The organism is Streptomyces sp. NPDC046759 (assembly GCF_040645475.1).
Taxonomy (GTDB): Bacteria; Actinomycetota; Actinomycetes; order Streptomycetales; family Streptomycetaceae; genus Streptomyces.
This window is the reverse complement of record NZ_JBEYYJ010000017.1, coordinates 1-113,712: the sequence shown is the minus strand read 5'-3', so window position 1 is coordinate 113,712 and position 113,712 is coordinate 1. Positions and strand designations below refer to the sequence as shown.

Sequence of the window (113,712 nt, the reverse complement as noted above, 5' to 3'; positions counted from 1 at the left end):
GACCTGCGCTTGCAACGGCCAAGACGGCAAGACGGATCACACCGCCAAACCCCAGGAGCACCCCGCTTGACCCCCCCCACCCTCACAACGACACCCACTCGTCGGGGGCACCGCCCCGACGGAGGACGGCTGTCGATGACCAAGCGCGACATCGAGCGGTACACGCTCGGTGCGGCCGGAGTCGTCATCGTCGCCCTTACCATCAGCGGATTCTGGCTGTCGTACGCACATCTCGCCGAGGTCGCCGGACAGCACGGGCTGCGTAGCTCTCCCACCCGCCGCTGGGCCTGGCCGGCCACCCTGGACGCCTTCATCGTCGCGGGCGAACTGCTCATGCTCCGCGCGGGCCTGCGCAGGGTGACCGGCAGGTGGGCGATCGCCCTTACAGCCACCGGATCGGTCGGCTCCATCGCGCTCAACGTGGCCGGAGTCAACGGCACGGGCAGCACCGGCACGGTGCCGCTGCTCGACTACGTGGTCGCCGCGGTCCCCCCGACCGCCGCACTGCTGGCCTTCGGTGTCCTGATGCGGCAGATCCACCAGCTCGTCGACCAGCCTGCGGGCCATCCGGAACCCGCGCCGGTCCAGGCGCCGGAACCACCGGTCACCGCCCCCGCCACGCTCGCCGAGGAACCGGCCGAGCCCGCCGAGCCCTTGCCGCCGACCGCCGTGTCGTGCCAGTCGACGAACCCACCGTCCGAGATCGCGGAGAGCAGGCCGCGCGGTGGCCGTCCGCCCAGCGCCACGCTTGACGAACTCGTGGAGATCGGCCGGATCGCCCTCGCCGAGCACGGCACGCTCACCCGGTCACTGCTCCGAAAGGCCGTCAAGGCCAAGAACCTGACGATCAGCAGCGAGCGGCAGACCGACGTGATGACCACCCTCCGGCCCGAAATCGATGCCGCCGCCGAGACCGGCCCGGACAGCGGCTGACCGGAACTCCTGCGGGGTGACCGGAACCCTTCCGGTCACCCCGGCCAGTCGGCCACCCGTCTCACTCGCCACCCACATATCCACACCTGTGGGCGACGCGGCGAGCGCCCCCATTCCACCGCCCCCTCCTGCGGCACTGCCCGCCCTCCCCACCCCTCCTGGAGCACCGCCCGTGACACACGACCCGCACCACCTCAAAGACACCCCCGACGAGCCGATACCGCCGACGAAGTCCCGTACGCTGATGAACCGTCTGCGGCGGGCGTTCGGACGGGGTGCCCCTGGCGGAGCCAGTAGTACCCCGAGTCCGACTCAAGGCCGGTCTTCGGGGGTCTCCGCCCCGGGGGTGGCGGAGAGGGCCCAGCACCAGGGGGCGCAGGACCAGGAGGCCGTGGCCGAGGGCGCCCCCGCCCCGGACACACTCCATGCCGTTCAGCGCCAGATCCTCCGCCCCGTACGACAAGACGCTGCCATCGCCGGCGAGTCCGCAGTGAAGAGCGTCCAGCCGACGATCCGCCGCTTCACCGGCGACAAACGCGATGACCGCGTCGGCCCCCTGCGCTTCACCGACGAAGAGCGCACCCGACTCAAGGAGGCCGCCGCCGAGCACGGCTACAAGGGCGAATCCGGCTTCGCCGCCGACATCGTCCTGGCGTTCATCAGCGGCCGGTTCACCGCCAACCTGCCCCTGTCCGAGGACCGCCGCCGCACCCACTTCTTCCGCGCCCAGGTCCTACGTCAGCTCAACCGGATCGGCGTCAACGTCAACCAGGTCGCCCGCGCCCTCAACAGCGACTACACCCCGCCCGACATCCGCCAGAGCCTGATCGAACTCCAGCAACTGCTGGAGCTGATCGCCGAGGCCCTGCGCCAGCCCGCCGACCCGGAAACGGAGGCTCCCGCGTGATCGCCGCCATCAAACCGGCCGGGTCCAACACCCGCGGCCTGCTCGCCTACCTCTACGGACCCGGCCGCCACGACGAACACCTCGACCCGCACATTGTGGCCGGATTCGCCATGCTCGGCATGCCCGACCCCGGCCGCGACGAGAACGCCACCCTCACCGAACTCGCCCGCTACCTCGACGAACCCGTCCGGCTGCGCAACAACGAGTTCGGCAAGAAGATCACCGACCACGTCTGGCACTGCCCCGTCCGCGCCGCTCCCGAGGACCGCTACCTCTCCGACGCCGAGTGGGCCGAGATCGCCCAGCGCATCGTCCAGGCCGCCGGCATCGCCCCCGCCGACGACGACCTGGCCTGCCGCTGGATCGCCGTACGCCACGCCGACGACCACATCCACATCCTCGCCACCACCGTCCGCGAGGACGGCCGCCGCCCCAAACTCCACGACAGTGGCCTCCGCGTCGGCGACGCCTGCCGCGAGATCGAGAAGGACTACGGACTGCGCCGGCTGAAGAAGGGTGACCGCACCGGTACCCGCCGCCCCACCCAGGCCGAAATGCACAAGGCCGAACGGCTCGGCTGGGAACAGAGCAGCCGGGAGTGGCTCCAGGACCGCATCCGTGCCGCCATCCCCCACGTGACAGGCGCCGAGGAATTCATCGCCTACCTCGAAGCCGACGGCATCGAGGTCAAAGCCCGTCGCGGCCCGTCAGGAGACCTCCTCGGCTACACCGTCGGCCGCCCCGGCGACCTCACCGAGAACGGCGAACAGATCTTCCATTCCGGGGGCAGGATCGCCCCCGACCTCTCCCTGCCCAAAATCAAGGGCCGCCTCGAATCCAGCCGGCCCGAAGAACACCCCACCGCCCGCCGCAACCGCCCCAGCACCCCCTGGCACCAAGCCACCGACGCGCTCGAAACCCTCCACACCGGCCTCACCGACGACACCCGCGCCCAGGCCCACATCGCAGCCCTCGGCGAACTGATCGAAGCCACCGCCCAGAAGGCACCCGCCAACCTGCGCGCCGAACTCCAGGCCGGCTCCCAGGCGTTCGCCCGAGCCCAGCGCTCCCAGATCCGCGCCGAAGACCGCGCCGCCCACGCCCTGCGCAGCGCGGCACGCGACATCGTCCACACCGCCACCGGCCCCAACGGCAGCGCACTCGCCGCGCTGCTCGCAGCCCTCGTCTGGTCTGCCATCGTCGCCGGACGCTGGCACGAAGCGAAGAACCACGCTCACCAGGCCGATGCTGCCCGGCAGGCTGTCCAGCACCTGCAGACAGCCGCGGACCGCGCCCTCGCCGCCACGCTGGCCGAACTCACAGCCCGGCCGCCCAAGGAGGAGGCCCGTCGCGTTCTCGCGAACGACGTACGAGCAGCAGTCCCCGACCACGCCGAACGGATCCTCGCCGACCCGGTCTGGCCCGCGCTCGCCACCGTCCTCGCCGACGCCGAAGCCCGCGGTCACCCACCGCACCAGCTCCTCAAGGAGGCCGCCACCCAACGCGAACTGACCACCGCCCGCCAACCCGCCCGCGTCCTGATCACCCGCATCCAGCACACCGGCCGAAACCCGGCACCCAATCGCCGCGCCGAAGCCGCCCGCCGACGCTCGACCATCGCGGGCTCGGTCGGCACTTCCCAGAGCCGTGGCCACCAGATCACAGCTGCGGCATCGACGCTCACCGAACAGCAGCACCGGCAGCGTCGGTAGGGACCAACACTGCCTGCACCCCGGCGACATAGCTGTCAACGCTGATGCCCTCGCTCCTTCGTGGTGACGAGGACATCAGCGATTTCTGCGGTTTTGCCACGTTAGGCGACCTTCGCTTCACATGGGACACCTGAGGCATCAGCCCGCGTGACGCGCAACAGGGCGGCACAAGCCAGGATCTCGACCAGGTGCTCGGCCAGGAGCCCGACGTGCGGGTCCGGCTGAAGTAGGGCGGTGACATGGCCACGGGCGGTGCGCTCCCTGGCCCACTCGTGGTCGAGGTTGGTGAAGTCGTCGTCGATCCAGATGGCGGGCGCGTCGCCGAGCCAGGCGTCGACGTGGTCGCGTTTCCACAGGTAGCCGTTGGGGTGGCTGGTCGTGATCTGCGGACGCGGCAGCTCGACGTGTGGCAGGGGCGGGAGGCCGAGGAGCGGGCCGATGAGCGTGGTGGCGTCCTGGCGCCAGCTGGTGCACCAGACGGGGGTGACCAGGCCGGTTCGGATCACGTGCATGAGCAGGGGGCCGTGCGCGGGGTTGAGCCAGATGGTGACCGGGTTGTCGGCGGTCCTGCCGGTGGGTACGACGTCGTGGCGCATGTGGGTCTCGGGGATGGCTCCTTCCTCGTCCGGGAAGGGGATGAGGACGCCGTCGATGTCGAGAAGCAGGTAGGGCGGGTGCATCGGGTTCTCCCAGGGGAGCCGGGGCGGGGGTCAGAGCTTGCGCGCGGTGATCAGCAGGGTGGTGGGCCAGAGGCCGTGGCGGGCGTCGTGGAATTCCTGGGCCGAGGCGAGCCAGAGGCCGGCTCGTCCGAGGTGCTTCTCCCAGCGGTCGGCGTCGAACTCCCAGCGTGCGATGGGCAGGCGTGTGCGGTCGGGGAGGGTGACGTAGTCGCGGTCGGGCCGGTCGTCGGTGGAAGGGCGCCTGCCGCCCCGCTGGGGGTGGGGGACGGAGAAGGCGAGGGTGCATCCGGGTTTGAGGTGCTGGGCGATGGCCGGGAGCAGCAGTTCGGGGGCTACGAGGCCGATCGCTCCGAAGACGGAGTAGATAGCGTCGAATCGCTCGTCGGAAGCCTGCAGGTAGTGCAGGGCGTGTCCGGCGACGAAGGTGAGATTGTTCAGCCGTCCGTAGTGGGAGCGGGCGCGGCGGACCTGCAGGCCGACGAGGTCGACGCCGGTGACATGGGCGCCGTAGCGGGTGGCGAGGTGGGCGGCGTTGTGGCCGGGGCCGCAGCCGAGTTCCAGCAGTCGCTTGCGGCGCAGATCCGGTCCGAGGATCTCGGCGCCGGGTCCGCTGCCGGGGCGCGTAGTCCATTCCATGCGCGCGGGGACGGTCAAGGGCTCGGCGGGGGCGGCCGTGGTGCGCTGGAGGGCGTGGACGTACCAGGGGGACGCCTGGGCGAGCACGTCAGACCTCCAGGAGGTGGAGGACGTCGGTGAGGTGGCGGCGTACGGCCTTGATGTAGGCGGGGTCGGTGGCCGGGTCGTTGATCCAGCGGATGGACTGCTCCATGAACCACTCGACGGCCCAGACACGGTGCCAGCCCAATGCCCACTTCTCCGCCGGAAGCCCGCCTCGCTCGGCGAGGGCGTCGGGGGTGCCGCCCTCGGTGACGTACGTCTCCAGGAAGACGCGCAGTTGTACGGGGTCGGGGTCGTCGATGGTGCCGTGCCAGCTGGCGAGGTCGAGCAGGCCGGGGCCGGTGAAGGCGCGGGCGAAGTCCAGCAGCCGCCATCCGCGCCGGCCGATGTGGAGGCTGGTGGGGTGCAACTCGGAGTGCACCCAGCCGAACGGGCCGACCGTGGCGCCGGCCGAGCGCGTCTCGGCGGCTTGGGCGAGGCGGTCGAGCGCGTCCTCGATGTCGTGGGTGTCCTCCCACCGGTCGGCCTTGCGCAGGTGGCCGAGGTGTTCCAAGGCCCGCGCCGGGAGGCCGCGAAGACCGTCCTGATCGAGGACAGGCAGGGCCGCGGCCGTGCGGGTGCGGTGCAGAACCACGGCTGCGGCGGCGCCGTCGAGGTCGTCGGCTTCGCGGATGGGAGCGCCGAGGTCTTCCAGCAGCATCCCGAGCCAGCCGTTCAGCACTGCCGAGGCGTGAACGGAAGGAACGGGGACGCCGAGCGTTTTTGCCAACCGGAGAGCCTGGTCCTCCCTGTCGAAGGGCCTCCTGGCGTACTTGAAGATGGCGGTGCTGCCGTCGGTGAAGGTCAGGCGCTCGACGCCCGACATGGACCAGACGCGCACCTGTTCACGCGATGCGCAGGTTTGGTCAGCGAGGGTCAGCAGGTTGTCCAGGAGTTCGGCGTTGAGGGTCGCGTCCATGAAGGGCTCTCCAGTGCGGTGGTGGCGTCCGGGGCGGGCGAGAAGTGCCTGCCCGCCCCGGAGCCGGGCGTGCGGTGCGGGTGCTATGCAGCAGGGCTGACGCGATGGGCGTAGACCTGCTCCATCCAGTCGGCCTTGAAGGCCGCGAGGTCGTCGCGGAAGGCGGTCATCGACGCCCCGTAGGGGGCGACCACGCCGCCGACCTGGTCCGGCACGGACTGGCAGCCGTGCACGAGCCGACCACCGAGGGCGGCGTGGGCCTTGATGGACTCGATGCGGCGGTGCTCGTTGAACCAGCCGCCGTGGTAGACCTCGTCCAGCATCCCGCCCATCTCGTCGTCCAGGTCGAAGACGACCGAGGTGGCGGCCGGGAAGAACCAGCACGGGCCGACGTTGGAGATGTGACCGTCCAGCTCCACCTTGTTGAGTGCCATCAGCGTGGCCGCCTCGCGCAGCATCCGCAGGTGCTCGGCGGTGATCTACGGCAGGCCGAGGCCGGCGAGGTGCTCGTCGCGGAACAGGTAGGCGTACACCTCGTAGGCGGTGGACAGCACGCGGGCGGCGTCCGAGGTGGACTCGCCGTGGGCCTTGACGAAGTCCAGGGCGAGCTGCTCGACCGCGCTCTCGGTGGTTTCCTCCACGTCCAGGAGCTGGGACTTGACCAGCTCCCAGTCGGCGACGAGCCAGGTGTTGGACTCGAAGCGGAAGAAGTACTCGGCCGGGTTGATCGTGATGCGCCGGCCGTCGACCTGGATGCCGGGCAGTCGGCTCCAGCGCTCGTCGAACGCCTGGGGCAGCTTGACCGTGATGGCCGTGGTGTCGATGGTGGTCACCGTGTCTCCGTCTCTGATCGGCCGGGTTCGGGCACAGGCATGCCTGAACCCGGAGCGGCGGTACGGAACTTCGGGGAGCCGCCCGGCCGAAGGGGGGATCCTGGTCACGGTGTCGGACCGGGCCGGGCGGCTGATATTCAGTGAACACGCCGTCACCCACGGTGGGTACGGTGAGAGGCGGTTGAAGCGGTATACGCGGTTTACAGCTCCGGAGCGGAGGCGATCGTGGCAGCGCAGAGAGAAAACAACTCCCGCCTGCGCGAGACCATCGAGGCGACGGGCTGCACCTACGAGGCTCTGGCGAAGGACATCCGACGCATCGCCGCAGAGAACGGCGAGACCCTCCAGACCAACAAGTCGGCTGTCTCCCATTGGGTGAACGGCAACCGCCAGCCGACCGGCCGGACCGCCCGATACCTCGCCGAGGCACTGTCCCGGCGAGCAGGCCGCACGATCACTGAGACGGAGATCGGTCTGCGCGGCGGCGAGGCACCGGCCGAGCAGGCTGATCCCGTCCTCGCCGCGACCGACCTGGGCCGTGCCGACGTCGAGCGCCGACGCTTCCTGGCCGTGGCCGCCTTCACCGCAGCCGGCGTCGCCATGCCCCTTGCGTACGACCACGAAGCCACGGCCCGCATGCTCCGGGCCCGCACCGGCAGCTCCCTGGTCGGTGCGGAGGACGTGGACGTCGTCCGCCAAATCACCGCAGCTTTCAGTGCCGCCGACGAGCGTCTCGGTGGCGGCCATGGGCTCACCACCGTTACCGCTTATCTCGCCGACACCGCAGCCCCCATGCTCCGAGGGCGGTTCCCGAACGAAGCCTTACGCGGGGAAGCCTTCGGAGCGGTCGCAGAACTCGCCTACCTCGCAGGGTGGAAGCACCACGACCTGGGCCAGGAAGGTGCCGCCCAGCGCTACTACCAGGTCGGCTACCAACTCGCCTGCGAAGCAGACCCGCACGGGCACGCCGCCTGGATGATGCGCGCCCTCGCCCACCAGGCCCTCAGCCTCAAGCTACCCCACCACTGCGTCGACCTCGTCGAGGGCGCACTGACCTGCGGCCTGGGCCGCGTCGACGGTCAGACCGAGGCGCTGCTCCACATCACCCATGCCCGCGCGTACGCCGCTGTGGGCGAGAGGCCCGCAGCGGCTCGCGCCCTGCTCGCCGCCGAAGATGCCCTCCTACGCGACGACGGCCCACAGCCGAGCTACTCCCGCGTCAGCGGCCCGGCCGCCGGCACTGTGGCCAGCCACACCGCCCGCACACTGACCGACCTAGCCGATCACGTCGGCACTGAGCAGCAGCACCGAGACGCCCTGGTCCGCTGGGACCCGCAGAAGTACAGGCGCGTCCACGCCCTCACCTACGCCGACCTGGGCGACAGCCTTGCCGCCCAGGCCCGCGCCGACGAGGCCGTCGCCGCCTGGTCCCAGGCCCTGACCCTCATGGAGGGCATGACCTCAGACCGCACCCGTAAGGCGATCAGCTCGCTTCGCTCCACCCTCGCCGTCTACCAGGGCCGCAGGGTGCCCGGGGCGGCCGAACTGGCCCGCCGCGCACGCGAAGCACTGGCCTAAGCTGCCCACCAACCGGCCGACGAAGGGACACGAACCGTGGCTCAGCCGAACACCGACGACCAGCCCAAAGCCCTGCCGCCCGCCCTCGAATCCATGACCCTGCTGGTCGCCGCCGTCATCGTCCACGACAAGGCCACCAACCGCGTCGTCCTCCTGCAGCGCAGCCAGAACGCCAAGTTCGCCCAGGGCATGTGGGACCTGCCCGTCGGTAAGAGCGAGCCCGGTGAGCCGATTACCGAGACCGCAGTGCGCGAGCTGTACGAGGAAACCGGCCTGACCGTGAAGCCGGGCTCCCTGAAGGTCGCCCACATCATCCATGGTGCCTGGGGCGTCGAAGCTCCCAACGGTTTCCTCACAGTGGTCTTCACCGCGCACGACTGGACCGGCGAACCGGAGAACCGCGAACCTCGCAAGCACGCTCAGGTCTGCTGGGTCGACGCCGATGCCGTCCCAGAGGAGTTCGTGGACACCACCGCGAGCGCCCTCCACCGCTATCTCACTGGTGGCCCTCAGGTATCGCTGGATGGGTGGAAGTAGGGATCAGCACGGCGCCAGCGTGGCCCTGCGCGACCCGGAGCAGGGGCCATGACGTCGGCGTAGGCGTCAATGTGGTCGTCGGGGAACCTCAGGGGCTGTTCGCCCTCGTCAGCGTGGGTGTCCGGCTCCTCAAATTCGTCCGGATCGGGCCAGGGCACCGGCAGCGTTGCCTGGTGTGGTCTGGATTGTGGTGGCTCAGGCCACGAGTGTCCCTGCCTTCTCTGGGGCGGCGATGTCCTTCCGGGTGACCGAGAGGTACACGACCAGGCCGAGGATGACCGCCAGGAACAGCACGCTGGTGACGACGGTACCCAGGCCCAAGCCGCCGTCGCCGGTGGGCTGAGAGAGGTAGTCGCCGACGAAGGCGCCGAGAGGCCGGGTGAGGATGTAGGCGTTCCAGAAGCTCCAGACCGCGTTCAGGTCGAGGGAGAACCACGCGAGGGCGATCGCGGCGATGGCTGCGGCGAAGAGCACGGCCGATACCCAGTAGCCGAGGTTTATCTCCTCGGCGACCAGGTCGCCGGCGGAGGTGCCGAGCGCGAAGGTGAAGAGGACGGCGAGCCAGTAGTACGCCTCGCGGCGGGTCGTGTCGATGTGGTGGATCGACAGGGTGCGCTCGGTGCGGTACCAGAGGGCGAAGACGATCAGTAGGGCGATCGCGAAGACCGTGGTGGTGGTCTCCAGCGGCACGCCCCTGTTGTCGGTGAGATTGTCGCTGACCAGGGTTCCGACGACGCTGATCAGGGCGACGGCGGGCCAGTACACGCCCGGGCGGTAGCCCTTTGTGCGGAACTGCACCACCAGGACGACGGTGAGCAGCGCGCTCATCAGCAGCGAGACTCCGGTCAGCCCGAGGCCGGCCTTCTCGTTCAGGAGGTCGGCGGCGGTCTCACCGACCGTGGTGCACAGCACCTTGATCACCCAGAAGCAGACGGTGACCTCGGGCACCTTGTTCCAGCGCAGCCGTTGACGGGAAGGGGCTGCCCGGCCGACCTCCTCAAGCACCGGATCCTCAGACGTCTCGTATGCCATGTTGCCCGACCGTGCCATCGGGTGCCTGAACACATCCTGACTGCCGCCGTGGATCACCTGCCCCGCCCGTTCCGTGCGCGCACCATGGCTCCATGCACACGCACGCACATGGTCTCCGCATAACGGTCTTCCGTCCCGCCCCTGCCCCCGCGACGGAAGAAGACCGCCATGCACGCACCAGCTCCCACCGCCACACCGGCGCCCACTGACCGCGCGACCGCCTGGCTGCGGCGCCGTCTGGGCCGGGCCGTCGTCCTGTCCTACGCCGCAGCCCTGCTCGTGCCGGGCCCCGGCCTGTGGCTGCGCCACTCCCACGCACTGCGGCTGGGACCACTGATCCGACTGCCGGTGTCCACCGCACCATGCCTGCTGTGGCTGGTGCTGTTCTCGGCCGGACTCCAAGTCCCCGTCCGTGAGCTGGGCCGAGTCCTGCGGCGCCCGAGTGCACTGCTCGCCGGGCTCGCGCTGCACCTGGCGATCCCGTTGCTGGTCATCCCGCTTATCGCGGTCCTGCTGCACGCCTCGCCCGACTCCGACGGCGGCAGCGGCCTGGTCACCGCGATGATCCTGATCGTCGCGATGCCGGTGGCCGCCGGCGCCACGGTGTGGACCGGCAAGGGCGACGCTGACCAGCCGACCATGGTCGGCCTGGTCCTCGCCTCCACCCTCCTCAGCCCACTCACCACACCGCTGGTGATCGAGCTGCTGTCTCCGCTGCTCAGTGCCGGCTACGCCGGCTCGCTGGCTGCGAGTGTCCACACTGCGGGCGATGGGTTCACCTTCGTCGGCGTGGTGCTGCCCTGTGCGGCGGGCATCCTGGTCCGGCTCGCCCTGCCCGCGTCGTTGCTCGGCCGGGCGCTGGGCGCAGTCGTGCCTGTGGCCCTGACCGGCTCGCTGGTCCTGACGTACGTCAACGCCAGCGGCGCCCTCGGCTCCTTCGTCGCTCGGCCACGCCCGCTGCTGCTGGGCGCCGCGCTGGTCGTGGCGGCACTGGTCTGCCAGCTGTCGTTCGTGCTCGGCCGCTGCGCGGCGCGGCTGCTGCGGCTGGACCCGCCCGCCGCTTCCTCGCTCACCCTCGCCTGCGGCATGAACAACAGCAGCGCCAGCGCCGTACTGATCACCGCCGTGCTCCCGGACAAACCACATCTACTGCTCCCGGTCCTCGCCTACGGCCTGCTCCAGAAGACAGCCGCCAACCGAGTCGTACGGGTCCGGCCTCCCACGGTGTTGCGTTCTGTTGCCTAGAACGGTCCCCGGCCCGACGCCGGGGGCCGCAGGACACCGGTGCGCGCAAGCTGTCGCAGCATGTTCCCGGGATGCGACACGCGTCGATGGCTGCGACCGTATGGTTCGACGCGGGCCGGCCCGCACGTGAGGCAGTCAACAGCGGCCTGCTTCCCATCGTCAGGCGGCTGACCAGGGAAGATAGAGAACTTGGACGGGAGTATCTAGGGTCAGCACGTGGCTTTCATCATGGTGTGTGAAGACGACGCGGCGGTCCGCGGCGTCCTCAAGCGCGCCCTGGAGCATGACGGCCACACCGTCTCCGTCGCCGCCACGGCCGACAGCCTGCTGCGGCAGCTCGCACCGGCGCCCCATCTGATCGTCCTGGATCTCGGGCTGCCGGACGCCGACGGCCGTGATGTCTGCCTGGCCCTGCGGGCTCGCGGCGTCGACGCGCCGGTGTTGATGCTCACCGCCCTGGACGGCCTGCATCACAAGGTGGGCGGCTTCGAGGCCGGCGCCGACGACTACATGACCAAACCCTTCGACATCCCGGAACTGCTGGTCCGGGTCCGGGCGCTGCTGCGCCGGGCCACCGTGACGCCCGCACCGCGCGAGGTAGTCCTCGATCCGGCGAAGCACGTGGTGACCTACGATGCGGTGAGCATGAGTCTGACCCCGACCGAGTTCCGTCTGCTGGGCCGCCTGATCGCCTCGCAGGGCGACGCGGTACGCCGCCACGCCCTCATCGCTGCCGGCTGGCCACACGGAGCGCAGGTCAGCGACAACACCCTCGACTCCTATGTGCGTCGGCTGCGGGCCAAGCTCGGTCCGCTGGGGGTTGCCGAGCGTCTGGCGACCGTCCGCGGCGTGGGTTACCGATGGCAGTGACGGGATTCCGTAAGCGGGTTGTCGCGCTCACCGTGCTGATCGCCACCGCCGTGGTCGCGATCCTGGTCGTGGTCTCGCACGTGCTGCTGAGCCGGGTGACCGACGCCGACGCGCACGATCTGGCACGTACGCGCGCCGAGGCGGTCGCGGCGAACGTCACCGCCAAAAGCGGCCGCGTCGTTCTGACGGAGAACAGCAGCGAGGCGCTGGACGAGGTCGCCTGGGTGTATGCCGACGGCCGCCTGATCGACGGAAACGTCCCGACGAGCCTGGTCGATCGCGTCGAGGAGCTCGCGGACTCCGGGCGACCGCAGACCGCGACGGTCGGCGATTACCTCCTGTACGCGCGGAAGGTCCCGATCCACGGCCACCACGTCATGGTGATCGTCCGGGTGGACCTCACGCCCTACGAGACATCCGAGCAGCGCAGCCTGACCTTGTCCCTGATACTGGGCGGCCTCACGATCCTCCTCGCCGGCGGTGTCGCACACCTCGTGGTGCGCCGCGCGCTGCGGGTCGTGCACGAGATGGCCGCCCTCGCCGACGACTGGGGCCAGCACGAACCCGGGCGCCGCTTCAATCTCGGCGTCCCCCGCGACGAGTTCGGGGAACTGGGGCGGACCCTGGACCACCTCCTGGAGCGCGTCGACAACGCGCTGGCGGACGAGCGCCGGCTCACCGACGAGATCGCCCACGAGCTGCGGACACCGCTCACGGTCCTGCGGGCCGAGGCGCAGTTGGCGCAGCTGTCCGGCGAGCCGGTGCCGACGGAGGCGGTGCTGTGCGAGGTCGACCGCCTCGATACGGCGATCACGACGCTTCTGCGCGCCGCGCGCGCACGGACGGACGAGGGAACCCGGTGCGACCTGCGCTCCGCCGCACGACAGGCGATCGCCGGCCGCGCAGTCGAGGTCGCCTTCCCCGCAAACGTCGAGGTCGCCGTGGCGGCCGACGTCGCCGTGTCGCTGCTGTCACCCCTGCTGGACAACGGCCTGCGGCATGCGAAGTCCCGGGTGTGGATCACCGCCCGCAACCAGGGCGAGGCCATCGTGGTCGATGTCCTGGACGACGGCCCCGGATTCGATCCCGCCGAGATCGACCGGGTCTTCGAAGCGGGGGTGACCGGCGGCGACGGGTACGGGCTGGGACTGCCGGTGGTCCGGCGCATCGCCGCCTCGGCCGGTGTGGAGGTCCGCGCGATCGCGGACGGCCGCGGTCACGTCGAGGTGACACTCCCGGCCGCCCGTGCAACCGCGTAGTCAGGTTATGTGCAGATTCCCCGCGTAAACCTCCCCGCATGACAACGACAACGGAAGCCCGCACGCGCAGCGGGCGTCTCATGCTCAACAAGGTTCCCGAGGTCACCATCTGGTTCTGGGTGATCAAGATCCTGTGCACGACCGTCGGTGAGAGCTTCGCCGACTGGATCAACATGAAGCTGGGCGTCGGCCTGGTGAACACGGCCTTGATCTTCACCGCGGTCTTCGTGGTGGTCCTGGCCGTCCAGCTGCGGCTGAAGCGGTACGTCCCGTTCCCCTACTGGCTGACCGTGGTCGTTGTCAGCGTCACCGGCACCCTGTACACGGACATCCTGACCGACCAGCTCAATGTGCCGCTGTGGATCAGTTCCGCGGTCTTCTCGGTACTGCTCGCGGTGGTCTTCGGTGTCTGGTGGCTGCGCGAGCGCACGCTGTCGATCCACTCGGTCACCACGCTGCCGCGGGAGTCGTTCTACTGGCTCGCCGTTCTCGTCACCTTCGCGCTCGGCACCGCGACCGGCGACTGGACCCTTGAGCTGACCGGCTGGAGCCCGGGCGCCTCGGTGCTGCTTCCGCTCGGCCTCATCGCGGCGATCACGGCACTGTGGAGGTTCGGCGCGAACCCGGTGCTGTCCTTCTGGCTCGCCTACATCCTGACCCGCCCGCTGGGCGCGAACATCGGCGACTGGCTCGCCTCCCCCAAGGTCGCCCAGAACCCGGGCGACCCGACCGGTCTCGACCTGGGCACGTTCACCACCAGCCTGATCTTCCTCGGCCTGATCCTGGCGACGGTGGTCTACCTGACGGTGACGCGCTCGGACGTGACCGAGACCCACGAGGCGACCCACGCCGCACCGGCCACCAGCAACCCGCGCAAGGAGCGCACCGCGCTGGCCGGCTTCGGACTGCTCGCCGTCGCCACCGCGGGCCTGCTGGTCTGGGCCCACGGCCAGCCGCACGTCGGCCCGGCACCGGAGGAGGACAACACCTCCGCCGTCCAGATGGCTCCCGGCCAGGCGGTGAAGAAGTTCCCGCCCGCTAAGGTCGCGGCACTGAAGAAGCTCGCATCGACCTCGCTCAAGGACGCACGCTCGGGGGACGCGGCCGGAGCCCATGCGGCAGCCCAGTCGCTGCGTGACCTGTGGGATGCCGACCAGGCGTCGCTGCAGCCGCTGGACGGAACCGGCTGGACCTCCATCGACGCCCAGATGGACAAGGTGCTGGGGACCTTCGGCATCGACCACTCGAACCCGCCGATGTCGCCTGCGCAGCAGGAGAAGGAACTGAACGCCCTCCTGACGGACATGGGCTGACAGACCGCACAGCGCCCGCCCGGCCCACCCGGCCGGGCGGGCTCAGTGTGCCGCAGAATCCCATGGGACTGGCGCTGACCAGGGCCAGTCAACTCTTCGTCCCGGCCCACCGCTCTAGCCGCAGCACTCAAGGCGGTAACCATGTCCCCTGAGCGTGCTGATGTGAGGCAACCGGCAAGGGCGGACGGACTCCTCGGCGGCCTGGGTGAGACGTCGGCGCAGGCCGGCCATGGTGACGTCGAGGGTCTTGGTGGGGCCGAACCAGTTCTCGTCCCACACCTGTGCCATCAGCGTTTCTCGCGAGACGGCGGTCCCGGGGTTCCTGGCGAGCAGGGCGAGGAGGTCGAACTCCTTCGGCCGCAAGGCGATCTCCGTGTCATGAAGGGTGCAGCGGCGGGACGTGGTGTCGATGACCAGGTCGCCGAGCCGTAGTGGGGGCTGCGGCTGCGACGTGCTGGTCTGTCGGCGCAGGTGGGCGCGGAGGCGGGCCAGCAGAACGGTGAGGCTGAAGGGCTTGACCAGGTAGTCGTCGGCGCCTGCGTCCAGGCCGGCGATGACGTCGATGTCGTCGGTACGGGCGGTGAGGATCACGATCAGCAGGTCGGGGAAGCGGGCGCGCAGGGTGCGTGCGAGGTCCAGTCCGTCGAGGTCGGGCAGGCCGAGGTCCAGGAGAACGGCGTCGTAGGCGGTGCGGTCCGTCTCCGTCAGGGCCGAGGCGCCGGTGCGGCTCCATGCGGAGGCGTAGCCGTTGACGCGCAGGCCGGTTTCCAGGTGGCGTCCGATGGTGTCGTCGTCCTCGACGACCAGGATGTGCAGACGGCTGCGGTCCGGTGCGGCAGGCGTGCCCATGGCAACAGAGTAGGCAGGTCGCTTCCCTGCAAGCGGGCTCACAGGTCGCGGAGTTCCTCCACCGCGGGGCGCCGGGCACCGCGGATGCCGTTCAGGGCTGCGGCCAGTACGGCGATCAAGGCGGCCAGTCCGGTCAGGATCAGGTAGACGCCGGGCACCGCCAGGGCGGCGGGCGGCGGGTCGAACACGCCGGTGAGTACCTTGACCAGCATCTCCGACAGCGCCCATCCGATGACGGCACCCCCGGCCAGGCCGCCTGCGGCCAGCAGAAGGGCCTCGGTGAGGACCATGCCGCGCAGCTGGCGTGTGCGTGCGCCGAGGACGGTGGCGATGGCGAAGGTCCGGCGGCGTTCGGCGAGCCCGAGGGCGAGGACGAGTCCTCCGGCTCCGGCGGCCAGCAGGACGGCGAAGGCGAGTTCGATGCGGGTGAGTCCGGCCAGGTCGACGGAGGTCAGGCTGGTGCCGACGGTGCCGCGGGTCTGGGTGAGGTCGCTGACGGTGGCGCTGGTGCCGAGCTGCGAGCGCAGGCGCGCGGCGATCTGCTTCTGGTGGGTGCCGCCGGTGTCGAGGAGGAAGGCGCCGACCGCGTCGCTGCCGGTCGCCTTGGCGATGTAGGAGGCGTTGGCGACGAAGAAGCTGTCCTTCGGTGCCGTGGGGAACTCCTTGGCGATGCCGGCGTAGTGGAAGGGGACGGTGCGCAGGGCCTTGGTGCGGGCGTCCTGGATGCGCAGGTTGACGGTGTCGCCGGGAGCGAGCTGGAAGTCGTTGACGGTCTCGACGCTGACCAGCAGGTTGTCCGGGCGCTGGGCCAGCTTGCGCATGAGCTGCTGGGCGGTGCCGCCGGCGAAGTAGGCGTCCTGGAGCGAGGTGGCCTGCGCGATGGTGCCGGGGCGGACGCCGTAGAGGTCCTGCAGATCGGAGCCGACGTAGGCGAAGCGGTGCTGGAGGGGTTCGACGTGCCGTACGCCGGAGATCTTCAGGGCGGATCCGGCGCCGGGTGGGACACGGGCACCGGGTGGTTCGGTGACGGTGACGTCGGCGCCGTTGGTCAGGCGGGCGTCGACCTCGGCCTGCTGGCGGTAGGTGGCGTTGAAGACGGCGGTGGAGAGCGCGAAGGACACGGCGAGGGCGAGCAGCACCACCGAGCGGGCCAGGGGGCGGCGGCGCCGGGAGAGGGTGGCGGCGGTGGTGCCGGCGAGGCTCGCGGTCAGCGGGCGGGCCAGCCGGGCCAGGGCGGGGCGGCCGTGGGTGAGGGCGAGGAGGGTGAGCCGCCACAGCAGCAGGGCGGCGCCGATCCACAGCAGGGCGGGGCCGAGGAAGGCCCAGTAAGACACCGAGATGCTGGGCACGCCCTCCGGGGCGAGGACCAACGCGTACTGGTTGCCGGAGGAGGCTCGGAAAACCAGCCAGGAGCCGATCAGGAGGGCGAAGTCCAGGCCGTACCGCATCCACCACGGGTTCCTGGTGCTGCGGGCACCGGACTCCTTGCGGGTCTCGGCGACGGTCACCGTACGCAGGTCGCGCAGGGCGGGGACGAGGACGGCTCCGGCAGCTACGGCGGCACCCAGCACGAAGGCGGTGCCGTACCAGGCCCAGGTGCCCGCGCCCGCTCCGAAGGAGGCGGCACCGAAGGCGAGGCGGCCGGTGAGTGCGGCTATACCCAGGCCGGCCAGCCCGCCGACGAGACCGATCAGCGCCGCTTCCAGCCCGGCGAGGGCGGTGATCTGGCGGGGGCGCAGGCCGCGCAGCCGCAGCAGGCCCTGCTCCTGGCGGCGCCGTTCGCTGCCGGCCGAGGCGACCGCAGCGGTCAGGGCGGCGGCCAGGACCGCGCCGGGGACGCCGAGGAAGAGGAAGAGGATCTGGGCGTACAGGGCGTCCTGGCGGGCGGAGTCGAGGGCGGCGCCGATGTTGTTGCCGACCAGTGCGGCGCCCGCGGAGCGGGCCTCCAGGTTGTGGGCGGCGCCGGTGACGGCGGTGAAGGCGGCCGCCGGATCGGAGGGCAGGCGGGCGTCGTCGCGCGCCACGTGGATCTGGGTGGTGACCGCAGAGGCGCCCCGAGTCAGCGCGGCGAACCTGGCGGCGGGCAGCAGGACGACGTTGTCCGGGGGTGCGGTCGGCTGGGACTGGCTGGGTGCGCCGACGGTCTGGAAGAGGGAGTCGGCCTGGGGCAGGTCGACCACGCCGTCCACCTTCACCTGTCGCACTCCGATGCCGGGAAACTGGACGCCGATGGAGTCGCCAGGGGCGGCGTGCAGGTTGGAGGCGGTCTGCTGGGCCAGCAGGACGCCGGTCGGGGAGCCGGAGAGGGTGCGGATGGCGTCGGGGAAGAGGGTGCGGTAGCCGTCGGGCAGGCCGAGGGCCATGCCGGGGCCTGTGGTCTGGGTGCTGCCCTGGACGCGCGCGGTGAAGCCGGTGGTGTGGGCGAAACCGACGGGCAGGGCGGCGCGGGTTCCCGGCGCCTTGCGGACCAGGGACATCACCGCACCGGGGTCGGCGCCTGGCTGTACCTGGACCTGCCAGTCGACGGCGACCGAGCGCACGGCACGCTGGGTCATGGTCGCCTTCGACGCCGTGAGGAAGGAGCCCAGCGCGGCGACCAGGGCGACCGCGAGGGCGATCCCTGCCAGCGCAGCCAGCAGACGTCCGGTGCGATAGCGGGCCAGGCCGGCCGTCCACGAGCCGATCATGACACCTCCTCGGGTGCGAGCAGCCGGCCGTCGCGCATGGCGCGCCGGGTGGTGAGGCGCGCGGCCACGGCGGGATCGTGGGTGGTGACGACGAGGGCCGCGCCCGTGTGGTCGGCGGCGGTGAGGAGGGCGTCGAGGACACGGCCGCCGGTGGCGTGGTCGAGGCGGCCGGTGGGCTCGTCGGCGAGGATCAGGCGCGGGGACTGGGCCAGCACCCGGGCGACGGCCACCCGCTGGGCCTGACCACCGGAGATCTCCTCGGGCAGCCGGTCCGCCACGTCTGCCGCATCCACGAGGGCGAGCGCCGCGAGGGCCGCCTGCCGGGCCTCGCCTTCCGGGCGGTCGGCGAGGACCAGGGGCAGGGCCGTGTTCTCGACCACGTTCAGGGCTGGGATCAGGCTGTCGCCCTGGAAGACCAGGCCGATGTCGTATGGCCCGAGGGAGGCGGCGCGGGTCACCGTTCCGCTGGTGGGCTGTTCCAGCCCGGCCAGCAGGTGCAGCAACGAACTCTTCCCCGACCCGGAGGGGCCGACGACTGCGAGCCGATCGCCGGCCCCGATCTCCAGGTTGGCACCGTGCACGGCCACGACGGCCTGCGTCCCTCGACCGAAGGTGAGAGCCGCGTCGGTGCAGGTCACGAGTGCCTCATCCGGTGGCATCGGGCACCCCCTGCGGCGCGGGACGGGCGGTCTGGGCCGAGGCGTCGGTGGCCCTGCCGTCCTCCAGTGCGATCACCCGGTCCGCGCTCCTGACGACATCGGTGCTGTGCGTCACGATCAGCACCGCGCATCCCTGCGCTGCCCGCTCCCGCAGCATCGCGAGGACCATCTGCTCGGTCTCCCCGTCCAATTCGCCGGTCGGCTCGTCCGCCAGGAGGACAGCGGGGGAGTTGGCCAGCGCGACGGCCAGCCCTGCCCGCGCCAGCTCCCCTCCGGACAGCTGCCGGGGCAGCGCGTGCATCCGTTCACCGAGGCCCACCTGGGTCAGCAGTTCCCTGGCCGAGGCGGCCGGCTTACGGCCCGCGGCGCGTTGCGGCAGGCGGACGTTGTCCCGCACGCTCAGATGGGGCAGCAGATTGCGGGTCTGCAGCAGCACGCCGATGTGCCGGGCGCGCAGCCGGGCCCGCTCGGTCTCGGGCCGGTGGCTAATCCGTACGCCGTCCACGCGGACCTCGCCGCCCGAGGGCTCGTCGAGCCCGGCCAGACACGCCAGCAGAGTCGACTTGCCGGATCCCGACGGTCCCACGACCGCCACCGTCTCACCCCGCCCGACCCGCAGCGACACCCCGCGCAGCGCGAGCGTCTCCTCCTCGCCGGCGCGATAGAAGCGGTACAGCTCACGGGCAGCCAGCACCGGCTCGGACGCCATGGTGCTCACCGCCAGGCGAAGGAGTCGCTGATGATGCGCCACGGGTCGACGTTGTCGGCGTTGACCGGGCCGGACAAGGTCAGATCCACCTCGTGGCCCGACCTGTAGAAGGCGTACCGCTCGAACCCGTCACGCACCACCTTGCCCGTGACCGGGTCCTTCGCCGAGTCACCCTGATAGGTCAGCCGGACGACACGGCTGGCGTGCCGGGACACCTCCGACACCTTCGGCGCGGCGAACTTCGGCACCTGGGAGCGCAGCTTGGGGACAACCGTCTTGGTGACCGAGTCGACCGTGGGCGCGGTGGACGCGGAGACTGCCGTGATCCTCACGGTGTTCAGCTTGTCGGTGAACACCGTGCCGCCGCCCTGCTCGGTACGGGCCCAGCCCTCAGGCACCTTCACCGTGAAACCGGAGAAGGACCCACCGGTCGGCCGGTAGACGACGTACACCTGGTTGTCGGGGATGTCACCGGGCGGATTGGACTCGGTGGGAGCGGGTGTCGGTTTGTTCTGCCCGTTTCCGACGCGCTCCGAGGAGGCCGACGGCGTTGATGTCGTCGAACCGGAACCGGAGTGCGAGCCGGAACCGGAACAGCCCGCGGTCACCGCCGCGACGATCACCAGCCCGACTGCCGCGGACGTCCGTGCATGTGCTGCCATCACCACTGCCCTCCAAGGAATCCCCCGGACCGGACGGTCATGGCACCCACGCTAGGAAGCGGCCGGTTAACGCCCTGCTCGCCGAGGGTTAGACGACGGCAAAAGCATGAGCCCAGCCCCGCGCACCCCGCCGAACCGCCGCATGATGAGGGCATGAGACAGCGCGTGGTGCGAGTCGCCCTCACCGCCGCGTTGGTCGCCGTGGTCCTGCTCGCCGTCCCCCTGGCCCTGGCCATCAGGTCCTCCCTGTACGCCGGACAGCGCGACACCCTGGAACGCGCCGCCCTCGCCGCGGCCGTACGGGTGAGCCCCGACTATGCGACCGGTGACCCGGTGGAACTGCCCAGGGCGCCGGCAGGAGGGCATCTGGGCCTGTACGACCCGCAGCAGGCCAAGCGGGCGGGCAGCGGCCCTGGGACGGCGGACGCGCCGGTCCACCGCGCCTTTGGCGGACAGGTGGTCCGGGGACAGTCGGGCGGCGACCTGGTCGCCGCCGTACCGGTCTCCCACGCCGAGCAGGTGATCGGCGTGGTCCGCGCATCCTCCCCTGTTGGCGCCGTACGCGACCGGGTCCTGGCCGCGTGGGGCGTACTACTCGGCGTGACCGTAGTCGCGCTGACCATCGCGGTACTGGTCGCCCGCCGGCAGGCTCGGGCGCTGGCCGCCCCGCTGGAGGACCTCTCCCGCCACTGCCAGGCCGTCGCCGAAGGGGACCTGAACGCGCGGGCGGCCCCCAGCAACATCACCGAGATCGATCAGGTGGCCCGCACGCACAACACGATGCTTCGCAGCCTGTCCGAACTCCTACGCCGCGAACGCGACTTCGCCACCAACGCCTCCCACCAGCTGCGCACCCCGCTCGCTGGCCTGCAACTCACTCTGGAGGCGGGCCTCGCCCAGTACGACGACGCCCGACTACGCCCCGTGCTGACCGAGGCACTGGACACCACCCATCGCCTCCACCAGACCGTGGAGGAAGTGCTGCGCCTGTCCCGCTCCCCGGACCGGCCCCGCCCGGCCGCCGGGGACATTGCGGTGGCACACCTCCTTCAGGAGACGCAGGAGCACTGGCACGGCCTGTTCGCCGCCGACGGCAGACGCCTGGAGTGCGGCGCACATGACGCACCCGCGGATGTCCTGGTCCCCAGCGGCCCAGTTTCGGAGGTGCTCGGCGTTCTGCTGGACAATGCACGGGTGCACGGACGCGGAACCGTGCGACTGGTGGTGCGGGACCTGAACGACGCCCTCGCCTTCGACGTGAGCGACGAGGGAGCCGCGGAGGGCGAGCCAGCGCAGCTGTTCGACCGCGGACACACCGGCGGCGGCCACGGGACGGGCATCGGCCTCGCACTCGCTTCCGAACTGGCCCACTCCATCGGCGGCCGACTCTCCCTCACCAGAAGGACTCCGGCCACGTTCACCCTCCTCGTCCCGGTCCGCGGGGCCGGCTCCGAAGACAACGCACCGGCCTGCAGATGAATGCCTCTCTCCGACATGCTCGGCTCCGGGGTGTGGCTTGTTCGCCTGCCCTGGTGTCGAGCCGGTCCGATGGGCCCGGATCCACGACGGCCACCCGCACAGACGGTGGACCTGCGATACCACCGGGCGTGACAGTCCCGCAGCCGTGCCCTCGCCGGAGCGGGTGTTCCCGACGGGGAGGCCCGCTCCGACATTGCCGACCGATGCCAACGTGCGTGCGCGATGCGTGAGCGGACTGTCCGGCACAGGCCACCATGAGCCGGATGAAGCACCCAACCGCGTGACGTTGACCAGGCGAGACAGCATCACGCGGCAGCGCCGCGCACGACCCGGCAAGGATTCGATCCCACTCCTAAAGCGGGTGTCGCAGGTTCGAATCCTGCCGGGGGCACCAGGCAAAACGGCCCGGACCGATCATGGTCCGGGCCGTTTTGACGGCACCAGTTGACGGCAGTCGCCTCTCAGGCGGCAGGCAGACGGCGTTTGAGCAGCCGGTCCATGTGGCTGATCGCCTCCCGCTGGGTGTCGTGTACGACGTGCGTGTACACGTCCATCGTGATGCTGATCTGGCTGTGCCCCAGGATTTCCATGATGACCCGTGGCGCGACGCCGGCCGCCGTCAGCAGCGTGGCGCAGCCGTGCCGCGCGTCGTGCAGCCGGACCACCCTCAGACCAGCATCGGCTGCGACCCTCGTGAAGGACCGGTATACGTTCCGCGGCTCGATTGGCCGACCGTTCCGCGTGGCGAAGACGTAGCCGGTCTCGGACCAGGCGACGCCTGTACGCGCGAAAGTCTCCCGCTGCCGAAGCCGGTGCCAGCGCAGCGGCGCGATGCACAGGGCGGGCATCGGCACCACACGGCTACGGCGGCTCTTGGGGTCGTCGTCGTACAGCGTTCCCCTGCGACGCTGGGTCTGCTGTCGCACGTGCAGAACGCGGTTGTCCAGGTCCACATCCGACCAGCGCAGACCCACCAGCTCCCCGCGCCGCAGGCCCATGGCGATGGCCAGCACGAACATGGCGTACAGCGGATCCATGCGCGCGGCCTCCAAGAAGGCCAGCGTCTCCTCCAAGGTCCATGGACGGATCTCCCGCTGCTTTACGCGCGGCGGCTCCACCAGCGACGCCACGTTCCGCGTGATCAATTCCTCGCGCACGGCTGCGGTGAGCGCTGTGCGCAGTACCCGGTGCGCCTCCTTCGCGGTCGCGGCCGTGTGGGCGTTCTGCACACGGGTGATGAAGCGGCGCACGTCCGCGACGCTCAACAACTCCAGCCTCTTCGTGCCCAGCAGCAGCGCAGCAGACCTCAGCGACCGCCCCGCCCGTAGTTCGCACCGAGGGGGCCTGGGGTTCCAATCCCCTCAGGTCCACGCAGCTCGAAGCCCCCGCCGGGACAACTGACGGGGGCTTTGCCCAAAGTCGCTACGCCAGCCTCGCGTGTCAGTGGCCGGCCGTAGCCTTTGGCCATGCATAGAGGAGCAATCACACGGGCGTCCGTGCTCAAGGCCATCGCCGAGCACGACGAGTTGGGCCGCGAGGCGTTCCTGGAGACGTACCACTTCGGCAAGGCCCGTTCGTACGTCCTCGTGCATGAGGGGCGGGAGTACGACTCGAAGGCGATCGCCGGAGTGGCGCACAAGTGGGATCAGGGCCGTGCGCTGGCGCCCGGCGAGTTCAGCGGCGGCAAGGATCACGCAGTCGCCTGGTTGAAGCGTCTTGGCTTCCAGGTCGAGAAGCTGATCTAGTGAGTATCAGTCGGGCTGCGGCGAGGGCGGGCCGAGGCGTCGGGGGCGAGCAGCGCCTAGCCTGGCCGGCCGGGCTGACATCAACAACCGGGTTCCTGACGGCGGAAGATGACGGCAACAGAGCCGTACGCATGGGGACCCTGGCGGTAGCAGGAGGACTGCCTTGAGCCCTTGGAGTAGCAACGCGGCAGCGCGCATGTAGCCAAGAATGAACTCCTAAAGCGGGTGTCGCAGGTTCGAATCCTGCCGGGGGCACCAGGCAAAAGGCCTCGGACCAATCTGGTCCGGGGCCTTTGACATCTACTTCTGACATCGACGGAGGGTCACCCACGATTGGGGCGCCTCTGCCTGAGCAGCCGGTCCATGTGGCTCATGGCTTCTCGCTGCGTGTCCTGCACGACGTGGGTGTAGACGTCCATGGTGACGCTGATCTGAAAGTGGCCCAGGATCTCCATCACGACGCGGGGCGCGACTCCTGCCGCCGTCAGGAGCGTGGCCGCGCCGTGGCGAGTGTCGTGCAGCCGGATGACGCGGAGGATGACGCGGAGGTCGGCGGACTGGGCGACGCGGATGAAAGAGCAGTAGAGGTTGCGCGGCTCGACGGGGAGGCCGGTGCGGGTGGTGAAGACGTAGTCCGACTCCTGCCACCCTCCTATGCTCCTGTACATGAGTGACAGCGCCCGGGAAGGCCAGTCCACGCCACTGCACTCCGTGTCCGTAGCCGGAGTAGTGGTGCGTGAGGACGGCCGACTCCTGACGATTCACCGAGCGGACAACGGCGCTTCGGAGCTCCCCGGTGGCGTACTCGAACTCAGCGAGACCCCAGAGGCGGGCGTCGCACGCGAGGTCCTGGAGGAGACTGGCATCCTCGTCGAGGTGGACGAACTCATCGGCGTTCACAAGAACACGGCTCGAGGCGTCGTGGCCCTGGTCTCCCGCTGCAAGCCGTGGGACGGGGCCGAGCGCACGTCGAATGAATCAACCGCGGTCGACTGGCTGACGCCCGAGGAAGCCAGCGAGCGCATGGCTGAGGTCCTCGCGGTCGGACTTTTGGATGCCTTTGACGGCAAGGCCCACACGTGCGCAGCTACGACGGCCGTCAGTTACTCGCGGGATGATGGAAGATGATGGAAGTAGACAACGTGCGTCGACAGCCGAGGCATCTCACGGAGCTGTCCAGCGTCTTTGAGTTTCTTGACGAGGTACGCCTCCGCCCTGGCATGTGGCTCCGCGGTGACTCCCTCCAGCACCTCGACTCCATGCTGATCGGCTATCGAGCCGCGATGGTCGTGCACGGTGTCGAAGAAGACTTTGACTTCTGGAGCCCTGGCACTCAAGGCCCCTTCGCCGAGTGGCTGTGGCAGCGGCTCGGCCGTCACAGCCCGCTTGGCTGGGCGGTTGAGATCGAACGTGAGGCCCAGGAGGCCGGCACCCCTGCCGTGGAGCTCTTCTTCGACCTGCTCGATGAGTACCGGCGAGAGCGCCAGCCGACCGAGGGATAAGACTTTCCCTACTGGCCGGCGCCCGTGCCGCGCGCACAGCAATCAGCCGCCTGACGTCAGAGAAGACGTACGTCGTGGCTGGGCGGTCGGCTCCGCAATGAGCCGAGTTCGTCGTCGCCGCAGGCGACATGACCGCTTACGCCGACGCCGGCCACCTTGCCTCAGCCGCCGGCCTGGTCCCCGTCCCACGCGATTCCGGCCGTCGCACCGGCAACCTCCACCGCCCCAAGTGCTACAGCCGCCGCCTACGCAGAGTCTTCTACCTCTCCGCGCAGACCAGCATCATCCGCGACGGCCCCAACCGGGAGTACTGCCTCAAGAAGCGCGGCGAGGGCTGCAAAACGTCCAGGCCGTCATCGCCCTCGCACGAAGCGCACCCGTGTGCTGTGGGCCCTCCTGCGCGACGACCGAGCCTTCACCCCCACCCCGCCAGCCACGCAGACGGCTTGACTCGGTCACTGAAACTTGCGGCCAAAGCCGCTAGGGCGACCGCGCGTTCAAGGCGCAGGTTCCAGCAGGGAGGGGTTTTACTCGGCCTCGGACTCCGCGTCCGGGGCCGTTGGCGTGAGCGGTGCGTGAGCGGTGTGTGAGCGGACGGGCGCCAGGCCCCGATGTCTCTCCGGACGGATCAGCACCGTCCGGCACATTCGCCTCCGCCGCCTGGGCCTCGCCCTGGGATTCCGGAGCGTCGTTCTTGGAGGCGGCGCGGGCGGCGGGGTACGAGCCGGGCTGCGGCCTCGGCGATCGCCAGGTCCCCAACGGCACCGGCCGCGTGTCAGCCCGTGAGCAACGGCCCCGGCCGACGGAAGGGAGTCGCCCAGGGGTAGAGGCGATGAGTCGCGGGAGGTCCTGCGCGAACGTCTGCCGTTCGACGAGGCACGGCTCGCGGAGTGCCGCGTGTATGTCGCTCTCTCCGCCCGCGCCGCCGTCTCGCCCGTACCCGCGACCGTACGGCAGGAGACACCGGCTGCGATCCCTACAGGACTGCGGCAGACGCTGACCGCAGTGCCCACACGCCGCCTTGGACCTCTGCCGGCACCGAAAGGTCGAGGCCCGGTTGCTGTCGGCCGTCACCGATGGCCTCGAGTTCGACGCGGTCGGCGCGTACGGGGCCGGCCGCATCGCGCCCTCGTACAGGTTCACTTGTGACGAAGCGGCGATCGGACGACCCCGTCGACAAGGGTGCGGATCCGGCCCCTCCGAACCGTGCCCGCACAACGCGAATGATCAGGTCGGAGCCCAGTTCCGCCGCGCAAGCGCCGTCGCTTCCCAAGGCGGGAGCGCGAGTTCGGTCCTCGCCGACCGTCCAGCAGGCGGACCGCTCTGCCTCTGCCTCTGCCTCTGCCTCTGCCTCTGCCTCTGCCTCTGCCTCTGCCTCTGCCTCTGCCTACTTCATGCTGGGCTTTTCAACCACGCGATGAGCCGGGTCCACCAGCCATCCTCCGATCCGCCCGGTGAACCGCCCATGCGTCGAGGAACCTGTGTACGTCGCACCGTGCCACCCGGTCCGACCGGTTCCGGCCCCGATCGAGTCACCGGTACCCCTGTGCGTACAGGCGCGCGCTCCGCCGACTCACACATGCACCGCTGAGCCGTTGGCACGCCGGCGAGCACTTCCTCCACGTGTCTCCCGCAGCCCTCATAGGTCACCTTCCGGCATGATTGGCAGACAGCACGTCGGCACATGATTCCCCTTCAGCGACGCCCTCATTAACACCCTCATTAACGCCCCAGTAATATCAACAGTTTCGTCACAGCCGAATTCACATTTCCGCCACAAGCAACCCCCATACATGCACCGTCTCCACGAACAACTGACCCTCGCCTGCAGGAGGGACACCCACGGGAGTGGTTCACGCCCCGATATCGCGTGGCATACCTCACTCAGCGATGTCAGGCGTTCACGGCCGGAATCCTCCTGAGGTTGCCCGGGACACCGAAACAATGGTTCCATCTCGCCCGGTCGAGAAAGGAAGGCAGTGCTCCGCATCGTGACAGGCCATCACCGCGCCATGTGAGATCGTCGACCCAGGCGCGGCGAGGGCAAGAGACCGAGAACGGCAACCGCCCTCACGGAACGGGTGGTGTGCGCCGGTCAGAAGGGAGCAACGTGAGTTGCTCGCACGCCGCAGGATGCCCCCTCTTCCCCTTGCTCAGGGCGAGCTTGCAAGGCTGGCGCGACTACTACTGCGACAGCGAAGATCAGTGGCTCGGCTGTGCGCGCTACCAGGTGTCACTCACCGGCGAGCGTGTGCCGATCAGCCTGCTGCCCAACGGAGCCCGTGCGCGACACCTTGAAGACGCGGCCACCGGCCAGGACCGGTCCGGTGCCGCCGGCCCCGAACAGGGGCCCCAGCCCACCCCTCCACCACAACACAACCCCTGGCCGCCGGAGAATGCGTCCTGGTCACAGCCGGCACCAGCTCGGCCACCAGAGCCGGCAGAACCCGTGGCCGCGGCACCGGAAACCATGGCTCAGTTCAGGGCGGTGTCCCCGACGATTCCGGTCTCGCATTACCGGCCGTCACCCTCCCCGCCATTTCCCCAGCCCCCGGATCGCCCATCTCGGCGCGCGGGGCAAGGGCCCGCCTCGAAGCGCGGCTGGTGGGCTCGATTCACCGAATGGATGGGAGGCCCCGCATGAGTGGCTACTGGCCCTGGTGGGCCGGCGCTGCCGGGCTCGCTCTGATCACCATCAACTACGCCCTCGCCACAGACCGGTCTTTCGGGGTGTCGTCCGCGTGGGACCGCGTGCTGCACTGGCGCAGGGAGCGCCGCCTGGAGCGGATGGACGAGGAGTTCACCGACGAGCGTGCTCTGGCTGACGCTCTTGCCGCAGCCACGGCCGAGCACTTCGGCACCAGCCCCGCCGCGCCCACCGTGCCGCCGGTTCCGTACGGGACGTCACAACTGCTCGAAACGGACGCCGAACCGACGGTGAGTGAGGACACCTCGGTGACGAGCCCGGGCCCCGCCCCGCTGGTCACCCAGGCTGCTCTGCTGGTCTCCATCTTCTTCGGCGGTTTGATCGCCGCGGTCACCTCCGGGCGGTTCCACCTCCGCCTCGACATGGGCCCGGGATTCCGGAACGTGGTCACCGCAAATCCGGCCACCATGACGGTCCTGCTGTTCATCGGAGGCGTGTTGGTCGGCTTCGGCACGCGGCTGGCCGGTGGGTGCAGCTCCGGCCACGGACTCAACGGCTGCGGCCGTCTACGCCCGGTCAGCCTGGTCGCGACCGCCGTGTTCTTCGGTACCGCCGTCGCGGTGTCGTTCCTGCTGTGGAAGGTGATCTGATGCGTACTCGGGGCGCGATACTGCTCGCCAACATCCTCACCGGCCTCACGCTCGGCTATACCGTCTCCAACATCGGCTTCGGCGACTACACCGAGCTGAACCGCATGTTCACCTTCCAGGACCTGCGCATGCTCCTCTCCTTCGCCGGCGCCGTCGTGATCATCGTGTGCGCATTCGCCCTGCTGCGCGTTCGCCGCACCCCGGGGCGCATTCACGCCGGCGTGATCCCCGGCGCAGTGCTGTTCGGTACGGGCTGGGCGATCTCCGGAGGGTGCCCGGCAATCCCGATCGTCCAGGTCGCCGGCGGATACCTGCCCGCCCTGGTCACCATCATCGGCGTCACCGTCGGTATCCGGCTGTGCCGCTGGGCCAACGCCCGCTACTTCCACCTCGACCGCGGCTCCTGCGGCCTGTGACACCAGAGGGGTCCGGCAGCAAGCCCAGGCCCTGCGATGCGTGCGCGATGTGTGAGCGGACGGTCCGGCACGAGGTGTCACGAGCGGGATGGAGTACGACGCCGCGCGGCACTGCCCAGACAGGACAGCACCACGCGGCAGCCTCCGTCACCACCCGGCAAGGATCCGATCCCACTCCTGAAGCGGGTGTCGCAGGTTCGAATCCTGTCGGGGCACAAAGAGCAGGGCCGGCTCAGGAGGGGTTCCCTCCCAGGCTGGCCCTTCGGCGTTTCAGGAGGCGTGCCACAGGCGTGCCACTACGAGCCCGCAGGGTCCTTCTCGATCGATCTCTGTACAGCAAGCTACGGATCAGAAGGTGGCCGTGCCCCAGCCGTGCCCGATCGAGCGGGGGACCACGGGGCACACCGGGCAGTCACGTCACCCGGACACAAGAGCGGCTCCGACCGAGAACCGGGGTCAGGGGCCGTCCTCAGGCCGTGCCCGGTCAGCGGGACGCGGGCGGAATGCTCTGGTCGTACTGGAAGACGTTGCGGGGGTCGTAATCTGCCTTGATCCCGCGCAGTCGGCCGAAGTTGGACCCCCAGTAGGCGGTCTCCCAGTCCTGCATGCCGATGTTCGGCACGTTGACGTAGGCGCCGTCCACGTAGGGGCGCAGTGCCTGGCTGAATTCGGCGATCCAGGCCTGGGCCTTCGGGGTGAGCGGGTCGCAGACGCCCCGCTGGTCACTGCGCTTGCCCCAGCCGGCGCCGGGCTCGGCGTAGAAGAGCGCGTCGCGGTGCGGGAACGCCGTGCCGCCGCGGGGGGTCCTCCTGACCGCACCCCCGAACGCCTGAACGAAGTAGTTGCTGTCGGCCGTGGGCGCGTCCTTCATGAACGAGGCGATCACGTCGATCGCCTTGGCCGGGAACGGCTTCTTGGTGAATTGCGAGTAGAACTTCCAGTTCGCGGGTTCGACCGCGATCGGGGTCTGGAAGCCCGCATACACGTCACCCCAGTTTCCTACCTGCACCGTCATCTTGGGGCTGTCGATCGACAGGATCGGGACCAGCAGCTTTTTCGCCTCCGCGGGCGTTCCTTCCGCGAGGACCGCGAACAGCAGGATCTGGTTCGGGTGGATTTCGAGTTGGGTACCAAGGCGGTTGTCCATGTACGGCGCCGTGCGCTGGTAAGCCTCGAAGATCCTGCGCAGGTCGCCGACTCCGTCCCAGGTGACCTGCATATAGGTGACGCTCTTGAGCGGGGCCAGTTTGTAGGTCAGTGAGGTGACGATTCCGAAGTTGCCGTTACCCGCTCCGCGCAGCGCCCAGAGCAGGTCCGCGTTGTCGTGCAGATCGGCCTTGATCACCTTGGCACACTCGTCGCCTTCCGCGACGACGACCTCGGCGCCGATCAGGCTGTCGCAGGCCATGCCGAGCCAGCGGGTGAGGAAGCCGAAGCCGCCGCCGAGCGTCGCGCCGACCAGGCCCACACTGCCTTCGGTACCGGTCGTCACCGCGAAGTTCTGCTTGGCGAGCGTGGTCACCGCTTCCAGCTGGTTGAGCCCGGATCCCACCGTCGCGACGCGAGCGGCGCTATCGATGCGGACCGATTTCAGCTCGCTGATGTCGATCACGAGGCCGCTGTCGAGGTTCGACCAGCCCTCAAGGCTGTGACGGCCGCTCCGGATCCGCAGCGCGACGTCGTTCTGCCGCGCCCAGGTCAGGGCGTTGACCACGTCCTGGGTGCTCTGAGCGAAGACGATGACCAGCGGATAGTGGGAGAGGAGCTGGTCCCAGCCGAGGCGCGCGTCCGTGTACCCGGGGTCGTTGGGGCGGACGATGCGGCCGGTCAGCTTCGCCGCCGGGCGCTGTTCCCCGTACCCCTCGCTCCCGGCGCCCTCCGTCACGGCCCTCGTACCGGGGGCTTCGGCCGCCGCAACGGCCGGCACGACGACCGCGCCGGCGCCTGCGACCGCCGTCGTCTTGAGCAGTCTGCGACGGGAAAAGTCGTTCACGGTCCGTGTCCTCTCACCCACCAGTAGTTACAAATATGCCCCTTGTGGACTATTTACGCGAAGCGGACGTAAGCAAGGGCGCTCACGTAACACCGTCTCGACACGCTCGCAACCTCAGACGAGGGGCCTGACGCCGCAGCTCCGCACCTCCCGTGTCGGCCGCGCCCAGACGAAACCCGTCCGCGCACCAGCGCAGCACTTTGAGGCACGCGGAGGTCTGACGGACGACCCGGAGACCTTTCAGATCCCGCCCAGACACACCACAGAGCCACGCCACGGCACCATGGGGCCGGTGATCGAACTCCTGAAGCGGGTGTCGCAGGTTCGAATGCTGCCGGGGCACAAAGAGAAGGGCCAGCTCAGGAAGTGGTTCCCTCGCAGGCTGGCCCCTTCGGCGTTTCAGGAGGCGTGCCACAGACGTGCCACTGCGGGCCCGGAGGGTACTTCTCGGAGCGCTCGGAGGCCCCCCACCGCCTCGGGTCATGGCACCGAGCCGGTCGGCGATGACCCGGTCACGGTCGCCGGCAAGGGCAGCCGTTGGCCTCGACGCCTTCATTGGCGGGACATGAGACCGGCCCCTGACTCGCCTACTGGTCAGGGGCCATTTACACCTGCCTCTGAGAGGAGGCCGTTTGGTCCCATGGTGACCTCACTGCCACGACGGCATGCCCGACTCGCCACCGACCGCCGGAACATGCGCGATCCTCCACCCGGGCAGGACGTCGGCCAAACCGCTTCGGCAGCCTCGAGTCGAAGTCCGGCCGGTCGGTGACCACGCAGCGGTCCATCACAGTTACGCCACGGTTTCACCACCTTAGTTGAAACCGCGATTAGGCTGCGCGCGTGCCTCATCAGCCTCTATCACAAGCGTCCGCACATCGGCGCTTCCGCGCTGCAGAGCAGTCAGGGATAAAACGACGGCTCCTCGGCGCGCTTGTCTCCGTTGCCGTGCTCGGTGGCTCCGTGGCCACTGTGGTGGCCCTGACGGGTGCCACCAACTCCCCGTCACGCACGCCTGACGACGGCATCGGAGCACCGGCATCTGCCTCAAGCTCGACCGCCTCAACGTCGAGCAGCGTCCATGGCCGGGACCTGAGTTTCGGTCTCTCCTTCGGAGACACCCTGACCTGGATGACGGACGGGCAGCGGAGCGAGGCGATGAACGATGCCAAGGAGTTGGGCGTCCGATGGCTGCGGGTAGATTTGTCGTGGCGAAACATCCAACCCGACTCCGCGGACCAGTACGCATGGGACCGCTTCGACCGTGTGGTGGACGCGGCTCGCGCTCACGGGCTCGACGTCCTGCCCACACTTTCTTACACGCCGCGCTGGGCCGCGGATCCGAACTGCGCAAGTACCAGCCAGACGTGTCCGCCCGCAGACAACCGCCAATTCGCCGAGTTCGCGCGGCGGGCCGCCGAACGGTATGCGCCCAAGGGAGTGCACACCTGGGAAATCTGGAACGAGCCCAACATCAAGCCGTTCTGGAAGACCGGGCCCGACGCCAAGCGCTACGCTGCGTTGCTGGCCGCGACCGCTCCCGCCATCCGCTCCGTGGACCAGCACGCCTACCTCCTGCTCGGCGGGCTTGCCGCCGTGGACACGATCCCGTCCAGGCAGTACGTGTCCCATAAGACGTTCCTTGCGGAACTGGGTCGGCTCGGAGCGTTGAAGCAGGTGGACGCGATCTCATACCACCCGTACAGCGCTCCCCTGCTGCCCAGCACCGGAACCCCGACCGGCACCCGTTTCCAGGACATCGACCGCACCAAGGACAACCTCGTCGCCATCTTGGCGAGGTACGGCCGGCCGGGCATGCCGATATGGCTCACCGAGACAGGCGCGCCCACCTGGGGCCAGGGCAAGGCGGCGGACAGCGAAGAGGCCCAGGGCACCACGCATGTCACGCCCCGGCTGCAGGCTGAGTATGCCAAGGACCTGGTGACCGCGTCAGCGGCAATCCCCTCGGTGGACGTTGTGTTCTGGTTTTCGTACCGCGACGTCGAGCCCGAGACCCCCAACAGCCGCAGCTCGCGTCACTACGGCCTGACGTACTACGACGGGCGGCGCAAGCCCGCCTTCGCAGCTTTCGAGCAGGCCATCCGCTCCTACCAGAAGAAGCAGGGCGAGCAGGACTAGAGGGCGCGGAACAACTCCAGGTATCGGGCCGTGAGGTGAGGCCAGGCGTAGCGTTCCTCGGCCACGCGCCGGCCCTGTGTCCCCATCTGGTCGGCGAGGTCCCCGTTGGTCAGCAGCTTGGCGCAGGCAGCCGCTAGGGCGTCCGGGTCGCCGGCCGGGACCAGCAGGCCAGTTTCGCCGTCGGCTACGACGTAGGGAATGCCGCCGACGGCCGAGCCGACAACCGGTGTGGCACAGGCCATGCCTTCTACCAGTGCCATGCCGAAGGATTCGGCTTCGGTGAGTGAAGGCAGAGCAAGGATGGCGGCCGTGCGTATGGCGTCCGTCAGGGCGTCGCCGCTCAGCGCCCCTGGTGTTTCCAGCCGCTCAGCGACACCGAGTTCGTCGGCGAGGGCGCGCAGACCAGGGAGGGCGTCTCCGTCGCCGACCAGGCGCAGCCGCGTGTCGGACACGTCTGTCGCAATCCGCGCGAAGGCGCGGACGAGCACATCGACACCCTTCCATGCCGAGGAGCGGTCCATACGGCCTACGTAGACGATCGTGCGGGGTCGCCGGGAGGCCGGCTCACCGGCGGTGAAGCGGTCGATGTCGACGCCCGGAGTGATGCGTACGGCGTGCGCGTGGCCCTCGGCCAGAGAGACGGGAGAGACGGCGACCAGGCGCCGGGCGCGGGCGAAGACGCGAGGAAGGACGGCCTTCTCGTACAGCCCGATCAGCCGGTCCGCGAGGCCGCTGCCGGGCGACCCCTTGTGCATTGACCCCGAGTGGTACGTCAGGACCGTCGGCCGGCAGCCGGCCACAGCGATCGCTAGGTCGCCCAGCCCGGGTACAGGCGCATGTGCATTGACGACATCGGTGCCGGTCCGCTTCAGCCAGCGGCGCAGTTGCAGGGGCCACAGGGGGCTGAGGGGGGTGTTGGACAACTTCAGCCACGCACCGAGCCGCACGACCCGAACGCCGTCCTCGGTGGTGACGCGGGTGCGCAATCCCCCATCGAGACGCGTGGTGATGACGACCGCCCGCAGATCAGGATCGGCGGCAACCGCGGCCGCCAAGCGCGCGGTGTACTGCTCCACTCCACCGATCTTCGGCGGGTAGTACGGCGTGACGATGGCGATCGTGCGGTGGCGGCTCACACGGCCTCCCGCAGGCGGTCGGGCAGGGACTTGGCACGGGCGAGATAGCCGGGAAGGTTGGCGTCGAGGATGTGGCGGTACGGCTCGGGGTCTTTCAAGAGCGGTTCCGTCAGCGCCCACAGCCTGTCGTAGGTGACGTCGGCGATGGGCACGACCCACTCGCCGAGTCCCAGGTCGGCCATGATGCCGCGGGTTTTGTGTTCGTACTCGATGGCCACGCACGGGACGTCACTGGTCAGCGAAAAGATCACCGAGTGGAACCGGGTGCCGATGAGTAGCGTGCACTCGTCGTACAGTCCCTTGAGATCGCGGTAGTCGACGACCTCGTCGACCATCAGCGGGTCGCTCGTGCAGTATCCGGCGATCCTGCGCTCGCAGATGCGGTCGTCGTCACCGAGGTAGTCGGTGCTCACCTGGGGAATGAGAACTGCGCGGGTGCCGGTGGCCTGGATGGCGTCGATGGTGCGAGCGAGCTCACGTTCGTAGTGCTCCTGGGCGGCGGGGGCCAGCCAGCGCCTGGCAGTGATGCCCACCAGCCTGTCGTCCGGCCCGATGCCGAGCCGGGCTCGCCAGTCGGTCCGCCGCTCTGGGGCGAAGGCGAAGCCGGCGTCCACCGCCCGCTCGATGTTGCCGGCGGGTACCCCGCACGCCAGCAACTCGCCCACGCTGACGTCCTCGCGTGCTAGCACCGCCGCCGAGCGGCGCATGACCCGGCCGACCAGCCGGCGCTGGGCGGCGGCCGGGAACGGCCCGAAGGACTGCGGGGCCCAGACCACAGGGACGCCTGCCTTCTGGGCCAGCAGTGCTGGAAGGAGGACGAAGAAGACGTTCTGGTAGCCGTCGAGGCCGGGGCGGGCCAGGACGTAGCCGCCGCCCATGGACACCACCAGGTCCGCCCTGGTTACGGCATCGGCCTCGCGCCGTGCCTCGGCGGGCAGCACTCGCAGCACTGCGCGGGCGAGCGGGCTGGGCAGCGTCACGGCGCCGGTGCCGGCGAGGCCCAGCAGCGCCTTACGCAGCAGGCGGCGCGGCAGGGAAACAGTTCCGTCGGCGGCGTAGCGGCGGATGGAGCCGATGTTTGGCACACCCTCGAATGCCGGGTGCACAGTCGCGTCCTCCATCCCCGCGATCGCTACGTCGGCATCAGGGAAAGCCTCTTGAATGTGCTGCAGGCAGACGGAGAGCAGCGCCGCATCGCCCGCGTTTTCTCGGACGTACGCATTGATCACGACGATGTTCACGGGGCGGGCCTCTCGGAACGGGGGCGGGGCCAGGACGGACCGGTCGGGTAGGACGGAACGCCCGGGGTGGGGACGGCGGCGTCGAGGGCATAGGGCCCGGCGTAGGGGCGTGCGGCCTCGTCGGGACCGTCCAGCCGGGCTGCGGGGTTCTCCGGCTCTGCCGCGTATGTCCCCGCGAAGGACTCGGACGTCTCACCTGCCGCCGTCGCCGCACCGGCAGTCCCCTTCGCCGGTACCGCCCGTCCTCGCACCAGGCTCAGGGTTGCGAAGACCCCGGCTACGGCGTTGCCCACGGCCCATGCGTAGCCGACCCAGACCAGTCCCCGGTCGGCGAATGCCGCACTCAGGCCGATCGACAGGGCGGCCATGATCACATTGGAGCCGACCAGCTGACGCATGCGCTGGGCCAGCTTCAGGGCGAAACATGCCCAGGTATTCAGGGCCACAGGCAGAGCGGCGAATGCGAGGACGGTCAGGAGAGGCCGTGCGTGTTCCGCGTATCCGGCACCGAACACTTGCAGCAGCAGTCCTCCGCCAATGATCACCACCGCGGCAGCGGGGATCTGTACAGCCGCGATAATCCGCGCTGAACGCAGCATCAGTTCGCGGAACCGCGATTCCTCATGCGAAACCTCAGCGAAGACGGCCTCGCCGACGGCGGTGGAGACAGCGTTCAGCATGGCCGCGATCTGGAAGGCCACGAAGTAGTAACCGGCCTCGGCCGCACCCAGCTGGTGCAGCACGATCAGCGGAGTGGCCAGCACCGGTGCCAGGTTGATCAAATTGGAAACATGACTTGCCATCGAGAAGCGGAACTTCTCGCGCAGACGGGTGCCGCGCGTGCGCAGGTCAGCCCGAAAGCCGAGACGGCGCCGCAGCACGAACAGGGCGACGACCGCTGTCACCGCATACCCCACGCCGGCCGAGGCGACGATCCCGAAGACGCCGAGCCCGGTAAGGACTGCCGGGACGGCCACTTTGGCCACGCCCTGGGTCAGCCCGTCGATGAGGACGTTGTACTCGGGGATACGCGCCGCATTGAAGACCGACTTCACTAGCATGCTCGCGGCCGCGCAGCCGCAGAAGACGGCGAAGGCGACGGCCGACATCCCGTTGTTGCGGACGAATTCCAGCTTGGCACCGTACAACGGCAGCCCGAGCAGGTAGATCCCGCCCGCCGCACATCCCACAGCCCCCACCAGCAGCAGCGCCTGACTGATCTGCGCGTTGCGCACCTCCCGCTCGGCCGGGAATCTGATCAGTGTGTTGTTCAGGCCGAGCAGGCTGAACGTGGCCAGCAGCGACGTTGCGGAGATCAGCGACGTGGCGAGCCCGACCTGGGGAGCTGTGTAGAAGCGGGCGACCACGACCCAGAACACGAAGCTCAGTCCGGCAGTGACGACGGTGGAGACCAGCAGGAAGAAGGAACTGCGGTAGATGCGGTCGCCCGGGCGGCGGTGCCGGCCTCCTCGACGCGCCACAGAAGTGCGGTTGGAGACGTCCGTCATACGCGCTCACTCACCTCTGCCGCAGTAGTGCGCCAGGAGGGTCTGAACGTGGTCATCCCAAGCAAACGCCTTCTCCGCATACGTGCGGGAGTATGCGCCCATGCACGCTCGACGCTCCGGGTCCGTCGCCAGGGTGCGGAGCTCAGCGGCCAGTGCGGCCACGTCACGTGGCAACAGGGACACCCGGTCGCGGTCCAGATGGTAGGGGGCGTAGCCGGGGTCGTCGGTGGTGACGACCGGCAGTCCGGACGCCATCGCCTCCTGCACGGTGAGGGGGAAGCCTTCGGCGGTCGAGGGGAGCGCGAAGACATCACAGGCGCGGTAGGCGTCGGCCATGGCCTCTCTGGAAAGCGCGCCCAGGTGGTGAACGCCGGGGCGGCCGGCGAGGGCCTCGGTGTCGCCGTCCCCGGAGAAGACCAGGTCGTAGCCAGCATCAGGTGCATGGGCGGCGAGCAGCAGGTCGTACCCCTTCTTGGGGACGAGCCGTCCCGCGAACAGGACCAGAACCCGGTCTGCGGGCAGCCCGAACCGCTCACGGGCGAACAGACGTTCGGCGACAGAGGTGGCAGGCCGGAAATGTCCAGTGTCGACACCGTTGGCCAGGTGGTGGGCCCTGTGTTCCTGCGCGCCACGCGCTCGTACGAAACGGGCGACCGACGCGTTGAGAGTGAACACGGAGCGGGCGCCCCGCAGCAGACCTCGGCCTGCCACGCCGTACACCGCGCGTTGAACAGCCTTGACCAGGGGAGACGGGTGGTCAACGACGGCCACGTGCTGGGTAAGGACGTACGGAGTGCGGGTGAGCCGCGCAGCCAGTCCAGCCGCCCACGAGCTGAGGTACAAACAGTCGTGGATATGCACGGCGTCCGCTCGGCGTGCCAGCCGCAGCGCGGCCGTCAACAGGGCAGGCGAAAACACCGGGAAGGGCACCCCGGCCCGGCGCTCCGTGCCGTTCCAAGCGGCCACACGCACCACTCGTACGCCTTCCTCGACGGTGACGGAGGAGCGACTGGCGCTGGTGAGGACGGTCACGTCGACACCCTGTGCCGACAAGCCCTGGGCCTCGCGGTGCACGACATTTTCGATGCCACCGAGGTGCGGCGGGTAGTAGTGACTGACCAGCAGAACCCGTGGCGGTCGTGCGCTCATCGGTAGATCACCGCTCCCCCATTGCTGTAGATCAGGTCCCGAGAGTCCAGGACGTCCATCGGGTACCTGTACGTGATCAGATCGCCGCCGTAGAACACGGTCACATCGCCGGTGCGAGTGGGTGTGGTGCCCAGCAGCACGTAGGAATCCGTGCGCAGCGCGGCCGGTGACACGTCCGCGAGGGTCGGATGGGTGAGCAGCGCCTGGAGCCGGCTGTAACTGAACCGGTCGGTCTGCACCAGTCCGATGCCCTCCTGGGTCAGGCGCGCATCGAGCCAGAGTGCCGCCCGGCGCTCTTCGGCGTGGGGGTAGTAGATGGCGTAGTACTGACCGGAGTTGGAAAGCTGCAACTGCGCCGCATACCCACCCAGCACCTTGGGCACCACTCCGGACAGGTCGAGCAGCAGTGCAGCCAGAAGCGCACAGGCCATGGGCACGGTGCGGCGCCCGGCCCAGCGCAGCACCCACAGGGTTGCGGTGGCGAGGAAAGGTGCGAAGAAGAACAGACCCTGCTGGAAGGCGCGCAGCAGGCTGTAGTCCACGGACAGCTGCGGTACGAGGGTGAAGACGGCGACCATGAACCACGCGCCGGCGGCGATGGTCGCCTGGTCGCGCACCGGGCGGAACGCGGAGCGGCGTGCCCACAACGCCACCACGAACCCGATTACCGCCATCACCTGGAAGAACAGCGCGGCCGCCTGTCGCAGTCCGCCATTGAGCCCTGGCACGCTGATGCCGAGCCCATCGAGTATCCGACCGGCAGTGGTGAGCTTCATCGTCGGTACCGCGACCACGGGTGTGGACAGGCCGTCGATCTCCTTCAACGGCAGGTAATCCCCGCTCGCCCGCTCCGCCGCGGTCTGCTTCAGCAGATCCTGCTTGTACTGCTTCAAACGCTCGGCGGCAGGCACTTTGGCTCCGCCAAGAATGCTGTAGGCGGTGTCCGACGAGCCGGACTCCGACTCGCCGCCGAGCACGGCCGACGCCACCGCATGGAGGGTGCGCTGGGCCTGACCGCCGGTATGGGTGAGCGGGCCCGCCCACAGCAGGGCGAGCACGGCGGGCACCACCACCACCCACCACGTGAGGAAGGAGTGCATCCGGTCCTCGCGCCGCTTGCGTCGCAAGCGGTTCCGGCCCCCCCGGGACACCAGCCGCCACACCTTGTCGAGGAGGAAGGAGACCGCAAGGGTGCCGACGACGACGTAGGTGGTGGAGTAGTGCGACAGCACGATGCCGGCCAGCAGCACCACGAACACGATCCGGCGAAGGAGCAGTGGTCCCCGCGAGTCGGTGAGCACCACCATGGCGCAGCCCAGCAGCAGGAAGGCAATCTCCTGGCGACCGAGGTACGGCATGTCGGTGAAGAACGTCGGAAAGACGATGAAGTACACCGCCGACATCAGCGCGACCACGCGCGGGGCCACGTTACGCACCGCGCGGTGCACCAGTACTGGAGTGAGCGCGAACAGAAGCGGCAGGACGACTTTGAAGATCGCGGTGTCGGAGATTGCGGTGAGCTGGAAGATGCTCACCGGCAGCAGCGTGATGCTCAGGCAAGCGTTGTACGGGTCGTTGTACGCGCTGATGTCCCAGTGCTCGCCGCCGAGGGCGAGCCTGAAGTACAGGAACTCCTTCTGGATGTCATGGCCGGTGATGTACTGCCCGCGCAGCGAGGTGAGCAGCAGCAGAGCCGCGGACGCACAGTAGAGTCCGAACTCCAGGACGGGCACCGGATAGCGGCTCCGGCGCAGCAGGAGCAGGGCGATCAGCGCCGCGATCACGAACATGGCCACCATGCTGACGGCGCCGCCCAGGCCGTTGTTGAGCCGGATCGGCCCGGCCACGGCGAGGACGAGGGCGATCCCGCCGAAAGCAGCAACCGGTCTGACGCCCCGGGTCGCGAACAGCCCCCTCCCTTTCCTCGGCACGCGCTCGGCCCGTCTCGGCTCTGGTGCGAGCACACCGAGTACGACCAGGGCGGCGGCGGACGCGATCGTCAGGACGAGCCGGGTCAGCGGACGCTCGACGCCGAGCGGCGGCAATGCGGTGTTCACGGCGAGCGCGATGCCGATATCCGTCATCACCGTGAAACCGACCGAGAGCAGCAGCACGGCAGTCCCGGTGGTCACGATGCGCGTGGCCACACCCCGCCACAGCAACACAGGGGCGCCGAACAACAGCCACAGCCCGGCCAGCGTGCGCAGCGCATCGGGTGATTGGGGCAGAAGCTCGGCAACGGTCGCGGGGGCCAGGCTGAGCAGGATGGCGAAGCGTCGGTGAAACAGTGGGTGACGGAGGGCACGGCGCGCCCGGAGGGGCCGTTCCTCGCCAGCCGGCGGCCGCGGGTCGGGCTCGATGATGCGCAGGGACAGGGTGTCCTTCATCGTCATAGGCCCGCCTTGGCATAGACGCCCTCAACCAGCCCGACGACGTTCTCCCACGAGTAGTCGCGGGAGCGTTCGGCACTGGCGCGGGCCAGCCGGGCCCTGAGTGGGTGGTCGGCGGCGACGGCATCGATCGCCTTGGCAAGGGCGGCCGGTTCGGGCGCGGCCAGCAGACCGGTACCCCCAACCAGTTCCTGGGTGCCCGGCACGTCAGTCGCGACGACCGGCAGCCCAGCCGCCATCGCCTCCAGCACGACCAGCGGCATGCCCTCCTTGTCCGACGGCAGCACGAAGGCGTCCGCGTCGGCATACGCCTTGACGAGGTCCTCGCCGAGCAGTCCCCCGCTGAACTCGACGTTCCGCAGGCCCAGTCGGCCGGCCTGTTCCTCCAGCCGACTGCGTAGCTCCCCATCGCCGACGATACGCAGCCGTACATCCCCTCGCGTCAGGTGCAGGGCGTCCAGCAGTCGGGCCACGTTCTTCTGGGCACCGAGCCGGCCGACGTAGAGCAAGTTCAAAGGGCCAGGCGCGACCTCACGGGCGGGCATGAAATATGCCTCGGCCACACCGTTGGGCACGATGTGCACGCGGTCCGCGCGCACCCGGTAGGTGTCAGTGAGAAAGGCAGCCTGAGCGTCCGTCAGCGCAATGACCCCGGCGGCGGACCGCAGGACGCGGCCGAAGATGTGCTCCTTGTAGTGCGGCAGGAGAGTGCCCAGCGGCCCGGAGGCGTCCACGTCGAGGTGGAAGTGCAGCAGGAAGCGGTTGCCGCGCAGCCGAGCGGTGAGAGCGACCATCTCGGGCAGCAGGGCGTGCGCACAGTGCAGGTGGAGCACCGCGTCACGGGGCAGTCGGGCCAGATGCGCAGCCAGGCCGGGGGCGACGGCAGTGTGGGCGACCTCCACAGCCCGGTGCCGGTGCACCACGACTCCCTCTTCCCGGGCGATACGCGGTGCGTCGGCGAAGCCGAGGGCAGTAGTCAGGACCCGTACGTCGTGCCGCTTGGCCTGCTCCCGCGCCAGGTTGGAGACGACGCGCTCAAGCCCACCCAGATGCGGGGGGTAGTACGGAGTGATCTGGACGATGGTGCGCATGAGGCTTCCCGTGGGGTGGGCTGGTACGGCTCCTAGGAGCGGGCGGGTGTCGGTGAAATGGCGGCCAAGCGGGGGAAGATCAATGCAGGTGCATTCGAAGCCGCTGCGGATGCCCCGGTAGCGTCACCTCGACCAGAACTGCGTCACGTTTCCCACCGCCCTTGAGGCGCAGCCGGACGTCGACTCCGACCAGGGCGCCTGGCTTGGTAGTGACCGATTCCGTACGAGCCGCCAGGTGGCGGCCCTTCGCATCCTGGGCCCAGGTCCGGACGGAGTGCCGGCCGCCGGTGTCCCCGTGCTCGACGAGTTCCAGCGGTACGACGAGTTCATCACCGTCGAAGAAGGGCTCCTTGCCGAGGTACAGCTCGATGTAAGCCTGCTGCCGCTCAATGAAGGAGTCGCGCAGCGCGGACCGCACCTCGGGGATGGTCCAGGCGGCACCGCACAGCCCGAGCACGACCAGCACGCCGAGGACCGGCCCAAGTACCCGTCGCGGTATCCCACCTCCGCAGCCGGACCGTGCCACCGCCAACCGGTCGGGTTCGGCACTGTGAGGTTCCCGGCGCCGCCCACTGCGCAAACCTCGGCGGCTCTGGCCAGCGTCAAGGGCCTGTGGGGTCCGCTGGTCCCCGGCAGCCCGCTGCTCCGACTCTTCTTCGAACGGCGAGCCGCTCACGCCAATTCCAGAGGTACCTCATCGGAGGCGCGCTGTGCCGGCATGCTCGCCAGCGTCCTGTGACCGTTGATCTGCTCCCCCTTACCGGGGACCAGTTCCGACACATGCCTCGTCTTGGTGGTGAGTTCCTCCACGGCGGTCGCCGCGCGCTCCGCGGCCTGGGCGGCCCGCTCGGCGGCGGCGTTGGCCCGGGCCGCCTCGGCCAGCGGGACCAGGCGCGCAGGCGTGGTACGGAGTCGGTTGTCGCGGAGCTTGTGCTGGAACAACTGGCGCAGGTTGGCGACTCCGTCGGGGAGTGCGTTCAGCTTGACCTCACCGCCACGGACCCGGTATTCGATGGGGACCTCCAGGCAGCGGAAGCCGGCGCGGGTGGCCGCGTTCTTGATCTCCTGGGAGAAGGCCATGCCCGCCGAGCGGACGTCGATCGCCTGCCACACGTGACGCTGGAAGACCCACATACCGGACTGGGAGTCGCGCAAACCGTTGCGGAACAGGGCCCGGCTGAGCGCGCTGAGCGCATGATTCGCAACCGTGTGGGACGGCTTCATCGCGTGCCGGTTCTCGACGCCGAGCCGGTTCGTGGTCATGAACTCGATCTTCCGAGCGTCCATGATGTGCAGCAAATGCGGCAGAGCGTCGAACGGGTACGTGCAGTCGGCGTCACCCGTGGCGATGACCTCTCCGCTGGCCGCGTCGAACCCGGCCTGGTATGCGTTGCCGTAACCGCGCAGCGGCTGCGAGACAACCCTGGCGCCCAACGAACCGGCCACCTCTGCGGTGGCGTCAGTCGAAGCGTTGTCGACCACGATGACTTCGACCGCCCAGCCTGCTTCCGCCAACTCATGGCGCGGGATGGTCTCCATCACCGTCGGCAGGTTCTCGGCCTCGTTGAGCGCAGGGATGACGATGGACAGAGATCTCACAGAAAGCCCCCCAGGGCGCACACATGTTCCTAAGACATCAGCAGGAACCACGGGCCCCCTTGCCCGCTCCCGCCGGCGCCTCGACCCGTGCCTTACGACACGAGCCCCCTCCGCGCCGCGGGACCCCTGCGCCCGTTGCGCACGCATGTGCGCCAACGAATCGATGCCCCTTTCAACTACTTCACAGGCACCGTAGCTGATCCTCGCTTTATTCGCACATATGCTTGACTCAGTCGTTACCAAGAGCACTTATGTGTTAGCTCCAGACACAACAAAGGGCGTCCATGCCACACAAATCGGGCAAGCGTCCGTTCGACTAGGGCTCTCGGTTCTGCTGGCTGGACCATAGTCGTAGCCCCCCAGCGGCACGCCGGTCGGAGCCACGTCGAAGTCGGCCAGCCGGCCCGGGTACACGCAACGGAATCGGGCTGAGGTTCCCGAGGCGTAACGGGCTACCGTGTTCCGGGAAGCTGCAGGGTGCCGCAGCTCTCCCGATCGGTGTCAACGACAGCGAGAGCGCTACCGGCACTTGGCGCATCCTCTGACCGCGTCCGGGTCGGGCCCCGGCGCGGGCATCTCCGCAGCCTACGCGTACGAGCAGGTCGAACTCGGGGTTCGATCCCAACGGAGCAGCGCCAGGAGGCCCTGTGGTGTCACAGACGCTGCGCGGCCGCGTGCGAGAGAAGGAGGGCCGCAAGGCGGATTCCACGGCAGTGGCGGCAGTGATGACGGCAAAGCCGTTGCACGGCAACAGGCTTGCCCTACGATCCCCCCGAACCCAGGGCTGGACGCTGCACAACGCTCAAGACTGGACCATTTCTTCGAGCAGGCCGCGGACGCGCTTCTCGATCTCGTCGCGGATGGGGCGAACGGCATCGACGTCACGCCCGGCCGGGTCCGGGAGCTGCCAGTCGAGGTAGCGCTTGCCCGGGAAGACGGGGCAGGTGTCGCCGCAGCCCATGGTGATGACCACGTCGGAGGCCTGGACGGCTTCGAGGGTGAGCACCTTGGGCACCTCGGCGGAGATGTCGATGCCCGCCTCCGCCATCGCTTCGACGACGGCAGGGTTGACCGTGCCGGCCGGCGCGGACCCGGCGGAGCGCACCTGGACGCGGTCGTCCGCAAGGTGCGTGAGGAACGCCGCGGCCATCTGGGAGCGCCCGGCGTTGTGGACGCAGACGAACAGCACGGACGGGCGTTCGGCAGGGGTGTTCATGGCGGGTCTTTCTTGGGAGCGGGCCGGTCAGGTGAGTGTGGGGGCGGCGACTTCGGGTTCGCCCTGAAGCGGTGCGGTGCCGGTGGGGGTGGGTGTCCGGCCTCCGAACACCGCGGACACCAGCCCCAGTCCGAGCGCCGCACCGACCAGCTGGGCCACGATGAACGGACCCAGCGAGCCGGGGGCGATGCCGGCGAAGGTGTCGGTGAAGGCCCGGCCGATCGTGACCGCAGGGTTCGCGAACGAGGTGGAGGACGTGAACCAGTACGCCGCGCCGATGTAGCTCGCCACGGCCACGGGTCCGAAGTGGGCTCGTTCCGTGCGGATCAGTCCGAAGACCAGCAGGACGAGCCCGGCGGTCGCGACCACCTCGCCCAGCCACAGATGACCGGCGTAGCGGTCATGGCTGGACCACTGCACGAGCGGCTTGCCGAACATGGCATCGGCCAGGACGGCGCCGGCGATGGCGCCCACCGTCTGCGCCGGGAGGTAGACGGCGACGTCCCGCGCGGTCAGCCGGCCCTCGCCGCGGCGGCCGGTGGCCCAGGCCGCCAGGGTGACGACCGGGTTGAAGTGCGCACCCGAGACCGGCCCGAGCAGTGCGATGAGCACGCCCAGGCCGAAGACGGTGGCCAGCGAATTGGCCAGCAGCTGCACGCCGACGTCCCGGGACAGCACGGTCGCCTGGATACCGGAGCCGACGACCACCGCGACCAGGGCGGCCGACCCCACGGCCTCGGCGACGGCCCGACGCCCCAAAGACGCGCTCACGCGGTGGCCTCGGCCGTCTGCGACGTCTGCAGGAAGGCGGCGAGCCGGTCGAGGGTGGCAGGCAGCGCCCAGTAGTAGACCCACGTGCCCCGGCGCTCGCAGTCGATCAGACCGGCCTGCCGCAGCAGTTTGAGGTGATGCGAGATCGTCGGCTGGGACAGGCCGAAGGCCGGGGTCAGGTCACAGACGCAGACCTCACCGCCCGCCCGTGAGGCGATCATCGACAGCAGGCGCAGCCGGACCGGGTCGCCCAGCGCCTTGAACAGCTTCGCCAGCTCTGCCGCCTGGTCCTCGTCCAGCGGTGCGGCCACCAGCCCGGGACGGCATGCGCCGTTCTCGTCGCTCTGTCCGAGCACCACAAGGTCTTGCTTCGACATTCTTCTATGTTGACATCCTTCGATCCAAGTCACAAGGTTGCATCGACAGACATCAATGCAAGCCGATGGGAGCCCTGCCATGTCCCGTGCTCAGCTCGCCCTGCGGGTCAGCGACCTGGAAGCGTCGATCGCCTTCTACTCGAAGCTGTTCGGCACCGAACCGGCCAAGCGGCGTGAGGGATACGCCAACTTCGCGATCACCGCGCCTCCGCTGAAGCTGGTCCTGATCGAGGGCGAGCCCGGTGCGGAGACCCGCCTGGACCACCTCGGCGTCGAAGTCGAGTCCACCGACCAGGTCAACGCCGCCACCACCCGCCTCGAGGAAGCCGGCCTGGCCACCTCCGAGGAGAACGACACCTCCTGCTGCTACGCCCTCCAGGACAAGGTCTGGGTCCACGGCCCCGGCAAGGAGCCCTGGGAGATCTACGTCGTCAAGGCCGACGCCGACACCCTCGGCAAGGCCGCCGACCCCGACGCGACCGGCGACGACTGCTGCTCCAGCCGGACCACCGAACCGGCTTCGGCATCCTCGGGGTGCAGCTGCGGATGACTGTGGAGGGACTCCGCGTGACCACCGCGGAACAGCGGGCTGCCCGGCCCGCAGCCCGCTCGGCCGAGCGGCAGGATTTCTGCTTCTCCGGGTGGGACGCAACCCTGTGGCCACAGCGTCTTCAGGGTGTGGACGATGAACAGGAGCTCGGATGAAGCGCCGGTACGAAGAGGAATTCATGGCGTTCGCCGCTGCGCGATCCGCACCTCTGTACCGCTCCGCGTGCGTGCTCACCAGCGGTGATGTGCACCTCGCGGAGGACCTGGTGCAGGACACGCTGGGCCGCATGTATGCCAACTGGCGCAAGATCGCGCAGATAGACGACCCCGCGGCCTACACCCACACCGTCCTCGTACGGACCTATCTGTCCTACCGCCGCCGGCGCAGCAGCTCCGAGCAGCCCACCGGGGCCCTGCCGGACTCCGGTGCCACCACCGAGCACGACGCCACGCTGCGGGTCACCTTGCTCGACGCTCTCGGCCGGCTCTCCGCCCGGGACCGGGCCGTACTGATGCTGCGCTACTGGGAGGACCGCAGCGTCGAGCAGACCGCCGCGATCCTCCAGGTCCGGCCGGGCGCGGTACGCAACCAGAGCATGCGCGCGCTCGCCCGGATCCGGGACCTTCTGGGCCACGACCTGTCCGAGCTCGTCAGCTCCTGACCCCGGTGCCGCGGCACCTGCCCCGCCCTCTGCACCGACCCCGAAACACGGTGACCCGCCATGCCCATCGAAGAAGACTTCACCGAAGCCCTCCACACCACTCTGCTGGCCTTGGAGCCGCCCAACACCCCGGCCCTTCTGCAGGCCGGTGTCCGCAACGGCCGGCGCAGGCGCCGCCGCCGCGCCATGGCCGTCGGCGTGAGCGGAGCAGCCGTACTCGCGCTCGCCGGGCTCGGCGCGACGGTCGTTCCCGGACTGCTGTCCGACGGGCGAACAGCCGACCACAGGCTCGCCGGTCCGGCGGCCTCGGCCACCGCCGGCCCGGCCACGGCATCCGCCACCCCGACGCCGACCTTCACCGGCACACTGCCCGCCGGCCGCGCCCTTGCCACCCTGACCGCGCTGCTGCCGGCCGGCCTGACCCATTCGAGCCCGCCCGGCGGCCGGCAGTCCGGGCAGCTGTGGGTGGACGACGGCCACGGCACGTCGCTGCTCGAGGTGCACGTCTCCCGGCAGACCTCCACCACCGCGATCCGCAGCCACGTCTTCGCCGGAACGACACCCCTGGCCGACGGAACCCTGATCGAGTCCCGGCAGGCACCACCCGGAACGAGCCCCGGGCACGAGGTGGTGAACGTCCTGCATCCCGACGGGCTCTACGTCACCCTCATGGAGTGGCAGGCACCGAGCCAGAACGCCCCCTCGACCCGTACCACGCCGATCCTGACACCGGCCCAACTGCGGGCCATCGCAACCAGCTCGCGGTGGCAGTGACGCCCGCAGCGGCCGTGCGGCGGGCCGGCCCGATCACGGCGGGCGGTTCACCTCGGTGACTGTCCGACCGCGCCCGCGCCGGTGTCCACGGATGCAGCTCGGGGTCCCCCCGGCGCCGAGCACAGAACTGCGTGCGATTCCTTGGCGGTCGCGGCCGTGGTCTCCTCCTCCAAGCGGACGAGGAAGCGCCGGACGTCGGCGACGCCGAGGGATTCGAGCGACGCCGAGGGATTCGAGCCGCTTGGTGGGCCCCTTGCACCGGCGAGCAGTCGAGCGCGGCCCGCCTGTCTGCGGCAAGTGGGGTCAGATGCCGTAGTGCCACGCCGTGAGCATGTACGCGCCGTACCAGCAGCCGAACAGCGCGCCGGTGGACAGAACGAGCGCGTTGGTGCCGAGGCTGGCCCTGCTGAGGGCGCGGGCGAGGGGGACGACGAAGAGCACGGCGGTGATCACCAGGCGGAGTTTGCAGTGGTAGTAGCTGCTCTGCCCCAGAGCCGTCACCAGGATGCCGACCCCGTAGACGAGCAGGGGAGGCCAGGTGTCGCGCCGCCAGGTGAGGGCCGTGGCGGTGAGGAGGCCGAGGAGCAGGACGGCGGCGCTGACAGCGACCCAGCCGTCGCCGCGTGTCAGTGTCAGGCCTAGAAAGCCGATGAAGGAGCGGCCGTAGTCCCAGTAGGTGTTCCATCCGGACCGCTGGAGGACGAACCACGCATCCGGACGGCCGGCGCGCCGGCCCACCCACCACAGGTAGAGGGGCATGCCGCAACAGGCGAGTGCGACGGCGGCGACGGGACGCCAGGCGAACGGACGGGACCGTACGACGTACGGGACGACGGCGACGGCGAGGGCCGCCACGACCGCCACGGCGGCCGGCCGGGTCAGGCCGGCCAGCAGGCCGAGGGTGCCGGCGGTGAGCCAGGCGTTCCGGTGGGCGGCCAGAAGGGATCCGGCGGCCAGGGCCAGGAACAGAGCCTCGCTGTAGCCCATGCCGAAGACCACTGCCATGGGCTGGGCGGTCGCCAGCAGCACAACGGCGATGAGGGCCGTGCGCCGCCCGTAGAGCCGGGTCAGCAGCAGGTCGCAGATGACCAGAGCGGCAGCGAACGCCAGGTTCGCCGTCACGATGACGGCCATGCCGTAGTCCAGGCCGGTCACGGCGTGCACGGCGCGGGCGAGCAGCGGGAAGAGCGGGAAGAAGGCGAGGTTGCTGCCGGCTGGGTCATCGGTCAGGCCATGGGGATAGCCGTTCGAGGCGATCTGCGTGTAGCGCAGGCCGTCCCAGGCGAGCAGGCGGTCCCGCAGACTGGGCCCGCCCGGCGGAATCATCGCCGTCAGGATCACGAGATGGAGCAGGGTGGCCACGCCGTAGACCAGCAGTGCCGGACACGCTCTGCGCGCGGTGCGGGGCACGCGGTCCCACGGGGTGGAAGACGGACCGGCGGCGTCGCTCCCCGCGCCGGCGAGTTCGGATTCCCGCCTGCCGTCCGCCACGGGCTTCCTGAGCCGGGCAGCGGCCGAAAGAGGGGGGAGACGCCCGGGAGACGGCAGAGTCATGGTTTTCCTCGATGAGCTACCGGGCTCGAGCTGAGGGTTGTTCTGTGTCACCGATACAGGCGATTTTCCCCGGTGGGCGCGGACCGGGCAAGGCGAGCACCTCGCAGTTCGGCAACACCCTTTGATGGACAGGTGGTTTCCCGCATTGGAGTTGGCATCCGGAGCGCGGCGATGTGACCCTTGAGAGATGCACGGCAGGACTGTCCGGACGTGAGTTGGATATCCGTCCTCAACTTCGAAGTCGTCGAGGTGATTGCGAGCTTCGCGGGCTTCGGACTGGTGTGTCTGTACGCGCTGTTGGCGATGCTGGTCCGAAGAATTCAGGGGGAGCCGGTCAGCGGACTTCCACCGAAGGGCGAGGAAATCGCGGTGGCTGAGACGGGAATGCCGCCGACACCGCAGCCGTACTGATTCATGGTTCAAGACTGATTCATGGTTCGAGGCGGTCCTACGCGTCGTCCTCGTCGCGGCCGTCTTCGAAGACGAAGAGCGGTTTGGCGCCATGGGCGGGTGTTTCGGCGAACGAGACGGCTTCGGCGAAGCGTTCGAGCGGGAACGGCCGGCCTTGGGGGATGGTCAGTACGTCGTCAGCGACGAGGCTGCGGACCTCGGACAGCGCGCGCAGCGCATCCGCAGGTGAGGCAGTGCCGAACCAGCGGTTGAGCCAGAAGCCACGGACCACTTTGGTCTCGTAGATGACCGAGCGCGCCGACAGCGGAATCGTCAGCGCCGCCGGGTCGGTCTGCCGATGGGTGGAGAGCGCCCCGTAGACCACGACCTCTCCACCCGGAGCCAATGCCTGGGACACCTGGGCACCTACCTGGCCCGCGACACAGTCGACGGCCTTGCGCACGCCAGCCGGTCCTGCAATCTCATCCACACGTCGCAGCAGGTCCTCGTCCTCGGTGCAAATGACCTCGTCGCCACCGAGCGCCTTGATCTCCTCAACGGCACCCCGACGCCGTACCGCATTGATCGTGCGCATACCCAGATGCCTGGCCAGCTGAATGACGAGCCGGCCGACGGTGGAGCCCGCCGCCGTCTGCAACAGCCATTCTCCCGGCTGTACGCCGAGTTCGCGCGTCACCAGGAGCAGCGCGGTCAACGGGTTGACAGCGAGTTGACAGGCGGTGGAGTCGCTCAGCCGATCGGGGACCGGCAGAAGCCTGTGCGTATCGGAAACAAGGTATTCCTGCCAGGTGCCGGCCACAGGCGGCCCGGGTACGGCCGGGACAGCGACGGCCACCACGCGCTCGCCGACCTTCAGTCCCTCGGTATCCGGCAGTCCCTCGGTATCCGGACCCAGGGCCTCGATACGGCCCACGCATTCCATGTGTCCCCCGACGGTGGGAAGCTCGGGCGAGAAACCGTAGCGGCCACGCAGCACGTGCAGATCGCTGGCGTGAATCGGTGTCGCCTTCACACGGATCAACGCCTGACCCGCTTCCACCGTGGGAACAGGCAGGGATTCGAGCCGCAGGACATCGTTCGGCTCGCCGACCTCTCCGGCTACGAGCGCGCGCATGGATCGCGGCATGAGTGACCTTTCGTCTCCCCGTCGTCTCCCAGCACCCGGCGAACTCGGCGGACGTCCTGCGCAGGAACGACGCAGCCTCCGCCAGGCCCCGACGCCCTGTGCACAGCTCGCCGCGCCTGATCGGTCGCAGGTGCCACCCCTGCTCCCCCAGCTTGCGCTCCTCCGCAAGCGCTGTCATGTCGTAGACCGCCTTGGCCCTGCCGCGAGGCCCGCCACGTCATAAGAGCTGCACTCGAAAGCGCAAAGGTCCAGTGCCGCTGCCAATGCCAGTGCCCGTACCCGCACGCGAGCGACGGCGGCGAACCGGACTCCATCCCCTTCCCGGCGCGGTGCAAGCCGGCGGCACGGCGACGGCGGCTCTCGGGGTCGTCGCCGTACAGGAGGCCACGGCGACGCTGTCGTGCCGCCTCGTCCTCCGCGTGTACGCATGGCGCACTGACCTAGAAACATTTGGCCGCCGCCCTGGTGGCCGGCACTCCCACCGTCGTGGCCGGAGAGGTGGGAAGCGAGCTCTCCTCCGTCTCGGACGAGTCGCGCTACAACTACGTCCCTTTCTCCAGCTTTTCCCATCCGTACCTCGTCCTGGGCGGACACCCGGCAGTACGCCCTACTTGGGTGCCTGAAAGCCGCCGATCTCCTGCTCGAGCAGTTCGGCCAGCCGCAGCGGGGTGCGGTCCTCGGACATCGGACCGATGAGCTGTACCCCCACCGGCAGGTCCTCGGGGGACCGGCCCGCTGGTACGGCGGTGGCGGGCAGGCCGGGCATCGTGGCCAGGCCGGCCCAGACGAGCTGGTCGAAGTACGGGTACTCGGCGCCGTCGATGTCGATCCGGCGTTCCCTCGGATCGGGGTGGTGGTCGTGCGGGAACGCGGGAGTGGGCGTGACGGGACACACCACGACGTCGAACTCGGTGAACAGCTGCCGCCAGCCGTGGCGGTGGAGCTCGCGACGGCTGCCGGCCTCGATCCATTCGCGGTGGCTGAACGCCATACCGCGCAGCCGCGCCGCGTCGAGACTCTGGTCGTCTGCGTCCAGTCCGGCGGCGCGGGCCCGCAACTGCTCGTACCCTTCGACGGGGAAACGCGCAACGGAGCTCGAGAACAGCAACTGCATGTAGAGCAATGCGGCTTCCGTCAGATCGGGCAGCAGCGGGCTGTGCCGTTCGACGCGTGCGCCACCGTCGACAAGCGCGTCGGCCACCCGGTTCACGCCCGCGCGCACAGCGGACCCGGTCGGAATGAGCGGATGCTCGTCGAGGACCAGGACCCGAAAGTCGCACAGACGCTCATGGCGCGCGGGCGGCAGCGTCAAGGTGTGCGCCACACCGAGCGTCAGCGGGTCCGGCCCGGCCATCACGTCGAGCAGGAGCGTGAGGTCGCGGGCGGTGCGCGCCATCGGACCGACGACGGCGAGGTCGAGGTCGGCCGGCAGTGCCGGCGCGAGCGGCGGGACCATACCGCGGCCGGCCACCAGGCCGAGTGTCGGCTTGTGGCCGTAGACACCGCAGAAATGCGCGGGGGTACGCAACGAGCCGGCGAGGTCCGAGCCGATGGACAGCACGCCGAATCCGGACGCCAGGGCCGCCGCCGATCCACCGGACGATCCACCCGGCGTGCGTGCGTGATCCCACGGGTTGTTGGTGGTGCCGTAGATCTCGTTGAAGCTCTGCACGTCCTGCAGCCCCAAGGGCACATTGGTCTTGCCGAGCACCACCGCGCCGGCGGCCTTGAGCCGCGACACCTGCACCGCGTCCTCGGCCGGCATGTAGTTCCGGTGCACCGGCATGCCCCAGGTCGTGGGCAGCCCTGCGATGTTGTAGGACTCCTTGACCGTCACCGGGATGCCGAGCAGCGGCCGGTCCTCACCGCGGGCGCGCGCCCGGTCGGCTCCGCGCGCGGTGACCCGTGCACGGTCGAAGTCCGGCACACAGATCGCGTTGACCGCCTTGTCGTCCCGCTCGATACGGGCGATCGCCTCGTCGGTCAGTTCCGCCGAAGTCACTTCACCCGCGCGCAAGGCGGCCACGAGTTTCCCGGCCGTCTGAAAATTCGACTCCATGAATGCGACCGTACCGGCGTCTGGAGCAGGCCATAAAACGCCATTTCGCGCAACGGCGTGAATTCCTCTGCACCCATCAAGTTCCCGTCGCCCACGAGCAATTGACCCATTGCCGGCGGTGGCGACGCACGGTGGCCGGTCGGCCGGTTCTGGGCGGAGGCGCTCGGCGGGAGTGACGCAGGATGTCTGGTCCGCCGTCCACGGTTCCGGCGCGGGAGGGAGTTCCGCTGCTCTCAGGGCGGAGGGGAGCCCCCCGGACCGTGATCGGTCCGGGGACTTTCCCGTGTGTCGCGTGGTGCTGTCACCACCATCCGTCGTGGTCGCAGACCACCCGGAAGCTGCCCACGACACCGTGGTGACCGAACCGGCCGCCGCCGCCGAAACCGAATTCGCCGCCGCGGTCATGGGGCACCACGCCGAAGGTCTCGCTGCGGGGTCCCACGGTGGCGACCGGAGGGCCACCGTCGCAGTTGACGCCCCGGAAGACCTCGACGGTCCTCCTGCTCTCATTGAGGACGTTGAAGCTGTGCGCGCCCAGGCCGCTGGCCGCGGTGATGCACCCCTCGACGAAGCCGGGGTACGACCGTTCGTTGACGAAGATCCTTCCGGCTCCCCCGTAGCCGATACCGCGTCCGCCACCGCCGTCGCGTCCACCGCCGCCACCGGGTCCACCGCCGCCACCAGGCCCACCGGGTCCACCGCCGCCGTCAGGGCCACCGGGTCCACCGCCGTCGCGGCCTCCGTTCCCGCCTCCGCCCATGTTGGTGGGGCCCGAAGGAGCCTTGGCAGAAGCGGAAGGAGCTGCGGATGCAGTGTGTTGCGCGGGCTGTGAGAAACGTGGTGCGGGCCGGGAGGCGTGCTGCGCGGGCTCGGAGGCGAGGTGCGCGGGCTCGGAGGCGTCGTAGGCCGGCTGGGTGGGGAGTGGCTCGGCTGCCCGGTGGACGGGCCGGGAGGCCGGGGTGGATTCGGCGGTCGAGGCGTAGGTGATGCCGGCGGCTGCAAGGACGGTCGCGCCTATTCCGGCGCCGACCACAGCAAAAGCACGCGAGGGCATGGGCACTTCTCTCTTTCTCATGCGTGTCGGCCGGACGACCGATCTGCGACGAACGTACCGACAGCTCACATAACTGGCATTCCGGGCATGGCCATGGTGTGAGACTGTGGGGCCAACCAGGTGTCAGAGGCTCAGTGCGGCACATGTCCGGTCAGGGCGCACATGTCTGGGCGGTGCGGGCCCATCCCGCGCGATCCGCGAGCAGCGCAGCACCGAACGGTGCGTCAACCGCCTGAACCGGTGGCGCGGCATCACCACCCCTTACGAGAACACCGCGACGATCTGTGCAAGCTTCGAGGGCGGGCGGCACCTCGCCGGTCGGCGGCGGTGCGCGGCTCGCGCCGCCTTCGGCCTGCCTCGGGCGGGATGACCTGTGAGGGGTGATCATGAGTGTGAGGGAGCCGGCAGACAGCGGCGTCACCAAGGGCGATACGCCCCTGGCTGGATGTGCGGCGCTGGTGACGGGCGCGTCCAGCGGCATCGGGGCGGCCACCGCCTTGTCGCTGGCGCGGCGGGGCGCCGACGTGGCAGTGGTCGCCCGCCGTACGGGGCGGCTGGAGGAACTGGCCGCGGTGATCCATGAGCGGGGCGGCTCGTGCAGCGTTCTCACCGCTGACCTCGCAGACGCGGTGCAAGCACGCCGGGCCGTCGAGGAAGCCGTGGATCGCTGCGCGCGGCTGGACGTGCTCGTGAACAACGCCGGTTACGTGGCCATGGGCAGCATCGAGGGAGGCGACCCCGCGGCCTGGGAACGGATGGTCGATCTCAACTTCAACGCCGTCCTGCACCTGTCACAGGCGGCGCTGCCCCACCTGCTCCGCGCGGCAGCGAACGGCCCGCGCGGGGTCGCCGACCTCGTGAACGTCAGCTCGGTCGGCGGCCGGGTGGTGCGGAGGAACAACGGCATCTACTCGGCGACGAAACACGCGGTGGGCGCGTTCAGCGAGGCCCTGCGTCAGGAGGTGGCCGGCAGGAGCGTCCGGGTGGGGCTGATCGAGCCGGGCATGACGATGACGGAGATGGCGACCGGCCCCGGATCCGCCGCCGCCCGCGGCTTGCCGCAGAACGCCTGGCTGCAGGCCGAAGACATCGCCCGTGCCATCGCCTTCGTGGTCACTCAGCCCCCACATGTCGCCGTCAACGAGATCATGGTCCGCCCTACGGCCCAGGAACACTGACATCACGCACGCCCGGCCGCCTCCCGGCCGTCGGCCGGGCGCCCGACGCCACGGCGGACGGCAACGCGGCGACACACGGCAGCCGCATCTGGCACCGGTGTCCGAGGCGGGCCCGCGGCCAGGCCGAAGGGCAATGCGACCGCCGGTGCCACCGCGCACCGCTCGCCCGGGGCGGTGATCCGCCGCCCCCTTGTCCGGCGCGAGGTGGGGGAGGGCGTGCGCCGGGTACCCGGCTGTAGCAGCGGACCCGTGAGAGGAGGCGTCATGGCTCAGCATGTTCGCGACATCATGACCAGCCGACTGGTGACGGTGGGACCCCAGACGTCGGTGACGGCGGTGGCCCGGAAGATGCGTGACGAGGACATCGGCGCCGTCCTGGTGACCGAAGGCGACGAGCTGCGCGGTCTGGTCAGCGACCGCGACCTGGTGGTGCGCGCGCTGGCGGAGGGAGGCGACCCTGAGCAGCAGACCATTGCCTCGGCCTGCAGCGGCGATCTCATCACCGTGACTCCGGACGAGGACCTCGATCACGCGGTGGAGCTCATGCGCGAGCACTCCGTCCGCCGCCTGCCGGTCGTCGACCACGGCCATCCCGTGGGAATCGTCTCCCTGGGCGACATGGCGATCGAAAAGGACCCGGATTCGGCGCTCGGGGACATCAGCGCGGCCAAGTCGAATCGGTAGCACCCGGACCGGAAACGGCGCCTGGGGTCAGGCGGCGGTGATCAGGCGGCGGGCGGTCACTAAGGCGGCGGGCGGTCGTTAAGCCGCTCGGTGCCGCCAGGTGCCGTGAGGTGCCGTGCCGCCCGGTGCCTGGGCGCTCGGCTCCTGGGGGCTCGGCTCCTGGGGACTCGGCGCCCGCGGCTCGAGTGCCGCCGTGGCCGGCCTGGCGGGCGCCGTGTTCGGCCGGCCTGGCGGGCGCCGTGTTTCCGGGTGGCCTAGCGGGCGCCGTCTTCCGGGTGGTGCTCGCCGGAGGGGCCCGGTTCGCGGTGGTGTGCGGACGCCTCCGCCACCTGCTTGAGTGCCGAGGCCGTGGCAGAGTCACCGACCTTGGCGGGCTGCTCGTGCACGTGGCCCTGGGGGTGGGCGTGGCGGAAGCGGGAGTGCTCCAGCCTGTCACCGGGACGCTCCGCCATGGTGCCGGCGGTTTCCCGGGTGGCCTGGCCGGAGTCGGCCCCGGCAGGCCGCCCGCCGCTTCGTGCAGTGCCGTTCTCAACGCCTCCGGACTCGTCGGTCCGGGCCGTCTCCCGTTGCGCGTCCGATCGGGGGCGCGGCTGGGTCAGCCAGGCCACGGCCGCTCCGGTGAGCGCCAGGGGCCATTCCACCACCCCGGCGACACCGAGCACACCGGCTCCGGTGTAGACCGCCATCCGGCGACCACGTGGGGAGATCGCCCCGATCCAGTCGAGCGCAGTGTCGGCGACCCTGCCCACCTGCTCGGCCCCGGGCAGGCGGCGGAGACCGGAGCCGACGGCCCGCAACGGCTGAGGAAGATCCGATGAACTCGTCCTGATGTGGCTCACGTCCTGCTCCCTTGGCCCGTCTTCAGGTGCCATCCCCGAGTTTCCCGATGCCACCCCGCATATGCGGTACCCGACGGTTTGACAGGCCGGGGCAGGGACCCGGCCGGGCTCGGGCGGCCCCGGCGCGGCAGCCGTGCGGTGGGCCGGCCGCCGTACCGCGGTCAGGACAGGCTGCCCTCTTCGCACACCCGGCGGGCCACCTCACGGAGCTTGATGTTGTTCTGCTGCGAATATCGGCGCAGCACGTCGAACGCCTGGTCCTCGGAGAGGTGATGGCTGCCCATGATGATGCCCATGGCTTCCCCGATGAGATGGCGGGTCTCGACGGCCTGCTCCATCTGGGCGTGGGTGCGTGCGCTGGAGAAGGCCACCGCGGCATGGGAGGCCAGCAGCCAGCCGGCCGTCTCACTGACCTCGGTGAACGCCCCGGGCCGAGAGGAGTAGAGGTTCAGTGCGCCGAAGTCCTCGTCCTCGGTGAACAGCAGGAAGCCCATCATGCTGCCGAGTCCCAGTTCACGGGCGGCAGGCACGTAGGCGGGCCAGCGCTGCTCCTCGACGGTGAAGTCGGCGATGCGGAAGACCCGCTCGCCCTGATGGGTGCGGGCCGCCTCGAAACACGGTCCCTCCCGCAGGCGCTCCTGCAACCGGTCGCTGTCGATGACCAGCCGGTGCGTCGGGGCGAGGGTGTCCACACGCCTGCCGCTCAGGATCAAAACGCCGGCGGCCTCGCAGCCCTCGACCAGCTCGGTGGCTGACTCGGTGATCCGCCGCAGGGTTGCATCCACCGAATCCTGCGCCAGCAGATCACGCGCCATGGTCGCCATCTGCTGTGCGAACACACGCCAGTCCATGTCGTCTCTCCTGTCGCCGCCCCCGACAGAGCAGACACCTACCCGCTTCCCCACCGGTAACGACCCAAGGGGGCCGCAGTTCGACAGCGAGCGACGACTGGCCGGGGGAAGGGAATCCCCGACTCCACGTCCGGGACGCCTCCTCCGCCGCCGCCGTCGCCTCCGTCGTCGTCGCCGCCGAGACCGAATACGCGACGACACAACCGCATACCGGCGCTACCTGATCGGGCTCGTGGCGTCACACCTGAGCCGCATCCGAAATGCCGGGCAGGGGAGCTGTCGGTACGTTCATCGCAGGTCGGTCGCCCGGCCGACGTCCGTGAGACAGAGGGAACTGACATGGCCCCGCGTACCTTCGTTGTGGTCGGCGCCGGAGCCGGCGCGACCGTCCTTGCAGCCGCCGGCATCACCTATGCCCTGACCGTCGGATCGTCCCCGGCGGCGTCGTCCGTCCACCGGGCGGCACGGCCTGTCCACCGCGTGGCCCAGCCCGCGCGACGAACCGTTCCTGTGGTGGCCCCCTCGGCCGACAGGAACACCGGCGGAGCGCGGAGCGCGGGCCGCGACGGCGGTGGACGCGGCCGCGGGGAGGACGGAAGGATCTACTTCAACGAACGTGTGTACTCCGCCTCCGTCGACGGCTGCGTCACCGCGGCCTCCGGACTGGGCGCCAGCAGTTTCAGCGTCTTCAACGACAGCCGCCGGACCATCGAGGTGTTCCGGGGCTTCACCTGCGACAACGGCGCCCCGGTCGCCACCGTCGGTCCCCATGGCGAGACCTATGGCGTGGTGACCCGTACGGACCACGGAGGTGACTTCGGCGACGCCGGAGTCCTGTTCGGTGACGACGGCGTCGTGGGCAGTTTCCGGGTGGTCTGCGACCACGACGAGTGACGGCGTCATGCCTGCTCGTGGGGCGTCCTCGACGGTGGCAATGTGGAACACGTGAACCCTGTGGACGGCTTGGCCGGTCTGCGGCAGCTGCGGCGGGCGAACCGCGCGTTGCTCCTGCTCCCGATCGTCCTCATCGTGGTGATCACGGCAGTCGACCAGCTCGTCCCGGAGGACGTTCATCTCGGACCGCTCCTGGTGATCGCCCCCGCGATCACCGCCTCGTTCGCCGGCCCCTGGCTCACCGGTCTGGTCGGCTTCCTGTCCGTGGCGGCGCAGGCGTACATCGGCTGGCACTTCGGCGTGCTGTTCTCGCGCAACGTGCTGGTGCAGATCCTCGCCCTGACGGTGTTGTCGGCCCTGAGCGTGTTCTTCTGCGCGGTGATCGAGCGACGCCAACGCCAGCTGGCGCAGGTGCGGTCGGTCGCCGAGGCCGCGCAGCACAGCCTGCTGTGGCCGCTGCCGGAGCGCATGGGTTCGGTACGGATCGCCTGCCTGTACATGGCCGCCGAGGACGAGGCGCAGATCGGCGGTGACCTGTACGCGGCCACCCGCGTCACCGGCGGCGTGCGCGTCATGATCGGAGACGTCCGGGGCAAGGGCCTGTCCGCCATCGGCGAAGCCGCTCTCCTGCTCGGAGCCTTCCGGGAGGCCGCCCACCGGCACGCCACGCTTCCCGATCTGGCCGCCACCCTGGAACACAGCGTGACCCGCTACCTGGCCGACTTCGAGCCGTCCGCGGAGGCCGGCGAGCGTTTCGCGACCGCCTTGCTGCTGGAGCTCCCCGACGACGACCACGTCGTCCGCATGATCAGCTGTGGGCATCCCCCGCCCCTGTTGCTCAGCCCGATCAGCGACCTGACGGTACCCGGCCTGCACCCCGCGCCTCCGCTGGGCATCACGGAAGCGGGGCCGGATGCGTACACCATCGACGTGGCTCCCTTCGAGCCGGGCGACACCCTCCTGCTCTACACGGACGGCGCCATCGAGGCCCGGGACGCCGACGGGCGCTTCTACCCCCTGGAGACGCGGGCAGCCCAATGGAACAGGTCCGGTCCGGAATCGCTGCTCCACCACATCCAACGCGATCTGCTCGCCCATGCCCGCGGACGCCTCAACGACGACGCGGCCCTCGTCGCACTCCACCGCCAGGCCGAGGGTCACGGGCACCGCCTCCACGGGCGCATCGTCCACTCGGGCGGGGTCGGTCACGCCTCGTGAGCCGGGAAGTGGCAGGAGCGTTTCCATGAGCGTCGAGAAGGACTGGGCGTACCGGGTGGAGGAGCCGCACGGCTCCGAGGGCTGGCGTCCCTACGGCGAGCGCCCCGAGCGCTGGCACGGGACCATCACCACCGACGCGGAGGAGAAGGCCGCCGAGTACGTCGCCGCCCTCGTGGTCACCGACCTGGTGTCCGAGTGGGACCTCCGGGGGATCGCCCGCAAGCACGTGCGCGTGACCGTCTGGGAGGACGAGGAAGGCACCGGTCCCGAGGACGCGGCCCTCACGATAGAGATCCGGCCCCACATGGACGGAGTGTGAGGCCATCAGCCGCGCGCACCAGCAGGAGGGCGGGAGTCCGTTGATCACGGTGGCGCGGGGCACCACGGGCGCCCTCGTCCTCGTCGTCGTCCTCGTCGTCGTCGTAACGAGTGAATCAGGCCGTCAGGTGCGTGGCGGCCGGCGCCACAGCGGGAAGTGCACCTGCGTACCGGACACGTCGCGGGCAGGGAGCGTCCCCATGCCGAAGTTCCTCATTCAGGCCACCTACACGCCCGAGGGCACGAAGGGGCTGCTCCAGGAAGGTGCCAGTGGCCGCCGCGCCGCCGTCGACCAGGTCGTGGCCGGCCTCGGCGGGACGGTCGAGGCCATGTACTTCGCCTTCGGAGAGCACGACCTCGTGTGCATCATCGACTTCCCCGACCCCGTCTCCATGGCCGCCGTCAGCCTCAGCGTCAAGGCCAGCGGCGCGCTCCACACCCGGGCCACTCCCCTGCTCACCCTGGACGAGATCGACGAGGCCGCCCGCCGGCAGGTCGCCTTCCGCGCCCCCGGCGCGTGACGGATTCTTGACGCAGTCCTGACGCGGACGGCCGCATCCTTTCTGCCACCGCCGGTGTCCTTCCTCGTGTCCCTAGCCGATGCGAGGAATGGAGTGCCATGGAAGGCACCGTGGTGGCGGTCGTCGTGGTGGCGCTGTTGGCGCTGCTCGTGCTCAGGAGCGGGATGCGGGTGGTCAACCAGGTGGAGCGGGGGGTCGTGTTCCGGTGGGGCAAGGCCCTGCCGGACTACCGGCAGCCCGGCATCACCTTCCTGATCCCCTTCGCCGACCGTATGCGCAAGGTGAACGTGCAGATCGTGACCATGCCGGTGCCGACCCAGGAGGGCATCACCAAGGACAACGTGTCGGTGAAGGTGGACGCGGTCGTCTACTTCCGGGTGACCGACCCGGTGCGCGCGGCCATCGAGGTCCAGGACTACGTGTTCGCCGTCGGCCAGGTGGCCCAGTCCTCGCTGCGTTCCATCATCGGCAAGAGCGATCTGGACGATCTGCTCAGTGACCGGGAGCGGCTGCACGAGGGGCTGGCGCTCATGATCGACAGTCCGGCCACCGGGTGGGGGATCCACATCGACCGGGTCGAGATCAAGGACGTGCAGCTGCCGGAGTCGCTGAAGCGGTCGATGTCGCGGCAGGCCGAGGCCGAACGGGAGCGCCGGGCCCGGGTCATCACCGCCGACGGCGAGTTCCAGGCCGCACAGCAGCTCGCCAACGCCTCACGGATCATGTCCGACACCCCGGAGGCCATGCAGCTGCGCCTGCTGCAGACCGTCGTCGAGGTGGCCGCCGAGAAGAACTCCACGCTGGTGATGCCGTTCCCGGTCGAGCTGCTGCGTTACTTCGACCGGGCCGCACAGAAGATCGGCACCGATCTCAGCGTGCCCGGGGGCCAGGGGACTCCGGATCCGGCTCCGGCCCCGGTCGCGCCGGTCGCGGCTCCGGACCCGGCGCCGGCCGCGGCTCCCGCCCCGGCCGGGCAGGCCCCGGTTCCGGCGCAGGAGAACGCCGAGCTGCCGTAGCCAGCACCAGCGTCATGCACACCGAGCCCGCCGCCATCGCCGTCATCCCGGCGGCGGGCGAGGTGAGTTGGGCCACCGCACCGGCCAGCACCGCGCTCACTCCCTGCATGGTCAGCATGCCGGACGAGTGCAGCCCCAGGGCCTGACCGGCGAGTTCACCCGGGGTCAGCTCCATCAGCCGCTCCTGCTGGACGAGGCTCGCGCCGAAGCCCACGGAGGCGACCGCCACGCACACCGCCGCCACCGGGAGCGGCGGCCGCGCGCAGAACACCAGGTACGGCGCCGCCAGCACCAGCAACAGGGGCGTGGCCAGGCGGCGCCGGACGGCGGGCGGCAGCAGCCGGCCCACCGTCGCGTCCCCGGCGAACATTCCCAGCGCCCCGCAGGCGAACAGGGTGCCGGCGGCGTGCGGAGCGTAGGACACGTACAGCGACTCGCAGCCGACGACCATGCCGTTGGGCAGCCACAGGCCCAGATAGGTGAGGCGGCGCGGGCGGGACGACCACAGCAGGGCGTTGGTGCGCCAGGTCGCCGGGGCGGAGGGACGGCCCGCCGTACGGGGCGGGCGGGCGCTCAGGCCGAGGCGCAGCACCAGCGCGGCCGTCAGGTACAGGGCCGCCGACAGCAGCAGGCACACGCGCGGGGAGAGGGCGGTCAGCAGGGCACCACCGGTGGCGAACCCGGCGACCTGCGTCAGCCCGCCCATCATGTTGAACAGCGAGCGCCCCGGCAGATAGCCGTCCTTGGCGAGGACCTCGTTCAGCAGACCCCAGCGGACCCCGCCGCCGAGCGAGGCCACGAGGCCCAGCAGGAGGACGACGGCGAAGACGGCGCCGACCGGCAGGCCGGGCACCGCCTGGACCGCCGTACCGGCCGCGAAGGCCAGCGCGATCAGCGACAGCGCCGTACGCGGCGGCAGCCGGTCGGCACCGGACAGCAGGACGGTCGCGCCCAGCACCTGGGCGAGGGACGGGCCGAACATGCTCACCGCCGACAGCAGCGGCGAGCCGGTCGCCCGGTACACGAGCGTGGCGAGAGCCAGCCCGCCGACGGTCTGTGCCGCGGTCTGCGCTGCCGAGCCGAGGAAGAGCGGGGTGAACTCCGGGGTGCCGAACAGGGATCGATAGCTGGGCATGCCGGGGAGTCTCGGCCGGTACCCGGCGGGCTCGTTATTGTTTCGCCGGAGCGCGAAAGGTCGTACGGCCGCGAGGGGGTGCCCACGTGGGCTGGTGGGAGCTCGACGCGGACACGCTCGCCCGGAGCCGGTTCGTCGTCTCACCGCTCGCCGAGACCTTCGCCTGCCTGAAGCTGCTGCACGCGGCGGCACCCGCGCATCCCGGCGAGCAGGAGTGGCTGCGCACCCATCTGCCCGCCTACCGGGCGCGGCTGGCGGCGGACCCCGTGTCGGCGCGGCTGATACGGGCCGGACTCGGCCGGGAGTGGATCGCCGACTTCCTGACCCCGGCGCCCCGCGACGGGGCGGCGTTCGCGGACGAGGTCGCCCGGGTCCGCTCGACGGCGCCCCGGGCCGCCCGCGCCCATCTGCGCACCGCCCTCGCCGGCCCGCTCCCCGCCGGGCTGGACCGCGACGACCTGCCCGAGCGGGCGGCCGTGCTCCTCCAGTGGGTGTGGGAGGCGACCGTACGGCCGTCCTGGGGGCGGCGCCGGCGGGTGCTGGAGGCGGACGTGGTCGCACGGACCGCACAGGTGAGCCGGGGCGGCTGGGCGACCGTACTCGACGCGCTGCGCCCCGGCCGCACCCGCTGGCTCGGCGAGAACCGGCTCCAGATCAACCTCCACGAGTACCCGCCCCGCGAGATCTCCGGCGCCGAGCTGATCTTCGTGCCGGTGACCGTGCAGCGGGCGGGCTGGGTGGCCTGGGAGGACGGGGTGCGCTACGCCGCGGTCTACCCCTGCGCCGGCGCCCTCGCCCACCCCGCCGACCGAACCGTCCCCTCCGCCCTGGGCCCGCTGCTGGGCCCGTCCCGGGCCGAGGTTCTGGTCCTGCTGTCCTCCCCCATGAGCACCACCCAGCTGACGGCGGTGACGGGACAGGGCCTGGGCTCGGTGGGCCGCCATCTGAAGGTGCTGCGGGAGGCGGGGCTGGTGGAGCGGCGGCGGGCCGGGCGATCGGTGCTGTACGCACGCACGGCGGCGGGCGACGTCCTGCTGGAAGCGGTGGGACAGCGCGCTCCGAAGGGGCGCGGGGAACTGCGCGGGCGACCACGACGGACCCGCGGCCGAACGACGGCCCATGACGGCCCATGACGGCCCGGCCCAGCGGAGCGCCTAGCATCCAGGCATGACCAATGCACTGAACGTCGAGATCGGCGCCCTGCAGGGCGGCCCCGCGAACCTCTCCCAGTACGAGGGCAAGACCGTCCTCGTCGTCAACGTGGCCTCCAAGTGCGGCCTCACCCCCCAGTACACCGGCCTGGAGAAGCTCCAGGAGCGCTACGCCGACCGCGGCTTCACCGTGCTCGGCGTGCCCTGCAACCAGTTCCTCGGCCAGGAGCCCGGCACCGCCGAGGAGATCGCGGAGTTCTGCTCGGCGACGTACGGCGTGACCTTCCCGCTCACCGAGAAGATCGAGGTGAACGGCGAGGACCGGCACCCGCTGTACCAGCGGCTGGTGGACGTCGCCGACGCCGAGGGACACAGCGGTGACATCCGGTGGAACTTCGAGAAGTTCCTGATCGGGCGGGACGGCACGGTCGTGGCCCGCTTCTCGCCGCAGACCGAGCCGGAGTCGGACGCGGTCGTGGCGGCCATCGAGGCGCAGCTCGGCTGAGCACGGCTTGACCTTGCCCCTGGGGCAGGGCCGAGCGTTCCTGTCACCGGGCGGCGAGGATCCGCCCGGTGACGGAGGATGACACGGTGGACGACGACCTGCTCACCATCGGCGCGTTCGCCGCGCGGTCCCGGCTGTCGGCCAAGGCGCTGCGCCTGTACGACCGGCTCGGCCTGCTGGCGCCGGCGTATGTCGACGAGGCGAGCGGCTACCGCTACTACCGCGCCGACCAGGCCGAACGCGCCCGTCTGGTGGCCCTGCTGCGGCAGCTGGACATGCCGCTGGCCCGGATCGCCGAGGTGCTCGGGGCCGAGGGTCCCGACGCCGCGGACCGGCTCGCCGCCTACTGGACGGACGTGGAGAGCCGGGTGGCGGGGCAGCGGACGCTCGCCGAGTACCTCCGTGGACGGCTGTCCGGGAGGAGCTCCGAGATGTACGAGAAGTTCGTGATCGAGACCGTGGACGTGCCGGCGCAGGTGGTGATCACCGAGGCACGCCACACGCTGGCGGACGAGTTGCCGACGTGGATCGGCGCGTCGCTGGGCCGGCTGGAGGCCGCGGCGCGGGAGTGCGGGGGCATGACGGGCGCACCGTTCGTCGTCTACCACTCCGAGGTGTCCATGGAGAGCGACGGCCCGGCGGAGTCCTGTGTGCCGGTGGCCGACGAGGCGGCGGCCCGGGCGTGGGCCGCCGAGCGGGGGAGGGCCTGGAAGACGACGGTACGGGTGGAGCCGGCGGCCCGGCTGGCCTACACCCGGATCACCAAGGCGCAGGTGGCGAACCCGCAGATCATGGCCGCGTTCGAGGCGGTGGAGCAGTGGATGGCGGGCGAAGGTTTGGAGATGGCCGGTCCCTGCCGCGAGATCTACTTCGGCGAGTGGGACGCGGCAGGCCCCGAGGACCAGGTGTGCGACGTGGCGTTCCCGGTGCGGTGAGCCGCCGGGACCACCGGAAAGGGACCGAGCCCTCTCGGCAAGGACGGCGACTGGTCGAGAGGGCTCTTCTGGTGGTGCTTGTGAAGTTGTGTTCGTCGGGAGGTCTTTACGGGCGAAGGTCAGGGAGGGCTCCCTAGGCCTTGACCGAGGCCACGAAGGCGTTCCACGCGTCGGCGGGGAAGGCCAGGACCGGGCCCTCGACGACCTTGGAGTCACGGACGGCGAGTTCGGCGTCGGCGGGCGACTTGACCTCGACGCAGGCGCCGTTGCCCGCGGAATAGGAAGACTTCATCCACGTCTCCGAAGCGCCCTGAATCAGTGCCATGTCCACTCCTGTTGCGAGTTGCGATAGTGCGGTTCACGCCAACCTTGTCGTCTGATTGGCGTGATCGACGCTACCGGGCAACGGCCGTCGCTGGAGTAGTCGTTCACTCAACCGGGCGGCATATTCCAGGTGAGCCTTCCATTGGAGTGGACCTTCGGTGTACGATCCGGCGCCCTCTGTGACAGCAGCTTATTCGGCGTACTGCTTGGCCACCTTCGCAATGAATTGCCGGGATTGCTCCACATTGAGGGACTGTGCCCGCAAGTGCTCGTACATCACGGCGTACTTCTGCACGTCCTGGGCCTTCTCCAGGTACAGGTCGCTGGTGACGCCCTCCAGGTACACCACACTGGAGTCGGCCGCGTCGGTGAACTCCAGGATCGCGTACTGGCCGTTGAGGCCGGGATGCGCGCCCACCTCGAACGGCAGCACCTGCACGGTGACGTGCGGCAGGTGGGACATCTCGATCAGATGCTCCAGCTGCTCACGCATCACCAGCTTGCTGCCGACCACGCGCTTCAGCGCCGCCTCGTCGAGCACGACCCACAGCCGGAGCGGGTTGATCTCGGCGGTGATACGTTCCTGTCGGCGCATGCGCACCTGCACACGCTTCTCGATCTCGGCGGTCGACGTCTCCGGCAGCGCGCCCTGCACCAGGGCCTCCGCGTAGGCACGGGTCTGCAACAGACCGGTCACCAGCTGAGGTTCGTACACCCGCAGCGACTCGGCGTCGGTCTCGAGACCGATGTAGACGCTGTACGGGATGTCACCGAAGGTGTGCCACCACCCCTGCTGGCGGGAGTCCCGTGCCATCTCCATCAGCGAATCGACGATCCGCTGGTCCTCGACCTCGTACACCCCGCACAGATCGCGCACATCGCGCTGACTGATGCTTCTGCGGCCGTTCTCCAGCCGGCTGATCTTCGACTGCGACACGAGCAGACGCTCGGCCACTTCCTCGGCCGTCATGCCTTTGAGCTCGCGGAGCCTGCGCAGCTCCTGGCCCAGCCGGCGCCGCCTGACGGTGGGATTGACATTGGACGCCACGGGACGTGCACCTCCGGCTGCCTGCCTGTTCCTTGACACTATCCGTATCTGCTGCTGAGCAGACTGCCACCAAGGTGCTTTCTACCGCTGGGAAATGGTGGATATGCGGCGCGTACGCGTCAGTTCGCCACGGCTCGCCGTCCGAGGGGGCGCCGTGCACGCAGTCGAGCGGGACGGCGAGATCCCGAGGATCTCGTCGCCCCGCTCTGACCAGCGGCTCCCGAACCGGGCCTGGGGGGACCGGGGTTACGACTCAATGGGCCACGGCGCGCGCCATGGACCCGCGGTGCGGCTGCATCGGAACCCCGCGCGCGGGTTCCGCCGCGGACCTGGCACCGGCCACACCCTGCCGCCCGCCGACGGCGGCGGTGCCCCGGCGCGGCTGTGCGGCGGCACCGCTCTGCACGTCCATCACGGCGTGAGCGACAAGACCGCCCATGGGGTCGTGCCGGATCAGATCCCGCAACCGGGACCGGGACGACCGTCCCTCGTTCCCCGGATACAGGTGCTTGCCGAGTCCGACGGCGTGCGCCAGGGCGGCGAGTGCCGCGGTCCGCGGGTCCGGCGGTACGCCGGTGCGGATCGCGGAATCCAGCCTGGAGCGGATCTCCCGGCTGATGGCGGTGTCCGTCGCCTGATAGCGCGTCGTCGGCAGCACCCCGCACATCTGGCCGGGCACGGCGGCGACCATGCCACACCGCTCCAGATGCGAGAGGTACGTCTGACGGAGCCCCAGCCGGGGCCCGCCGATCCAGTGGACGGCACGTACGGGAGCGCCACGCCTTCGCAGCAACTCCAACGCGCAGTCCAGAGTCGGATCTCCTGTCGGCCGTGGCACCACCACGGCGATACGATCCCCGTCTGGGGCTATCCGTCCGGCCAGCGCCAGCTCCACTAGCTGTGCACCGGCCAGACCGAGGTCGAGCGACTGCGGCTGCGCAGTGGTACCCGTGGTCGGGTCCAGTGCCAGCAGCAGAAGCTCCTCCGGAAGTGTTCTGCGGCTCCTGCCCATCCATGCCTCCCCGCGTGGATGAATGACAGGGTGACCCCTCTCACATTGGTCTGTCGAGGGTGCGTGACCGGTTCGTGAGGGAACCGGTAGGTATGTCGTTCTCGTCTACCGCAGGGGCCAAGCCCTCACACAGGACACTGGTACATGGTTCGGACAGGGCGCGCGCGTAGGCGTGCGGCGCATGGAGGAGGCATCGGTGGCGGGCGAGTCCCCCGACAGGTCGAAGCAGCGCGAGTCGTCGGCAGAACCGACGTCGGGGAGCGCGGGTCCGGTTCCCGAGGCACGTGATCCGCGCCTCGCGGTCTCCCGGGAAAAGGATTCCTCGCCCGGCGGCGTGGACACCGCGACGAAGATTCTGTCGGTCCGGGACGCGAAGGCCCCCGCCGAGGAGACCCCTTCGGAGGACGTCGCCCTCCGCGACGCGGTCTCGGCCTGGGTGCGCGGCGCCGCCCCCGCCGACTCCGAGGGGGCGTCTGACGCCGGCTCCCGGGCGACGTCTGACGGCGAGGCCGAGCCGGAGGACGCCGAGCCGGAGGACGGCAAGGCCGAGGACGGCGACAGCGACGGCGACGGCGACGGCGACGGGAAGGCTGACGCGGGTACGGAGACGCACGCCGAGGCGGCCTCCGGCACGGACAACGAGGCCGAGGCGAACTCCGAGGCCGACTCCGAGGCTGACGGGGACTCGGCCGACACCGAGGCCGACAGCGACGCTGCGGCCGAGGCCGAGGCCGACGATGACGTTGCTGAGGCAAAGGACGACGCCGAGGCCGAGACGACCTCGGAGCCGGAGAAGACGCAGGGGACGGCAGAGACCGGCGCTGCGGAGACCGAGGCGGCGGAGACCGACGCGGCGGAGGCCGGGGACGAGCCCGAGGCCGCCGACGGCGAGGACGCCCCACAGGGGCCGGCCGCGGCCGACGACGAGAGCCGCACGGGTGCTGCGGGCGGGAACACGGACGCCGAAGACGAAGCCGAGGCGGAGCCGGAGGCGGAGGACACCCCCGCCGAGGCGCCGCAGGCAAAGGACCCGCAGGCCGCCGTCGACCAGCCCACCACCGTCTTCAAGGCCATAAAACCCAAGACGGACCCGCAGGTCGATCAGCCGACGACCATGCTCAAGCTCGGCGGCAAACCCGGCGCCCCCGAGTCCGACCCGGAGCGCACCAGCAAGTTCGTCGCGCTCAAGAACGACCTCTCCCCGAAGCCGGCGCCCGCCAAGGCGGACGTCACCACCCCCGTCCCCCAGGTGGGCCCCGAGCGCACCACCCAGCAGCCGCTCCCCCCGAAGCCCCCGCTGGACCTCCTGGCGGAGCTGACGAACACGCCCCCGCCCCCGGAGACGCCGGTCCGCACGATCGTGCGCCGGTTCAAGATCTGGACGCCGCTGGTCCTGCTGCTGGCGATCATCTTCGCGGTCGTACAGGCGGTGCGCCCGTTGCCGTCCTCCGCCCTCGCGCTCTCCGCCAAGGACAGCTACACCTTCGGCGGCGGCGCGGTGAACCTGTCGTGGCCGGGCGAGGGCCAGGGCTGGATGGACGGCGACGGCATCGGCACGATGGGGCACTTCGGCAAGCAGACCCCCGTGGCCATCGGCTCGGTCGCCAAGACCATGACCTCGTACCTCATCCTGCGGGACCACCCGCTGAAGCCGGGCCAGGAGGGCCCGAAGATCACGGTCGACGCCCAGGCGGAGAAGGAGGGCGGCTACAGCAAGAGCGGCGAGTCCACCGTCAACACCCTCCACGCCGGTGACCGCATCACCGAGAAGCAGGCCCTGTCGGCCGTCATGATCCCCTCCGCCAACAACATCGCCCGGCTCCTGGCGCGCTGGGACGCGGGCTCGGAGGCGGCGTTCGTCGAGAAGATGAACGCCGCCGCCAAGGAGCTGGGGATGACCCGCACGACGTACACCGACCCCTCGGGCCTGAAGGAGACCACCGTCTCCACGGCGCAGGACCAGGTGAAGCTCGGCCGTGTGGTCGTGAAGAACCCGGCCCTGGTCGCCATCACCAGCGCGGCCAGCTGGACGGACCCCACCGGCCACAACTGGCCCAACTGGAACAAGCTGCCGTTCCAGATGGGCGCGATCGGCATCAAGACCGGCAGCACCACCGCGGCCGGCGGCAACCTGCTCTTCGCCTCCCGCAAATCGGTCGGCGGGCAGACGGTGACGATCGTCGGCGCGATCCTCGGCCAGCACCGGGGACCGTCGATCCTCGACACGGTGAACACGGTCAGCAAGACCGCGCTGCTCGCCGCCCAGGACGCGCTGACCTCGGCGAAGATCCTGAAGAAGGGTGAGGTGGTCGGCTATGTGGACGACCAGCTCGGCGGCCGCACACCGGTCGTGGTCACCCAGGACGTCGTCGCGCCCGGCTGGTCGGGGCTGAAGGTGAAGCTGTCCTTCGCCTCCGGCAAGGTGCCGCACACCGCGAAGGCCGGCACCCGGGTCGGCTCGCTCACCGTGGGTGACGGTTCGGCCGGTGCCGTCAAGGTGCCGGTGGTCCTGCAGAAGGACCTGGCGGAGCCCGGCTTCGGCGCCAAGCTGACCCGTCTGGGCTGACGTCCGGGCGGCTCGCACCGCCGGCCGCCCGACCCGCGCACCCCGTCACGGAGCCCCACCCGGGGGCCTCGTGGCGGGGTGCGTGCTAGCGTCACGAATCGGGGCAGGTCGCCGGTCACGGGACACGGCCGCGAACTGGACGGGAAGCGGCCGGGAACAGCGTGGAACACGGCCGAGAACAAAGGACGGGACACGGGGAGTGCCTCAGGTGGCCACAGCGGAGCCGACACGCGCCGACGACGCCGATCCGGGCCCGGGATCCGGCCCGCGAATACGCCTGTCCACGGCTGCCCCGGAGGATGGCACCGATCACCCGGACGGCCGTACGGACGGTGATCGCCCCGGCCGCCCCGGCGTACGCCCCGACCCGCGCTGGTTCGCACGTCTCCTCACCGCCGCAGAACCTCTGCGGCAGCGGCTGCTCAAGCACCCCGCCCTGTCCATAACGACTCTCGCGGGTCTCCTGCACATCGCCTGGTTCTTCACGTTTGCGAACAGCGGTGGTGATCTCGCGGCGCAGGACGCCTGGGCGGAGTTCGTCGGCCGGCACCCCGACTCGGCGTACAACCTCGCCTGGTACGGCGGCATGCACCCCGTCTCGTACAGCGTGGTGTCGCCGTATCTGATGGCCGTCCTCGGCGTGCGTACGTCGATGATGATCGCCGGCACGGTGTCGGCCGGTCTGCTGACCATGATCCTGATTCGCAGCCGTGCGGTGAAGAACCCGCTGTGGGTGTCGCTCGCCGGCGTGGTCGCGCTGCTGTGCAACGCGATCTCGGGCCGGGTGACCTTCGGGCTGGGCACGATGTTCGCGCTCGGCGCCGTCGCGGCCGTCTTCTGCTGGCCGTACCGGTGGCGGCACAAACGCTGGGCGAAGGCGGCGGTGGCCGCCCCGCTGGCCGGTCTGTCCACCATGGCCTCCCCCGTCTCGGGGCTGTTCGTCGGCCTGGTGGCGGTCGCGCTGTTCCTGCAGAAGCGGCGGCCGGGCGCCTGGGCGCTGGGTCTCGCCCCGACGGTCGTGGTCGCCGCCTCGTACTTCCTCTTCCCCTTCTCCGGCACCCAGCCGATGACGATCGGCTCGGTGATCCTGCCCCTGACGTACGGACTGCTGTGCCTGTTCCTCGTTCCCCGGCAGTGGGTGACGGTCCGGCTGAGCGCCGCCGTCTACAGCGTCAGCGTGGTCCTGGTGTGGCTGATCAGCTCGCAGATCGGGTCGAACATCTCCCGGCTGCCGATGCTGTTCGCGGGTGCGACGCTGGTGGCCACGCTGCCGTTCACCGTGCGGAAGTCCCGCAGGTGGTACACGACCGTGCTGGCGCTCCTCGGTTTCGCCGGCTGGATCGGCTACAAGTCGGTCGACGACATCGTGCACACGACCCCGGCCGCGTCCTGGGCCCGGGAGCTGGCCCCGCTCGTGCACCAGTTGCAGAAGGCGGGCGCGGAGAAGGGCCGCGTCGAGGTGGTCCCGGCGCGCTCGCACCGCGAGGCCTCCGCGCTCGCGCCGTACGTCAACCTGGCACGGGGCTGGAACCGGCAGGCCGACATGGAGCGCAACCCCCTCTTCTACGACGACACCCTCAACTCGGCGAACTACCACGAGTGGCTGCAGCGCTGGGCCGTGCACTTCGTCGTGCTGCCGAAGGACAACCCGGACGGCGACGGCGGTGAGCGCGAGCGGCAGCTGCTCCAGCGCGGAATGCCCTATCTGAAGCAGGTCTGGGGCGACGCCAACTGGCAGCTGTTCCGGGTCACCGATCCCGCGCCGCTCGCCGAGCCCGACGCCGTGGTGGACCGCGCCGGGCAGGGCGAGATGACGCTCCAGGTGCGCAAGGCCGGGCGGATCCTGATCAGGATCCCGTACTCGCCGTGGCTGAGCATCGTGGACGAGCACGGCAAGAGCGTGAAGGCGCCGCAGGAGACGGAGGCGTCCAGGCACCGGGCCGACGGCACGCCGAAGTCGTACGACAACGTCAACGGGTGCCTGATGGAGACGCCGGAGGACGCCAAGGGCGACAAGTGGACGATGCTGCTGGCGCCGAGGCCCGGCACCTACCGGCTGGCGGCGCCGTACCAGCTGCCCAGGGGCACGCCCTGCCCGGACGAGCTGAAGGCGCCGTGACCCTCAGCGGAGCCGGTCCACGTAGGTGTCCGTGCCCGGAATCGTCGGGATGAACGGCGCCACCAGCTCCACCCTGCCGAGACCGGAGTCCGCCACGTCCGCGTCCAGCCCCGTGCAGTGCCCGGTCCAGCACGCGCGCGGGTCCGCCTCCAGGAACCACAGCAGGGTCAGGCGGGTGCCGACCCCCTCCACCTGCTTGACGTAGGTCATGCGGTCGCCGGGCAGCGGGGTGGGCCGGAACACGGTGACCATCGCGGCCGGGGAGCCGGACAGCCGCTTCGGCAGATGCCGCTCGCGCAGCCACCGGGTCAGCTCCTCACGCTGCTCGGCCGACTCGCTGTCGATCACCTCCAGCACCAGCCCGGCGTAGGGGTGGTCGAGGGCGTGGAAGTCCCGGGGGCCCGCAGCGCCGTCGCGGTACACCGTCGTCTCGTGGTCCTGGAAGGCCGTGAAGACGTGGGTGCGGTCGTGGTGGACGCGGGCGTCGCGGTTGAGCCGCCGGTTGATGGCGACGGTCCACTTCATGTGGTCGTCGTAACGGCCGTCGGTGATCCAGTAGGTGGAGAGGTAGCAGCCCGCGGTGACGGGCTGGGCGACGGCCGACTTCTCGGGGTACCGCAGGAACTGCAGATCCCGGGTCGCCACCCAGCGGCGGCCCGCGTACATCCAGGGCATGGCCATCGCGCCGGCGTAGTAGTGGTCGTCCTCGTACCAGCGGTTGTAGGCGTACTCGTGTCCGGGGTGCGGCTCGACCATGGTGATCAGGGCGTGGCCCGGGCGGACGCCGTACGGACCCACGGCGGCCAGTTCGCCGTACGTCTCGCTGCGGGTGTCCTCGCTCATGCGCTTCCCCTTCCGTCCCCTTCCGTCCTGCACCGGCCCCCCATACTCTGACGCTCCGTCAGATGAAGCGCCAGAGCCCGGGAGGCCCCATGTCACTGCTCACCGGCAAGACCGTCGTCGTCTCGGGAGTGGGCGCCGGGCTGGGCCACCAGGTCGCGGCGGCCGTCGTACGGGACGGGGGGAACGCGGTGCTCGGCGCGCGCACCGAGGCGAACCTCGCCAAGAGTGCTTACGAGATCGACCCGGACGGCAGGAGTACGGCGTACCGGGCGACGGACATCACCGACGAGGGCCAGTGCGCGGCGCTGGCGCAGTTGGCGCGGGAGCGGTTCGGCGGCGTCGACGCGGTGGTGCATGTCGCCGCGTGGGACTCCTGTCTCGGCGGCCTGGAGGACGCGGACTTCGCGACCTGGCGGTCGGTCGTCGACGTGAACCTGCTCGGCACGCTGCGGATGACCCGGGCCTGCCTGCCGGCCCTGAAGGCGGCCGGCGGCGGTTCCGTGGTGTTCATCGGGACGCAGTCGGCCGTCGCCGCGCCCTCACAGGTGAAACAGGCGGCCTACGCCGCGTCGAAGGGGGCGTTGACCAGCGCGATGTACTCGCTGGCGCGCGAGCTCGGACCGTACCGGATCCGGGTCAACACCGTGCTGCCGGGCTGGATGTGGGGGCCGCCGGTCCAGGCCTACGTGCGGTTCACCGCGCAGACGGAAGGGGTGACGGAGGCCGAGGTGCTGGGGCGGCTGACGGAGCGGATGGCGCTGCCGGAGCTGGCGACGGACGGGGACGTGGCGGACGCGGCGGTGTTCCTGTCCTCGGACCGGGCGCGGGCCGTCACCGGGCAGTCGTTGCTGGTCAACGCGGGAGAGCTGATGCGCTGACCCAACCGGCGCCACCACGGCACCTGTTCATGTGACTGAACAGCAGTCATCAAGACGAACATCTTTACTTTGACTTGACCTTACACTCGCTTGTCGTGTTCATGTGGCCGCACCCACGATCGAGCACATGAACAGTCTCGACTGGGCCGTACTCATCGGCTACTTCGGTGTGATGGTCGCGATCGGCGTCTGGTCGCACAAGCGCGTGGACAACGTCTCCGACTTCTTCACGGCCGGCGGCAAGATGCCCTGGTGGCTGTCCGGCATCTCGCACCACATGTCGGGCTACAGCGCGGTCATGTTCACCGGGTACGCGGGCATCGCCTACACCTACGGCGTCACCTCCTTCGTCACCTGGTCCTTCCCCATCGCGCTCGGCATCGCCATCGGGTCGAAGCTGTTCGCGCCCCGCATCAACCGGCTGCGCTCACGGCTCCATGTGGCCTCCCCGCTGGAGTACCTGAAGAGCCGTTACGACCTCTCCACCCAGCAGGCGCTCGCCTGGTCCGGCATGCTCCTGAAGATCGTGGACGTGGGCGCCAAGTGGGCGGCGATCGCCACCCTGTTGTCGGTGTTCACCGGCGTCACCCTGAACCAGGGCATCCTGATCACCGGTGCGATCACCGCCGTGTACTGCACGATCGGCGGCCTGTGGGCGGACGCGCTGACCGAACTCGGCCAGTTCGTCATCCAGTTGCTGGCCGGCGTCTCGATGTTCGTGGCGGTCGTCCTGAAGCTGAACGACAAGCACATCGGCCTCCTCGACGCCTGGAACCAGCCGGCCCTGCACGGCCACGGCAAGCCGCTCGTCGGCCCCTACGGCACGGTGTTCCTGCTCGCCTTCCTCTTCATCAAGCTCTTCGAGTACAACGGCGGCATGCTCAACCAGGCCCAGCGGTACATGGCGACGGGCAGTGCGCACGCGGCCGAGCGCGGGGCCCGGCTGTCCGCCGTCCTGTGGCTGATCTGGCCGGTGGTGCTGTTCTTCCCGATGTGGATGTCACCGCTGCTGGTCCACGCGCAGAAGCCGGACGGCTCCGACTCCTACGGCCTGATGACCGAACAGCTGCTGCCGCACGGCCTGTTGGGCCTGGTCGTCGTCGGCTTCTTCTCCCATACGATGGCCATGTGCTCCTCCGACGCCAATGCGATCGCCGCGGTGTTCACCCGCGACGTGGCGCCGGTGCTCTCCGCTCGCGCGCGGGCGTGGGGTCAGCGGTCGGGGCTGGTCGCCGCCCGGGTCACGACGGTCGTCTTCCTGGCCCTGTCCATGGCGGTGGCCACACAGGTCAACTCACCCGCCTTCAAGGACATCATCACGGTCGTCATCAAGTGGGTGGCCGGTCTGATGGGCCCGATCGCGATCCCGATGATGCTGGGTCTGCTCCGCCCGTTCCGCCGCTCCGGCCCCACGGCGGCGCTGACCAGCTGGGCGGCGGGCCTGCTGGCGTTCTGGCTGGTGAACTACCCCATCAGCTGGCACGTCTCCGGCGGGGTGCCGCTCCAGTACCAGGTTTCGGTGCCGCTGGCGGTGTCCCTGGTGCTGTACATCGTCCTCGGGTACCTGAAGCCGGAGGACACCCCGGAGCGCCTCGCCGTCATCGAGAAGGTCAACTCGGACGGGGACGCGGCGTTGGCGGTGCCGGTGCCGGCGGGTGCGGGGGACGATGTGGTGGGGGCGCCGTAGGGGTGCTGCTGCATCGCCGGGTGCGGATCCGGCGTGACCGGTCGCGCAGTCACCGCCGCCCCTGCGGGGCGCTCTCGCTCAGGCCCTCGGATAGCGGGCCAGCCACCCGGGCGACGATCCCGCAGGACCGTGCAACGCAGGCCCCTGGGTCATCTCCATCGCGAAGTCGTCCGCCAGTTCCAGCACCGTGGAACGGCCCTCCAGCTCGGCCAGCCAGGCCGGCGGGAGGGCCGTCTCGCCGTGCAGGGCACCGAGCAGACCGCCGGTCAGAGCCCCCGCCGCCGCCGAGGGACCACTCTGGTTGACCGCCAGGCACAACCCGTGCCGCACGTCCTCCGCCACCAGCGCGCAGTACACCGACGCCGCGAGCAACCCGTCCGCCGTACCGTCGCCGGCCAGTTCCTCCACCCGTGCCGGGCCCGGAATGCCCTGCCGCACCGCGCCCAGGGCATGCTGCAGGGCGTCCGAGACGGGCTGGTGCCCGGGCCGGGCGGCGAGCAGGGCCAGAGCCCGCTGCACGGCACCGTCCAGGCTCTCCCCCCGGGCCAGCGCGTGCACGATCACGGCGTACGCGCCCGCCGACAGGTAGGCGATGGGATGCCCGTGGCTCTGGGCCGCGCACTCCACCGCCAGCTGCGCGACGAGCTGCGGCTCCCAGCCGACCAGCAGCCCGAAGGGAGCCGACCGGGCCACCGCCTCCGGCCCCAGTTCGCCGGGGTTCTTCGGCGACTCCAGCGTGCCCAGGGTGTCGTCGCCGAACCCGATGAGCAGCGCCCGGGTCGGATCCCGGCGGGCGTACAGCCACTCCTCGCGCGCGAGCCAGCCGTCGTCCTTGCGGCGCTCGTCCGGCCCCCAGTCCCGCTGGGTGGCCGCCCAGCGCAGATACGCCCGGTGCAGATCGGTCGGCGGGTGCCAGGCGCCGGTGTCGCGGCGCACCTGGGCCCGTATCAGCCCGTCCACGCTGAACAGGGTGAGCTGGGTGTGGTGGGTGACCGTGCCGCGCCGGCCGTGCCCGAAGGCCAGGTCGAGCAGGCCCTCGGGGCCGTATGCGGCCCGGATCTCCTCCAGGGACAGCGGATCGGCGGGTCCGCCGAGCGCGTCGCCCACGGCGGCCCCGAGCAGGGTGCCGCGCACCCGGCTGCGGAAGTCCTGCTGCTCGGCTCGGCCCCAGACGGCGCCGGATGTCGCACTCACCCAGACCTCCCCACGGCACCGTCCGTCCGTACGACGCTCAGCACTGTAATCGACGGGGAACGGTCCGTTCACGGGGGCAAATCGCCCTTCAGTGGTCATTCCCGCTCAGCCAAGACCACACAGCTGCGACGCCACGGCCACCCGGCCACGACTGAGCGGCCACTCAGCCGCGACGCCCGGCCACGAGCGCTTCGACCCCGTCGAGGATCCGGTCGAGCCCGAAGTCGAGCGGGTCGGTGCCGGCAGGGCCGAAGGCGCCGTCGGCGATGGCCCGGGTCAGGGCCGGGAACCGGTCCGCGTGGCGTTCGAGGACCTCACCGGTGAGGCGGTCCCACTCCCGGTCCTGATCCGCGTCGAAGTCGGCCGTCTGCTGGGCGAGGCTGCGCACCAGGCCGACGACCAGGACGAAGACCTGGTGCCGCTGGGCCGCCGGCAGGCCGGTGGGTTCCAGCGCCGCGTGCGCCGCGTCCAGCCAGCCGAGCTGGTGCGGGCCCATGACCTGGCGGCGCATCGCGGTGGCCGCCAGCGCCCAGGGGTGGGCCCGGTAGAGATCCAGGCACCGGCGGGCCCACAGCCGTACCCCGGCTCGCCAGTCGCCCTCCGCGGCGGAGAGGTCGGGGACCTCGGCGAGCATCGACTCGATCATCAGCTCCACCAGTTCCGCCTTGCCGGGCACATAGCGGTAGAGCGCCATCGCCGAGACGCCGAACCCGGCGGCGACCTTGCTCATCGAGACCGCGTCCAGCCCCTGGGCATCGGCCAGTTCGACGGCGGCCGCGGCGATGCGCTGCGGGGACAGCGTCGGCTTGGGCCCGCGCGTGGGCTGCTCCTGTTCGCCCCACAGCAGCGCGAGCACCGCCTGCGGGTCGCGCGGCCCGTCCTGCTGGTCCTTGCCGCTCCTGGCGTTCCGTCCGGCCACGAGGCCCCTCCTGCCCGAGTGCTGCTCGACTTCGGCGAAGCCCGTTGACTCCACCCGAGAACTGTATATACCGTAAACACGTCAGAACAGCTGATGGCATAAACAGTTTAGGGGGAACACCATGCTGCTGACCTACCGGGCCCTCAAGCGCCGCGCCCACGCCAGGAAGCTCGCGATCACCACCCCGAACGGCATCGACGAGTCCTCCTACGTCCGCATCGGCGGCATCGACCAGTGGATCTCCGTCCGCGGCGACGACCGGGCCAACCCCGTGATCCTGGAGCTCCACGGCGGCCCCGGCGCCTCCAACCTCGTCTTCACCCCGCGCACCCGCGCCTGGGAGCGGCACTTCACCATCGTCCGCTGGGACATGCGGGGCGCCGGCAGGACCTTCGCGGCGGGCGGCCCGGAAGGGCAGGGCGAGCTGACTCTCGAGCGCCTCCACGCGGACGCCCTGGAGGTCACGAACCACATCCGCACCCGCCTGGGCGTGGCCCAGGTCCTGCTGGTCGCCAACAGCTTCGGCACGGTCACCGGGCTCCGCCTGGCCCGCAGCCACCCCGAGCTGTACTCGGCGTACGTGGGCACCGACCAGAACATCGTCGGCGGGGGGCGGGACACCTTCGCCTACGAGGCACTGCTGGCCCGGCTGGAGAAGGCGGGGAAGAAGAAGCAACGGGCACGGATGGCGGCCATCGGCGCGGACCCCTCGGCCTGGTCCGCGCACGAGTGGGCGGAGTACGCGAAGACGGTGGTCACGACCGACCCGCTCACCTACGACACGATGAAGACGGTCGTCATCCGCTCGCTCTGGTTCTCCCCGCTCCACACCCTGCGCGACCTGCGCACCTATCTGAAGGCCCAGACCTTCTCGGAGGCGTTGGGCCCCCAGGCGACGACGATCGACGAACACGCCGAAGGCACCGCCTTTCGCCTGCCCTTCTTCCTCTTCCAGGGCGAGCACGACGTCCTCACCCCGCCGGAACCGGCCCACCGCTTCTACGAGTCGGTCACGGCCCCTGTGAAGGACTTCGCCCTCATCCGGGGGGCGAGCCACTTCGCGTCCTTCCGGCACCCGGACCAGTTCCTGGACCTGATGCTCACCAAGGTCCGGCCGGTGGTGACGGGACAGGCCCCGGTCAGCCGGTGAGCTGGACGTCGTCATGGCTGGTGAACCGGGCGCTGAGCTGCTCATCGCCGCCATCGCCTGCGGCACGCCCCCCTCGGGAACGCCGCCCGCCTTCTCATTCTGGCGCAATGCGCGTGGGAGAAGCGGCCGTTCGTCGGGGAGAATCCAGCCATGACCACCACCCCCACGCGTCACGACGGGGCCGTGACCACCGCGCCCTCCCGTCACACCGGCCTCGCGCTGGCCGCCGGTGTGCTCACCGGCATGCTCGCCCTCTACATCGCCCTCGTCGCCTTCGGGAACATCACGGACTTCGGGACGAACCAGCAGTTCGTCCGGCATGTGCTGGCGATGGACACGACCTTCAAGGACGACGACCTGATGTGGCGGGCCATCACCAGTACGGCACTGCAGGACACCGCCTACGTCCTGATCATCGCGTGGGAGACGGTGTCCGCCCTGGTCCTGATCTGGGGCACGTACCTCTGGGCGCGGCGCAGGGACGACGACCTCGCACGGCGCATCTCCACCTACGGGCTGCTGATGCTGTTGCTGCTCTTCGGGGCCGGGTTCATCGCGATCGGCGGCGAGTGGTTCTCCATGTGGCAGTCCAAGGCCTGGAACGGGCTCGACGCCGCGACCCGGATCTTCCTGCTGAGCGGCGTCGCCCTGATCGTCAACCAGCTCCCGGCGCGGCGCACACAGGACCCGGCTATGTGACGACCGTCACCCTGGTGCCCTGATCTCCGAACGCCCAGAGGGCGGCGCCGTCCTGCTTGCGCATGCGGATGCCGCCCAGCTTCTTGCCGTCCGACGGCGGCGGCGAAGAGCCGTCCAGGGCGTTGGAGAAGGCTATGTTCACGCCGGAAACGACGGTGAAGTACATCACGTGCTCGATCTGCACGCCGTCCGAGCCCTTGACGGGCCGGCCGCGCTTGATGATCGAGTAACGGCCGGGCTGCGGGCTCACCGTGCCCGGCCACACCGTGAACGTGCGCGTCGCCCTGCCCGTCGCGTCGACCAGCCACAGGCGCTTCTCGCCGAGCGAGTAGACGATCCGGCGGCCCTCGCCGGAGCCGTCCGGCAACGCGGGCGATGCCGGGGAGTGCGGCGCGGTGGAGACATGGGCGCTCGCCGAGGCCGACGGGCTCGGCCTGGTCACGGCGGCCGCGGGACGCGGCCCGTGGTCCGCCTGGACGGCGAGGGCGGCGACGGCAACGGTCGCGCCCACCGTCAGGCCGGTGACCCAGGCCCAGGAGGGCAGTCGGGCAGCCACGGGTACGCATCTCCTCCGCTACGGGACCCCGCCTCGGGTCGCGGGTCGGATCATCGTACTCAGTCCAGGACCGGCAACAATTCCGGCAGGTGGCCGTCGGAGGCCTCCGCCGCGCGCCGGCGCTCCTGCGGCACCTCGCCGTACAGGGTCGTGCGCGGCTTCGCCGGGCGGCCTGCCGCCTCGGCCACGGCCACCAGGTCGCGGACCGACTTGTACGAGCCGTACGACGAGCCCGCCATACGGGAGATGGTCTCCTCCATCAGGGTGCCGCCCAGGTCGTTCGCGCCGGAGCGGAGCATCTCCGCCGCACCCTCGGCGCCCAGCTTGACCCAACTCGTCTGGATGTTGGGGATCCAGGGGTGGAGCAGGAGGCGGGCCATGGCCGTCACCGCCCTGTTGTCCCTCGTCGTCGGCCCCGGACGGGCGATGCCCGCCAGGTACACCGGGGCGTTGGTGTGGATGAAGGGGAGGGTGACGAACTCGGTGAAGCCCCCCGTCTCCCGCTGGATACCGGCGAGAGTGCGCAGGTGGCCGAGCCAGTGACGGGGCTGGTCGACGTGGCCGTACATCATCGTCGAGGAGGAACGGATGCCCAGTTCGTGGGCCGTCCGCACCACCTCCGTCCAGGTGGCCGCGGGCAGCTTGCCCTTGGTCAGCACCCAGCGGACCTCGTCGTCCAGGATCTCCGCCGCCGTGCCGGGGATGGAGTCCAGCCCGGCCTCCTTGGCGGCGGAGAGCCACTCTCGGATCGGCATCCCGGTCCTGGTCGCGCCGTTGACCACCTCCATCGGGGAGAAGGCGTGCACGTGCATGCCGGGAACGCGGGACTTCACCGCCTTCGCGATGTCGAAGTACGCCGTCCCGGGCAGGTCCGGGTGGATGCCGCCCTGCATGCACACCTCGACCGCGCCCACGTCCCAGGCCTGCTGGGCGCGGTCCGCGACCTGCTCCAGCGAGAGCGTGTAGGCGTCGGCGTCCGTGCGGCGCTGGGCGAAGGCGCAGAAGCGGCAGCCGGTGTAACAGACGTTGGTGAAGTTGATGTTGCGGGTGACGATGTACGTCACGTCGTCGCCGACCGCCGCTCTGCGCACGTCGTCGGCGACCCGGCACAGCGCGTCCAGCGCCGGGCCGTCCGCGTGGAGGAGGGCCAGGGCCTCGGCGTCGGTCAGCCTCGTCGGGTCGTCGGCCGCGGTGCGCAGGGCCTGGCGCACATCGGTGTCGATGCGCTCGGGCGCCATGCCGGGGGCTGCCGCCTCGCGCAGTGCCTCCCAGTCGCCGTACACCTCGTCGAAGTCGTCGCGCCGGTCGGCGCCGCGGCCCTCGGTGTCGATGGTGCGGTGCAGGTCCGTACGTCCGGTGGGGACGAAGGTGTCCTCCGGCTCCTGCCAGGGCCGGCCCTCGACGGCCGCGTCCGGCAGGGCCAGGCCGGTCGCCGGGTCGGCCAGCGCGCTCACGTGCGGGCGCAGCCGCGGGTCCAGCCAGGGTTCGCCGCGGAGCACGAACTCCGGGTAGACGCAGAGGCGTTCGCGCAGTTCGAAGCCCGCGTCGGCCGACTTCGCGGCCAGCTCCTCGATCTGCGGCCAGGGACGCTCGGGGTTGACGTGGTCGATGGTCAGGGGCGACACCCCGCCCCAGTCGTCGATGCCGGCGCCGATCAGCCGCTCGTACTCGGAGTCGACCAGGTTCGGCGGCGCCTGGAGGCAGGCGGACGGACCCATGATGTGGCGGGCCACGGCCACCGTGGCGACCAGGTCGTCCAGTTCGGCGTCCGGCATGCCGCGCATCGCCGTGTCCGGCTTGGCGCGGAAGTTCTGGATGATCAGTTCCTGGATGCCGTGGTAGGCGCGGGAGACCTTGCGGAGCGCGAAGAGGGACTCCGCGCGCTCCTCGTGCGTCTCGCCGATGCCGATGAGCAGGCCGGAGGTGAAGGGGACGGAGGAGCGGCCGGCGTCCTCCAGCACCCGCAGGCGTACGGCCGGTTCCTTGTCCGGGGAGCCGTGGTGCGGGCCGCCGGGCTCCGACCAGAGGCGGGTCGCCGTCGTCTCCAGCATCATGCCCATGGACGGCGCCACCGGCTTCAGGCGCTGGAAGTCCGTCCACGTCATCACACCCGGGTTGAGGTGGGGCAGCAGGCCCGTCTCCTCCAGGATGCGGATGGAGACGGCGCGGACATAGGCGATCGTGTCGTCATAGCCGTGCGCGTCCAGCCACTCGCGCGCTTGCGGCCAGCGGTCCTCGGGCTTGTCGCCCAGGGTGATCAGGGCTTCCTTGCAGCCGAGGGCGGCACCCCTGCGGGCGATGTCGAGGACCTCGTCGGGGGACATGAACATCCCGTGCCCGGCGCGGCGCAGCTTGCCGGGGACGGTCACGAAGGTGCAGTAGTGGCATGTGTCCCGGCACAGCCGGGTGAGGGGGACGAAGACACTCTTCGAGTACGTGATGACACCGGGACGGCCCGCCTGTTCGAGGCCCGCGTCACGGACCCGGGCGGCGGACGCGGCGAGGTCCGTCAGGGCCTCTCCGCGGGCCTGGAGCAGCACCGCCGCCTCCGCGACGTCGAGGGCGACGCCGTCCCGGGCGCGTTTGAGAGCGCGACGCATGGAGTTCTCGGTCGGGCCGGTTCCGGGAGCCGCGGAAGTCGTCATCCCTCAACCATACGGTTGGACGCCGCCGGTTCCTCGAGGTCGGGGGCGTCCGGGGAGGCGGTGCGGGTTGCCGGGTACGGGTTCGCCGTGGCCGGCCGAGCCGTTCCCCGCGCCCGCGGGCCGGCCGCCCCGCCCGCCGCCTACACGTACGCGGCGTATCCGTCCAGTGCGCGAAGGACCTCAGCCTCGCCCGCCGACGGCAGTTGCAGTACGACCTCCTCGACGCCCGACTCGGCATAGTGGGCCAGCTTGCCCGGGGTGGGCTGGACCGCGTACGGGACGACGTGGAGCGCGGAGGGGTCGCGGCCCGCGTCCGCCCAGGCCGAGCGCAGCACCGGCAGTGACTCGGTGAGGCCCCGGCCGCCGATCGGCAGCCAGCCGTCGGCGTACTCGGCGATGTGCGCGAACAGCTTCGGCCCGGCGGCGCCGCCCACGAGCGTGCGCGGGCCGGTCACCGGACCGCGCGGCTTGCGCACCGGCTTGGGGTGCGCGTGACTGGCCCGTACGCCGCCGAACTCGCCGTCGTAGGCGGTCGGTTCCTCCGACCACAGCGCCTGCATGAGCCGCATCCGGTCCCGGACCAGCTCCCGGCGGGTGCGCCAGTCCACCCCGTGGTCGGCGGCCTCCTCCGCGTTCCAGCCGTACCCGAGGCCGAACGTGAAGCGGCCGCCGGACAGATGGTCGAGGGTGGCGATCTGCTTGGCCAGCGCGATGGGGTCGTGCTGGGCGGGCAGCGAGATGCCGGTGCCCAGACCGAGGCGCTCGGTGACGGCCGCGGCCTGGCCGAGGGCGACGAAGGGGTCGAGGGTGCGGCCGTATGCGCGGGGCAGGTCGCCGCCGGCGGGGTACGGGGTCGTGCGCTCCACCGGGATGTGGGTGTGTTCGGGCAGGTAGAGGCCGGCGAAGCCGCGCTGCTCGAGTTCGCGGGCGAGTCGCACCGGGGCGATGGTCTCGTCGGTCAGGAAGACGGTGACGGCGATTCGCATGGCCCATCTGTACCGGGCCTGTCTTCACCTGTCCATACCGACTGGTCGGGATTGTCCGGCCATGACCCTGAACGTCGCGTGCATGTCACATAGTCGCACCGCAATCCCCTTTTCTTTCACGGGAGTTCACGCCCGGCTGGAAGGGTGACCACCATGGGTGAAGACACGCACGATCAGGCTCACGGCATCGGCAGACGCGCGCTGTTCGTGACGGGCGCCGCCGCTGCCCTTACGTTGGGAAGCGTGAGTTTCGCAGCGGCGGACGGTCAGCGCCAGGAGACCCGGACGGTGCACGGCACCCTGCCGCCCGGTTCCCCCGACTTCGTGTATGTGCCGGTCGAAGTCCCGGCCGGCGTACGGGAGATCAAGGTTTCCTACACCTACGACAAGCCCTCGGTCCCGGTCGGCACCCAGGGCAACGCCCTCGACATCGGCCTGTTCGACGAGCGCGGCACCGAGCTGGGCGGCCGGGGGTTCAGAGGCTGGTCGGGCGGCGCCCGCACGGAGTTCTTCGTCCGCGCCGACGACGCGACGCCCGGCTACATCCCCGGCCCGGTGCGGCAGGGCACCTGGTACGTCGCGCTCGGCCCCTACACGGTGGCGCCGCAGGGCCTGACGTACGAGCTGACCGTCACGCTGACCTACGGCGAGGCGGGTGAGACCCCGCGGCCGGTGTATCCGCCTTCCCGGGCCAAGGGGCGGGGCCGGGCCTGGTACCGGGGCGACTGCCATCTGCACTCCTGGTACTCCGACGGCCGCCGCACCCCGGCCGAGATCGCGGCCCTCGCACGGGCGGCGGGCCTGGACTTCATCAACTCCTCGGACCACAACACCCACTCCGCGCACCCCCACTGGGCGGACCAGGCGGGCGACGACCTGCTGATCATGCTCGGCGAGGAGATCACCACCCGGAACGGCCACGTGCTGGCGCTCGGCACCGAGCCGGGCACGTTCGTGGACTGGCGCTACCGGGCCCGGGACAACCGCTGGGCCCGCTTCGCTCGGGACGTCCGCCACGCCGGCGGCCTGGTCGTCCCCGCCCACCCGCACGCCACCTGCGTCGGCTGCGGCTGGAAGTTCGGCTTCGGCGAGGCGGACGCCGTGGAGGTGTGGAACGGCCCCTACACCCCGGACGACGAGGTGACGCTGGCCGAGTGGGACAACCTGCTGGTCGCCTCCGTGCGGCAGGGGCGGCCCTGGCTCCCGGCGATGGGCAACAGTGACGCGCACCGCGACCCGGACGCGGTCGGCATGCCCCAGACCGTCGTCCTCGCCGACGACCTGACCCGGGAGGCGATCCAGGAGGGCCTCCGCGCGGGACGCAGTTACGTGGCCGAGTCGAAGAACGTCACCCTCGCCCTCACGGTGACGGGCGGGCGCGGGCAGCAGGCGGGCATCGGGGAGCGGCTGGAGGTGGCCGCCGGCACCCCGGTGACCGTACGGCTCGAGGTCTCGGGGGCCCCGCGCTGCACGGTGCGGTTCGTCACCGACCAGGGGGTGCTGTTCACCAGTGATCCGCTGCCGGTGGCGGGCGCGGGCACGGTCGAGTGGCACACGACGCCCTCCTACGCGGCGTACGTACGCGCCGAGCTGCGCCACGAGGCGGCGCTCGGGCCGTTGCCGGGCCCGCTGGCCGCCTTCACCAATCCCGTCTTCCTCGGGACTGCGTGAGCTGCTCCGCCGCCCACTCGGCCCACTCGCGCCGCATCGCGTCGAACCGCAGGCCGTACTCCAGCGCGATGCGGCCGCAGACCGAGAGGAGCATCGCTCGCGTGCTGGATGTACCCGGGTGATGCGACAACGCGGCGAGGTGCCGTACCGGGCGTCGCGAGCCGGTGGACCGTTCCGGTCGCAGCGAGCAGCACCGCCGCGCCCGCGGCGCCGTCGCCGTCGCCGGACAGGGCGGTGCGCCGGGGGCCGGGCGGTGCGGTGCGGCCGTAGCGGAGCAGGACGGAGATGTCGACCCGGGCCGGCTCGTCGTCGGTGCGGTCCGGGGGATCAGGGGCGGGGTTCGAGACGGGGGTTCATGTTCCGGTGTCGGTGGTGTCGGCCGGCTCAGCGGACGGTGACGGTGTAGGTGACGCGCTTCGGCGCGGACTGCCGGTACGGTGCGGTCGACGCCGGGGCCGGGGTGCCGCCGCCGTCCCCGTCGCAGGTGGTGGCGAACGTGCAGTGGGTCAGCACGATCCGGGTGCTGCCCTTGCCGGTGGCCTCGAAGGTGAAGGTGAGGCGGCTGCCGGCGCCGGCCAGGTGCTTGCCGCCGGAGTCCGGGGTGCTGTGCTGCCCGCGCTCGCGGACCACCTCGCCGTCGGGCCTGGGGCCGGACAGGTACCAGTGCTCACGGGCGGAGGCGTTCTGGTGGACGGTGAGCGTGAAGCGCTCCCCGACCTTCGCGGTGATGCGGGGTTCGCCGGTGGGTTTCGCGACGGGGACGGGCTCGTCGGTGCCCGACCCGCAGCCCGCGGCGAGCATGAGCAGCGCGACCGCCGCGACGGCACCGCCCGCCGCCCTTTCCGGACGCCGCAGACGCGGCCCACTTCGCCGTCGGGAGGTACACGGTGTACGCGTCGTTGAGTCCACTGTCCGCTGCCCTGCCCAGGTGTCCGTTGATGAAGTCGTTCTCGCCGACCCAGGTCGGCAGGCCCTTCCGGCCACCTTGTCGATGCGCCTGCAGAGGTCCTCGAGGTCCTGCTTCTGGTAGAGCTTGCCCAGGGACTCCAGCGTCGCCGTGTCGCCCGACCGTGCAGCCACCCGAAGACGCGCCCATCAGGCTCCCCCGTTGAAATGATCACGGCCGCGGGGGAGGCTAACACGCGACAGTCACCGGAAAATCCAGAAGTCACACGCCCTGCACCAGGCCGGCACACCGTCCCCGCCGCGACGCCGTGCCGTCGGACAAGGAGAGCAACCGGCATGTCAGCCCCCGCAGACCGCAAGCACCGCGTGGTGACCGCCTTCCAGCGGCACCTCGCCAACCCGCTCAACCGGCGGCTGCCGTTCCAGACCCTGCTGGAGACGACCGGCCGCACCTCCGGCCTGCCCCGGCAGACACCGGTGGGCGGCCGCCGGGTGGGCCAGTCCTTCTGGCTGGTCTCCGAGTTCGGTCACAGGTCGCAGTACGTGCGCAACATCCAGGCCGACCCGCGGGTCCGCGTCCGCATCGCCGGCCGCTGGCACCGCGGCACCGCCCACCTCCTGCCCGACGACGACCCGGTGGCCCGCCTGCGTGCCCTGCCCCGTCTCAACAGCGTGGCGGTACGGGCGTTCGGCACCGATCTGCTGACGGTCCGGGTGGACCTGGAGAACTGACGGACACCGGGGGGATGCGGGGCGTGCCAGGAGTGCGCCTCACCCCGGCCACACGATCGCCTGCACCTCGCTGTAGGCGTGCAGCGCGTAGGAGCCGACGTCCCGGCCCACCCCGCTCTTCTTGAAGCCGCCGAACGGGGCCTCCATGTTGCGGCCGACGGTGTTCACGCCCACGCCCCCGGCCCGCAGCCGCCGGGCCACCCGGAAGGCCCTGGCCACGTCGCCGGACCAGACATAGTCGATGAGCCCGTACTCGGAGTCGTTGGCGAGCGCCACCGCCTCCTCCTCGTCGTCGAAGGGGATGACCACCACGACCGGCCCGAAGATCTCCTCCCTCGCCACGCGCATGTCGTTGGTGCAGTCGGCCAGCAGCGTGGGCGCGACATAGAACCCCCGCCCGGGCGACGGCCGTTCCCCGCCCGCGACCAACGACGCGCCCTCCTTGCGGCCGAGTTCGACGTACGACTCGACCCGGGCCCGGTGCTCCGCCGAGATCACCGGTCCGACGACCGTGTCCGCCTCCCGTGGATCGCCGATCTTCAACCTGCCTGCGTACGCGGCGAGTTGCGCGACCAGCCGGTCGTACACCCCGCGCTGGGCCAGCACCCGTGCCGGCGCCGTGCAGATCTGGCCGCTGTAGAAGGAGAACGTGGTGCCGATGCCGGCGACGGCCGAGCCGAGGTCGGCGTCGTCGAAGACGACCGCCGCGCCCTTGCCGCCGAGCTCCATGAGCTGGCGTTTCATGTCCCGCCCGCAGGCCTCGGCGATCCGCCGGCCGACGGCCGTGGACCCGGTGAAGCTGACCATGTCGACGTCGTCGCAGGCCACCGCCGCCTCGCCCACGGCCGCCTCCCGCCCGGAGACGACGTTCACCACCCCCGGCGGCACCCCGGCCGCCTGAAGCGCCTCGGCCATCCGGTAGACGGACAGCGGATCCTGCGGGGCGGGCTTCACCACCACCGTGTTGCCCATGGCGAGGGCCGGCGCGACCTTGCCGGCCGGGTTGGCCCACGGGTTGTTGTAGGAGGTGATGCAGGTGACGACCCCGACGGGCTGCCGTACGGCCAAGGCGCCCGTCACGCCGGCCTTCCCCATCGGCCCGGCCTCGTTGATCTGCGGGACGACGGCCCACTCGGCGGGCTCCACGCTCGCGTACCGGCGGAACCGGGCGGCGGCCACTCCGACCTGCATCGCCCGGGCGGTCGGTGTGGTCGCGCCGGTCTCCGCGCGGGCCAGCTCGGTGTACGGCCCCGTCCGTTCCCGGATGACGTCGGCGGCCCGGGCCAGCACCGCGGCCCGCTCCTCCGGCCGGGTCCGCGACCACGCCCCGAACGCCTCACGGGCCGCCGCGCAGGCCGCCCGCACCTGCTCCGGCGACGCTTCCGGCGCCCAGCCGACAGTCTCCTCGGTGGCCGGGTCGGTCACCGGGTAGTGCCCGGCGTCCGGCTCCACCCACTCCCCGCCGACGAACAGCCGCTGCGCCCCGCTCACCGTGTGCTCACCGTCCGGGTGTCGGTCCCCGACCGCAGCACCTTCCCCGGTACGGCGCCGGTCACCACGTCGTCCCGGATCGCCTGCACCCCGTTGACCCACACGGCCCGCACCCCGATCGCCGCGGAGTCCAGCCGGGGACTGTCACCCGGCAGGTCGTGCACCAGCCGGGCGTGGCCGGCGTCGATCCGCTCCGGGTCGAACAGGACGAGGTCCGCGTGCCAGCCCTCCTGCACCCGTCCGCGCTCCCTGAGCCCGAACAGCCGGGCCGGTTCGTCGGTCAGCATCTGCACCGCCCGCTCCAGCCCGACCAGCTTCCGGCCGCGCAGACAGTCCCCGAGGAACCGGGTGGTGTACGGCGCCCCGCACATCCGGTCCAGATGCGCGCCCGCGTCCGAGCCGCCGAGCAGCACGTCCTCGTGCTGCCAGGTCTCGGCGCGCAGCGCCCAGGAGGCGGGGTCGTTGTCGGTCGGCATGGGCCACAGGACCGTCCGCAGCTCGTCGTCGGCGCAGATCTCCACCAGGCAGGCGAAGGGGTCCAGCCCACGCTCCTCGGCGATGTCCCGCACCACCCGGCCGGTCAGTCCCCGGTTGGCCGCGCTGTAGGTGTCCCCGATGACGTACCGCCCGAAGTGCGCCAGCCGCCGGAAGACGCCCGCCTCCTCGGAGCGGGCCCGGCGCAGCATCTCCGCCCGGACGGCCGGGTCCCGGAGCCTGGCGATCCGCTCCGGCACCGGCAGCCCTAGGACGGGCCCCCAACCCGGGATGAGGTTGAGGGCGCAGAAGCTGCCGAGCGACATGTTCATCGGGGTGAGGATCGGCATGGTGAGCGCCACTACCCGCCCGCCGGCCTTCCGGGCCCGTTCGCTCGCGCTCAGCTGCCGCGGCACCCGCTCGGGGACGGCCGCGTCGACGGTGAGGACGTTCCAGTTGAGCGGCCGCCCCGCCACCGCGCTCATCTCCACCAGCAGGTCGATCTCGTCGTCGGCGAACTGGTCCAGGCACCCGGCGACGATCGCCTCGATCTGCGTGCCCTCGTGCTCGCCGACGGCCCTCGACAGCGCCAGCAGCTCAGCCGGCTTCGCATGCCGGGAAGCCACCGGCTGCCCGTCCCCGTCCGAGTGGGTACGGGACTGCGTGGTGGACAGCCCCCAGGCCCCGGCGTCCATGGCCTCGTGCAGCAGGCGGAGCATCGCGCCGAGCTGGTCCCCGGTGGGCTGTCCGCCGGCCGCCCGCGGCCCCATGACGTACCGGCGCAGTGCGCAGTGCCCCACCATGAAACCGGCGTTGACGGCGATCCGCCCCTCCAGGGCGTCCAGGTACTCCCCGAAGGAGTGCCAGTTCCAGGGCGCACCCTCCTCCAGCGCCACCAGGGACATCCCCTCCACCTTGGACATCATCCGGCGGGTGTAGTCGGCGTCCTCGGGACGGGCGGGGTTGAGCGGCGCGAGGGTGAACCCGCAGTTCCCGGCGGCGACGGTCGTGACCCCGTGGTTGAGCGAGGGCGTCGCGTACGGATCCCAGAAGAGCTGGGCGTCGTAGTGGGTGTGGGGATCGACGAAGCCGGGGGCGAGGACGAGCCCGTGCGCGTCCTCGACGGTGCGGGCGCCGTCGGTGATCTCGCCGACGGCGACGATGCGGCCGCCCCGTACACCGACGTCGGCGGTGCGGGCGGGGGCGCCGGTGCCGTCCACGACGGTGGCGCCCTTGATCAGGTGGTCCAGCATGCCCGGCGCCCCCTTACACAGCCGCCCGGAACCGGCTGGTCCGGTGCACGGGATCCGTGTCGATCTTCGGAATCACCTGCTCCCCGATCAGCCGGATCGTCTGCAGCGTCTCCTCCTTCGGCACCCCCACCGGCAGGCCGAAGCTCAGCTGATCGGCGCCCGCCTGCTCCCAGCGCTTGCACTGCCGCAGCACCTCGTCCGGGTCCCCGCAGATCAGCAGCTCCTCCTCGATCAGCAGCTCCACGAACTCCGGCGTGTACGCGGGCAGCGTCTGCGGCCACACCGGGAAGCCCTCCGGCCGGGGGAAGGTGTCGTGGTACCGGAAGACCAGCGAGGGCAGGTAGTGCAGCCCTCCGTTCACCGCGATCTCGATCGCCTCCGCGTGCGTGGGCGCGCAGATCGCCGTCGTCGTCACCATCACGTTGTCGTTGACGAAGTCCCCGACGGGTTCCGCGTTCACGATCGCCGACTTGTACTGCTCGAGCACCCACTCCATGTCGGACACCTTCTGGATGCTGAAGCCGAGCACGCCGAGTCCCTTCTTCGCGGCCATGGCGTACGAGGGCGGGGAGCCGGCCGCGTACCACATCGCCGGGTGCGACTTCCCGTACGGCTTCGGCAGGACCTTGCGCGGCGGCAGCTGCCAGTGCTTGCCCTGGAAGCCGGCGTACTCGTCCTGGAGCCACATCTTCGGGAACTCGGCGATCGTCTCCTCCCAGATCTCCTTGGTGTGGTTCATGTCGGTCACCCCCGGTATGAACCCGAGGATCTCGTGCGAGCCGGCGCCCCGCCCGCTGCCGAACTCGAAGCGTCCCTCGCTGAGGTGGTCCAGCATGGCGACCTTCTCGGCGACCTTCACGGGGTGGTTGACCTGGGCGAGCGGGTTGAAGATCCCGGAGCCGAGGTGGATGCGCTCGGTCGCGTGCGCCAGGTAGCCCAGGAAGACGTCGTTGGCCGACAGGTGGGAGTACTCCTCCAGGAAGTGGTGCTCGGAGGCCCAGGCGTACTTGAAGCCGGACTTGTCCGCCTGGATGACGTACTCGGTCTCCTCCATCAGTGCCTTGTGCTCGGCCAGCGGGTCGGTCTCGGCGCGCTTGCCCACATATCCCTGTACAAAGAGCCCGAATTCCAAGGCGGTTCACCGTCCCAGTGTTTTCTGACGCGTGTCTTCCGATCGCTATTTCTGACGCTCCGTCAGTTGATGCCTGCCGGCCGACTGTCGCACCGGCCGCCGTGACCGTCAATAGCTGACGGTTAGTCAGATGACGGTGACGCCCGCCAGCCATCCGCCGTCGATCACGAACGGCTGCCCGGTGATGTACGAGGAGTCCTCCGAGGTGAGGAAGAGGGCGAGCCGCGCCACCTCCTCCGGCCGCCCGACCCGCCCGAGCGGCACGAGCTTGCGGTACAGCTCGTCCAGGGCCCGGCTCATCTCCTCCGGGTCGGCGTCCGGGTCCAGCCGGGCCGGGTTGGACATCGGGGTGTCGACGGCGCCCGGGCAGATGGCGTTGACCCGGATCCCGCGACCGGCCAGCTCCAGCGCCGCCACCCGGGTCAGCCCCAGCACGGCGTGCTTGGTGGCGGCGTAGGTGCCGACGGCCGCCATGCCGGTCAGGGCCGTGTAGGAGGCGGTGTTCACGATGGTGCCGCCGTCGGGCAGCTCCGGCGCCACCGCCTTCATGCCGAGGAAGCAGCCGACCTGGTTGACCTGCACGACCTGCATGAACTCGTCCAGCGGAGTGTCCACGAGGGCGTTGAAGCGCAGGATGCCGGCGTTGTTCACCAGTCCGTCGATGCGCCCGTACGCGTCCTTGACCGCCCGGACGGCCTCCCGCCAGCCCTCCTCGGAGCCGACGTCGAGGTGGACGTACAGCGCGCCTATCTCCTCGGCCAGGGCCTTGCCCTGCTCGTCGAGTACGTCGGCCACGGCCACCCGCGCACCCTCCGCCCTGAACAGCCGCGCCTCCTGCTCTCCCTGTCCGCGTGCCGCCCCCGTGACGACGACGACCCGCCCGTCCAGCTTGCCCATGACGTCCTCCTCAGTTCAGCCGGGGTGCGACCTCCGCCCCGAACAGCCTGATCTGATCGATGAGTTCGGCGCGGCTCCGGCTGCGGAACCGCACCTGGATCTGGTCCACGCCGAGCGCCCGGTACTCCCGCAGCGACTCGGCGATCCGCTCCGGCGTCCCGGTGAGGGTGCGCCGTCCGACCTCCCAGCCGGCCCGCCCGACGTACAGCGGCTCGGCGATCGCGCCGACGGTGAACGGCGCGTCGATGCCCTGGTCCGCCCGCATGTCCCGGATCCGGGCGACCTGTGCGGGCAGCCGCTCCCGCGGATCCCCCTGCGGCAGCCAGCCGTCGCCCCGGAGCGCGGCCCGGCGTACGGCGGCGGGCGAGGAGCCGCCGACCCACACCGGCACGTCCGGCTGCGCGGGCCGGGGCCGCTGCCCGAGACCGCCGAAGTCGTAGAACTTCCCGTGGTGCTCCGGGAACTCCTCGGGCCCGAGGGCGGCCCGCAGGGCGTCGATGCTCTCGTCCAGCACCGCTCCGCGCCGCTCGAAGTCCACCCCGAGCGCCGCGAACTCCTCCCGGACGTGCCCGGCCCCGACCCCGAGGATCAGCCGGCCGCCGGAGAGGTGGTCGAGGGTGGCGTACTGCTTGGCCGTGACCAGCGGATGCCGCAGCGCCACCACGGCCACATGGCTGAGCAGCCGGACGCGTTCGGTCACGGCGGCGAGGTGGGCGAGGGTGGCGACGGGGTCGTACCACACCGTGCTCATGGCGGCGGCGAGGCGGCGCGGGACGGCCACGTGATCACAGCAGGCGAGGTAGTCGAACCCGGCGCCGTCCACGGCCCGCGCCACCGCGACCAGGTCCGCCGGTCCGGCGTCGGCCTCCCAGCCCTCCGCGTAGAGGGTGCTCTGCGACTGGACGGGCAGCTGGATGCCGTACGCCAGGCTCACCTCGGCCCCTTCCAGAGGCCGTCCTGCGTCAGCCCCAGCAGCTCGATGGCGTTGCCGCGCACGATCCGCTCGACCACGTCCGCCGGCAGGTGCCCCATCTGCGCCTCGCCGACCTCACGGGACTTGGGCCAGGTGGAGTCGGAGTGCGGGTAGTCGGTCTCGTACAGGACGTTGCCGACCCCGATCGCGTCGAGGTTCCGCAGCCCGAAGGCGTCGTCGAAGAAGCAGCCGTGGACGTGTCCGGCGAACAGCTCGGACGGCGGCCGGCGCACCTTGTCGGCGACCCCGCCCCACCCCCGGTTCTCCTCCCACACCACGTCCGCGCGCTCGAGGATGTACGGGATCCACCCGATCTGTCCCTCGGCGTACATGACCTTCAGGTTCGGGAAGCGCTCGAACTTCCCGCTCATCAGCCAGTCGACCATCGAGAAGCAGCAGTTGGCGAAGGTGATGGTGGAACCGACGGCGGGCGGGGCGTCGGCCGAGGTGGAGGGCATACGGCTGCTGGAGCCGATGTGCATGGCGACGACCGTGCCGGTCTCGTCGCAGGCCGCGAGGAAGGGGTCCCAGTCCTCGGTGTGGACGGACGGCAGGCCGAGATGCGGGGGTATCTCGGAGAAGGCGACGGCCCGCACGCCCCGCGCCGCGTTGCGCCGCACCTCGGCGGCGGCCAGCTCAGCGTCCCACAGGGGTGTCAGGGACAGCGGTATCAGCCGTCCCCGCGCCTCGGGGCCGCACCACTCCTCCACCATCCAGTCGTTGTAGGCGCGCACACACAACAGGGCGAGCTCCTTGTCGGCGGCCTCGGCGAAGGTCTGCCCGCAGAACCGGGGGAAGGTGGGGAAGCAGACGGCGGACTGGACGTGGTTGACGTCCATGTCGGCGAGCCGGGCGGCCACGTCGTAGGAACCGGGCCGCATCTGCTCGTACGTGATCACCTCCAGCCTGACCTCGTCCCGGTCGCAGCCGACGGCGGTGTCGAGGCGGGTGAGGGGTCGGCGCAGGTCCTCGTACACCCACCAGTCGCCGAGGGGGCCGTCGGTGCCGCCCGGTTCGCCCATGACGGGCCTGAAACGCCCGCCCAGGAAGGTCATCTCCTTCACCGGGGCACGCACGATCCGGGGCCCGGCGTCCAGGTACTTCCTCGGCAGCCGGTCCCGCCAGACGGTGGCGGGCTCCACGGTGTGGTCGTCGACGGAGATGATCAGCGGGAACTCTGTGGTCTCCATGGGCCTCACGGTAGCGCTGATCTGACGGTCCGTCAGCTATGGTGTTCGGCCGGGGTCCGGCCCGGCGCGTGCGGAGAGGGTGTGAGGGCTTTGTGGACCGACCTGCACCACCCTGTGATCGGTGTCTCCCACGGCTGACGGAACCGGCCCGAACAAGGCAAACTGACGGGGTTGTTCGTGATGCCGAGGGGGACGAACGGATGGACGGTGGGCCGCGAGTGCCTGAGCAGCGGCGTCCCGGCTCCGTGACCGTCACGGAGCAGGAGGCGCTGCGGTTCGGCGTGCTCGGTCCGGTGCGGGCCTGGCGCGGCGAGGAGCAGCTCAGCACGGGCTCCCCCCAGCAGCGCGCCCTGCTGGCCGCACTGCTGCTGCGCGAGGGACGGACGGCGACGGCGGCGGAACTCATCGACGCCCTGTGGGGCAGCGAGCCCCCGTCACAGGCACTGGCGGCGGTGCGTACCTACGCGTCCAGGCTGCGGAAGATCCTGGGCCCCGGAGTCCTGGTGAGCGAGTCCGGCGGCTACGCGGTGCGCTCGCCGGGCCAGGGCGCCCTCGACCTGGCCGTCGCGCAGGACCTGGCGGCGGAGGCGGAGAAGGCGCGGACCGCGGGCGACCTGTGCAGCGCCCGGGACCTGCTGAACCAGGCCCTGGCCCGATGGGACGGCGAGCCCCTGGCCGGCGTGCCCGGCCCGTACGCCGAGACCCAGCGGGTCCGCCTGGAGGAATGGCGCCTGGGCCTGCTGGAGTCCCGCCTCGACATGGACCTGGAGCAGGGCTGCCACGCGGAGGCGGTCTCCGAACTGACGGCCCTCACCGCGGCGCACCCGCTGCGGGAACGCCTGCGTGAACTGCTGATGCTGGCGCTGTACCGCAGCGGCAGGCAGGCGGAGGCCCTGGCGGTCTACGCCGACACCCGCCGCCTGCTGGCCGAGGAACTGGGCGTCGACCCCCGCGCGGGCCTGCGGGAGCTGCAGCAGCGCATCCTCCGGGCGGACCCGGCACTGGCGGAACCGTCCGCTCCGGTGGCTGAGCCCGCGGTGGTCGCGGTCCGCCCGGCCCAGTTGCCGGCGTCGGTCCCCGACTTCACGGGCCGGGCCTCCTTCGTGGACGAACTGAGCGAGGTCCTCTCCTGCGCCTCCGAGACGGCGGGCGCGGCCGGCCGGGTCATGGCGGTGTCGGCACTGGCCGGCATCGGAGGCGTGGGCAAGACGACCCTCGCGGTGCATGTGGCCCACCGGGCGCGGAGCGCCTTCCCGGACGGCCAGCTGTACGTCGACCTGCAGGGCGCGGGCCACCGCCCGGCGGAACCGGAGACGGTCCTCGGCTCGTTCCTGCGCGCCCTGGGCACGGCGGACTCGGCGATCCCGGACAGCCTGGACGAACGGGCGGCCCTCTACCGCTCGGTCCTGGACGGCCGCCGGGTCCTGGTCCTGCTGGACAACGCCAAGGACGCCGCCCAGGTACGTCCGCTGCTGCCCGGCACCGAGGGCTGCGCGGCCCTGGTGACCTCCCGTGTCCGCATGGTCGGGCTGGCCGGGGCGCACCTGGTCGACCTGGACGTGATGTCCCCGGACGAGGCGCTGTCGTTGTTCACGAAGATCGTGGGCGCGGAGCGGGTGGCCGCCGAGCGGGAGGCCGCCCTGGACGTGGTGGCGGCCTGCGGCTTCCTGCCGCTGGCGATCCGCATCGCCGCCTCCCGCCTGGCGGCCCGCCGCACCTGGACGGTCTCGGTCCTGGCGGCGAAACTCGCCGACGAACGCCGCCGTCTGGACGAGCTCCAGGCCGGCGACCTGGCGGTGAAGGCGACGTTCGAGCTGGGCTACGGCCAACTGGAGCCGGCCCAGGCCCGCGCGTTCCGCCTGCTGGGCCTCGCGGACGGCCCGGACATCTCGCTGGCTGCCGCGGCGGCCGTCCTGCACCTGCCGGCCGAGGACACCGAGGACCTCCTGGAAGCCCTGGTGGACACGTCGCTGCTGGAGTCGGCGGCACCGGGACGCTACCGCTTCCACGACCTGGTCCGGCTCTACGCGCGTGCGTGTGCGGAGCGGGACGAGCAGCCGCCGAGCGAGCGGGAGGCCGCCATGTCGCGGCTGCTGGACTTCTACCTGGCCACGGCGGCCCAGGTGTACGCGATGGAACGGCCCGGGGACCGGGTCGTGGACCATCTGCAGGCGACCGAGTATCCAGGGCTGGCCTTCACGGACCGGCACGGCGCCCAGGACTGGCTGTACGCCGAGGCCGTGTCCCTGCTCGCGTGCGTGCGCCAGTTCGCGGGACCGACGACGCTGCTGCGGGCCATCGACCTGCTCTGGGCCGCGGTCGACCTGACCGAGTCGGGCGCCAACTCACGGGAGTACGACGCCGCCGCCCTCGCCCTGCTCGACGCCGCGCGAGCCTGCGGGGACCGCAGCGCGCAGGTACGGGCCGCGGTGGTTCTGGCCAACGCCCACCAGTTGTCCGGGCGGTTCGCGGAAGCGGACGACGCCGCCCGCGAGGCACTCGAACTGGGAGAGGGACTCGATCACCCGCTGGCCCGGTGCTGGGCCCGGAACTGCCGGGGTGCCATGGCCTTCTACCAGCGGCGCTACGCCGACGCGGAGAAACACTTCAAGCAGGCGCTCACCGACTTCCGGGACTGCGGGGACCGGGCCGGCGAGGCCAGCGTCCTGTGCAACCTGTCCCGCATCCACGTGGTGACGGGACGCCCGCGGAGCGCCGTGGAACTGGCCCAGCAGGGCGTCGAGATGTACGAGGCCCTGGGCCACGCCGTGAAGAGCGCCAACGGACGGTACGCCCTCGGGATGGCGCTCACGCAGAACGGCCTGCACGTCGAGGCGACCGAGCGGTTCCAGGAGGCGCTCCAGGTCTTCCGGGAGAGCCGCCAGCGGCTCTGGGAGGGGATGACCCTGTTCCGGCTCGCGGAACTCGACCTCGCGACCGGCCGGCACGCCCAGGCCTCGGTCAACGCCGAAGCCGCCCTGGCCGTGCTCCGCGGGATCGGTGGCGAGTGGCGGCGGGGGAACGTGCTCACCGTTCTCGGCCGGGCCCTGCACGGGATAGGGCAGCCCGGGCGGGCGCAGGTGTGCTGGCAGGAGGCCCTTTCCATCCACGAAGCGCTCGGCTCGCCGGAGGCCGCGGCGGTCCGCGCGCTGCTGTCACCGGCCGCCACCGTGTGAGCCAAGCCGACGTTCATCGTTCGTTTATCGCCGGGCAGCACTCTTCTTGTTGTCGGTCCGTCGCGTCGGGGGGCACGCGGACTGCCGGTGAGACGCCCCGTCAACGATCTAGGGTGGGGCGACCTGTTGCTCGTCCGGCCGTCCTATCGGGGGAACGGCCGGACGAGCCGCACAACCGAGTTCTGCGCCCAGGGAGGGAAGCACCATGAGCGACACCACGAAGGACCAGTCGGTCGAACCGGACAACATCCACATCACCGACGCCAAGGACGACGGCACCGTCACGCCGGACAACATCCACATCACCGACGCCAAGGACCAGGGCACCGTCACCCCGGACAACATCCACATCACGTCCGAGCCCGCCTGATCCAGGTCCGACGGGGGAACCGGCCGCGGCGGCACCGAGGGGGAGCCGTCGCGGCCGAGGTGTTTTCCCTTCACCCTCTGTCCCGCAGCTCCCCCTTCACCACCTTCCCGCTCGCATTGCGCGGCAGCTCGCCGACGAACTCCACCGTCCTCGGCACCTTGTAGTTCGCCATCTCGCGGCGGGACCAGGCGATCAGGTCGTCCGCCGTCAGGGGTGAGCCCGGCCTGCGCACCACGAAGGCCTTGGCGACCTCACCGAGGCGGGGGTCGGGGACGCCGATGACGGCTGCCTCCCGGACGTCCGGGTGGAGGCCGAGCAGCTGCTCTATCTCCGCCGGGTAGGCGTTGAAGCCGCCGACGATGAACATGTCCTTGATGCGGTCCGTGATGCGCAGGTTGCCGGAGGCGTCCAGGACACCCACGTCGCCCGTGCTCAGCCAGCCGTCCGCGGAGATCACCCCGGCGGTCGCCGCGGCGTCCTCGTAGTAGCCGCGCATGACGTTGAAGCCGCGGACCTGGACCTCGCCCGCCGCACCGGGCGGCAGCGGCGCACCGCAGGCGTCGGCCACCCGTATCTCCGTGCCGGGGATGGCGCGGCCGGAGGACGACGCGATCACCGACGGGGAGTCGCCGCGCCGGCACATCGTGACGATGCCGCTCGCCTCGGAGAGGCCGTAGGCCGTGAGGACCGTGTCGACGCCCAGTTCGTCGCGGAGGCGTGCCACCAGGAGCAGGGGGACCACGGCCGCTCCCGTCACCACCAGGCGCAGCGCCGAGAGGTCGTGGGTGTCGCGGGAGGGGTGGTCCAGCAGGGACTGGTGGAGGGTGGGCGGGCCGGGCAGCACCGAGACCCGTTCCGCCGCTATGTTCGCCAGCGCCGTCTCCACGTTGAACACCGGCTGCGGGATCATCGTCGCCCCGCGCATCAGGCAGGCGATCACCCCGGCCTTGTAACCGAAGGTGTGGAAGAAGGGGTTGACGATGAGGTAGCGGTCCGTGCCGCGCAGGCCGGCCAGGTCCGCCCAGATCTCGTACGCACGGAGCGTCTGCGCGTGCGTGATCATCGCGCCCTTGGGGCGGCCCGTCGTACCCGAGGTGTAGACGATGTCGGACAGCGCGTCGCCGTCCAGTTCCCCGGCGCGGGCGCGGACTTCCGCCGACGGCACGCCTTCCCCCGACGCCAGGAAGTCCTTCCACGTCCGGAAGTCCGGCGGCGCGTCCTCGGACAGGACCACCACCTGCTCCAGTTCGGGCAGGCCGGGCAGCGGTCCCCGGCCGTCCGGCACCCCCTCCCCCGCCGCCCGGCGCAGGGACGCCACGTACGAGGTGCCGAGGAACGTGCCCGTCACGAACAGCAGCCGCGCTCCGCTGCGGCGCAGCACGTCCGCCGCCTCCGCCCCCTTGAAGCGGGTGTTGAGCGGCACCAGGACGGCGCCCGCCGAGACCGCGCCGAGGGCCGCCACGATCCAGTCCAGGGAGTTGGGGGCCCAGACCGCGACCCGGTCGCCGGTGCGCACCCCGCCCGCCAGGCAGGCCGCGGCGGCGCGTTCGGTCCGGGCGCCCAGTTCGGCGTACGTGATCCTCGTGCGGCCCTCGACCACCGCTTCGCGGTCCGGGTACGACTCGGCCGACCACCGCACCAGCTCCGGGATGGTGTTCCACTCGCCCACGACGGCCCTCCCCGCACCCGCATAGCTGACTGACCGTCAGATTAGCGGTAGCCTGACGGTCTGTCAGGAGAGGGGGACGCCATGGCAGGTACCGGGCTGAAGGACGCCACCGCCATCGTCGGGATCGGGCAGACCGCGTTCGCCAAGCACCTTCCGGAGGACGAGAAGACGCTCGCCTGCCGGGCCGTGCTCGCGGCGCTCGACGACGCCGGGATAGCACCGGGCGAGGTCGACGCCCTGGCTTCCTACACCATGGAGGAGACCGACGAGGTCGAGCTCGCGAAGGCCGTGGGGTTCGGGGACCTCACGTTCTTCAGCAAGGTGGGATACGGGGGCGGTGGCTCCTGTGCCACCGTCGGGCAGCTCGCCGCCGCCATCGCCTCCGGACAGGCCACCGTCGGTGTCGCCTGGCGCTCGCGCAAGAGGGGCAGCGGGCCGCGGCCCTGGACCAGCACCGCCGTGCAGCTGCCCACTCCGGCCCAGTGGACCCGGCCCTTCGGGCTGCTCCGGCCCGCCGACGAGATAGCCATGCTCGCGCGGCGGTACATGCACGAGTACGGCGCGACGCGCGACCACCTGTTCCACGTCGCCCTCGCCTGCCGGAACCGGGCCAACCAGAACCCGGCCGCCGTGATGTACGAACGGCCGCTGACCCGCGAGATGTACATGACCTCGCGCTGGATCAGCGAGCCGCTCTGCCTGTTCGACAACTGCCTGGAGACGGACGGGGCCCTCGCCTGCGTCGTCGTCGGCAGGGAGCGCGCCCGGGACTGCCGTACCAGGCCCGTGTACGTCCACTCCGCCGCCCAGGGGCTGCCCGCCCAGCACCACGGCATGGTCAACTACTGGAACGACGACCCCCTCACCGGCCCCGCCTGGACCGCCGCCCGGCACCTGTGGAAGCACGCCGACTTCACCCCGGACGACGTCGACGTGGCCCAGATCTACGACGCGTTCACCGCCCTCGTCCCGCTGTCCCTGGAGGGCTACGGCTTCTGCGGGCGCGGGGAGGGCGGTGCCTTCACCGAGGGCGGCGCCCTGGAGACCGGCGGGCGGCTGCCGCTGAACACGGGCGGCGGCGGGCTCAGCGAGGCCTACGTGCACGGCTTCAACCTCATCAACGAAGGGGTGAAGCAGCTGCGCGGGACCAGTACCGCCCAGGTGCCCGACGCCGCCACCTGCCTGGTCACGGCGGGCGAGGGCGTGCCCACCTCCGCTCTCCTCCTCAGGAGCTGACCATGCTGACCCCCGTCACCGACACCGACGGCGCGCCCTTCTGGGAGTACGCGGCCCGCGGTGAACTGCGCGTCCAGGCCTGCGGCGACTGCGGGGAGCCGCGGTTCCCGCCCCGGCCCTGCTGCCCGCACTGCCAGTCCTTCGCAGCCGAGTGGCGGGCGGTGTCGGGGCACGGCCGGGTGTGGTCGTACGTCGTGCCGCATCCGCCCCTGCTGCCCGGCTACGCCGAGCGGGCGCCCTACAACGTGGTCGTGGTGGAACTGGAGGACGCCCCGCGGATACGGCTCGTGGGCAATGTGGTCACGCACGCGGGAGCCGGGCTCGACTCCCTGGATCCCCGGCGCCTGAGGATCGGGGCGCGGGTGCAGGCGGTCTTCTCCGGTGGGCTGCCGCAGTGGGTGCTCGCGTGAGCACCGTCCGGGTCGAGACCGACAAGGACAGCGGGGTCGCCGTCGTCACCCTGGACCGGCCCGAGCGGCTCAACGCCGTCGACCTGCGGATGGCCGCCGAACTGACGGGCGTGTGGCGGCGGATGCGGTTCGACGACTCCGTGCGGGCCGTCGTGCTCACCGGGAGCGGGGAGCGGGCGTTCTGCACCGGGATCGACCGGGACGCCGTCGTACCGCAGCCCTCCTCGCCGTACATGCAGGACGACCCGCTGCTGGCCATCGGGCCCAAGGCGAACGACCTGTGGAAGCCGGTGGTGGCCGCCGTGCGCGGGATGGCCTGCGGGGGTGCCTTCTACCTGCTGGGGGAGGCCGAGTTCGTCGTCGCCGACACCACCGCCGAGTTCTTCGACCCGCACACCGCGTACGGCATGGTCAGCGCCTACGAGTCGATGCTGATGGCCGCACGGATGCCGTACGGGGAGGCGGCCCGGATGATGCTGATGGGTACCGCCGAGCGGGTCTCCGCCCGGCGTGCCCAGGAGATCGGGCTGGTCTCCGAGGTCACCGAGGAGGGCGGGGCGCTGGCGGCCGCCGTGCGCTGTGCCGGTGTCATCGCCGGCTATCCGCCCCAGGGGGTGCAGGGGACCGTGCGGGCGTTGTGGGCGGGCAGGGAGGCGGCCCTCGCCCAGGCGTTCACGCAGGCGCCGCACCTCGTCGCGCTCGGCAATCTGCCGGCCGGGCGGCAGGCCGAGCTGTTCGCCGGGCGGCGCAGGGAGTACCGGGTGCGGTGAACGGTCGTGCGTGGCCCGGCCGGCCGGGCGTCACCGCGTGGCGGGTGCCGTGAGGGCGGGGTAGCGTCGGCCCTGCGACGGCCGCCGTCCGGAGCCCTTCCGTGACACACCGGTACGACGGCCGTCACGCACCCCCGTCGGGCCCCTCACGCCGTGCGCGCCGTCCCCGTCCCCTTCTCCGCGTCGAGCGCGTACACGCACCGGTCCTTGCTGCACGCGTACACCACGCCGTCCTTGACCACCGGGGAGCCGGTGATCTCACCGCCCGTCGCGAGCTTCCAGCGCAGTCGGCCGTCGTCGGCCTTCAGGGTGTACAGCAGATGGTCGGTGGAGCCGAAGTGGATGCGACCCTCGGCCACCGCGGGGGCGCCCACCACGTCGCCGCCCGCCTGGAAGCGCCACTTGGGCGTGCCGGTGACCGCGTCCAGGGTGTAGAGGCCCTTGCCGCTGCCGACGTGCACATGGCCAGCCGCCACCAGCACCGGCTCGATGGAGGAGCGGGCCTCCGTCGCGATGCGCCAGCGGTCGCGGCCGTCGGTGGCGTCCAGGGCGTAGACGGTTCCCAGATAGTCCGCCAGGTAGACGCCGCCGCCCGTCACCGCCGGACCGGGCGCGAAGGTCGGCGGGCTGAGGAAGACCGCCGGAGCCTCGAAGTGCCAGCGGACCCTGCCGGTCGCCACCTCGATGGCGAGGACGCGGGTGCCGGCGCAGACGTAGACGTGGCCGTCGGGGGCCGGAGTGAGACGGACGGGCACGCCGCCGCAGGAGGCCGCGTCACCCACCGGGTACGACCAGCGCTCCTCGCCGGTGCGGGCCTCCAGGGCGCGCAGCCGGGCGTCCTGCCAGACGTAGACCGTGCCGTCGTGGACGAGCGGGCCGGCCTCGGGGGACTCGAAGTCGGTCTGGCAGCCGCTGAGCTCCCACAGCTTCTGCCCGTTCGCGGCCTCCCAGGCCCGGACACCGCCGCCACGGGTGCCGGTGACGACCGTTCCGTGGTCGGCGTGCAGGGAGTACACCCAGGCGTCCGTCGACAGCCGCCACAGATCGTTGCCCTCGCGGGCCTCCAGGGCGAACAGGGTGGGGCCGTCGGAGGCGTGGATACGGCCGTCCGCCACCGCCATGGACCAGGCGACGTCCCGCGTCTTGAAGCGGCGGCGGCCGGTGCCCACGTCCAGGGCGTGCACCTCGAAGGAGGTGACGTACACCAGGTCGCCGTCGACGGCCGGGGTCCCCCAGACCTCGTTGGACATGCGGAACCGCCAGGGCCGCCAGCCGCTCGCGGTCTCCGGGGGCTGGGGCGACGCGGCCGGCACGACGGGGTCGACGCCGGGGCGCGGCCGGGACCAACTGGCGGCCAGGCCGGCCTCCGGCGGGGGCGCCTTGACGGCGGCGGCACGGGCGTCGGCGACGCGCGGACCGGGGCCGATGGGCACCTGGGCGCCGGCCAGCCGGACCGGGCCGGCGTCGGGGGCGCCCATGGGCGCCGGGGACGGCACGGGCGGGTCGTACGGCGGCGGCGGGGGTACGGCCGCCCGGCCACCGCTCCTCGGGCCGCCGATCGGGGCCGGGGAGGGCTTGGGCGCGGGGCGGCCGCCGCGGCGGGACTCGATGAGGGCGACGGCCTTCTCGGGCAGCCAGGCGGAGGCGGTGCCGCTGTCGTCCGAGCCCGAGCCGAAGAGATGGGGTGCCAGCTGGGCCTGGAGGTCGGCCGGGGTGGGCCGGGCGGAGGCCTCCATCTGCATGCAGACCTCGATCAGCGGGCGCAGCTCGTCCGGGAGGCCGGTGAGGTCCGGGCCCTCGCGCAGCAGCATGAAGACCGTCTCGACCGGGTTGGCGCCGTGGAACGGCGGATGACCGGTGGCCGCGAAGACCAGCATGGAACCCAGCGAGAACACGTCGCTGGCGCCGGTGACGCTGCGGGAGTCCTTGGCCTGTTCGGGGGACATGTAGGCGGGAGTGCCGACGGCGACGTTCGTCATGGTCAGGCGGGTGTTGGAGACGCCGGAGGCGATGCCGAAGTCGATCACCCGGGGGCCGTCCTCGACCACGAGCACGTTGGACGGCTTCAGGTCGCGGTGCACCAGACCCGCCCCGTGGATGGACTGGAGGGCCTCCGCGACGCCCGCGGCGAGCCAGCGCACGGCCTGGGCCGGGAGCGGTCCGCAGTCGTTCACTATCTCCTCGAGGGAGGGTGCGGGGACGTACGCGGTCGCCAGCCACGGCACGGCGGCGCGCGGGTCGGCGTCGACCACGGCCGCGGTGTAGAAGCCGGAGACCGCGCGGGCCGCCTCCACCTCGCGGGTGAAGCGGACCCGGAAGAGCTGGTCCTCGGCCAGCTCGGTGCGCACCGTCTTGATCGCCACGCGCCGGCCGGACGCCGAGCGCGCGAGATAGACCAGCCCCATGCCGCCGGCGCCCAGCCGGCCCAGCACCTCGAACGGCCCGATCCGCCGCGGATCGTGCTGCGTCAGCTGATCCACTTGCCTGCCACCTCCCCGTACAAGCCGCGCCACCCCATATGTACGCGACCGAAGTGCAGCGTCTCACCACCGCACCGCCATGGCGGCACGCACCCCGATTCTTCCTGGCCGGGCGGCTGGTTGCGAACCCGGTGACAATCGGGGTGTCTCACACCCAATCAATCCAAAGCGGACGGATCAGCGCTGCAGTAGTGCGAACGACGCCCCCTGATTGTCGGTGACGACGGCCACTCGTCCGTACGACGTCTCAAAGGGTGGCGCGTACACCCGGCCGCCGAGCCGCTGTACGGCCCCGAGGGCGTCGTCGAGGTCCGTGATCCGGAAGTGGGTGAGGAAGTGCGGGGGCATCTCGGCCGGGAAGAGATCGGTGACGGCCGCCCGGCCGAAGTCGGGCTCGGCTCCGGAACCGAAGAGGGCGTCGTGGAAGAGGCCGCCGTAGAAGGCGTTGGCGGAGGCGGTGTCCCGGGTGTACAGCTGGGCCCAGACGAACGTGCCGGGCCGGTGACGGCTCCCGAAGCCGCGGAGGGCCCCCGGCTGCCACAGCCCGAACACCGCCCCCTCGGGGTCGGTGGCCAGGGCGGCGACCCCGAGGTCGCCCACCGGGAAGGGGGCCATGACCATCTGCCCGCCGGCCGCGGTGATCCGCCGGCCGAGCGCCTCGGCGTCCGGGGTGGCGAACGAGACCGTCCAGACGGTGGGCATACGGCCGTCGATCTTGGGGGCCAGCGAGGCGACGGGCTCCCCCTCCAGCAGGGCCCACACCGAGGAGCCGTAGGCGTCCTCGAAGGTCCACCCGAAGAGCTCACCGTAGAACCGCTTGCCCGCCTCGACGTCGGCGAGCTGGGCGTCCACCCAGCAGGGCACGCCCTCCCCGTACACCTCCTCCGCCTCCACCACTTCCCCCTCCACGATCTCCTCCGCCTCTTCTACCTCTTCCGCCTCTTCGTTCGCGGATGCCCTGTTTTCGGCCATGTCGCCAAAGTAACCGGGCCGCCCGCACCCCGCAGACCAGGCACACCACTCCCAGAGCACCCGTGCACCCCATTTGCAGTCGGCCGAATCGCGCTCCGATCACCCCTCGGTAAGCTGACGGCATGACAGGACAAGTGCGTACCGTCGACGGCCGCGTGGCCGGACGGCGTGGGCAGGCGACCCGGCAGAAGCTGCTCGACTGCCTCAGCGAGATGCTCAGCTCCTCCCCCTACCGGGACGTCAAGGTCATCGATGTCGCCCGGAAGGCGGGCACTTCGCCCGCGACCTTCTACCAGTACTTCCCGGACGTCGAGGGCGCCGTCCTGGAGATCGCCGAGCAAATGGCGGCCGAGGGCGCCGGATTGACCGAGCTGCTCGAAGGGCGGTCCTGGGCCGGCAAGTCCGGATGGCAGACCGCGCAGGAACTCGTGGACGGCTTCCTGGAGTTCTGGCGCAAGAACGACGCCATCCTGCGGGTCGTCGACCTCGGCGCGGCCGAGGGGGACAAACGGTTCTACAAGATCCGCATGAAGATCTTGAACTCCGTGAACAACTCACTCGCCGACTCCATCGCCGAGCTGCAGTCCAAGGGCAGGGTGGACAAGGACGTCAACCCGGCGGCGGTGGCCGGCTCGCTGGTCGCGATGCTCGCGGCGGTCGCTGCCCACCAGAAGGGTTTCTCGTCCTGGGGTGTGAAGCAGGCCGAACTCAAGCCGAACCTGGCGCTGTTGGTGCACCTGGGCGTCACCGGGAAGAAGCCCAGCAAGTAGCACCGGCTCCGGAGCACCCCTTTTTTCCAGTTTTTCCGGCTTCCAAGTCCTGTCTGGCGGGCGGTGGTTCACCCTGCGGTGAGCCACCGCCCGTTCCGCTATGCCGGCAACGGGCGGTCCCGCACGACGTGCTTCATCACCAGGGTCGAGGTCAGCCGCTGCACTCCCGGCAGGGTCGCGAGCCGGTCGTCGTACAGCCGCTGGAAGGCCGCGAGGTCGGCGGTGGCGACCCGCAGGAGGTAGTCGGGCTCGCCGAACAGCCGCTGGGCGTCGAGGACGTGCTCCAGCTCGCCGACCGCCCGCTCGAACTCGGCGACCGTGTCCCGGTCCTCCTGGCGCATGGACACGAAGACCAGCGCCTCGAAGTTCAGCCCGAGCGCCCCCGGGTCCACCACCGCCCGGTACCCCTGGATGGCGCCGGCACGCTCCAGCTCGCGCAGCCGGCGGTGGCAGGGCGAGACGCTCAGGCGCACCCGGGCGGCCAGCTCGGTCACGGTCAGCCGCCCGTCCTGCTGCAGCTCCGCAAGGATTTTCCGGTCTACGTCGTCCATGGGGTAGATCTTCTCTCGAGAGCCCTGGTTGCGAGCAAACTCCGGGAACACTTTCGGGCCACTCGCGCCTAATGTCGCCGACATGGACTCGGGACTGCTCTTCTCCTTCCTCGCCGTGGACCTGCTGCTGGTGTGCGTACCGGGCGCCGACTGGGCGTACGTCATCGCGACCACCCTGCGCGGCCGTCCGGTACCGCGCGCGGTCGCGGGCCTGGTCTGCGGCTACGCCCTGCACACGGCCCTGGCGACGGCGGGCCTGGCAGTCCTGGTGGCCGGCTCGCCGAAGCTGCTGACGGCGCTGACGGTGGCGGGCGCCGGCTATCTGCTGTGGCTCGGCTGGGGTGTGCTGCGCCGGCCGGCCGTACCCGGGGCCACGGACGAGGTCTCCGCCGGCCGGCGCATCTTCCTGCGCGGCGCCACGATCAGCGGCCTCAACCCCAAGGGCCTGCTCCTGTACCTCTCGGTCCTCCCCCAGTTCCTCACCCTGCGCGGCGCCCACCTGCCCGTCCCGGTCCAGACGGCCGCCCTCGGACTGCTCCACATGGCCTGCTGCGCGGCCGTCTACCTCACCGTCGGCGCGCTGTCGCGTGCGCTGCTGTCCGCGAGGCCGGCGGCGGCCCGCGCGGTGACCCGGACGTCGGGGGCGGCGATGCTGGGGATCGGCGCGGTCCTCCTGGCGGAGCGCCTGGCCACGTTCTAGTGCCGTCGCGGGCACCAGCGCCGCAGCGGGTGCCGCGGTATGCCGTCGGGCGCACGCGGGCCCGCTGTGACCGCTCGAACCCACGCGGCACAGCCGCATGCCGAGACACCCCGCGCCCCGAACGGGGCGCTAGCGGACCGTGAGCCGGAACAGCCGGATCTGCCTGGTCACCCGCTCCTGGTACGCGGCGTACGGCGGCCAGAACGCCAGGACCGCCCGCCACGCCCGCGCCCGCTCCCCTCCCGCGAGCAGCCGGGCCGTGACCGGGACGTCCCGGCCCTTCCAGCTGATCGAGGCGTCCGGGTGGGCGAGCAGATTGTGGGTCCACGCCGGATGTCCGGTGCGCCCGAAGTTGGAGCCGACCAGGATCCAGCTCCTGCCGCCCTCCTCCGGCATGCAGGCCAGCGGGGTCCTGCGGAGCCGCCCGCTGCGGGCGCCGGTGGCGGTGAGGATCACCCCGGGCAGCATCCGGGCACTGAGCAGATACCGTCCCCCGGTGAGCCGGTGCACGGCGCGGTCGAGCGCCGGGACCACATGCGGGGCGGCCTTCGCGAAGGCCCGGGTGGACGACACCCGCTGCACGAACCGCACGCCGAGGCCGGCCATCAGACGGCCACCTTCCCGTCCGCGAAGAGACCGGCGCTCTCGGCGGCCCGGTCCCGCAGCCGGTGCGCCGGCCCGAACAGCAGCTCGTCCCCGGCGGCCCGCTTGAAGTACAGATGGGCGTCGTGCTCCCAGGTGAACCCGATCCCGCCGTGCAACTGGATCCCCTCGGCGGCGGCGGCCCGCAGGGCCTCGAGCGCCTGCGCGAGCGCGAGACCGCCGGCCCGTTCCCGCCGGACGCCGGGCGGCGGCCCGCAGGCCGCCGGCGGCGCGGCCGCCCATGCGGCGTAGTAGGCCGCCGACCGCGCCGCCTGCACCGCCACGTACACATCCGCCAGCCGGTGCTTGAGGGCCTGGAAGGACCCCACCGCCCGCCCGAACTGCTCCCGCTGCCCGACGTACTCCACGGTCCGCTCCAGCACCCGGTCCGCGGCCCCGACCGCCTCGCAGGCGAGCACGGCGCCCACGCCGTCCCCCAGCGCGGCGAGCACGGGCAGCACATCCACCTCTTCCTCGCCCAGCAACTCCGCTCCCACGTCCCGCAGTTGCACCCGCCCCTGCGCCCGTGTGGCGTCGAGCGCGGTCTGCCGGACCCGTACGACACCGGGCGCGTCCCCCGCCACCAGGAACAGCCGGGTACGGGACCGCGCGAAGCCACCGGTGTGCGCGGCGACGAGCAGCAGCCCCGCGCTGTGCCCGTCCAGCACCTGGTCGGCCTGCCCGTACAGCAGCCAGCCGTCCCCGGCACGCCGGGCCTGCACACCGCCCGCCCGCCCGCCGCCGGCGCAGAACCCGGTGTTGTCGCGGGTCAGTCCGAGGGCCGTGGTCAGGGCGGGCCCGGGCACGGCGAGGGTGGCGGTGAGGGCGCCGGCGGCGAGACGCGGCAGCAGCTCGGCTCGCTGGGCCTGCGTACCGAGGGCGAGGATCAGCGGGGCGGTGAGGACGGAGGTGGCGAGCAGCGGGGAGGGGGCGAGCGCCCTGCCGGTCTCCTCGCACGCGAGGGCCAGTTCGGTGACGGAACAGCCGACGCCGCCGTACCGCTCGGGCAAGGCGAGTCCCGGCAGGCCGAGCTGGTCGGCGAGGGCCGACCACAGGAGCGGGTCGTGTCCGGCCGGACCGTCGACGGCGGCCCGCAGTTCCGGCGAGCCGCACCGCTTGTGCAGCAGCTCGCGCAGGGTGCGGCGGATCTCCTCCTGCTCGGCGGTCAGGCGCGTGTCCATGGTCTTCCCTCTCTATCTGACGGGGCGTCATATTAGGAGCACCGGACCGAGATGCCCAGGGGGAGGAGCCTTCGCATGAGTCGTGGGAGCCGGAAGGTCGCCGTGGCCGGTGTGGCCCTGTCCGACTGCGGGCGCGTGGACGACGCGACGGCGTACGCCCTGCACGCCCAGGCGGCCCGCCGGGCCCTGGCCGACGCGGGCCTGGACCGCTCGGCGGTCGACGGTTTCGCCTCCGCCGGCCTCGGCACGCTGGCCCCGGTGGAGGTGGCCGAGTACCTGGGCCTGCGCCCCACCTGGGTGGATTCGACCTCGGTCGGCGGCTCGACCTGGGAGGTCATGGCGGCACACGCGGCGGACGCGATAGCGGCGGGCCACGCGAACGCCGTCCTCCTGGTCTACGGCTCGACCGCACGCGCGGACATCAAGGCGGGCCTGAGGACGGGCGACCTGTCCTTCGGCGCCCGTGGGCCGCTGCAGTTCGAAGTCCCCTACGGGCACACCCTGATCGCCAAGTACGCGATGGCCGCCCGCCGCCACATGATCGAACACGGCACGACCATCGAGCAGTTGGCCCAGGTGGCGGTGCAGGCGCGCGCGAACGCGGCCCTGAACCCGGAGGCGATGTTCCGCGACCCCGTCACGGTCGACGACGTCCTCGCCGGCCCGGTGATCGCCGATCCCTTCACCAAGCTGCACTGCTGCATCCGCTCCGACGGCGGCGCGGCGGTCCTGCTGGTGGCCGAGGAGTACGCGCGGGACTGCCGTACGGCCCCCGTCTGGATCCTCGGCACGGGCGAACACGTCTCGCACGCGGCGATGTCCGAGTGGGAGGACTTCACGGTGTCCCCGGCGGCGGTGAGCGGGCGGCTGGCGTTCCGGCGGGCGGGGGTGGGGCCGGACGAGATGGACTTCGCGCAGATCTACGACGCCTTCACCTACATGACCCTGGTGACCCTGGAGGACCTGGGCTTCTGCGGGAAGGGCGAGGGCGGGGCGTTCGTGGAGAAGGGCCGGCTGCTGGTACGGGGCGGGGACCTGCCGGTGAACACGGACGGGGGCGGCCTGTCGGCCCAGCACCCCGGGATGCGGGGGCTGTTCCTGCTGGTGGAGGCGGTACGGCAACTGCGCGGGGAGGCCGGGCAGCGGCAGGTGCGGGCGCGGGACGGGCAGCTGCCGAGGCTCGGGGTGGCCTCGGGGACGGGCGGCTGGTTCTGCTCCGCCGGGACCGTGGTCCTGGCCCGCTGACCGGGACGTACGGCGGGCCGGCTGGTGCTGTGACCGGAAAGGTTTGAGCCGGTGAACCTTTCCGGTCGCAGCACTGGTCCTCGTCCGGCGGCCGGCGCCAGATGCGGGTGCGGTGCAGCACGTAGAGGGATCCCGGCAGGAGGATCGCCTGCAGCCCGATGGCCAGCAGCCAGAACTCGTCCCTGGTCTCCGGCCTGTCCGTCAGGAAGGTGAAGTTCATGCCGAAGAACCCGGCGCTCCGCTGCCGCGCCTCGGGAAAGCTGGGGCTCGTCATCCGTCGCGCGAGGACGCCCTCGGTCGCCCGGAGGTAGGGCAGCAGCGCGTGAGGGAGGAGGGCGGAGCGCCGTCGCAGCCGCGCCGGCTGGAAGCCCTGCTCGGGGCGCCGCTCCGCGAACATGTCGTCCTCGAGTTCCTCGGTGGCCGGCAGAGCCCGCACGGCGGCGCGGCGGAAGGTGTCCAGGGCTCCTGCAGGACCAGGAAGACCACGGCCACGGCGTCGGGGGGCCGCTCATGCCGCAAGGCCCGGACGACGCTCTGCGTCATCCCGGCCTGTCCCCGGTGCACGGAGGTCGGGAACCGTTCGGTCACCACCCTGCGGATGTGGGCGATCTGGTCGCCGTGGACCACCGGAACGACGAAACCGGCCCGGTCCCCCAGGAACTCCGCCCGCGCCGGTCCCCCCTTTCTACCGAACCAGTCCAGGTCCTCGCCGTCCAGGTCATCGCCCCTCACCGTCAGTCCCGAAGCCCGTGGCTCCGAGCGTCCCCGGCCTCGGGGGCTCACGCGGAGGCACTCGTGTGCGTCGCGGGACGGCTCCCGAACGGATGACGGGACCCCGGGGCGCGGCCCGCACCGCGAGGCGGCCCGGTGGCGATACTCGGCACATGGAAACGGATCTCCACGCAACTCTGAGGTCACTGCGGGTCTGGGACCCCGAGACGACCGAGCTACGCTCCTTCGACCCGGACACCGCCCCGCCGACCCCGCTGGCGCTGTTCACGAGCTGGTTCTCGGACGCGGTGGCGGCCGGGCAGCCGGAACCGCACACGATGTCGCTGGCCACGGTGGACGAGGACGGCAGGCCGGACGCACGGATCGTGATGCTGCACGGCGCCGACGCGGGCGGCTGGTCCTTCGCCACGCACGCCACGAGCCGCAAGGGCCGGGCCCTGAGCGCGCACCCCCACGCGGCCCTGGTCTTCTACTGGCCGGTGCTGGGCCGCCAGGTGCGGGTGCGCGGGCCCGTGACGGCGGCTCCGTCCCAGGACAGCCAGGCCGACCTGCACGCCCGCTCCACGGGGGCGCTCGCCGCGGCGCTCACCGGGCGGCAGAGCGAGGAGCTCTCCTCGCTGGACGAGCTGCGGCGGGCGTCGCAGACCGCGTGGGAGCGAGCCCGCGACAACCCGGCCGAGCCGTCTCCCACCTGGACCCTGTACCGGCTTCGCCCGGAGACGGTGGAGTTCTTCCAGGGCGACGCGGACCGGCGCCATGTGCGTCTGGAGTACCGGAGCACGGGCTTCGGATGGAGCAGGACGTTGCTCTGGCCCTGAGGGGTGTGCCGCCCCCGGGCGCCGCGGTGCCATCGGCTCCGGAACGCGGCTCAGACCGTGCTGTCGGACGCCGTTTCGGGCTTCGTGTGCAGGACTTCGCGGGCCTGGTCCGCGGCGCGGGCGATGCTCTCGGAGACGAAGTCCAGGAAGCGGGCGATGTTCTCCAGGCGGGCGGCGGCCGGGGTGCCGGGGCCGAGGACGCCGACGCCCTGCCGTGCGACGTCGACGAGCTGGGCGGTGGACCGGGCACTGGCCATCATCGACTGGTACCAGATGTCGTCGTCGACGACGTAGCGCTCGCGCCGGCGTTCGTCCCGCTCCCGGCGGACGAGGCCCTGGCTCTCGAGGAAGGCGATCGCCTTGGAGACGGACGCCGCGCTGACCTGGAGGCGCTGGACGAGCTCGGACGCGGTGAGGCTGCCCGTGTCGCTGATGCAGAGGCAGGCCAGCACCCGGGACATCATCTTGGACATGCCCGAGGCCATGAGGACGGTGGTGAACGTCTCCTCGTACGCGCGCACCGCCTCGGCGTCGCGTCCGTAGGCCTGCGCGGGCGCCTTCGGGTCGCGGGGCGCGGCCTGCCTGCGGCGGTGGGCGCGGTGTTCGGTGGCGCGGTGGGCCAGGTCGGCGCGGTAGGCCGTGGGTCCGCCGTTGCGCATGACCTCGCGCGTGATGGTCGAGGTCGGGCGGTCGAGGCGTCTGGCGATCTCCGCGTAGGCGAGGCCGTCGGCCACCCCCAGCGCGATCTGCTGGCGCTCCTGCTGGGTGAGTCTGCCTCCCGGCATCGTGGTCTCCTTCGTGGTCCCTGGTCTCACCAGTATAGCGTTCACCGCCAATTCATTGCAACGAACCGAATGACGAGCCGTTGCGTTAGATTTGGAAGCGTTGCAACGATTTCCAGGCCTTCACCTGCAATGACAGCAGTTTCACGCAACGAGGTCGTTGCCAGATCTATGAATGCAACGTAGCGTTTCTGTCATCGGAAACAACAACCCGAAGGAGCGCACGATGCAGAAGAAGCAGGGCACCACGCAGACGTTCGACACCCCCGCCCCGGTCTCGGTCGTCCTCGACATCCCCGCCGGACACATCCGGTTCATCGCCGCCGACCGGGCCGACACCACGGTCGAGGTCCTGCCCTCGGACGCCTCCAAGAGCCGCGACGCGAAGACGGCGGAGCAGACCGAGGTCGCCTTCGACGGCGGCGTCCTGCGCATCCGGACCCAGGCGCCCTCGAACCGGTTCATCGGCCCGTCCGGATCCCTCGAGGTCACCGTCCAGCTGCCCGCCGGCTCCCGCATCGAGGCGAAGGCGGCCAGCGCCGAGCTCCGCGGCGTCGGCCGGCTCGGCGACGTCGCCTTCGAGGCGCCGCAGGCCTCGGTCAAGCTCGACGAGACCGCGGGTGCCCACCTCACCCTCCAGGCCGGCGACGTCTCGGTCGGCCGCCTGGGCGGTCCCGCCGAGATCAGCACCCAGAAGGGCAACCTGCACATCGCCGAGGCCATGGGCGGCACGGTCACGCTGAAGACCCAGCAGGGCGACATCTCGGTCGGCGCCGCCCGCGGAGTCTCCGCCTCCCTGGACGCCGGCACCGGTTACGGCCGCGTCCAGAACTCGCTCAAGAACGCCGACGGCGCCGCCGCCCTGAACATCCACGCGACCACCGCCTACGGCGACATCAGCGCCAGCAGCCTGTAGCCGCCCTCAGCCCGCACAAGGGAGCACCCCCATGACCGACCTGGCCATCGCGGCGAACGGGCTGCGCAAGTCCTACGGCGACAAGACCGTCCTCGACGGCATCGACCTGGCCGTCCCCGCCGGGACGATCTTCTCCCTGCTCGGCCCGAACGGCGCCGGCAAGACCACCGCCGTCAAGATCCTGTCCACCCTCGTCTCCGCCGACCCCTCCAGTGGCCGTATCAGCGTCGGCGGCCACGACCTCGCCGCCGACCCGCAGGCCGTGCGCGCGGCGATCGGGGTCACCGGCCAGTTCTCCGCCGTGGACGGTCTGATCACCGGCGAGGAGAACATGCTGCTGATGGCGGACCTGCACCACCTCTC

The 113,712-nt window shown here is 70.8% G+C and carries 99 protein-coding genes and 6 pseudogenes; 51 read left to right on the top strand and 54 right to left on the bottom strand.

The window, feature by feature from the left end; translation table 11 throughout:
* Window positions 1–135 precede the first annotated feature (135 nt).
* The 3 genes from ABZ919_RS23190 to ABZ919_RS23180 all read left to right on the top strand — a co-directional run bounded on the left by ABZ919_RS23190 (window position 136) and on the right by ABZ919_RS23180 (window position 3,552).
* The gene (locus ABZ919_RS23190; RefSeq protein WP_361250888.1) at window positions 136–933 is read left to right on the top strand and encodes a DUF2637 domain-containing protein; all 798 of its coding nucleotides are present in this window, start codon (window positions 136–138) and stop codon (window positions 931–933) included.
* A 346-nt stretch (window positions 934–1,279) separates the two neighbouring features.
* Complete coding sequence (locus ABZ919_RS23185; RefSeq protein ID WP_361250886.1) at window positions 1,280–1,840, top strand: MobC family plasmid mobilization relaxosome protein; 561 nt, start codon at window positions 1,280–1,282, stop codon at window positions 1,838–1,840.
* Window positions 1,837–3,552 (top strand): relaxase/mobilization nuclease domain-containing protein, encoded by a 1,716-nt coding sequence (locus ABZ919_RS23180; protein WP_361250884.1) that lies wholly within the window; start codon window positions 1,837–1,839, stop codon window positions 3,550–3,552. Before ABZ919_RS23185 ends, ABZ919_RS23180 begins: the two co-directional genes overlap by 4 nt.
* A gap of 101 nt (window positions 3,553–3,653) precedes the next feature.
* Here the strand turns inward: ABZ919_RS23180 and ABZ919_RS23175 are convergent, their stop codons facing one another.
* The 4 genes and pseudogenes from ABZ919_RS23175 to ABZ919_RS23160 form a co-directional block, all read right to left on the bottom strand.
* Window positions 3,654–4,232: an HAD domain-containing protein gene (locus tag ABZ919_RS23175; protein WP_361250881.1), complete on the bottom strand. Its 579-nt coding sequence runs from the start codon at window positions 4,230–4,232 to the stop codon at window positions 3,654–3,656.
* A gap of 30 nt (window positions 4,233–4,262) precedes the next feature.
* Window positions 4,263–4,955, bottom strand: a complete 693-nt coding sequence (locus tag ABZ919_RS23170) for a class I SAM-dependent methyltransferase (protein WP_361250878.1) — start codon at window positions 4,953–4,955, stop codon at window positions 4,263–4,265.
* Window position 4,956: 1 nt separating this feature from the next.
* A complete protein-coding gene (locus tag ABZ919_RS23165; protein ID WP_361250876.1) occupies window positions 4,957–5,868 on the bottom strand; it encodes an aminoglycoside phosphotransferase family protein in 912 nt (303 codons plus the stop codon).
* A gap of 83 nt (window positions 5,869–5,951) precedes the next feature.
* A pseudogene (locus tag ABZ919_RS23160) lies at window positions 5,952–6,701 on the bottom strand (hypothetical protein).
* Window positions 6,702–6,926: 225 nt separating this feature from the next.
* Between ABZ919_RS23160 and ABZ919_RS23155 the strand changes: the two are divergent.
* The gene (locus ABZ919_RS23155) at window positions 6,927–8,279 is read left to right on the top strand and encodes a tetratricopeptide repeat protein (RefSeq protein WP_361250873.1); all 1,353 of its coding nucleotides are present in this window, start codon (window positions 6,927–6,929) and stop codon (window positions 8,277–8,279) included.
* 36 nt (window positions 8,280–8,315) lie between these two features.
* The gene (locus tag ABZ919_RS23150; protein ID WP_361250870.1) at window positions 8,316–8,816 is read left to right on the top strand and encodes an NUDIX domain-containing protein; all 501 of its coding nucleotides are present in this window, start codon (window positions 8,316–8,318) and stop codon (window positions 8,814–8,816) included.
* A 195-nt stretch (window positions 8,817–9,011) separates the two neighbouring features.
* Here ABZ919_RS23150 and ABZ919_RS23145 read toward each other — a convergent pair whose 3' ends face one another.
* Window positions 9,012–9,848 (bottom strand): hypothetical protein, encoded by an 837-nt coding sequence (locus ABZ919_RS23145; protein WP_361250868.1) that lies wholly within the window; start codon window positions 9,846–9,848, stop codon window positions 9,012–9,014.
* 168 nt (window positions 9,849–10,016) lie between these two features.
* On the opposite strand from ABZ919_RS23145, the gene ABZ919_RS23140 reads away from it, so the two are divergent.
* From ABZ919_RS23140 to ABZ919_RS23125, 4 genes are all read left to right on the top strand, one after another.
* Entirely contained in the window at window positions 10,017–11,093 is a 1,077-nt protein-coding gene (locus ABZ919_RS23140; protein WP_361250865.1) for a sodium-dependent transporter, read from the top strand.
* A gap of 216 nt (window positions 11,094–11,309) precedes the next feature.
* A complete protein-coding gene (locus ABZ919_RS23135; protein ID WP_361250862.1) occupies window positions 11,310–11,963 on the top strand; it encodes a response regulator transcription factor in 654 nt (217 codons plus the stop codon).
* Entirely contained in the window at window positions 11,954–13,222 is a 1,269-nt protein-coding gene (locus tag ABZ919_RS23130) for a HAMP domain-containing sensor histidine kinase (RefSeq protein WP_361250860.1), read from the top strand. Before ABZ919_RS23135 ends, ABZ919_RS23130 begins: the two co-directional genes overlap by 10 nt.
* Before the next feature lie 38 nt (window positions 13,223–13,260).
* The gene (locus ABZ919_RS23125; protein ID WP_361250858.1) at window positions 13,261–14,535 is read left to right on the top strand and encodes a hypothetical protein; all 1,275 of its coding nucleotides are present in this window, start codon (window positions 13,261–13,263) and stop codon (window positions 14,533–14,535) included.
* A gap of 114 nt (window positions 14,536–14,649) precedes the next feature.
* On the opposite strand, the gene ABZ919_RS23120 is transcribed toward ABZ919_RS23125, so the two are convergent.
* The 5 genes from ABZ919_RS23120 to ABZ919_RS23100 are packed head-to-tail and all read right to left on the bottom strand — an operon-like array spanning window position 14,650 to window position 20,101.
* Window positions 14,650–15,384, bottom strand: a complete 735-nt coding sequence (locus ABZ919_RS23120; RefSeq protein WP_361250856.1) for a response regulator transcription factor — start codon at window positions 15,382–15,384, stop codon at window positions 14,650–14,652.
* 38 nt (window positions 15,385–15,422) lie between these two features.
* Window positions 15,423–18,071 carry an ABC transporter permease gene (locus ABZ919_RS23115; protein ID WP_361250853.1) on the bottom strand — a complete coding sequence of 883 codons (2,649 nt, stop codon included), beginning with the start codon at window positions 18,069–18,071 and terminating at the stop codon, window positions 15,423–15,425.
* Window positions 18,068–18,730: an ABC transporter ATP-binding protein gene (locus ABZ919_RS23110; RefSeq protein ID WP_361250851.1), complete on the bottom strand. Its 663-nt coding sequence runs from the start codon at window positions 18,728–18,730 to the stop codon at window positions 18,068–18,070. The genes ABZ919_RS23115 and ABZ919_RS23110 overlap by 4 nt, the downstream gene beginning before the upstream one ends.
* Window positions 18,717–19,439: an ABC transporter ATP-binding protein gene (locus ABZ919_RS23105; protein ID WP_361250850.1), complete on the bottom strand. Its 723-nt coding sequence runs from the start codon at window positions 19,437–19,439 to the stop codon at window positions 18,717–18,719. The genes ABZ919_RS23110 and ABZ919_RS23105 overlap by 14 nt, the downstream gene beginning before the upstream one ends.
* A gap of 5 nt (window positions 19,440–19,444) precedes the next feature.
* On the bottom strand, window positions 19,445–20,101 hold the full coding sequence (locus ABZ919_RS23100) for a hypothetical protein (RefSeq protein WP_361250847.1): 657 nt from the start codon (window positions 20,099–20,101) through the stop codon (window positions 19,445–19,447).
* Between the two features lie 153 nt (window positions 20,102–20,254).
* Here ABZ919_RS23100 and ABZ919_RS23095 point away from each other — a divergent pair, with 153 nt between their 5' ends.
* Complete coding sequence (locus ABZ919_RS23095; protein ID WP_361250844.1) at window positions 20,255–21,580, top strand: HAMP domain-containing sensor histidine kinase; 1,326 nt, start codon at window positions 20,255–20,257, stop codon at window positions 21,578–21,580.
* Between the two features lie 461 nt (window positions 21,581–22,041).
* Here ABZ919_RS23095 and ABZ919_RS23090 read toward each other — a convergent pair.
* Window positions 22,042–22,872 (bottom strand): annotated as a pseudogene (locus ABZ919_RS23090) (site-specific integrase); the annotation flags it as partial.
* A 174-nt stretch (window positions 22,873–23,046) separates the two neighbouring features.
* On the opposite strand from ABZ919_RS23090, the gene ABZ919_RS23085 reads away from it, so the two are divergent.
* Complete coding sequence (locus ABZ919_RS23085) at window positions 23,047–23,325, top strand: hypothetical protein (protein ID WP_361250841.1); 279 nt, start codon at window positions 23,047–23,049, stop codon at window positions 23,323–23,325.
* A gap of 323 nt (window positions 23,326–23,648) precedes the next feature.
* On the opposite strand, the pseudogene ABZ919_RS23080 reads toward ABZ919_RS23085, so the two are convergent.
* Window positions 23,649–23,972, bottom strand: a pseudogene (locus ABZ919_RS23080) (site-specific integrase); the annotation flags it as partial.
* A 7-nt stretch (window positions 23,973–23,979) separates the two neighbouring features.
* Here ABZ919_RS23080 and ABZ919_RS23075 point away from each other — a divergent pair.
* From ABZ919_RS23075 to ABZ919_RS23055, 5 genes and pseudogenes are all read left to right on the top strand, one after another.
* Window positions 23,980–24,443, top strand: a pseudogene (locus tag ABZ919_RS23075) (NUDIX domain-containing protein).
* Window positions 24,444–24,449: 6 nt separating this feature from the next.
* Complete coding sequence (locus ABZ919_RS23070; protein ID WP_361250839.1) at window positions 24,450–24,827, top strand: hypothetical protein; 378 nt, start codon at window positions 24,450–24,452, stop codon at window positions 24,825–24,827.
* Between the two features lie 101 nt (window positions 24,828–24,928).
* Window positions 24,929–25,277 (top strand): annotated as a pseudogene (locus ABZ919_RS23065) (transposase); the annotation flags it as partial.
* A 2,190-nt stretch (window positions 25,278–27,467) separates the two neighbouring features.
* Entirely contained in the window at window positions 27,468–28,124 is a 657-nt protein-coding gene (locus ABZ919_RS23060) for a YeeE/YedE thiosulfate transporter family protein (protein WP_361250836.1), read from the top strand.
* The gene (locus ABZ919_RS23055; RefSeq protein WP_361250834.1) at window positions 28,124–28,540 is read left to right on the top strand and encodes a YeeE/YedE thiosulfate transporter family protein; all 417 of its coding nucleotides are present in this window, start codon (window positions 28,124–28,126) and stop codon (window positions 28,538–28,540) included. The genes ABZ919_RS23060 and ABZ919_RS23055 overlap by 1 nt, the downstream gene beginning before the upstream one ends.
* Before the next feature lie 484 nt (window positions 28,541–29,024).
* Here ABZ919_RS23055 and ABZ919_RS23050 read toward each other — a convergent pair whose 3' ends face one another.
* Entirely contained in the window at window positions 29,025–30,533 is a 1,509-nt protein-coding gene (locus tag ABZ919_RS23050) for an FAD-binding oxidoreductase (protein WP_361250831.1), read from the bottom strand.
* An 843-nt stretch (window positions 30,534–31,376) separates the two neighbouring features.
* On the opposite strand from ABZ919_RS23050, the gene ABZ919_RS23045 reads away from it, so the two are divergent.
* A complete protein-coding gene (locus tag ABZ919_RS23045) occupies window positions 31,377–32,672 on the top strand; it encodes a cellulase family glycosylhydrolase (protein WP_361250828.1) in 1,296 nt (431 codons plus the stop codon).
* On the opposite strand, the gene ABZ919_RS23040 is transcribed toward ABZ919_RS23045, so the two are convergent.
* The 11 genes from ABZ919_RS23040 to ABZ919_RS22990 form a co-directional block, all read right to left on the bottom strand.
* Window positions 32,669–33,808: a glycosyltransferase gene (locus ABZ919_RS23040; RefSeq protein WP_361250825.1), complete on the bottom strand. Its 1,140-nt coding sequence runs from the start codon at window positions 33,806–33,808 to the stop codon at window positions 32,669–32,671. The genes ABZ919_RS23045 and ABZ919_RS23040 overlap by 4 nt on opposite strands.
* Window positions 33,805–35,037 carry a polysaccharide pyruvyl transferase family protein gene (locus tag ABZ919_RS23035; protein WP_361251055.1) on the bottom strand — a complete coding sequence of 411 codons (1,233 nt, stop codon included), beginning with the start codon at window positions 35,035–35,037 and terminating at the stop codon, window positions 33,805–33,807. Before ABZ919_RS23035 ends, ABZ919_RS23040 begins: the two co-directional genes overlap by 4 nt.
* 8 nt (window positions 35,038–35,045) lie before the next feature.
* On the bottom strand, window positions 35,046–36,557 hold the full coding sequence (locus ABZ919_RS23030) for an oligosaccharide flippase family protein (protein WP_361250822.1): 1,512 nt from the start codon (window positions 36,555–36,557) through the stop codon (window positions 35,046–35,048).
* Window positions 36,558–36,563: 6 nt separating this feature from the next.
* Window positions 36,564–37,706: a glycosyltransferase family 4 protein gene (locus tag ABZ919_RS23025; RefSeq protein ID WP_361250819.1), complete on the bottom strand. Its 1,143-nt coding sequence runs from the start codon at window positions 37,704–37,706 to the stop codon at window positions 36,564–36,566.
* Window positions 37,703–40,093: a DUF2206 domain-containing protein gene (locus ABZ919_RS23020; RefSeq protein WP_361250817.1), complete on the bottom strand. Its 2,391-nt coding sequence runs from the start codon at window positions 40,091–40,093 to the stop codon at window positions 37,703–37,705. Before ABZ919_RS23020 ends, ABZ919_RS23025 begins: the two co-directional genes overlap by 4 nt.
* 2 nt (window positions 40,094–40,095) lie before the next feature.
* Window positions 40,096–41,187 (bottom strand): glycosyltransferase family 4 protein, encoded by a 1,092-nt coding sequence (locus ABZ919_RS23015; protein ID WP_361250814.1) that lies wholly within the window; start codon window positions 41,185–41,187, stop codon window positions 40,096–40,098.
* Between the two features lie 79 nt (window positions 41,188–41,266).
* Window positions 41,267–41,653 carry a hypothetical protein gene (locus ABZ919_RS23010; protein WP_361250812.1) on the bottom strand — a complete coding sequence of 129 codons (387 nt, stop codon included), beginning with the start codon at window positions 41,651–41,653 and terminating at the stop codon, window positions 41,267–41,269.
* A gap of 206 nt (window positions 41,654–41,859) precedes the next feature.
* On the bottom strand, window positions 41,860–42,786 hold the full coding sequence (locus tag ABZ919_RS23005) for a glycosyltransferase family 2 protein (RefSeq protein WP_361250809.1): 927 nt from the start codon (window positions 42,784–42,786) through the stop codon (window positions 41,860–41,862).
* 802 nt (window positions 42,787–43,588) lie between these two features.
* Complete coding sequence (locus ABZ919_RS23000) at window positions 43,589–44,002, bottom strand: arsenate reductase ArsC (protein WP_361250806.1); 414 nt, start codon at window positions 44,000–44,002, stop codon at window positions 43,589–43,591.
* 27 nt (window positions 44,003–44,029) lie between these two features.
* The gene (locus tag ABZ919_RS22995) at window positions 44,030–44,773 is read right to left on the bottom strand and encodes an MIP/aquaporin family protein (protein WP_361250803.1); all 744 of its coding nucleotides are present in this window, start codon (window positions 44,771–44,773) and stop codon (window positions 44,030–44,032) included.
* Window positions 44,770–45,150 carry a metalloregulator ArsR/SmtB family transcription factor gene (locus ABZ919_RS22990; protein WP_361250800.1) on the bottom strand — a complete coding sequence of 127 codons (381 nt, stop codon included), beginning with the start codon at window positions 45,148–45,150 and terminating at the stop codon, window positions 44,770–44,772. The genes ABZ919_RS22995 and ABZ919_RS22990 overlap by 4 nt, the downstream gene beginning before the upstream one ends.
* Window positions 45,151–45,229: 79 nt before the next feature.
* On the opposite strand from ABZ919_RS22990, the gene ABZ919_RS22985 reads away from it, so the two are divergent.
* From ABZ919_RS22985 to ABZ919_RS22975, 3 genes are all read left to right on the top strand, one after another.
* On the top strand, window positions 45,230–45,700 hold the full coding sequence (locus tag ABZ919_RS22985) for an ArsI/CadI family heavy metal resistance metalloenzyme (RefSeq protein ID WP_361250797.1): 471 nt from the start codon (window positions 45,230–45,232) through the stop codon (window positions 45,698–45,700).
* A 151-nt stretch (window positions 45,701–45,851) separates the two neighbouring features.
* The gene (locus ABZ919_RS22980) at window positions 45,852–46,361 is read left to right on the top strand and encodes a SigE family RNA polymerase sigma factor (protein WP_361250795.1); all 510 of its coding nucleotides are present in this window, start codon (window positions 45,852–45,854) and stop codon (window positions 46,359–46,361) included.
* A gap of 60 nt (window positions 46,362–46,421) precedes the next feature.
* Complete coding sequence (locus ABZ919_RS22975) at window positions 46,422–47,135, top strand: hypothetical protein (RefSeq protein WP_361250792.1); 714 nt, start codon at window positions 46,422–46,424, stop codon at window positions 47,133–47,135.
* 303 nt (window positions 47,136–47,438) lie between these two features.
* Here ABZ919_RS22975 and ABZ919_RS22970 read toward each other — a convergent pair whose 3' ends face one another.
* Complete coding sequence (locus ABZ919_RS22970) at window positions 47,439–48,626, bottom strand: hypothetical protein (protein WP_361250789.1); 1,188 nt, start codon at window positions 48,624–48,626, stop codon at window positions 47,439–47,441.
* Between the two features lie 273 nt (window positions 48,627–48,899).
* Here ABZ919_RS22970 and ABZ919_RS22965 point away from each other — a divergent pair, with 273 nt between their 5' ends.
* A complete protein-coding gene (locus ABZ919_RS22965; protein ID WP_361250788.1) occupies window positions 48,900–49,100 on the top strand; it encodes a hypothetical protein in 201 nt (66 codons plus the stop codon).
* Window positions 49,101–49,137: 37 nt separating this feature from the next.
* Here ABZ919_RS22965 and ABZ919_RS22960 read toward each other — a convergent pair whose 3' ends face one another.
* From ABZ919_RS22960 to ABZ919_RS22950, 3 genes are all read right to left on the bottom strand, one after another.
* Window positions 49,138–50,214, bottom strand: a complete 1,077-nt coding sequence (locus tag ABZ919_RS22960; protein WP_361250785.1) for a zinc-dependent alcohol dehydrogenase family protein — start codon at window positions 50,212–50,214, stop codon at window positions 49,138–49,140.
* A gap of 619 nt (window positions 50,215–50,833) precedes the next feature.
* A complete protein-coding gene (locus ABZ919_RS22955; RefSeq protein WP_361250782.1) occupies window positions 50,834–52,285 on the bottom strand; it encodes an amidase in 1,452 nt (483 codons plus the stop codon).
* A gap of 301 nt (window positions 52,286–52,586) precedes the next feature.
* Window positions 52,587–53,339: a hypothetical protein gene (locus tag ABZ919_RS22950; RefSeq protein WP_361250779.1), complete on the bottom strand. Its 753-nt coding sequence runs from the start codon at window positions 53,337–53,339 to the stop codon at window positions 52,587–52,589.
* Window positions 53,340–53,725: 386 nt separating this feature from the next.
* On the opposite strand from ABZ919_RS22950, the gene ABZ919_RS22945 reads away from it, so the two are divergent.
* Entirely contained in the window at window positions 53,726–54,517 is a 792-nt protein-coding gene (locus ABZ919_RS22945; RefSeq protein ID WP_361250777.1) for an SDR family NAD(P)-dependent oxidoreductase, read from the top strand.
* 264 nt (window positions 54,518–54,781) lie between these two features.
* Window positions 54,782–55,201: a CBS domain-containing protein gene (locus ABZ919_RS22940; protein ID WP_361250774.1), complete on the top strand. Its 420-nt coding sequence runs from the start codon at window positions 54,782–54,784 to the stop codon at window positions 55,199–55,201.
* Window positions 55,202–55,455: 254 nt separating this feature from the next.
* Here ABZ919_RS22940 and ABZ919_RS22935 read toward each other — a convergent pair whose 3' ends face one another.
* Together ABZ919_RS22935 and ABZ919_RS22930 are read right to left on the bottom strand one after the other, a co-directional pair.
* Window positions 55,456–56,073 carry a hypothetical protein gene (locus ABZ919_RS22935; protein WP_361250772.1) on the bottom strand — a complete coding sequence of 206 codons (618 nt, stop codon included), beginning with the start codon at window positions 56,071–56,073 and terminating at the stop codon, window positions 55,456–55,458.
* Between the two features lie 128 nt (window positions 56,074–56,201).
* The gene (locus ABZ919_RS22930; protein WP_361250770.1) at window positions 56,202–56,891 is read right to left on the bottom strand and encodes a GAF and ANTAR domain-containing protein; all 690 of its coding nucleotides are present in this window, start codon (window positions 56,889–56,891) and stop codon (window positions 56,202–56,204) included.
* Between the two features lie 339 nt (window positions 56,892–57,230).
* Between ABZ919_RS22930 and ABZ919_RS22925 the strand changes: the two genes are divergently transcribed.
* The 5 genes and pseudogenes from ABZ919_RS22925 to ABZ919_RS22905 all read left to right on the top strand — a co-directional run.
* On the top strand, window positions 57,231–57,785 hold the full coding sequence (locus ABZ919_RS22925) for a hypothetical protein (protein WP_361250767.1): 555 nt from the start codon (window positions 57,231–57,233) through the stop codon (window positions 57,783–57,785).
* Between the two features lie 60 nt (window positions 57,786–57,845).
* On the top strand, window positions 57,846–59,003 hold the full coding sequence (locus ABZ919_RS22920; protein ID WP_361251052.1) for a PP2C family protein-serine/threonine phosphatase: 1,158 nt from the start codon (window positions 57,846–57,848) through the stop codon (window positions 59,001–59,003).
* Window positions 59,004–59,028: 25 nt separating this feature from the next.
* Window positions 59,029–59,322, top strand: coding sequence for a hypothetical protein (locus ABZ919_RS22915; protein ID WP_361250764.1), 294 nt, complete (start codon window positions 59,029–59,031; stop codon window positions 59,320–59,322).
* Between the two features lie 199 nt (window positions 59,323–59,521).
* Complete coding sequence (locus tag ABZ919_RS22910) at window positions 59,522–59,842, top strand: GYD domain-containing protein (RefSeq protein WP_361250762.1); 321 nt, start codon at window positions 59,522–59,524, stop codon at window positions 59,840–59,842.
* Window positions 59,843–59,940: 98 nt separating this feature from the next.
* A pseudogene (locus ABZ919_RS22905) lies at window positions 59,941–60,696 on the top strand (slipin family protein); the annotation flags it as partial.
* A gap of 16 nt (window positions 60,697–60,712) precedes the next feature.
* Here the strand turns inward: ABZ919_RS22905 and ABZ919_RS22900 are convergent.
* Window positions 60,713–61,993, bottom strand: a complete 1,281-nt coding sequence (locus ABZ919_RS22900) for an MFS transporter (RefSeq protein ID WP_361250759.1) — start codon at window positions 61,991–61,993, stop codon at window positions 60,713–60,715.
* An 86-nt stretch (window positions 61,994–62,079) separates the two neighbouring features.
* Here ABZ919_RS22900 and ABZ919_RS22895 point away from each other — a divergent pair, with 86 nt between their 5' ends.
* From ABZ919_RS22895 to ABZ919_RS22885, 3 genes are all read left to right on the top strand, one after another.
* Entirely contained in the window at window positions 62,080–63,126 is a 1,047-nt protein-coding gene (locus ABZ919_RS22895) for an ArsR family transcriptional regulator (RefSeq protein WP_361250756.1), read from the top strand.
* Window positions 63,127–63,160: 34 nt separating this feature from the next.
* Complete coding sequence (locus ABZ919_RS22890; RefSeq protein WP_361250755.1) at window positions 63,161–63,649, top strand: glutathione peroxidase; 489 nt, start codon at window positions 63,161–63,163, stop codon at window positions 63,647–63,649.
* Window positions 63,650–63,717: 68 nt separating this feature from the next.
* Window positions 63,718–64,584 carry a MerR family transcriptional regulator gene (locus tag ABZ919_RS22885; RefSeq protein WP_361250752.1) on the top strand — a complete coding sequence of 289 codons (867 nt, stop codon included), beginning with the start codon at window positions 63,718–63,720 and terminating at the stop codon, window positions 64,582–64,584.
* Between the two features lie 133 nt (window positions 64,585–64,717).
* Here the strand turns inward: ABZ919_RS22885 and ABZ919_RS22880 are convergent, their stop codons facing one another.
* The 3 genes from ABZ919_RS22880 to ABZ919_RS22870 all read right to left on the bottom strand — a co-directional run bounded on the left by ABZ919_RS22880 (window position 64,718) and on the right by ABZ919_RS22870 (window position 66,968).
* Entirely contained in the window at window positions 64,718–64,909 is a 192-nt protein-coding gene (locus ABZ919_RS22880) for a DUF397 domain-containing protein (protein ID WP_361250750.1), read from the bottom strand.
* 189 nt (window positions 64,910–65,098) lie between these two features.
* A complete protein-coding gene (locus ABZ919_RS22875) occupies window positions 65,099–65,956 on the bottom strand; it encodes a helix-turn-helix transcriptional regulator (RefSeq protein ID WP_361250747.1) in 858 nt (285 codons plus the stop codon).
* Window positions 65,957–66,209: 253 nt separating this feature from the next.
* Complete coding sequence (locus tag ABZ919_RS22870; RefSeq protein WP_361250745.1) at window positions 66,210–66,968, bottom strand: GPP34 family phosphoprotein; 759 nt, start codon at window positions 66,966–66,968, stop codon at window positions 66,210–66,212.
* Between the two features lie 181 nt (window positions 66,969–67,149).
* On the opposite strand from ABZ919_RS22870, the gene ABZ919_RS22865 reads away from it, so the two are divergent.
* A complete protein-coding gene (locus ABZ919_RS22865) occupies window positions 67,150–69,534 on the top strand; it encodes a D-alanyl-D-alanine carboxypeptidase (RefSeq protein WP_361250742.1) in 2,385 nt (794 codons plus the stop codon).
* A 208-nt stretch (window positions 69,535–69,742) separates the two neighbouring features.
* A complete protein-coding gene (locus ABZ919_RS22860; RefSeq protein WP_361250740.1) occupies window positions 69,743–71,653 on the top strand; it encodes an MFS transporter in 1,911 nt (636 codons plus the stop codon).
* A 3-nt stretch (window positions 71,654–71,656) separates the two neighbouring features.
* On the opposite strand, the gene ABZ919_RS22855 is transcribed toward ABZ919_RS22860, so the two are convergent.
* A complete protein-coding gene (locus ABZ919_RS22855; RefSeq protein ID WP_361250737.1) occupies window positions 71,657–72,496 on the bottom strand; it encodes a hypothetical protein in 840 nt (279 codons plus the stop codon).
* An 89-nt stretch (window positions 72,497–72,585) separates the two neighbouring features.
* Between ABZ919_RS22855 and ABZ919_RS22850 the strand changes: the two genes are divergently transcribed.
* Together ABZ919_RS22850 and ABZ919_RS22845 are read left to right on the top strand one after the other, a co-directional pair.
* Window positions 72,586–73,374, top strand: coding sequence for an SDR family oxidoreductase (locus tag ABZ919_RS22850; RefSeq protein WP_361250735.1), 789 nt, complete (start codon window positions 72,586–72,588; stop codon window positions 73,372–73,374).
* Window positions 73,375–73,501: 127 nt separating this feature from the next.
* Complete coding sequence (locus ABZ919_RS22845; RefSeq protein WP_361250732.1) at window positions 73,502–75,061, top strand: sodium:solute symporter family protein; 1,560 nt, start codon at window positions 73,502–73,504, stop codon at window positions 75,059–75,061.
* 78 nt (window positions 75,062–75,139) lie between these two features.
* On the opposite strand, the gene ABZ919_RS22840 is transcribed toward ABZ919_RS22845, so the two are convergent.
* Together ABZ919_RS22840 and ABZ919_RS22835 are read right to left on the bottom strand one after the other, a co-directional pair.
* The gene (locus tag ABZ919_RS22840; protein WP_361250729.1) at window positions 75,140–76,255 is read right to left on the bottom strand and encodes an ADP-ribosylglycohydrolase family protein; all 1,116 of its coding nucleotides are present in this window, start codon (window positions 76,253–76,255) and stop codon (window positions 75,140–75,142) included.
* A gap of 163 nt (window positions 76,256–76,418) precedes the next feature.
* The gene (locus ABZ919_RS22835; RefSeq protein ID WP_361250726.1) at window positions 76,419–77,228 is read right to left on the bottom strand and encodes a TetR/AcrR family transcriptional regulator; all 810 of its coding nucleotides are present in this window, start codon (window positions 77,226–77,228) and stop codon (window positions 76,419–76,421) included.
* A gap of 67 nt (window positions 77,229–77,295) precedes the next feature.
* On the opposite strand from ABZ919_RS22835, the gene ABZ919_RS22830 reads away from it, so the two are divergent.
* Both ABZ919_RS22830 and ABZ919_RS22825 read left to right on the top strand, forming a co-directional pair.
* The gene (locus ABZ919_RS22830; RefSeq protein WP_361250724.1) at window positions 77,296–78,324 is read left to right on the top strand and encodes an alpha/beta hydrolase; all 1,029 of its coding nucleotides are present in this window, start codon (window positions 77,296–77,298) and stop codon (window positions 78,322–78,324) included.
* Window positions 78,325–78,474: 150 nt separating this feature from the next.
* Window positions 78,475–79,023: a DUF2165 domain-containing protein gene (locus ABZ919_RS22825; protein WP_361250721.1), complete on the top strand. Its 549-nt coding sequence runs from the start codon at window positions 78,475–78,477 to the stop codon at window positions 79,021–79,023.
* On the opposite strand, the gene ABZ919_RS22820 is transcribed toward ABZ919_RS22825, so the two are convergent.
* The 3 genes from ABZ919_RS22820 to ABZ919_RS22810 form a co-directional block, all read right to left on the bottom strand.
* Complete coding sequence (locus ABZ919_RS22820) at window positions 79,016–79,579, bottom strand: L,D-transpeptidase (RefSeq protein WP_361250718.1); 564 nt, start codon at window positions 79,577–79,579, stop codon at window positions 79,016–79,018. The two genes, ABZ919_RS22825 and ABZ919_RS22820, sit on opposite strands and share 8 nt — an antisense overlap.
* A gap of 59 nt (window positions 79,580–79,638) precedes the next feature.
* Complete coding sequence (locus ABZ919_RS22815) at window positions 79,639–82,224, bottom strand: bifunctional FO biosynthesis protein CofGH (protein WP_361250715.1); 2,586 nt, start codon at window positions 82,222–82,224, stop codon at window positions 79,639–79,641.
* A gap of 140 nt (window positions 82,225–82,364) precedes the next feature.
* On the bottom strand, window positions 82,365–83,210 hold the full coding sequence (locus tag ABZ919_RS22810; protein WP_361250712.1) for an LLM class F420-dependent oxidoreductase: 846 nt from the start codon (window positions 83,208–83,210) through the stop codon (window positions 82,365–82,367).
* A 153-nt stretch (window positions 83,211–83,363) separates the two neighbouring features.
* Here ABZ919_RS22810 and ABZ919_RS22805 point away from each other — a divergent pair, with 153 nt between their 5' ends.
* A complete protein-coding gene (locus ABZ919_RS22805; RefSeq protein ID WP_361250709.1) occupies window positions 83,364–84,881 on the top strand; it encodes a CehA/McbA family metallohydrolase in 1,518 nt (505 codons plus the stop codon).
* A gap of 384 nt (window positions 84,882–85,265) precedes the next feature.
* Here ABZ919_RS22805 and ABZ919_RS22800 read toward each other — a convergent pair whose 3' ends face one another.
* A complete protein-coding gene (locus tag ABZ919_RS22800) occupies window positions 85,266–85,682 on the bottom strand; it encodes a protease inhibitor I42 family protein (protein WP_361250706.1) in 417 nt (138 codons plus the stop codon).
* A gap of 441 nt (window positions 85,683–86,123) precedes the next feature.
* Between ABZ919_RS22800 and ABZ919_RS22795 the strand changes: the two genes are divergently transcribed.
* A complete protein-coding gene (locus ABZ919_RS22795) occupies window positions 86,124–86,519 on the top strand; it encodes a nitroreductase/quinone reductase family protein (protein WP_361250703.1) in 396 nt (131 codons plus the stop codon).
* Between the two features lie 39 nt (window positions 86,520–86,558).
* Here the strand turns inward: ABZ919_RS22795 and ABZ919_RS22790 are convergent, their stop codons facing one another.
* The 6 genes from ABZ919_RS22790 to ABZ919_RS22765 form a co-directional block, all read right to left on the bottom strand.
* Window positions 86,559–88,010, bottom strand: a complete 1,452-nt coding sequence (locus tag ABZ919_RS22790) for an aldehyde dehydrogenase family protein (RefSeq protein ID WP_361250701.1) — start codon at window positions 88,008–88,010, stop codon at window positions 86,559–86,561.
* Complete coding sequence (locus ABZ919_RS22785) at window positions 88,007–89,737, bottom strand: D-aminoacylase (protein ID WP_361250699.1); 1,731 nt, start codon at window positions 89,735–89,737, stop codon at window positions 88,007–88,009. Before ABZ919_RS22785 ends, ABZ919_RS22790 begins: the two co-directional genes overlap by 4 nt.
* Before the next feature lie 13 nt (window positions 89,738–89,750).
* A complete protein-coding gene (locus ABZ919_RS22780) occupies window positions 89,751–90,869 on the bottom strand; it encodes an LLM class flavin-dependent oxidoreductase (protein ID WP_361250697.1) in 1,119 nt (372 codons plus the stop codon).
* Between the two features lie 126 nt (window positions 90,870–90,995).
* On the bottom strand, window positions 90,996–91,766 hold the full coding sequence (locus ABZ919_RS22775; RefSeq protein WP_361250694.1) for an SDR family oxidoreductase: 771 nt from the start codon (window positions 91,764–91,766) through the stop codon (window positions 90,996–90,998).
* A 10-nt stretch (window positions 91,767–91,776) separates the two neighbouring features.
* Window positions 91,777–92,700: an LLM class F420-dependent oxidoreductase gene (locus ABZ919_RS22770; RefSeq protein WP_361250691.1), complete on the bottom strand. Its 924-nt coding sequence runs from the start codon at window positions 92,698–92,700 to the stop codon at window positions 91,777–91,779.
* Complete coding sequence (locus ABZ919_RS22765; protein WP_361250689.1) at window positions 92,697–93,929, bottom strand: amidohydrolase family protein; 1,233 nt, start codon at window positions 93,927–93,929, stop codon at window positions 92,697–92,699. The genes ABZ919_RS22770 and ABZ919_RS22765 overlap by 4 nt, the downstream gene beginning before the upstream one ends.
* A gap of 200 nt (window positions 93,930–94,129) precedes the next feature.
* Here ABZ919_RS22765 and ABZ919_RS22760 point away from each other — a divergent pair, with 200 nt between their 5' ends.
* The gene (locus tag ABZ919_RS22760) at window positions 94,130–97,105 is read left to right on the top strand and encodes a BTAD domain-containing putative transcriptional regulator (protein ID WP_361250687.1); all 2,976 of its coding nucleotides are present in this window, start codon (window positions 94,130–94,132) and stop codon (window positions 97,103–97,105) included.
* A gap of 205 nt (window positions 97,106–97,310) precedes the next feature.
* Complete coding sequence (locus ABZ919_RS22755) at window positions 97,311–97,475, top strand: hypothetical protein (RefSeq protein ID WP_361250684.1); 165 nt, start codon at window positions 97,311–97,313, stop codon at window positions 97,473–97,475.
* A gap of 70 nt (window positions 97,476–97,545) precedes the next feature.
* Here ABZ919_RS22755 and ABZ919_RS22750 read toward each other — a convergent pair whose 3' ends face one another.
* On the bottom strand, window positions 97,546–99,144 hold the full coding sequence (locus ABZ919_RS22750) for a FadD3 family acyl-CoA ligase (protein ID WP_361250682.1): 1,599 nt from the start codon (window positions 99,142–99,144) through the stop codon (window positions 97,546–97,548).
* A gap of 81 nt (window positions 99,145–99,225) precedes the next feature.
* Here ABZ919_RS22750 and ABZ919_RS22745 point away from each other — a divergent pair, with 81 nt between their 5' ends.
* From ABZ919_RS22745 to ABZ919_RS22735, 3 genes are read left to right on the top strand one after another with little or no spacing between them, the layout of a single operon-like run.
* Window positions 99,226–100,380, top strand: coding sequence for a lipid-transfer protein (locus ABZ919_RS22745; protein ID WP_361250680.1), 1,155 nt, complete (start codon window positions 99,226–99,228; stop codon window positions 100,378–100,380).
* Window positions 100,381–100,382: 2 nt separating this feature from the next.
* Window positions 100,383–100,790 carry an OB-fold domain-containing protein gene (locus tag ABZ919_RS22740; RefSeq protein ID WP_361250678.1) on the top strand — a complete coding sequence of 136 codons (408 nt, stop codon included), beginning with the start codon at window positions 100,383–100,385 and terminating at the stop codon, window positions 100,788–100,790.
* Window positions 100,787–101,560 carry an enoyl-CoA hydratase/isomerase family protein gene (locus tag ABZ919_RS22735; protein WP_361250675.1) on the top strand — a complete coding sequence of 258 codons (774 nt, stop codon included), beginning with the start codon at window positions 100,787–100,789 and terminating at the stop codon, window positions 101,558–101,560. The genes ABZ919_RS22740 and ABZ919_RS22735 overlap by 4 nt, the downstream gene beginning before the upstream one ends.
* Before the next feature lie 146 nt (window positions 101,561–101,706).
* Here the strand turns inward: ABZ919_RS22735 and ABZ919_RS22730 are convergent, their stop codons facing one another.
* A complete protein-coding gene (locus tag ABZ919_RS22730) occupies window positions 101,707–104,040 on the bottom strand; it encodes a PQQ-binding-like beta-propeller repeat protein (protein ID WP_361250673.1) in 2,334 nt (777 codons plus the stop codon).
* Between the two features lie 177 nt (window positions 104,041–104,217).
* A complete protein-coding gene (locus ABZ919_RS22725) occupies window positions 104,218–104,892 on the bottom strand; it encodes a VOC family protein (protein ID WP_361251049.1) in 675 nt (224 codons plus the stop codon).
* Between the two features lie 242 nt (window positions 104,893–105,134).
* On the opposite strand from ABZ919_RS22725, the gene ABZ919_RS22720 reads away from it, so the two are divergent.
* Window positions 105,135–105,782: a TetR family transcriptional regulator gene (locus ABZ919_RS22720; RefSeq protein ID WP_361250670.1), complete on the top strand. Its 648-nt coding sequence runs from the start codon at window positions 105,135–105,137 to the stop codon at window positions 105,780–105,782.
* 98 nt (window positions 105,783–105,880) lie between these two features.
* On the opposite strand, the gene ABZ919_RS22715 is transcribed toward ABZ919_RS22720, so the two are convergent.
* On the bottom strand, window positions 105,881–106,333 hold the full coding sequence (locus ABZ919_RS22715; protein WP_361250668.1) for an Lrp/AsnC family transcriptional regulator: 453 nt from the start codon (window positions 106,331–106,333) through the stop codon (window positions 105,881–105,883).
* An 82-nt stretch (window positions 106,334–106,415) separates the two neighbouring features.
* On the opposite strand from ABZ919_RS22715, the gene ABZ919_RS22710 reads away from it, so the two are divergent.
* Window positions 106,416–107,033: a LysE family translocator gene (locus tag ABZ919_RS22710; protein WP_361250665.1), complete on the top strand. Its 618-nt coding sequence runs from the start codon at window positions 106,416–106,418 to the stop codon at window positions 107,031–107,033.
* Between the two features lie 129 nt (window positions 107,034–107,162).
* On the opposite strand, the gene ABZ919_RS22705 is transcribed toward ABZ919_RS22710, so the two are convergent.
* Entirely contained in the window at window positions 107,163–107,639 is a 477-nt protein-coding gene (locus ABZ919_RS22705) for a nitroreductase family deazaflavin-dependent oxidoreductase (protein ID WP_361250662.1), read from the bottom strand.
* Window positions 107,639–108,856, bottom strand: a complete 1,218-nt coding sequence (locus tag ABZ919_RS22700; RefSeq protein WP_361250659.1) for an acyl-CoA dehydrogenase family protein — start codon at window positions 108,854–108,856, stop codon at window positions 107,639–107,641. The genes ABZ919_RS22705 and ABZ919_RS22700 overlap by 1 nt, the downstream gene beginning before the upstream one ends.
* 75 nt (window positions 108,857–108,931) lie before the next feature.
* Here ABZ919_RS22700 and ABZ919_RS22695 point away from each other — a divergent pair, with 75 nt between their 5' ends.
* From ABZ919_RS22695 to ABZ919_RS22685, 3 genes are all read left to right on the top strand, one after another.
* Window positions 108,932–110,101 (top strand): acetyl-CoA acetyltransferase, encoded by a 1,170-nt coding sequence (locus ABZ919_RS22695; RefSeq protein ID WP_361250657.1) that lies wholly within the window; start codon window positions 108,932–108,934, stop codon window positions 110,099–110,101.
* A 158-nt stretch (window positions 110,102–110,259) separates the two neighbouring features.
* Window positions 110,260–110,412 carry a hypothetical protein gene (locus tag ABZ919_RS22690; RefSeq protein ID WP_361250655.1) on the top strand — a complete coding sequence of 51 codons (153 nt, stop codon included), beginning with the start codon at window positions 110,260–110,262 and terminating at the stop codon, window positions 110,410–110,412.
* Between the two features lie 573 nt (window positions 110,413–110,985).
* The gene (locus ABZ919_RS22685; RefSeq protein ID WP_361250652.1) at window positions 110,986–111,651 is read left to right on the top strand and encodes a pyridoxal 5'-phosphate synthase; all 666 of its coding nucleotides are present in this window, start codon (window positions 110,986–110,988) and stop codon (window positions 111,649–111,651) included.
* A 50-nt stretch (window positions 111,652–111,701) separates the two neighbouring features.
* Here the strand turns inward: ABZ919_RS22685 and ABZ919_RS22680 are convergent, their stop codons facing one another.
* Window positions 111,702–112,436 (bottom strand): helix-turn-helix domain-containing protein, encoded by a 735-nt coding sequence (locus ABZ919_RS22680; protein WP_361250649.1) that lies wholly within the window; start codon window positions 112,434–112,436, stop codon window positions 111,702–111,704.
* A 223-nt stretch (window positions 112,437–112,659) separates the two neighbouring features.
* Between ABZ919_RS22680 and ABZ919_RS22675 the strand changes: the two genes are divergently transcribed.
* The gene (locus ABZ919_RS22675) at window positions 112,660–113,349 is read left to right on the top strand and encodes a DUF4097 family beta strand repeat-containing protein (RefSeq protein ID WP_361250646.1); all 690 of its coding nucleotides are present in this window, start codon (window positions 112,660–112,662) and stop codon (window positions 113,347–113,349) included.
* Between the two features lie 31 nt (window positions 113,350–113,380).
* Window positions 113,381–113,712, top strand: a 332-nt coding sequence (locus ABZ919_RS22670) for an ATP-binding cassette domain-containing protein (protein ID WP_361250644.1), incomplete at its 3' end; no start/stop codon positions are given.

Excerpts from the sequence above, each read along its gene's own strand:
- ABZ919_RS22925 (WP_361250767.1), top strand. The coding sequence starts at position 57,231 with ATGGCCCCGCGTACCTTCGTTGTGGTCGGCGCCGGAGCCGGCGCGACC.
- ABZ919_RS22850 (WP_361250735.1), top strand. The coding sequence starts at position 72,586 with ATGTCACTGCTCACCGGCAAGACCGTCGTCGTCTCGGGAGTGGGCGCC.
- ABZ919_RS22685 (WP_361250652.1), top strand. The coding sequence starts at position 110,986 with ATGGAAACGGATCTCCACGCAACTCTGAGGTCACTGCGGGTCTGGGAC.
- ABZ919_RS22940 (WP_361250774.1), top strand. The coding sequence starts at position 54,782 with ATGGCTCAGCATGTTCGCGACATCATGACCAGCCGACTGGTGACGGTG.
- ABZ919_RS22985 (WP_361250797.1), top strand. The coding sequence starts at position 45,230 with ATGTCCCGTGCTCAGCTCGCCCTGCGGGTCAGCGACCTGGAAGCGTCG.
- ABZ919_RS23020 (WP_361250817.1), bottom strand. The coding sequence starts at position 40,093 with ATGAAGGACACCCTGTCCCTGCGCATCATCGAGCCCGACCCGCGGCCG.
- ABZ919_RS23115 (WP_361250853.1), bottom strand. The coding sequence starts at position 18,071 with ATGATCGGCTCGTGGACGGCCGGCCTGGCCCGCTATCGCACCGGACGT.
- ABZ919_RS22795 (WP_361250703.1), top strand. The coding sequence starts at position 86,124 with ATGTCAGCCCCCGCAGACCGCAAGCACCGCGTGGTGACCGCCTTCCAG.
- ABZ919_RS23095 (WP_361250844.1), top strand. The coding sequence starts at position 20,255 with ATGAGACAGCGCGTGGTGCGAGTCGCCCTCACCGCCGCGTTGGTCGCC.
- ABZ919_RS23110 (WP_361250851.1), bottom strand. The coding sequence starts at position 18,730 with ATGCCACCGGATGAGGCACTCGTGACCTGCACCGACGCGGCTCTCACC.
- ABZ919_RS22845 (WP_361250732.1), top strand. The coding sequence starts at position 73,502 with ATGAACAGTCTCGACTGGGCCGTACTCATCGGCTACTTCGGTGTGATG.
- ABZ919_RS22745 (WP_361250680.1), top strand. The coding sequence starts at position 99,226 with ATGGCAGGTACCGGGCTGAAGGACGCCACCGCCATCGTCGGGATCGGG.
- ABZ919_RS23060 (WP_361250836.1), top strand. The coding sequence starts at position 27,468 with ATGAGTGGCTACTGGCCCTGGTGGGCCGGCGCTGCCGGGCTCGCTCTG.
- ABZ919_RS23025 (WP_361250819.1), bottom strand. The coding sequence starts at position 37,706 with ATGAGCGCACGACCGCCACGGGTTCTGCTGGTCAGTCACTACTACCCG.
- ABZ919_RS22775 (WP_361250694.1), bottom strand. The coding sequence starts at position 91,766 with ATGGGCAAGCTGGACGGGCGGGTCGTCGTCGTCACGGGGGCGGCACGC.
- ABZ919_RS22800 (WP_361250706.1), bottom strand. The coding sequence starts at position 85,682 with ATGCTCGCCGCGGGCTGCGGGTCGGGCACCGACGAGCCCGTCCCCGTC.
- ABZ919_RS23190 (WP_361250888.1), top strand. The coding sequence starts at position 136 with ATGACCAAGCGCGACATCGAGCGGTACACGCTCGGTGCGGCCGGAGTC.
- ABZ919_RS23130 (WP_361250860.1), top strand. The coding sequence starts at position 11,954 with ATGGCAGTGACGGGATTCCGTAAGCGGGTTGTCGCGCTCACCGTGCTG.
- ABZ919_RS22955 (WP_361250782.1), bottom strand. The coding sequence starts at position 52,285 with ATGGAGTCGAATTTTCAGACGGCCGGGAAACTCGTGGCCGCCTTGCGC.
- ABZ919_RS22880 (WP_361250750.1), bottom strand. The coding sequence starts at position 64,909 with ATGGCACTGATTCAGGGCGCTTCGGAGACGTGGATGAAGTCTTCCTAT.
- ABZ919_RS22975 (WP_361250792.1), top strand. The coding sequence starts at position 46,422 with ATGCCCATCGAAGAAGACTTCACCGAAGCCCTCCACACCACTCTGCTG.
- ABZ919_RS23165 (WP_361250876.1), bottom strand. The coding sequence starts at position 5,868 with ATGGACGCGACCCTCAACGCCGAACTCCTGGACAACCTGCTGACCCTC.
- ABZ919_RS23120 (WP_361250856.1), bottom strand. The coding sequence starts at position 15,384 with ATGGGCACGCCTGCCGCACCGGACCGCAGCCGTCTGCACATCCTGGTC.
- ABZ919_RS22900 (WP_361250759.1), bottom strand. The coding sequence starts at position 61,993 with ATGCCCAGCTATCGATCCCTGTTCGGCACCCCGGAGTTCACCCCGCTC.
- ABZ919_RS23085 (WP_361250841.1), top strand. The coding sequence starts at position 23,047 with ATGCATAGAGGAGCAATCACACGGGCGTCCGTGCTCAAGGCCATCGCC.
- ABZ919_RS22910 (WP_361250762.1), top strand. The coding sequence starts at position 59,522 with ATGCCGAAGTTCCTCATTCAGGCCACCTACACGCCCGAGGGCACGAAG.
- ABZ919_RS22680 (WP_361250649.1), bottom strand. The coding sequence starts at position 112,436 with ATGCCGGGAGGCAGACTCACCCAGCAGGAGCGCCAGCAGATCGCGCTG.
- ABZ919_RS22810 (WP_361250712.1), bottom strand. The coding sequence starts at position 83,210 with ATGCGAATCGCCGTCACCGTCTTCCTGACCGACGAGACCATCGCCCCG.
- ABZ919_RS22715 (WP_361250668.1), bottom strand. The coding sequence starts at position 106,333 with ATGGACGACGTAGACCGGAAAATCCTTGCGGAGCTGCAGCAGGACGGG.
- ABZ919_RS22960 (WP_361250785.1), bottom strand. The coding sequence starts at position 50,214 with ATGCGCGCGCTCGTAGCCGGAGAGGTCGGCGAGCCGAACGATGTCCTG.
- ABZ919_RS22980 (WP_361250795.1), top strand. The coding sequence starts at position 45,852 with ATGAAGCGCCGGTACGAAGAGGAATTCATGGCGTTCGCCGCTGCGCGA.
- ABZ919_RS22705 (WP_361250662.1), bottom strand. The coding sequence starts at position 107,639 with ATGGCCGGCCTCGGCGTGCGGTTCGTGCAGCGGGTGTCGTCCACCCGG.
- ABZ919_RS23015 (WP_361250814.1), bottom strand. The coding sequence starts at position 41,187 with ATGCGCACCATCGTCCAGATCACTCCGTACTACCCCCCGCATCTGGGT.
- ABZ919_RS22785 (WP_361250699.1), bottom strand. The coding sequence starts at position 89,737 with ATGCTGGACCACCTGATCAAGGGCGCCACCGTCGTGGACGGCACCGGC.
- ABZ919_RS23175 (WP_361250881.1), bottom strand. The coding sequence starts at position 4,232 with ATGCACCCGCCCTACCTGCTTCTCGACATCGACGGCGTCCTCATCCCC.
- ABZ919_RS22830 (WP_361250724.1), top strand. The coding sequence starts at position 77,296 with ATGCTGCTGACCTACCGGGCCCTCAAGCGCCGCGCCCACGCCAGGAAG.
- ABZ919_RS22825 (WP_361250721.1), top strand. The coding sequence starts at position 78,475 with ATGACCACCACCCCCACGCGTCACGACGGGGCCGTGACCACCGCGCCC.
- ABZ919_RS22755 (WP_361250684.1), top strand. The coding sequence starts at position 97,311 with ATGAGCGACACCACGAAGGACCAGTCGGTCGAACCGGACAACATCCAC.
- ABZ919_RS22695 (WP_361250657.1), top strand. The coding sequence starts at position 108,932 with ATGAGTCGTGGGAGCCGGAAGGTCGCCGTGGCCGGTGTGGCCCTGTCC.
- ABZ919_RS23140 (WP_361250865.1), top strand. The coding sequence starts at position 10,017 with ATGCACGCACCAGCTCCCACCGCCACACCGGCGCCCACTGACCGCGCG.
- ABZ919_RS23055 (WP_361250834.1), top strand. The coding sequence starts at position 28,124 with ATGCGTACTCGGGGCGCGATACTGCTCGCCAACATCCTCACCGGCCTC.
- ABZ919_RS22990 (WP_361250800.1), bottom strand. The coding sequence starts at position 45,150 with ATGTCGAAGCAAGACCTTGTGGTGCTCGGACAGAGCGACGAGAACGGC.
- ABZ919_RS22710 (WP_361250665.1), top strand. The coding sequence starts at position 106,416 with ATGGACTCGGGACTGCTCTTCTCCTTCCTCGCCGTGGACCTGCTGCTG.
- ABZ919_RS22935 (WP_361250772.1), bottom strand. The coding sequence starts at position 56,073 with ATGGCACCTGAAGACGGGCCAAGGGAGCAGGACGTGAGCCACATCAGG.
- ABZ919_RS22675 (WP_361250646.1), top strand. The coding sequence starts at position 112,660 with ATGCAGAAGAAGCAGGGCACCACGCAGACGTTCGACACCCCCGCCCCG.
- ABZ919_RS22805 (WP_361250709.1), top strand. The coding sequence starts at position 83,364 with ATGGGTGAAGACACGCACGATCAGGCTCACGGCATCGGCAGACGCGCG.
- ABZ919_RS22915 (WP_361250764.1), top strand. The coding sequence starts at position 59,029 with ATGAGCGTCGAGAAGGACTGGGCGTACCGGGTGGAGGAGCCGCACGGC.
- ABZ919_RS23125 (WP_361250858.1), top strand. The coding sequence starts at position 13,261 with ATGACAACGACAACGGAAGCCCGCACGCGCAGCGGGCGTCTCATGCTC.
- ABZ919_RS22930 (WP_361250770.1), bottom strand. The coding sequence starts at position 56,891 with ATGGACTGGCGTGTGTTCGCACAGCAGATGGCGACCATGGCGCGTGAT.
- ABZ919_RS23030 (WP_361250822.1), bottom strand. The coding sequence starts at position 36,557 with ATGACGGACGTCTCCAACCGCACTTCTGTGGCGCGTCGAGGAGGCCGG.
- ABZ919_RS23000 (WP_361250806.1), bottom strand. The coding sequence starts at position 44,002 with ATGAACACCCCTGCCGAACGCCCGTCCGTGCTGTTCGTCTGCGTCCAC.
- ABZ919_RS22855 (WP_361250737.1), bottom strand. The coding sequence starts at position 72,496 with ATGAGCGAGGACACCCGCAGCGAGACGTACGGCGAACTGGCCGCCGTG.
- ABZ919_RS22700 (WP_361250659.1), bottom strand. The coding sequence starts at position 108,856 with ATGGACACGCGCCTGACCGCCGAGCAGGAGGAGATCCGCCGCACCCTG.
- ABZ919_RS22690 (WP_361250655.1), top strand. The coding sequence starts at position 110,260 with ATGGCCAGCAGCCAGAACTCGTCCCTGGTCTCCGGCCTGTCCGTCAGG.
- ABZ919_RS22760 (WP_361250687.1), top strand. The coding sequence starts at position 94,130 with ATGGACGGTGGGCCGCGAGTGCCTGAGCAGCGGCGTCCCGGCTCCGTG.
- ABZ919_RS22740 (WP_361250678.1), top strand. The coding sequence starts at position 100,383 with ATGCTGACCCCCGTCACCGACACCGACGGCGCGCCCTTCTGGGAGTAC.
- ABZ919_RS22765 (WP_361250689.1), bottom strand. The coding sequence starts at position 93,929 with ATGGAGACCACAGAGTTCCCGCTGATCATCTCCGTCGACGACCACACC.
- ABZ919_RS22815 (WP_361250715.1), bottom strand. The coding sequence starts at position 82,224 with ATGACGACTTCCGCGGCTCCCGGAACCGGCCCGACCGAGAACTCCATG.
- ABZ919_RS22870 (WP_361250745.1), bottom strand. The coding sequence starts at position 66,968 with ATGGGCAGGAGCCGCAGAACACTTCCGGAGGAGCTTCTGCTGCTGGCA.
- ABZ919_RS22890 (WP_361250755.1), top strand. The coding sequence starts at position 63,161 with ATGACCAATGCACTGAACGTCGAGATCGGCGCCCTGCAGGGCGGCCCC.
- ABZ919_RS23100 (WP_361250847.1), bottom strand. The coding sequence starts at position 20,101 with ATGGCAGCACATGCACGGACGTCCGCGGCAGTCGGGCTGGTGATCGTC.
- ABZ919_RS23145 (WP_361250868.1), bottom strand. The coding sequence starts at position 9,848 with ATGGCATACGAGACGTCTGAGGATCCGGTGCTTGAGGAGGTCGGCCGG.
- ABZ919_RS22720 (WP_361250670.1), top strand. The coding sequence starts at position 105,135 with ATGACAGGACAAGTGCGTACCGTCGACGGCCGCGTGGCCGGACGGCGT.
- ABZ919_RS22950 (WP_361250779.1), bottom strand. The coding sequence starts at position 53,339 with ATGCCCTCGCGTGCTTTTGCTGTGGTCGGCGCCGGAATAGGCGCGACC.
- ABZ919_RS23070 (WP_361250839.1), top strand. The coding sequence starts at position 24,450 with ATGATGGAAGTAGACAACGTGCGTCGACAGCCGAGGCATCTCACGGAG.
- ABZ919_RS22945 (WP_361250777.1), top strand. The coding sequence starts at position 53,726 with ATGAGTGTGAGGGAGCCGGCAGACAGCGGCGTCACCAAGGGCGATACG.
- ABZ919_RS23105 (WP_361250850.1), bottom strand. The coding sequence starts at position 19,439 with ATGGCGTCCGAGCCGGTGCTGGCTGCCCGTGAGCTGTACCGCTTCTAT.
- ABZ919_RS22865 (WP_361250742.1), top strand. The coding sequence starts at position 67,150 with ATGGAGGAGGCATCGGTGGCGGGCGAGTCCCCCGACAGGTCGAAGCAG.